Below are 111,090 nucleotides of genomic sequence, written 5' to 3'. Positions count from 1 at the left end.
AGGCCCTTGCCCTCGCTGCCGATGACGATGACCACGGGGCCTTCGAGGGCCTGCAGGTCCTCGACCGTGTGTTCGCCGTCGGCGGCGAGGCCGACGACGGTGAGTCCGGCCTTCTGGTAGCCCTCCAGGGCGCGGGTCAGGTTGGTGACGCGCGAGACCGGGGTGCGGGCCGCGGTGCCGGCCGAGGACTTCCAGGCTCCCGCCGTCATTCCGGCCGCGCGGCGCTCGGGTACGACGACGCCGTGGCCGCCGAAGGCGGAGACGGAGCGGACGATCGCGCCGAGGTTCCGGGGGTCGGTGACGCCGTCGAGAGCGACGATCAGCGGGTCCTCGTTGTTGTCGTACGCGGCGGCCGTGAGGTCCTCCGGGTGCGCGTACTCGTACGGCGGGACCTGGAGGACGAGGCCCTGGTGGTTCAGGCCGTTCGTCATCCGGTCCAGCTCGGGGCGGGGCGCCTCCATGAGGTGGATGTTGCCGCGCTCTCCGGCGAGCTGGAGCGCCTCGCGGACCCGCTCGTCGTTGTCGATGTACTGCTGCACGTAGAGGGTGGTGGCGGGCACGCCGTCGCGCAGTGCCTCGAAGACGGGGTTGCGGCCGACCACCATCTCCGACGTGCCCTTGGCGCCACCCCGGCGCGGAGCGGGGCGGCGCGCGGCGGCCTGCTTGGCCTGGGCGTTCGCCACCCTGTTCTTCTTGTGCCCCTTGCGGGCGGAGGCGGGCGGCGTCGGTCCCTTGCCTTCGAGACCACGGCGTCGGTTACCGCCGCTGCCGACCTGCATGCCCTTCTTGTTGGACGTGCGGCGGTTCCTGCGCTGGCTGTTCCCGGCCATGACCTACCTGTTTCGTTGCTTCAGAAGTTCGTCGTCAAGTGAAAGTGTGCCGCCCGGACGGCCGGGCGGCACATTTGCGCTGCTCACGCATGGTGCGAAGATCCGCTCAGCGCGGGCCGAGAGTCCACCGGGGTCCGCTGGGGCCGTCCTCGATGACGAGGCCGGACTGGTTGAGCTGGTCGCGGATCGCGTCCGCGGCGGGCCAGTCCTTGCGCTCGCGGGCGGACTGCCGCTGGTCGAGGACGAGCCGTACGAGGGTGTCGACGACGCCGTGCAGGTCCTCGCCCCGGTCGCTCTCCCCCGCCCAGTGGGGGTCGAGCGGGTCCAGACCCAGGACGCCGAGCATCGCGCGCACTTCGGCGAGGCGGGCGACGGCGGCTTCCTTGTCGTCGGCGGCGAGGGCGGAGTTGCCCTGCCGGACGGTGGTGTGGACGATCGCCAGCGCCTGGGGGACGCCGAGGTCGTCGTCCATGGCCTCGGCGAAGGCGGGCGGCACCTCCGCGGCGGGCTCGACCGGTCCCCCGGCCTTCTCCACGACACGCTGGACGAAGCCCTCGATCCGTGCGAAGGCGGATTCCGCCTCGCGCATGGCCTCCTCGCTGTACTCGATCATCGACCGGTAGTGCGGGGTGCCGAGGTAGTAGCGCAGGACGATCGGGCGCCAGGCCTTCACCATCTCGCTGACCAGCACGGAGTTCCCGAGGGACTTCGACATCTTCTCGCCGGCCATGGTGACCCAGCCGTTGTGCACCCAGTAGCTCGCGAAGTCGTCGCCGTAGGCCTTGGCCTGGGCGATCTCGTTCTCGTGGTGCGGGAAGATCAGGTCCAGTCCGCCGCCGTGGATGTCGAAGGCGGTGCCGAGGTACTTGTGCGCCATCGCGGAGCACTCGAGGTGCCAGCCGGGGCGGCCACGGCCCCAGGGCGTCTCCCAGCTGGGCTCACCTGGCTTGGCGGCCTTCCACATGGCGAAGTCACGCTGGTCGCGCTTGCCCGTCTCACCGTCGCCGGAGGGCTGGCGCAGGTCGTCGAGGTCCTGGTTGGAGAGCTCGAGATATCCCTCGTACGAGCGGACGTCGAAGTAGACGTTGCCGTCGGCCTCGTAGGCGTGGCCTCGCTCGATGAGGCCGCGCATCATCTCGACCATCTCGGTGATGTGGCCGGTGGCGCGCGGCTCGTACGTGGGCGGGAGGCAGCCCAGGGCGTCGTAGCCGGCGTTGAACGCGCGCTCGTTCTCGTAGCCGATGGCCCACCAGGGGCGGCCCTGCTCGGCGGACTTCTTGATGATCTTGTCGTCGATGTCGGTGACGTTCCGGACGAACGTCACGTCGTAGCCGCGGTGGTCGAACCAGCGGCGCATGATGTCGAAGTTCAGCCCGGACCTGATGTGCCCGATGTGCGGGGCGGCCTGGACAGTCGCGCCACAGAGGTAGATCGAGACACAGCCCGCTGTGAGCGGGACGAAGTCACGGATCTGCCGGGCGTTGGTGTCGTACAGGCGAATAGTCACCCCTCAAGGGTAGTGGGCCCGCACCAGTGCCCAGCGCCCCCTGTGGAAAACGTGTCACAACTGATCGGTGACGGTGGTACCGGACTCCGGCGTGCGGCGTCCACCGGTCAGGGTCAGGGCGAGGACGGCCCCCGCCAGGGGGACGGCGGCGAGCACCGTCCACAGGACGGGCCCGGGAGCGCCGAGGAGCGTTCCGGTGGCGGCGCTCCCCACGAGGACGGCGAGGCCCGACACCGAGGACAGGGCTCCGGTGGCGAGCCCGAGCCGGTGGTCCTCGACCAGGTCCGGTACGAGGCCCCGGGCGGCGGGGACGAGCAGCATCTGGCCGAGCGTGAGCAGGACGACGAGCGTGGCCCCGGGGAGCAGCCCGGCGGGCCCGTCCGGCATGAGGGGCACCGCGGTGAATCCGGCGGCGACGACGGCGAGCCCGGTGGCGAGCGCGGTCCTGGGCGTGATGCGGCGGGCGGACCAGCGGGTCAGCGGGAGCTGGGCGACGACGACGAGGAGGGAGGAGAGCGCGAAGAGTCCGCCGAGTGCGCTCTGGGAGCCGGTGGCCCGCTCGACCTCCGCCGGAAGGGCGAGATAGAGCTGGTTGTAGGAGACGAGGTAGGTGCTGTGGACGAGGCAGAGCACCAGGAAAGGGCGGTTCGCGAAGACCTCGCGGGTGAGGAGGGCGCCCTTCGCGGAGGGTTCGGCCCGCAGGCCCCGGCCCCGGACGGGGCGCGGCCTGCGGGGCATGAGACGGGCGTGTCCGGCGAACACGCCGACGAAGACCACGGCCCCGGCGAGGCAGGCCGTGCGGAATCCGCCTCCCAGGAGCAGCAGCAGGCTGCCCAGCAGGGGGCCGAGGAAGGCGCCGGCCTGTCCGGCGGCGGAGAACACGGCCAGCACCTGGGCGCGCGGCGTCCCGGTGGCGCTCTCGTGGGCGACGGCGGTCCTGGCGGTCTCGGATTCGACGGCGGGTGAGAAGAGCGCCGCGGCGAAGCCGATGAGGAGTACGGCGCCGATGACGGTGGCGGTGGTGGCGGCCTGGGCGAGCCAGCAGAATCCGGCGACGCGCAGGACGCAGCCGGTGAGGACGACCGGCCGGGGGCCGTAGCGGTCGGTGAGGGCGCCGCCGACGACGAAGAGACCCTGCTGGCTGAAGGTGCGCAGCCCGAGCACGAGTCCGACGAGCCAGCCCGCCATGCCGAGCCCGTCGCCGAGATGGGCGGCGAGGTAGGGCAGGACGGCGTAGAAGCCGGTGTTGAAGGCGAACTGGGTGACGGTCAGGAGGCGGAGGTAGTGCCTGGGTTCCGGGGTGGCGCGGGGGTGGGTGGGCGCCGTGGAGGCCGTCATCGGCGCCCCGTGCCCCGTACGGCCGCCGAGGTCAGGACCGCGAGCGCGCCGAGGGCGGCGAGGGCGGCGGCGGGGGCGAGGACGGCCCAGGGGGCGCGTTCGGCGTAGGGCATGTTCTCCGAGAGCATGCGGCCCCATTCGGGCGCCGGGGCCGGGGTCCCGAGGCCGAGGAACCCCAGGGAGGCGAGCGCCAGGGCGATGGCCGGGACGCGCAGGGCGGCGTGGCGTACGACGGGTGGCAGGACGCCCGGCAGGATGTGGCGGCGCAGCCGGTGCCATGGCCCGGCGCCGAGGGCGACGGCGACGGCGACGTGCGGGGCGGCGCGCTCCTGGGCGTACAGCGCGGCGGTGTGGGCGGCGAGCGGTGCCCAGGCGACGGCGGCGACGGCCGCGGCGGCGCCCCAGGGGCCGGGGCCCGCGATGCCCGCGACGACGAGGCCGGCCAGGACCGCGGGCAGCGCGTTGGCCGTCTCGGTGAGGGCGCCGGCGCGGGCGGCGCCGGCGAGCAGCCCCAGCAGGAGGGTGACGGCGCCGACGGCGACGGCGGTGAGCACGGTCGTGGCCGCTCCGTGGCCCAGGCGGGCGAGGACGTCGCGCCCCAGGGAGTCCGTGCCGAGCGGGTGGGCCGCGGAGGGTGACGCGAGGCGGACCGCCGCGTCGGCGTGCAGGGGGTCGCGGAGCAGCCCCGTGACGACGACGGCGGCGAGCAGGGCTCCCAGGACCGCGGCGCCGGCGGTCACGGCGCGGCGGGTGGGCAGGGGCGGCGCGACGAGCGGGGGAAGGGCGCCGTCGGTCCGCGCGGGGCCGAGCAGGGCCCTGGTTCCGAGCCGGGCCGCGAGCCCGGCGGCGACGCCCAGGAGGAGCAGCAGCAGCACGCACGCCTGGAGGACGGGGAGGTCCTGGGCGAGTGCGGCGGCCAGGGCGGTGCCGCCGAGCCCGGGTACGGCGTAGAGCGTCTCCACGGCGACCGCGCCACCGGTGAGCCCTACGACGACGAGACCGAGCTGGGGAAGCAGCGCGGGCAGGGCGCGGCCGAGGGCGTGGCGCGCGATCCGGCGGGCGGGCACTCCGTGGGCGGTGGCGGCGCGTGCCCAGGGTTCGGCGAACGCCGCGGGCAGCGCGTCGTCCAGCAGACGCCCGAGCAGCGCGCCTGCGGGGACGCCCATGGCGAGGGCGGGCAGGACGAGTTCGCCGGGTCCGCCCCAGCCGAGGGCCGGGAACCAGCCCAGCTGTACGGCGAGGACGGTGGCCAGGACCGCGGCGAGGAGGAACTCCGGCAGCGCGGCGAGCACGGCCGCGCCGACGCCCGCCCGGGTGTTGACGAGCCGGCGGTGGGCGCCCCGCCGGAGCGTCCCGGCGACCAGGGCGAGCGCCAGGACGACGGCGACGGCGAGCGAGGCGCCCATGAGGGTGAGGGAGACACCGAGCGCGGACGTGACGTCGGGGCCGACCGGCTGTCCGGAGACCCAGGACCGCCCGAGGTCGCCGCGCGGCAGTCCGGCCGCCCATCCTCCGAGGACGTGCAGCGGTCCGCCGTCGAGTCCGGTCTCGGCGCGGATGGCGTCGAGCACGGCCGGGGTGGGCGGACGGTCCGCGTAGCGGGCGTGCAGGACGGTCAGCGCCGGGTCGGTGCGGGTCAGCCTCGGCAGCAGGCCGATGACGGCGATGACCGCCAGCAGTGCGCCGAGCCGTCCGGCCAGGTACTTCACGCGGTCACCGGACGTGTGTGCCGGCGGTGATGAGGGTGCGTTCCATCGGGTCGAGGGCGACGCCTCCCACCCGGGCGTCGTCGTAGCCCTGGACGAAGCGCTCGTGGACGAGCGGCACGAGGGCGTCGGCGCCGAGTACGGCCGCCTCGGCGGTCATCTCGGCGCTGTGGCGGGCGTCGGTGCCGGTCAGAGAGCCGGCCTTGTTCACGGCGGAGTCGACCCGCTTGTCGCACAGCTGGGAGATGTTGAAGCTGCCGTCGCAGGTGAAGTCGGAGGCGAGGTAGGAGAGCGGGTCGGCGGTGTCCAGGAGCGTGTTGCGCGCCTGGATGAACGCGTCGTACTTCCCCGCGAGCGCGTCGGCCTCCATCTGCGCGTAGTCGCGGACGACCTGCTCGACGGTGAAGCCGCGCTTCTCGAGCTGCTGCTGGACGAGCGTCGCGACCTCGGGGAGCTCGGGCCTGTTGGTGTAGGTGGCGAGGACGATCGGCTCCGCCGCTGCCACGTCCTCGCGGCTTGCCGCCGGCACCCGGCCGGCGGGTGCGGTGCGCTTCCCGGCGGCCCAGGGGATGCCGGGGCCGAGGAGACCCCGCGCGGTGTCGGCCCGGCCCTCGTACACCCCGTCGGCGAGGGCCTTCGAGTCGATGGCCTCGCGGGCGGCGGCCCGCATGGCCGGATCGGCGAAGACACCGCGCTCGGTGTTGAGCGACAGGCCGTTGGTCCGGGCGGACGGGAATTCGTGGACGTAGGAGTCACCGAGCAGGGACGCCTGGCTGATGGGTACGTACTCGGCGACGTCGACGGCCTTCGTCCGCAGCGCGTTGGCGCGGGCGGTGCCGTCCGCGGCGAAGGTGACGTCGACCCCGGGTGCCTTCGCCTTGTCGCCCCAGTAGTCGGCGTTGCGTTCGAGGGTGGCCGCGACGGCGCCCTTGACGTCGGTCAGGGTGAACGGTCCGGTGGCGTGGCCTGCGGGGTTCACCCTGCCGTTCGCGTAGGCGTCGGCGGACAGGATCGCGAGGGAGGGGTTGGCGAGCCGTTGCGGGAGCAGCGGGTCCGCCTCCTCGGTGACGATCCGTACGGTGTCCGCGCCCGTGGCCGTCGCCTTCAGGACCGTGTCGGACAGGACCCTGGGCAGCGGGGACGCCTTGCCGGCGGCGGTGAGGGACCGGACGACGGCGTCGGCGTCGACCTTCGCGCCGTCCTGGAAGGCCGCGTCACGGAGCGTGAACGTCCAGCTGGTGGGGCCGTCCTGCTTCCAGGACGCCGCGAGCGCGGGCTTCGCCGCGCCGTTCCTGTCCAGGGTGGTGAGGCCCTCGACGACGGCGAGTCTGCTCAGGGTGACCGCGTCGTCGCCGTACGGGGACATGGCCTGGGCCGGCGGGAACGCCATGACGATCCGGAGCCGCTGCGTGTCGCCGGACGCTCCTGAGCCGTTCGACGTGGAGCAGGCGGCGATCGGGAGCAGCAGGGCGGCGGCGGCGACGGCCGGCAGCGGGGAGCGGCGGCTTCGGGACGTAGGCATGACGAAGACCTTATATGAAAATGATTATCATCAGAGACGAGGGGCGAGGGGCCCCTGGGGAACGGGCATCGGCAGCTCGAAGTGGATGATGCCCTGACCGCCGTCCGGCAGCGCGCGTTCGTCGCAGACCTCATGGGCGAGCGACCGCCAGAACGGCTCGGCGCCCGGCACGGCCGGATCGGTGTGCAGATAGAGCGAGGTGTAGCCGCCCGCCTCCGCGGCGAAGCGGCCGAGCTCCCGCACCAGCCGGCGGGCCAGGCCGTGCCTACGATGGCCGGGGCGTACGTAGACGCGGCACAGCTGGGCCGTCGACCCGGAGGGGAAGCGGTCCGCGACCCACTGCGGATTGGGCGGCGACTGCGGGCCACGGTCCCGCACCGCACCCGTCGCCACGACCTCGTCGCCGCGCACGACGACCAGGAGGGTGCAGCGCGCGGGACGCAGGTAGGCACCCTCGAGGTCGATGATGTCGGCGTGCCAGCGGGGCACGTAGCCCGAACGCAGGTCGTGGTAGACGGTGTCCAGCATGACGGCGCGCGCACCGCCGACGTCCTGCGCCGTGGCGGTCCGCAGGACGTAACCGTCCGTGTCGGCCGGCGCCTCCGGCACCCTTGCCACCCCGGCGGTCGCGGTCACCACTGACGCTCACCCTCACTCTCGGCCGTACACATGACGTGCCACACCAGCGTACGTGCAAGCCATGTGCAATAAGCCGGGGGGCTTCCCGGTGCGCCTGCGTCCGGGCGGGTGCCGGCCCGGCCGGAGGGCCCCTGCGTCAGCCGGCGCGGTAGACCAGGGCGGTCGCGATGCCCGCGATGCCCTCGCCCCGCCCGGTGAACCCGAGACCGTCGGAGGTGGCGGCGGAGAGCGAGACGGGGGCGCCGACGGCATCGGACAGCACCTTCTCGGCCTCGTCGCGCCGCTTGCCGATCTTGGGCCGCAGACCGACGACCTGCACGGCGACGTTGCCGATCCCGAAGCCTTCGGCACGCACGATCCGTGCGGCCTCGGTGAGCAGGGTGACGCCCGAGGCGCCCGACCACTCCGGGCGTCCGGTGCCGAAGTGCCGGCCGAGATCGCCCAGTCCGGCGGCCGAGAACAGGGCGTTGCAGGCGGCGTGGGCCACCACGTCGGCGTCGGAGTGCCCGGCGAGGCCGGGGCCCTCCCCCTCCCACAGCAGTCCCGCGCACCAGAGCTCGCGGCCCTCCTCGAAGGCGTGGATGTCGGTCCCGATGCCGACGCGCGGGATCACGGGAGCCGGCTGCGGCTCCACCGTCTCAGAATCCATCGTGCGCCCTCCGGCGTGCGAGAACGGCCTCCGCCAGGACCAGATCCAGGGGGCGGGTCACCTTGAACGCCTCCTCGTGCCCGGGCACGACGACGACCGCCGAACCCAGCCGCTCGACCATGCCCGCGTCGTCGGTCGCTCCCTCACCGTCGACGGCCACCCCCTCGTGCGCACGCACGAGGGTGTCCCGGTCGAAGCCCTGGGGAGTCTGCACGGCTCGCAACCGCGCCCGCACGGGGGTCGACACGACCGGCTCCGGCGCGCCCGCCTCAGCGGGCTCGACCTCCTTGACGGTGTCCGCGAGGGGAAGCGCGGGAACGACGGCGGGAGCCCCGTCCCGTACGGCCTCGATGACGGAGTCCACGGTGTCGACGGGAACGAGGGGACGGGCCGCGTCATGGACGAGCACGACGGAGACGTCCGCCGGCAGCGCGTCGAGACCGAGCTTCACCGACTCCTGGCGTGTCGCACCCCCGGGGACGACGACGTAGTCGGTGCTCTCGGGCAGCGCGTGCCCGTCGATCAGGTTCTTGACCTCGGCCGCGCCGTCCGGCGGCGCGACCACGACGACGAGGGTGACGGCGCGGGACGCCGCCATGGCCCGCACGGCGTGGATCAGCATGGGCGTACCGCCGAGCGCGCGCAGCGCCTTCGGGGCACCCGGGCCGAGCCGGACCCCGCGGCCCGCCGCGGGGATGACAGCGGCGGTGCGGGAGGGGCTCGGTTCAGCAGGCGTCGGTGACATCGGTGACATCGGTTGCACTCCGAAGCTTCGGCAGGTTTGTTTCCACGGCCGACATGGGTATGGCCTGGGCGTGCCCCCGACCCCAGGCCGGGGGAGCGAGCCGGACGCGACGCCTTGACCCGACCAGGACCCTTCCGTGACCCCTGGGCGGCCGAGCGCGGCGGGGCCGGTGAGTTGCCTCGGGGGGCAGTACGCGGGTGCACCGCCCCGGGGTTGCCCAGGATCCTGTGCGGGTCCGGACATGCCGCAGCGCCCGACGACTTACCGTGAGAACGGCTGGTCAGCGGGCACCGCGGCACAATTGCTATGACCGGATTCGGTTCGCCGGCGTCATCCGGTCACCGGTTCGTCCGGTTCAGGACGCGAGAACCTCGTCGAGCAGGGCCTCGGCCTTGTCCTCGTTCGTGTTCTCCGCGAGAGCGAGCTCGCTCACCAGGATCTGGCGGGCCTTGGCGAGCATGCGCTTCTCACCTGCGGAGAGTCCGCGCTCGCGCTCGCGACGCCACAGGTCACGCACTACTTCTGCGACCTTGATGACATCGCCCGAGGCGAGCTTCTCGAGATTTGCCTTGTAGCGTCGGGACCAGTTCGTCGGCTCTTCGGCGTACGGCGCGCGCAGCACCTCGAAGACCCGGTCCAGCCCCTCCTGCCCGACTACGTCACGCACACCGACGAACTCCGCATTGTCCGCCGGCACACGAACCGTCAAGTCGCCCTGGGCGACCTTGAGCACCAAGTAGGTCTTGTCCACGCCTTTGATCTGACGAGTTTCGATAGCCTCGATCAGCGCGGCCCCGTGATGGGGATAGACCACGGTGTCGCCAACCTTGAACGTCATGTGACAGGTACCCCTTCCGTGGCTATCCAGAGTAACACGAGAACGGCTTCTCCTGAATGGCGTTTTCGCAGGTCAGGGCATATCTCGGGGCTTGACAACTGCGACACGAACGTGCTGCGGGAGGCTTCCGGAAGGCGATATTCGCAGGTCGGAGCGGGCGTACCGCCGGGCCGAAACGCCGCCGCCGCCAGCGCCGGAAGCCCTCCAGAAGGGGCTGAACGTCCCGGTTTGTCGGATTCCGGATGGTGAACTTTCTGTACTCCGTTCGGCCCTCGATCACCCGTACGACTCTTAGCGTCGATGGCCAATGAAATTGATCAACACCCTGCGTCCTGGTGGATTATGCGCGGGAAATGCGCCACCGCCGGAAATCGATCACCGTCCGGCCGGCGCGCTGCTCACCCCGCGTTTTGTGAACACCCTGCGAATCGTCATGGCCGGGGAGCGGCCGTGACGCGGCCGGGAGATGTCGCGCGCCGGCGGCGGGTTACCGGCCCACAGGTCGGCCGGCCGGAGGGGCGGGTCGGGTGCGGGCCCCGGTCGACGGCTCGGTAACCTGAGGCCGCTGACACACTTAGGGCGGCTTCACAGTCGCTCGGGCCTTCCTGTCCGCAGAGTCCGAAGTCCGCAGTCCGAACGTTCAAGGAGTTGCCGCCGCCGTGAGCCGCAGCCTTCGACACGGCGCCTTCGCCGCCACTGCCCTCGTGTTCTCGATCGGCACGCTGTCCGCGTGCGGTGCCGGCAACGACGCGCAGACGCTTCAGGTCAGGCCGGACAACGCAGCCACCGCTGTCGACTCCATCAAGATCCAGAACCTGAACATCATCACCCAGGCCGAGCCGGACGCCGAGGGCCCCGCGGTCATCGCCGCCACCCTCTTCAACGACGGCACGAAGCAGGAGGTCGTGGAGAAGGTCACCCTGCCGGGAACCCGCGCCACGGTGGAGCTGAAGCCCGCCAAGGGCAAGGGCCCCCTCGTGATCCCGGCCGGCGGACGGCTCATCATCGGCGGGAAGAACAACGCCTCCGCCGTCATCGAGAACGGACGCCAGGCAGGCGACGACGGCGGCGTGCAGAACGTCGCCTTCACCTTCAGCGAGACGGGCGACGTCGAACTCGCCGCCTCCATCGTCCCGGCGACCAGCTACTACGAGGGATTCGGCCCGACCGCGCTTCCGTCGGCCGAGCCCGAGCCCACCCCGTCGGACTCCGGCACGCCGGACACGCCGTCGGACGTGGAGTCCGAGAGCCCGTCGGGCACGGAGACCGAGCCGGCCTCGGGTGCGGAGAGCGACTCCGACGCGGGCACGGACGCCACGCACTGATCAGGAGCGTGAGGGGTGTCCTCGGCGAGGACCCCCCTCACGGCCCGCAGCCCTCGGTCTACGGCTCGAACTTGTAGCCCAGGCCCCGCACCGTCACGAGGTAACGCGGCGCCCCGGGGTCGGGTTCGATCTTGGCGCGGAGCCGCTTGACGTGCACGTCCAGGGTCTTGGTGTCGCCGACGTAGTCCGCGCCCCAGACCCGGTCGATCAGCTGCATGCGCGTCAGGACGCGTCCCGCGTTGCGCAGGAGCATCTCCAGGAGGTCGAACTCCTTCAGCGGGAGGTCCACCTTGCCGCCCGAGACCGTGACGACGTGGCGGTCCACGTCCATCCGGACCGGCCCGGCCTCCAGAGCGGCCGGGGTGACCTCCTCCGGCTCGCCCCGGCGACGCAGGACCGCACGGATGCGGGCCACCAGCTCCCGCGAGGAGAAGGGCTTGGTCACATAGTCGTCGGCTCCTATTTCCAGGCCCACGACCTTGTCGATCTCGCTGTCCTTGGCGGTGACCATGATCACCGGGACGTTGGACCGGACACGCAGCTGCCGGCAGACCTCCGTGCCGGGCAGGCCCGGGAGCATCAGGTCGAGCAGCACGAGGTCGGCGCCGTTGCGCTCGAACTCGTCGAGGCCGTCCGGGCCGGTGGCCGCGATCGCCACCTCGAAGCCTTCCTTGCGCAGCATGTAGGACAGGGCGTCGCTGAAGGATTCCTCATCCTCGACGACAAGCACTCGGGTCACGGAAGAGCCTCCGGGGCAGGGAATGGTTCGTAGGAATCGGTCTCGTACGGCCCGTCGTCGTCGACGGCACCGTCGAGGACGAGGGGTCCGCCGGTGGTGCGACCCCGCACGACGCCCGTCTCGGGCAGGCGCAGGGTGAACGTGGAGCCCTGTCCCTCCGAGCTCCAGACGGTGACCTCCCCGCCGTGCGAGGCGGCCACGTGCTTGACGATGGCGAGGCCGAGACCGGTGCCACCGGTGGCCCGGGAGCGGGCCGGGTCGACGCGGTAGAACCGCTCGAAGACGCGCTCGCGGTCCTTCTCGGAGATGCCGATGCCCTGGTCGGTCACGGCTATCTCGATCAGGTCCCCGCCGGGCGCGGACAGTTTCCGGGCGGCGATGCCGACGCGGGTGCGGGCGGGACTGTAGTTGACGGCATTCTCCACGAGATTGCCGAGGGCGGCCGCGAGCTGGCTCCGGTTGCCCCACACGGAGAGGTCGGCGGTGCCGCCCGAGGCCATGGTGATCTGCTTCGACCCGGCCTGCTGGCGGCACCGGTCGATCGCCTCCGCGACCAGATCCTCCACCCGCACGGGCTCGGCGTCCTCCAGCGGGTCGTCGTTCTGCACCCGTGAGAGGTCGATGAGCTCCTGTACGAGGTTGGTCAGCCGGGTCGCCTCGATCTCCATGCGGCCGGCGAACCGCTGAACCGCCTCCGGGTCGTCGGAGGCGTCCATGACGGCTTCGGAGAGCAGGGAGAGCGCGCCGACCGGGGTCTTGAGCTCGTGGCTGACATTGGCGACGAAGTCGCGCCGCACCGCTTCTATCCGGCGGGCCTCCGTGAGGTCCTCCACCAGCAGGAGCACCAGCCGTGAGCCCAGCGGGGCGACGCGGGCCGAGACGGCGAGCGCCTCGCCCCTGCCCGTTCCGCGACGCGGCAGGTCCAGCTCGACCTGTCGTATCTCCCCGTCACGCCGGGTGTCCCTGGCCATGTGGAGCATCGGCTCGACCGCCAGGCGTCCGCCCCTGACCAGGCCCAGCGCATACGCGGCGGAGCTGGCCTTGACGACGCTGTCACCCTCGTCGAGCACCACGGCGGACGAGCTGAGCACGGAGAGGACCGTGTCCACCCCCGGGGGCAGCGCGGCGTTGCCGTCGGGCCGCAGGGACGTACGCGTGGGGCGCTTCTGCTCGCGTTCGCTCCAGCGGAACGCCAGCATGGCGATCACACCGGTACACAGCCCGGCGATCGCAGCAGCTGCGGCGACCGCCGCGTTCACGTCCATGCCTCAAGGTTATGCGGGCTCATCGGCACTCTCCCAGCCATCCGGGTGCCATCTCGAACACTCGTCGCCCAGAGTTCACCAAGGGGATAGTGACGGTTCACTTCGGGGGCCGGATCCCGACGCGTTGACCGCGCAACGTGGCAGCGTGGGGGCGGACCCGATACCCCGGCCCCGGCAAGCCCGGCCGTCACCCGGGGCCGTGCGACGCCGCCCCGGCCGCCGGCCGGTCAAGGAACTGGAGAGGGACTTCCATGCGCGACGCTTATCACGAGGAACTCGATTCGATCGGCGAAGGCCTCGTCGAGATGGCCCGGCTCGTCGGCTCGGCGGTGGGACGGGCCACGACGTCCATGCTCGACGCCGATCTCAAGCTCGCCGAGAGCGTGATCGCCGCGGACCAGAAGGTCGACGACCTCCAGCACGACCTGGAGGCCCGCGCCATCGCCCTGCTCGCCCGCCAGCAGCCGGTCGCCACCGATCTGCGGATCGTGGTCACCTCGCTCCGGATGAGCGCCGACCTGGAGCGCTCGGGCGACCTCGCCCAGCACGTGGCCAAGCTGGCGAGGCTGCGCTTCCCCGAGTCGGCGGTGCCGCACGACCTCCACGCCACCATCCTGGAGATGGGGCAGCTCGCCCAGCGGCTGATGGCGAAGGCCGCCGAGGTGATCATCACGAAGGACGTCGACCTGGCGCTCCAGCTGGAGCAGGACGACGACGAGATGGACCTGCTGCACCGCACGCTGTTCCAGCACCTGATGGACGACCGCTGGAAGCACGGCATCGAGACCGCCGTCGACGTCACCCTGCTCGGCCGCTACTACGAGCGCTTCGCCGACCACGCCGTGTCGGTCGCCAAGCGCGTCGTCTACCTGGTCACGGGCGAGCACGCGGACGACATCCAGGCGGCGGCGCCGGTGGAGGGGGCGTAGAGGGCGCGGCCCTCACGACGGACGCACTTCTGTTCCAGCGCTCGTGCGCCGTTGATGCGCCCTCCGGGCTGGGCATGGAATGGGTGCGGGGGCGGCACGCCATGCCGTCGCCCCGCCGTACACATGATCGCCGTACGCGTGCGCGTACGGCGTCGAGTCGTACCCCTGAGGAGGAACCATGGCCGATTCCCCGGTGACCGAACCCCAGCAGGACACCCCGACCGAAGTGGTGCACCTGCCCCTGCTGGGGGCCTGCGGGTGCGGGTCGGGCTGCGGGTGCGGCTGCCAGTCAGGCGCACCGTGCCAGTGCGGTGGCTGAGCAGGACCGGACGAGACGGCTCACGGCTCAGCACGCCCGGTGAGGCCGAGAACGGCAGCGGCGCCTTCGCGACGGACGTGTGTCCGTGGCGAAGGCGCCGCTGCCGTGTGCCGAGGTGACCCGTGCCGGTGAGGCGGTGAGGCGTGTGCCGGTGTGCCGTGTGCTCGTGTGCCGTGTGCCGGCGTGCTTCAGACCACCGGCCCGGACGGGGCCCGGTCTGCGGGGGCCGGAGCGAGCGGGACCTCCACCGCGGGAGCGCCGAGCGGAGCGGGAGGGACGAGCGGAGCGGGAGGGGTGACCGCAGCGGCATCCGGAGCAGGGCCGGTGGGGGTGGCGGGGACGGTGGGCCCGGTCACGGTGGTCTCCGCCTCCGAGGGGCTCATGGTCCGCATCAGCAGCCAGTAGCCGAACGCGGCGACGGTGCCCAGCACCGCGCAGGTCCCCCACAGCCAGGCCGCTCCGTAGTGGTCGATCACGAAGCCTGACATCAGCGGGGCGACGAGCGCCGCCACCGACCAGGACATCGTGTACATCCCCTGGTAGCGGCCCCGGCCGTGGGCCGGGGACAGCTGCACGACGATGCCCGTCTGCGTCGGCGCGTTGACGATCTCGGCCAGGGTCCAGACGCACACCGTGAGTGCGTACACCCCGACCGACCCGGCGAAGGCGGTCAGTCCGAAACCGTAGCCCGCCAGCAGGGACGACAGGATCAGCAGCGTGCGCGGGTCGCGGTGCTGGATGAAACGGGTGACGGGAATCTGCAGGACCACGATCAGCACACCGTTGACGGCGATGGCCGTGCCGAAGTCGGAGCTGGACAGGCCGTCCGTCCCCATCGCCACCGGCAGTCCCACATACCCCTGCTGGAAGATCAGGGCGACCACGAACGACAGTCCGACGACCCCCATGTAGCGCCCGTCGCGCAGGACCGTGCTCAGCTTCACGTCGTCCGGCGCCGGGCTCCCGGCGGCCCGGGGTGCGGCCTCGGGCCGGGACTCCGGCACCTTCAGGAAGACGACGACGGCGCAGAGCAGGGTCAGGGCGGCCTCGCCCATGAAGCCGGCCAGATAGCTGTACTCGGCGATGAACCCCGCTGCGGCCGACGAGACGGCGAAACCCAGGTTGATGGCCCAGTAGTTGAGCGAGAAGGCCCGCACCCGGTCCTCGGGCCGGACGATGTCGGCCATCATCGCCTGCACGGCCGGCCGTGACGCGTTGCTGGCCATACCCACGACGAAGGCGACGCCCGCGATCGCCACCGGGTGCACCATGAAGCCGAGTACGGCCACGGACACCGCGGTCGAGAGCTGTGCGATCAGCATGGTCGGGCGGCGCCCCAGCCGGTCCGTCATCACCCCGGCACCCAGCGACGACACGACCCCGCCGAGCCCGTGCAGGGCAGCGACGAGACCGGCGTACGACGCGGAGTAGCCGCGGTCCAGGGTCAGGTAGAGCGCCATGAAGGTGGCGACGAACGCCCCCAGGCGGTTGACCAGCGTGCTGGTCCACAGCCACCAGAACTCCCTGGGGAGACCGGCGACCGTCTCGTGTGCCGCCTTTCTGAGACCGGCGACAGACATTGGGCTTCCCCCTCGGAGGACGTGCGCGTACGGATGTGGAGGCGGGCGGTGTAAGCGGCCCGACGACTGTCCGAACATTACGAACGCGGATTCCCCGGCCGCCACTCAATTGACGCCACCCGTCAATCGACACGTCCCGGCCCCGCCTCCGTCCCGCCCTTCGGCCGGGCGAGCGGAGGCCGCACGGGTTCGATTACGCTCGGACCCATGGCCGACGCACCGTACAAGCTGATCCTCCTCCGCCACGGCGAGAGCGAATGGAACGCGAAGAACCTGTTCACCGGATGGGTGGACGTAGACCTCACCGACAAGGGCGAGAAGGAGGCGGTCCGCGGCGGTGAGCTGCTCAAGGACGCCGGCCTGCTCCCCGACGTCGTGCACACCTCCCTGCAGAAGCGCGCGATCCGCACCGCCCAGCTCGGGCTGGAAGCCGCGGACCGCCACTGGATCCCGGTGCACCGCTCCTGGCGGCTGAACGAGCGCCACTACGGCGCCCTCCAGGGCAAGGACAAGGCCCAGACGCTCGCCGAGTTCGGCGAGGAGCAGTTCATGCTGTGGCGCCGCTCGTACGACACCCCGCCGCCCGCGCTCGAGGACGGCACCGAGTTCTCGCAGAGCGCCGACCCGCGCTACGCGACGATCCCCCCGGAGCTGCGTCCGCGCACGGAGTGCCTCAAGGACGTCGTCATCCGCATGCTGCCGTACTGGTACGACGGCATCGTCCCGGACCTCCTCGACGGCAAGACCGTCCTGGTCGCCGCCCACGGCAACAGCCTGCGCGGCCTGGTGAAGCACCTGGACGGCATCTCGGACGACGCCATCTCGGGCCTGAACATCCCGACCGGCATCCCGCTCGCGTACGAGCTGGACGCCGACTTCCGCCCCCTGAAGCCGGGCGGCACGTACCTCGACCCGGACGCGGCCAAGGCCGCGATCGAGGCCGTGAAGAACCAGGGCAAGAAGAAGTAGGTTTCTTGATCATGCCCCCGACCTGCGCATACGGCGCGGATCGGGGGCATTTTCACGGCCTGGGCCCCCTGTGGGCCCTGGGGCAGCGGAACCCGCGCGGTCGTGTCGTGGTGCCTGCGGCGGGCTGAAGCTGGGGTGCCTGCTCTTTGGTGCCCTGATCGCCCTTGGGTTCATCTTGCTGGTGACGTACGGACAGCCTGGCCGTCAGTACGCCGTGTCGCTCCCTGACCAGCCGGTGCGTGAAGGTCCTCGCCTGGCCACGAGAAGCCCGTATGACCCCTGCTGACCGCTGCCGGCCGCCCGGTCACGGCCCGCGACGGGCGTGAGCACACCGCCGTGTGGGCCGCCGTGTTCGTACCGGACGGCCCGCCGTCACTGCTGCCCGCATCGGGAATCGCAGGCGCTCCTCACCGGGTTCGGCCACGGTCCACGGCACAGTGGAGGAATGGACGCAGACGACAGGAACCTGCTGGCCGGGGCGCGCGGTGCCGCGGCCAGGCTGCCCGCCCAGGATCTGGAGCGGGCTCGGCGCTTCTACTCCGAGAAGCTCGGTCTCGAACCCGTCGACGAACGGCCGGGCGGGCTGCTGTACCGGTGCGGGCAATCCGAGTTCGCCGTGTTCCGGTCGGCCGGGACCTCGCCCGGCACCTTCACCCAGATGGGCTGGCAGGTCGACGACATCGAGGCGGTCGTGGCCGAACTCGGCGGGCGCGGCGTGGTGTTCGAGACGGTCGGCCTTCCCGGCCTCCGTACGCGTGACGGCATCGCGGAGATCGAGGGGAACTACCCCGGCAAGGGCGCCAGAGGTGAGCGCGCGGCCTGGTTCCGCGACAGCGAGGGGAACATGCTGGGCATCGGCCAGCCGGTCGCGTGAGCCGGTAGGTCTCCACGACGTTCGCCGCTTCCCGGACGGGCCGCGCGGCTGGGCGTCCGCCTGGCGGCGCGCTGGGGCCGGGAGGCAGGCGCCGTGCACCGGCGGCACCCGCTAACGTGGCCCCCACACCTGCCTGTTACCCAGGTGCACACCCCGTCGGTACGGGCACGCAGGGCGCGGACGGCAAGGAGATCGGGGAGAGCGGTCATGGGCGAGTCTTTGAAGACCTTCGTCGGCGGCACCGAGGTCGAGGTGCCCAACAGCATTCCGGCGATCCGCGCCGCCCTGCCCGAGGAGAGACGCGAGGAGTTCGACCTCGCGATCAACGAGGCCGGGGTCCACGAGATCCAGGCCGTCATGCGCCACTGGATGCTCGAGTCCGTGCCGGACCCCGAGGCCGAGCAGATCCTGGACCGGCTGGCGCAGGACGAGGCCGAGAGGCGGAACGTCGCTTGAGTTTCCGCATCTCCTACGCGCCGCCCGCCGACGACACCCTGGCCAAGATGCGCGACGGTGACTCGTTCCGCGACGAGATGGCGCGCACCCTGGGCATGGATCCCTACGGGCACGCCTCGACCGCCGTGAAGCGCGAACGTGACCGGCGCGAGGCGACGGTCTACGGGGCGATCGTCCTCTACTACGTCTCCGGCTCCGTGCTGACGGTCACCGTCGTCAGGCTCGTACCGCTCCCGTGAACTGGCCCGTCACCCCAGCCTGACCTGGCGGTCGGTGTCCCCGAGCGACTCCAGCAGCCCGCGCAGGTCGTCCGCGACCCGGTCGCGCTGCTCGCCGGTGAGGCCCGACAGCAGGCGGTTCTGGTTGGCCACGTGGTCCACCAGCACCCGGTCGATCAGCTCCCTCCCCGTCCGGGTGAGGGAGACGTGCACACTGCGGCCGTCCTCGGGGCGGCGGGTGCGCACGACGAGTTCTCGCTCCTCGAGCCGGTCCAGCCGCTGAGTGATCGCTCCCGAGGTGACCATGGCGGACCGCATCAGCTCCGCGGGGGTCAGCCGGTGGGGCGCCGGGCTGCGCCGCAGGGTGGCCAGGACGTCGAAGGCCGCCGGGTCGAGGTCGTGCGCGCCGAAGACGGTGCGCTGTTCCGCCTCGACGATCCGGGCCAGCCGCTTGATGCGCCCGATCACCCCCATCGACGAGGAGTCCAGTCCGGGGCACTGCTCCGCCCACTGCGCCAGCACGCGGTCCACATGGTCACTCATGCGGCCAGCATAGCTTTACCTTAGTACTGAGCTACCTGGTTGCTTAGCGCTAAGCAAAAGCGCTACGGTCCGGTCATGACGCTGGACACAGGCTCCCTGACCGCGCCGCAGGCGATCCGTGCGCGCCGCAGCATCCGCCACGACCTGCCCGACCCGATACCGGACGGGCGGCTGTCCCAGCTGCTGGACCTGGCCCTGGAGCCACCCTCCAGCCGGAACCCGCAGGCACGTTCCGTCGTGGCCGTCTCGGACGACGAGGGCCGGGCCGCGCTCACCCGGGCCACCGGGGCGCGGCCGCACCCCCGGGAAGCGCCGCTCACGCCCGTGTCCGCCGCAGCCGACCGGACCTGGCGCGAGGACCTGAGCGACGTCCACGGCCAGGCTCCGGGCAGCGGCGCTTGGAACGTACGGTCCGTCAGCGGTCTCCCGCCGGCCACGCAGGACTTCCGGCGGGACTTCCGGCAGGACCTCGAACAGCCCGGGTCGCTCGCGGAGTACGCCGTCAAGGACGCGGCGACCTACGCGGTGCTCGCCGCCACCTCCATGGGGCCGGCCACCTCCCCGGTGAACGGCTGGGACGAGCGGCAGCGGGCCATCGGTGTCGAGGACCGCGACGGCCCGCACATCGCGATGCTGCCGCCGGTGGGCAGACCGGCGGAGACCCGCGCGCACCCGGGACGCCGCCCGTCCTCCCGCCAGGCGTTCACCGGCCGTTCCGGCTCGGTGGGAGGCGGCACCCGATGAAGTCCGGCCGGATCGCCGCCGACTCCGCGATCACCGCCCTGGCCCCACTGGTCTGGGGCTCCACGTATCTCGTCACCACCGAGTTCCTGCCGCCCGGCCGGCCTCTGCTCGCCGCCACCGTCCGGGCCCTCCCGGCGGGCCTGATCCTGCTCGCCATCGGCCGCACCCTGCCGCGTGGCCACTGGTGGTGGCGGGCCGCCGTGCTCGGCACGCTGAACATCGGGGCCTTCCTCTATCTGCTCTTCGTCGCCGCCTACCACCTGCCCGGCGGAGTGGCCGCCCTGGTGATGGCCGTCCAGCCGGCGATCGTCCTCGTCCTGTCCGCGCTCCTGCTGAAGGAGCGCATCACGGCGACGCACGCCGCGGCCTGCGTCCTCGGGACCGCGGGTGTCGGCCTGCTGGCCCTCACCCCCCGCGCGGGCCTGGACGCGGTGGGGGTCTGCGCGGGGCTCCTGGGCGCGGTGAGCATGGCGAGCGGCATCGTGCTGACCAAGCGCTGGGGACGGCCGCCCGGGGTGGGCCTCCTCACCGTCACGGGCTGGCAGTTGAGCTTCGGCGGGATCCTCCTGCTGCCCGTCACCCTGATCGGGGAGGGGCTGCCGCATTCGGTCGACGGCCGGAACGTCGCCGGTTTCGCCTATCTCGGGTTCGTCGGCGCCCTGCTCGCCTACGCGGTGTGGTTCCGCGGGGTGGAGCGGCTGCCCGCGCTCACGGTGTCCGTCCTCGGTTTCGCCTCGCCGCTCACCGCGATGGCGCTCGGTTATCTCGTCCTGGGCGAGACCCTTTCCCCGGTGCAGCTCGCCGGAGCGGTGACGGTCGTCGTCGCCGTGGTCCTGGCCCGCCCCCGGACGCCGAAGGGGCGGGAGCCGTCCTGCCCGCCCCCGCCCCCTCATCGCCCGTGTGTCAGCCGAGCTTCTTGACCTGGGCGTCGATCAGCGCGGTCGGCAGGGCGAAGTCGGAGTCCGCGCCCGTCTGGCCGAGGTTGAAGGAGAAGAACGTGGCGACCGTGCCGCCCTGACGCACGCTCACCAGCTTGAAGGGGGCCGCCGCGTCGCCCTCCCCCATCTGCACGCGCCAGGCGAGGGCCTCCTCGCCGCCCGTGACCTTCTCCTCGGTCAGCTTGGTGACCTTCTGCTTCGAGCCCTTCATGGACAGGGTGAACCCGCCGGTCGCGCACTCGGCGGCGGACTCCCGGAGCTCGGCAAGGCTCTTCTCGGCGCCGTCCCCCTCGTACGAGGCGAGCGTGACGAGGGAGGACGTCACGTCGAGGATGCCGGCGAGGGCGTCCTCGGGGTCGGCGGACTCGTCCTTCTTGGGCTCCTGGACGACCTTGCGCCCCGCGTTCCCGACCGGGGTGCCCCGTTCGACCCCGTAGAAGGCGAAACCGACGGGCTCGCACTCCTTCTTGTCGACGGTGACGTCCCCGGGCTTGGCGATGTCCTCGGGGCCCGTTCTGGTGACCTTGTGACCCGCGACATCGCCCTGTTCCAGCGACACCTTCTCCAGCTCGGCCGACGTCAGCGCCTTGACCGCTGCGGGCTTCGCGGAGGCGTCGTCCTTCGCCCCCGAGGCGCCGCCGTCACCCTTCGCGTCGGCGTCCGATCCGCCGCAGGCGGTGGCGAGCAGGGCCAGGGACGCCACAGCGGCGGCGAGGGCGGTACGGCGTACGGCGGTGGCGCGCATGGTTCGTTCATCTCTCCGTCTGATGGGGCAACGGCCCCGCTCCGGGCCGGAATTCAAGGCCCGCACGGCAGGGCTGTCGCGGTGCCGCACACTCTACGATCGGACACCTGTCCGATGATCGCCCCGAACGGTCACGGGATGTGATCGTGATTCGGTCGTGATCACCCTGTGAAGCTCCTGTGGGGTGGTCGATTCCGCAGTCGAGCCCGGGGGGACCCGTCCGTGTCCGTCGACGCAGCAGCCGTACTGAAAGCCGTCGGGGCCCGGGGGCCCGCCTCCCACGAGTCGCTCGGCGGGGGCACGTACAACACCGTCACGCGCGTCAGGTTCGAGGACGGCCGGGACTGGGTGGTGAAGATCCCCCCGTCCCACGGCGCGGGACTGAGCTACGAGCAGCGCCTGCTCGTCAACGAGGTCACCTTCTACGGTGCCGCCGCCCCCGCGGGCGGCACCGCGATCCCTCGGGTCGTGCACAGCGAGTTCGACCCGGGTGCGCCGGCCGGCGCGTACCTCGTCATGACCGCGTGCGCGGGACGGCCCTGGAGCGCCGTCGCCGGTGAACCGGCACCCGGCGGGACCCGTGCTCTGCGCCACGGGTTCGGAAGCATCGTCGGGCGCCTGCACGGCGTCACGGGACCCGGGGGGTTCGGTTATCCCGCCGAGCCGCTGGGGCCGCTCTCCCCCTCCTGGCGCGGGGCGTTCACCGCGATGACCGACGGTGTGCTCGCGGACGCCGAGAGGTTCGGGGCGAGGCTGCCGCTGCCGGCGGGGCGGATCCGTGAGGTGCTCGCCGGCGCCTCCGGCGTCCTGGACGAGGTGACCCGCCCCGTGCTGGTCCACTTCGACCTGTGGCAGGGGAACCTCCTGCTGACCGGGGAGCCCGGCGGGCGGCGCATCGGCGGGATCGTCGACGGCGAGCGGATGTTCTGGGGCGACCCGGTCGCGGACCTCGTCTCCACGCACCTGTTCGGCGACCCGGAGGCGGACGGGGACTTCCTCGCCGGATACGCGTCCGCCACGGGCACGCCGCTCGTGTTCACCCCGTCCGTGCGGCGCCGGCTCGACCTGTACCGCAGTTATCTCTACCTGATCATGCTCACCGAGACGGTGCCCCGGGGTGCGGGGCCCGAGGCGGCTGCCGCGACGTGGAGCCAGGTGGCACCGCGGCTCGTCGCGGCCCTGGACGCACTCGCGTAGTCCACCGCGGCGGGGTCAGGACGGGCGCTGCGTCAGATGGGCGAAGGCGTCCAGGTTCCGGGTCGACTCGCCGCGTTCCACCCGCCAGGCGTACTCCTTGCGGATCGCGCTCGCGAAGCCGAGTTCGAGCAGCGGGTTGAACGCGCCGTCCGCCGCTTCCAGCACGACGCCCAGCAGCCGGTCGAGCTCGTCCGGTGTGACGACCGAGAGCGGGAGCCGACCGACGAGGTAGATGTCGCCGAGCTGGTCGATGGCGTAACTCACTCCGAAAAGGCGGAGGTTGTGTTCCAGGAGCCAGCGGTGCACAGCCGCGTCGTTCTCGTCGGGGTGGCGGATGACGAACGCGTTGAGGGAGAGGGAGTGCTGCCCCACCAGCAGGGAACAGGTCGTGGACAGCTTGCGCGTGCCGGGCAGCTTCACGACGTAGTTGCCGGGCTCGGGGCTCTCCCATTCGAGCTCCGCGTCGTTCAGCGTCGTCTCGATGACCTGCGCCGCTGCTGCTTCGTCGGATACGTCAGCCATGCTGCGAGCGTACGACAACGCGCCCGGGCGTTCAGCCCGGCACCGCCGCTCAGCCGTGGTGCGAGCGGGCGCGGCGCCGGTGGTCGTGCATCGCCGCCGTGTACACGTCGGCGGTGGCCGACGCGGCCGTGTCCCAGCCGAAGGACTGGGCGTGCTCGGCCGCGGCGTCGCCCATCCGCCCGGCCAGCTCCGCGCTGTCCGCGAACCGGCCCAGCGCCTGTGCGTAAGCCTCCGGGTCGTGCCCCGGGATCAGGAAGCCGGTGACGCCGTCCCGCACAGCGACGGGGAGGCCGCCCACCGCCGCCGCGACGACCGGCGTGCCGGCCGCCTGGGCCTCTATGGCGACGAGCCCGAAGGACTCGCTGTACGAGGGCATGACCAGCACGGACGCCGCCCGGAACCAGTCGGCGAGCTGGTCCTGTCCGACCGGCGGGTGGAACCGTACGACGTCGGCGATACCCAGGCGCGCGGCCAGCTTCTGGAGGCCCTCCGGCTTGGCGAGCCCGCTGCCGCTGGGGCCACCGACGACGGGTACGACGACGCGTGAGCGCAGTGAGGGGTCGCGGTCCAGGAGGACGGCGACGGCGCGCAGCAGCACGTCCGGCGCCTTCAGCGGCTGGATGCGGCCGGCGAACAGCGGGATCAGTGCGTCCTGAGGCAGACCGAGGCGGGCGCGTGCGGCGGCGCGGCCGTCGCCGGGCCGGAAGCGCTCCAGGTTGACCCCGGGGTGCACGACGGCGACGGACGCCGGATCGGCGTCGTAGAAGCGGACGAGTTCGTCGGCCTCTCCGGCGGTGTTCGCGATGAGCCGGTCGGAGGCGTGCACGATCTGCGTCTCACCGATGACGCGCGCGGCGGGTTCGGGGGTGTCGCCCTCGGCGAGCGCGGCGTTCTTGACCTTCGCCATGGTGTGCATGGCGTGGACGAGCGGAACGCCCCAGCGCTGCGCGGCGAGCCAGCCGACCTGACCCGAGAGCCAGTAGTGGGAGTGGACCAGGTCGTAGTAGCCGGGACGCTGACCGGCCCATGCCTGCATCACGCCGTGGGTGAAGGCACAGAGCTGGGCGGGCAACTCCTCCTTGGCCAGCCCTTCGTACGGCCCCGCGTCGACGTGCCGGACGAGGACACCGGGCGCCAGCTCGACCGCCGGGGGCAGTCCGCCGGTGGTGGCCCGGGTGAAGATCTCGACCTCGATGCCGATCGCGGCGAGGCGCCTGGCCAGCTCCACGATGTAGACGTTCATGCCGCCCGCGTCCCCGGTGCCGGGCTGGTGCAGCGGCGAGGTGTGCACGGAGAGCATCGCGACCCGGCGCGGCTTACGGTGTCCGGCGAAACCGCCCGGGAAGCGGATGCGCGGTGCCGCACGGCTGCTGCCGAGCCGGGAGACGTACTGGCTCACGGGTCCGCTCCTCCTCGCTCAGGGCATGACACGTACAGGGCACACGGTCCCCTGAAGGGCGAGAACAGCGGAATCCGGCCTTTCATTTCCGTTTTGCCAAATCATTACGTATCCCGTCGGCGTGCCGTACGGACGCCCGGCGCTCCCGGCCGCTCCGCGGGTGCTTCGCATACGCTCCCTCTCATGCACCAGCGCCCCATCGGCACCGCCACCCGCGGGACCACCAACCCCAACCGGCTGCGCCGCATGGACCGCTGGATCGCCGCCACCCACGGCCCCGCCCTGCGTCGCAGCGACTCGCCCCTCGCGGTCGACCTCGGCTACGGCGCCGCGCCCTGGACCGCCGTCGAGCTGCTGGAGCGGCTGCGCACCGCCGACCCCCGCACGGCCGTCGTGGGCGTCGAGATCGACCCCGGGCGCGTCGCGGCGGCCAAGCCGTACGAGCGCGAGGGTCTGACCTTCGTGCACGGTGGCTTCGAGATCCCCACGGCGGGCCGCCCGGCCCTGATCCGGGCCGCGAACGTGCTGCGCCAGTACGACGAGGGCGAGGTGCCCGCGGTCTGGCGGCGCCTGTGCGACCGGCTGGCGCCCGGTGGACTCCTGGTCGAGGGCACCTGCGACGAGATCGGCCGCCGGCACGTATGGGTCGCGCTCGGCCCGGAGGGCCCGCGCACCGTCACCTTCGCGACCCGGCTCGGCTCGCTGGAGCGCCCCTCGGACCTCGCCGAACGCCTTCCGAAGGCCCTGATCCACCGCAACGTGCCGGGCGAACCGGTGCACGCCTTCCTGCGGGACCTGGACCGCGCCTGGGCCGCCGCCTCCCCCTACACCTCACTGGGCGCGCGGCAGCGCTGGATCGCGACGGTCCGGTCGGTCTCCGCCGACTGGCCCGTGGCGGACGGCGTACGGCGGTGGCGGCAGGGCGAGATCACCGTCCACTGGTCCGCGCTGCGGCCCGTCGCCGGGTGACGGGAGGCGGTGACGGGAGGCGGTGACGGGACGCGAACGTCCGCGGCCGGCCCCGGGCGGAATCGATCGGTGGGACCTGGCCGGAACCGGGAACACCCGTGGATCACCGTTCGTCCCCCTGTGTGACGAGGGCGGTGACGCGGACCTCTGTTGCTTTACCGGACAACATGGCACGATCGCGTCGTCACTCGAACGTTACTGACGGTAAGTCACATGTCCGCGATACGGCCTTCGTTGCCTTTCGCCTGGAGGGGGAGCCTGTGAACCGACGCCACTGTGCCGCTGCCGCGATCACCCTGGTATGCGCACTGGCTCTGCTGACCGCGCCCGTCCAGGCCATGGCCGCTCCCATTCCCGAGCCCGGCCCGACGGCCGGAGCCCCCGCCGCTCCGGGGAAGAGCCTCGAGGAGGTGCGCGAGGAGATCGACACCCTCTACCGGAAGGCCGGGGCGGCCACCGACGCGTACAACCTCGCCGAGGAGCAGTCCGAGAAGCAGTCCGGCGAGATCGCCCGGCTGACGAAGGCGATCGCCGACGGCCGGACGAGGATCGCCGAACTGAAGGACAGGGCGGGCGCCCAGGCCCGCGAGCAGTACCGCACCGGCGGGCTCCCCCCGGGCGCACAGCTGATGCTGAGCGGCGATCCGGACCTCTTCATGGACGGCATCAACCAGGCCCGTCAGGGCCAGCAGGCCACCAAGGGCATGCTGACCGAGCTGAAGCAGGCCCAGGAGGACCTGGAGACCTACACGCAGGACGCGAACCTCAACTGGCGGAAGATCGAGGCGAACCGCGTCAAGCAGGCCAAGGCCAAGAAGAGCATCGACGCGCAGATCGCGGCGGCCGAGAAGCTCGAATCCCAGCTGGCGAAGGAGGAGCGCGCCAGGCTCCTCCAGTTGGAACGGGACGCCGCGTCCACGGCGCAGGCGGCCTGGCTCTCCTCCGGCGCGCTCAAGGACATCAACCGCGAGGCGAGCCCGGCCGGCAAGCGGGCGCTGGCCTTCGCGACCGCCCAGATAGGCAAACCGTACGTATGGGGAGCCGAGGGCCCCGGCTCGTACGACTGCTCGGGACTGACCTCACAGGCCTGGGCGGCGGCGAAGCGGCCCATCCCCCGCACCTCCCAGGAGCAGTGGCGGCAGCTCCCCCGCGTCCCCGTCCAGGACATGCGCCCCGGCGACCTGATCATTTACCACGGCGACGCCAGCCACGTCGGGATGTACGTCGGCGACGGCTCGATCGTGCACGCCCCCCGGCCCGGCCGGGACGTCACTCTGGCGGGCGCCGGCTCGATGCAGATCCTGGGTGTGGTCCGCCCCGACAAGTAGGAGCCGGACGTCGGACAGGACAGCAGTCGCCCGGACCGGGCGCGGGCCGTCTCCCGCCCCCGGTCCGACGGGGGCGAAGGAGGCGGGCGCCCCTCGCGCCCGTGGACGCCGCCACGCATGTGTGCGACGCGTGTCGGGCGCGTGATGTTCGTCATGACCTCATGTCCGTTTCGTGTACGACCAACCCGCCGGATCCGTGGTGGGAAGCGGCTTATGGCCGCGCATATGACAGACGATGATCGCCGGGCGCCATTCCGTTCACCCGGCGTCGACCGCTATCGTCCCCGTCGGCGGGTCGTCGATCGTCGGTCCGCCGCGCCCTCGGGGGGAGGGAAGGAAACCCGAACCGATGCCCGTACCCGTACCGCAGCAACGTGCCGTTCCCGCTGCGGAGAGCACTCATGGCGCCGACCTCACACTTCTGGTGATCGAGGACGACCCTGCGGGCACGTTCGCCGTCCCCGAGCTGTCGTCCACCCCGGGGGGACGGGTCCGCGTCCGTACCGCCCGTAACCTCACCGAGGCCGCCCGGCTGCTCACCGACGACGTCGACTGCATCCTGCTGGACCTCGATCTCGAGGCGGCAGCCCTGCCTCCCGGCGCGCGCGGCGACGAGACCGGCCGCCCTGACGGCCTCGCCACCCTCGAGTACGTCCTGCGCATCGCGCCGCGCCATGCCGTCCTCGCCCTCACCGCGGAGGACGACGCCGAGCGCGCCGCCGAGGCCGTACGGGTCGGTGCCCAGGACTACCTCTTCCGCGGCGAGCTCGACGGGCGTCTCCTCAGCCGCGCCATCCGGTACGCCGTGGAGCGCAAACGCGCGGACACAGCCCAGCACCAGCTGACCGAGTCCAGGCTCCGCGCCCAGGAGAACGCCCGGCTGGAACGCGGGCTGCTGCCCACCCCGCTCCTCGACGGCTCGGACCTCGCCTTCGCCGCCCACTACCGGCCGGGCCGTAGTCGCGCCCTGCTCGGCGGGGACTTCTACGACACGGTCCGCACGCCCGACGGCACGGTGCACGCCATGATCGGCGACGTCTGCGGGCACGGCCCGGACGAAGCGGCGCTCGGCGTCGAGCTCCGTATCGCCTGGCGGGCGCTCACGCTGGCCGGGCTCTGCGGAGACGACCTGCTCTCCACGCTGCAGCAGGTCCTGGAACACGAACGGCAGAGCGAGGAGATCTTCGCGACGCTCTGCACCGTCGACATCGCCCCCGACGGGCGGCGCGCGGGCCTGTGCATCGCCGGCCACCCCTCACCGCTGATCGCCCGCCAGGGACGCGCGGCGCACCTGCTCCCGTACGAGGACGGCGGCCCCGCCCTCGGCCTGCTGCCGCACGCCCGCTGGCCCCGTCGGCAGGTCGAGCTGGGCGGCTCCTGGAGCCTGATGATGTACACCGACGGCCTGATCGAAGGACGCGTCGGGCAGGGCGGCACCCAGCGACTGGGCCAGGACGGGATGGTCGCCATGGTCAACGGCAGGCTGGACCAGGGACTGGGCGGCGAGGCCCTTCTGGAGGCCGCCGTCACCCAGGTGCAGGAGCTGAACGGCGGAGAGCTGACCGACGACGTGGCGGTCCTGCTGCTGGAACGCGACGAGGCCCGGATACACCGGAGGGGCAGGAGCGCGTCGCGCTCCCGCCCCGGTGCCGCCTCGTCCTCGGGGGCTCAGCGCCCGCCGTTGTAGGGGCCGTACGGTCCGTCGCTGCTGGAACCTCCGCGCCGGCCGCCGCCCCCCGACACGGCCTTGATCGCCGGCCGGACGTCCACCATGAAGACGATGGACGCGATGACGCCCGCGATCTGCAGGAACAGGATCGGGATGACGAGGTTCACGAAGACGGTGACCCCGAGGATGATCAGCCAGAAGGACTTCTTCTGCTTGTCCGCCGCCCGGTAGGCGTCCTCGCGCGCCGTCACGGCGAACACCAGCGCGACCACGGCCAGGACGAGCATGGCCAGATACAGCAGCTGGAGGAACGAGCCGAATGCTTCGAGCAACACGGTGAGCACCGCCTAGTGAGTGGATGAGCGCCTCGCGGCCAAGGTACCGGGACAACGACCCGGGCACCCCTAAGGTGCCCGGCCCGTTCTTCCGGTACTCCCCGGACCGGCTCCCTCTACTTCGAGGACGGCGGGGTGGTCTTCTTCGCCACGGGCTTGCGCACGGGCGCCGGCTTCTTCGCCGCCGCGGCGGGTGCCGCCTTGGACTCGGCAGCCTTCGGCGCGGGCTTCTTCGCCGCGGGGGCGACCGGCTTCGCGGGGGCCACCGGCTTCACCGCCGCGTCGGACTTCTGCTTCGGCACGGGCTTCGGCTCCGCCTCGACGACGGCGGCGATCTCGACGATCTCGTCGGCCGTCTCGCCGCGCCAGGTCCGCACGGTCTGCTCGCCGCGCTCGGCCACCTTCTCGTACGTCTCACGGGCCCGGACGGCGTACTCGGCGGCCACGCCCACGCTCCGCAGCGCCAGGTCCTGGGCCGTCTCGCCCCACTTCTTCAGGTCGGTGTCCAGCGCCCCGAAGACCTCGGTCACCTTCGCCTGCACGGTGGCCTGGGCCTCCCTGGCCTGCGTGGTGACCCGCTCCTGCACGGCCTTCGGGTCGGTGTTGCGCACCGCTTCGATCCGCTCGGGCGTCTCGGCCCGCAGCTGCTCGATCAGCGCCGGGACCTTGCGCGCCTGCTGCACGGCGAGGTCGGCCGTGCCGGCGGCGAAGTAGAGGGGGGTGGGGTCGGTGAGGGTCTTGCGCAGGTCATCGGTGATGGCCATGACTGTGGTCCTCCCGGATCATCAGAAGTCAGTTCGCTGGTGGGTCTGCATCACTGCCGCCGGCCGTGCGGGGGCCGCGGGCATCCGGACCGGCACCGTTCGCTCCACCGGTACCGCTTTCCGCATCGTCGTCGATTCTGCTCTCCGCGCCTGCGGCACCGTGGACCTCGGTGCCGGTGTCGGGCGCGACATCGAAACCGTTCTCCCGGCGGAAGGAGTCGTAGATCTGCAGCAGCACGTTCTTCTGCCGCTCGTTGATCGACGGATCGGCCAGTATGACCGCTCGCGTCTCCAGCTCCTCCCGCTCCCGCTCGTCGAGGATCCCGGCCCGCACGTAGAGCGTCTCGGCCGAGATCCGCAGGGCCTTGGCAACCTGTTGCAGCACCTCGGCGCTCGGCTTGCGCAGCCCGCGTTCGATCTGGCTGAGATACGGATTGGACACTCCGGCGGCGTCGGCGAGCTGCCGCAGGGAGAGCTGCGCGGTACGCCGCTGCTCACGCAGGTACTCGCCGAGATTGCCGACGTTGAGTGATGCCATGCCTCGATGGTGCACCACCTTTGCTAACTATTGCAAGCGCCCGCTTGCAAAAGTGTTCCACGCCATGCCCGGACGGGCCGGGCCGCGTCCGCCACGTCGCGCGGGCCGAGGGGCGAAAAGGCGATGACCACGGGAGGCCGGCGCGGCAGACTCGGCACCATGACCGCACCTGACGCCAAGGCCGACCTCCACCACTACCTGCAGTCGGCACGGGAGGCCCTGCTCTGGAAGCTCGAAGGGCTGTCCGAGTACGACGTCCGACGCCCGCTGACGCCGACCGGCACGAACCTGCTGGGCCTGGTCAAGCACGCCGCCGGTGTGGAACTGGGCTATCTGGGCGACACCTTCGGGCGGCCGTCCGGTGAGCCGCTGCCGTGGGTGGAGGAAGGGGCCGAGCCCAATGCCGACATGTGGGCCACCGCCGACGAGACGCGCGGGTACATCGTGGAGCTCTACCACCGGGCCTGGGCCCACGCGGACGCGACGATCGAGGCACTGCCGCTGGACACGGTCGGCACGGTGCCGTGGTGGCCGAGCCACCGCAACGGGACGACGCTGCACCATGCCGCGGTGCGGGTGGTCGCCGACACCCACCGGCACGCGGGGCACGCCGACATCCTGCGGGAACTCATCGACGGCGCGGTCGGGATGAGCAAGGGCAACGACAGCATCCCTCCGGGTGACGCGGCCTGGTGGGAGAACCACAGGAGCCGGCTGGAGCAGGCGGCACGTGAGGCCGGCCGGGATGCCTGACGCCGACGCCCGGCCGGCCGCCTCCACGCCCGGGGCCTCCCCTCCGGTAGCGGCTCCGGCAGTCACCCTGGACGCCGTCGACCCGGATCACCCGGACGCCCGGTACTGCCTGCACGCCTACTTCACCGAACTGCGCGAGCGTTTCGACACCGGTTTCGATCCCGCCCGAAGCCTGCTCCCGGACGCGGGCGGGCTGCGCGCCCCGCACGGCCTGTTCCTGGTGGCCCGTCTGCACGGCGAACCGGCCGGCTGCGCGGGGCTGAAACTTCCGGCCGGGGCTCCGGCCGAGATCAAACGCATGTGGGTCGCCCCCCACGCCCGAGGCCTCGGCGTCGCCCGCCGCCTCCTGACCGCGCTGGAGACGCGGACCGCCGCGCTCGGCCGCGACGTCCTGCGCCTGGACACCAACAGCGCTCTCGCCGCCGCGATCGGGCTGTACCGCTCCGCCGGCTTCCGCGAGGTCCCCGCCTTCAACGACGAGCCGTACGCCCACCACTGGTTCGAGAAGCGGATCGGGGAGGAGCCGCACGCCCCCTCACAGGAGGGCGCCCGGTCCCGTAGCGTCGGGCCATGAGTGACCTCCTGCCCCTGTTCGTGCTCGCGGTCGTGCTGGGCGCCGTCCTGGGCTGCTTCAGGTGGCTGGCGTCCCACGTCCGGCGCCGTGGTACCGGGGGCGCGGCGATCAGCGCCGCGCTGGCGTCCTACGACGAGGCCTTCCGGGTGACCGCCCACGAGGCCCATCACGAGATCCGGGCCCAGGCCGAGCGCAAGGGCCCGCTGCTCGCGCCCGGTCGCCCGTGGGAGACCGGCCGGGGCGAGAGGCCGTCGTCGTGGGAACGCCCGCGTCGCCGGCGGCCGGCGATCCGGCGACGGGCCGGGCGCCTGTGGGGGCGGGAACGGGAGCGTGGCCGCCGGGACCGGGCGTGAGCCAGGGCTTCGCCGATCGTGGTTCCGGAGGGGCGCCGCACAGGGAACGAGGTGCCGGGGGCGCCGTAAAGGAGTCGAACGGCCGGGCGCCGCGCCCTACTCTGGCGCCATGCCTCCCTCGAAGACCTCGTACGTCTGCCTGCCGTGCCGGGCCTCGTACAAGCAGCCCTACGACGGGGAGCGGCAGGACCGCGTCTGCCCCCGGTGCGCCCGGACGCTCATCCGTGCCGGCTCCGCCTTCGCGGCGCCGCGAAGGCGGGACGCCGCGGCATGGCGCACCCTCTCCGTCCTGCTGAACGCGGGCGTCCGCTTCCACAAGAGCTGCTGCGGCGGTCCGGGCTACCGCCCGCGCACGCTCCGCGAGGTGAAGGAGCGGATGGCCTACGCCGAGAGGACCGGGGAGCCGTTCGCGCGGGCGCTGCTGCGGCACGAACTGCCATGACGTCCCCTTATGGATGATCCGCAACGGTACGGATTGTTACGCTGGCCCGCATGACCGCCCTGACTCCCGCCCGTACGGCACCTGACCTGTCCTACCTCCTCGACCACACCAGCCATGTCCTGCGGACCCGGATGGCGGCGGCGCTCGCCACGGTCGGCCTGACCGCACGCATGCACTGCGTCCTGGTGCACGCCCTGGAGGGGGAGCGCACCCAGATCCAGCTCGCGGAGATCGGCGACATGGACAAGACCACGATGGTGGTGACCGTGGACGCCCTGGAGAGCGCCGGACTCGCCGAACGGCGGCCGTCGAGCCGCGACCGGAGGGCCCGGATCATCGCCGTCACCGAGGAGGGCGCCCGGATCGCCGCCCGGAGCCAGGAGATCGTCGACCGGGTGCACCGGGAGACCCTCGGATCCCTCGCCGACGGCGACCGCGAGGCCCTGCTGCGCGCCCTGGACCAGCTGGCCACGGGCGAGCTGGCCACTCCGGCCGAGAACGCCGGGCCGGTCCGCCGCGCACGCCAGGGCGGCCAGGGCGGCCAGGGCTGACCATCCGGGCCGCCCCGGACGCCCGACGGCGGTCGGACCGGTCGGACCGGAAGATATAGTCTGCAACGAAACCATCTGCTACGGTCACTCTTGTCGGTCCACCCGACAGGACGAGACCGATGGCCCTCGCCGCTCCGTGCCCGCGCCCTCTCGGCCCCTCCTTCCATCCTCCTGAGCTCTCGGCCCCCGAGCCCCACGGCCTGAAAGGTGCGCACCGTGAACACCACCGAAGAGACGAAGGGCGGGCCCGCGCCCCGCACCCTCGACGACCGGGCGCTCTCCCGGATCCTGAGTGAACGGCAGTTCGGAGTGCTCGCCGCCGTCCGTTCCACCGGTCATCCGCACCTGTCGACGGTGCTGTACCGCTGGGACGCCGAAGAGCGGATCCTGCGGGTCTCCTCCACCGCGGGCCGCCTCAAGGCCCGCATCCTGGGGCGGAATCCGCACGCCTCCCTGCATGTGGACGGCGGCGACGTCTGGTCGTTCGCCGTGGCCGAGGGGCTGGCGCAGGTGTCGGAGCCGACAGCCGTGGCCGGTGACGCCGTCGGCCGGGAACTGCTCTCCCTGACACCGGGGTTCGACGACCGGGCAGCCGAACAGGCCTTCCTGGAACAGGCGGTGGCCGAGCGCCGCGTCGTCATCCGGATCCAGGTGTCGCGGCTGTACGGGGCGGCCCTGGACGTCGCTGCGGCCGGGCAGTGACCACCCGGGGCGGGCCCTGCGAGGCCGTGCTGTGCGATCTGGACAACGTCGTCCGCTTCTACGACGTGACGCACGTGACCGCGCTGGAACGGGCGGCCGGCCTGCCCCCGGGAACCACGGAGGACATCGCCTACGCCCCCGAGGTCGACCTCCCGCTGCTCCTGGGCCGGGTGACCGAGGAGGAATGGGTCGAGGCCGTCGCGCGCGGGCTCGCCGGCCGGGTCGACGCCGACAGGGCACGGGAACTGGGACGGGCCCTCGCACGGGCGCCGTTCCGGGCCGACGAGGCGGTGGTGGCCCTGCTGCGCCGGATACGTACGCGCGTACCGCTGGTGCTGATCACCAACGCCACGCTCCGGCTGGACGAGGACCTCGCCGCCCTGGGGCTCACGGATCTGGCCGACCACGTGGTCAGCAGCGCCGTCGAGGGGGTCGCCAAGCCGGATCCGGCCCTCTACCGGATCGCGGCGGCGCGGGCCGGGGTGCCGATGGACCGGTGCCTCTTCGTGGACGACAGCCGGGAGAACGTCGCGGCGGCCGTCGCGCTCGGCATGACCGGCGTGCGTTTCCGCGAGCCGGCCGACCTGCACGCACCGTTCGGCCTCATCCTCGAGGAGGCGTGAACAGCCCGTCCTCCAGCTGGGCGAAGGCGAGGCCGGCCGCCGCGACCGCGTCCCCGTACACCTGGCCGGCACTCTCCCCGGCGTCGATCCGCCGCCAGTTCTCCTCGGCCAGGATGCGCAGCACGGCGATGATCTGACCCGCCGCGAGCCGCGCCGTCACCGGACAGCCGGGATCCAGCGCACGGGCGAGCGCCGCTTCGGAGCGGCCCTGGTAGGCGTACAGGCGCGCGACGAGGGAGGGGGTCCCGTAGAGGAGCCGGTGGAAGGCCAGCACGGGCGGGGCGTCGCAGAGCCCGGTCACCGGGTCGCGGCGGTCCAGCCCGTCCAGGAAGTGCCGGCGCAGCGCGTCCAGCGGCGGGACGCCGTCGGGGCGGCCGGAGACGACGCGGGCCGCCTCGTCCTCGTGGTCGGCGAACCGGTGCAGGACCAGGTCCTCCTTCGCCGGGAAGTACCGGAACAGCGTCGGCTTCGAGATGTCGGCGGCAGCCGCCACCTCGGCCACCGAGACCTTGTCGAAGCCCCGTTCGAGGAACAGGGAGATCGCGGCTTCGGAGACGGCCTGATAGGTCAGCTGCTTCTTGCGTTCGCGCAGGCCGCCGGTCTTCCGGGCACTCATGACGGCGTTCCCTTCCGGATGAGGGCTTCGACCCCGTCGAGCGCCCGCTCGAGACCGAACACGAACTCGTAGTCGGCCTCGTCGGGCTCACTCATGACCTCGGTGCCCAGCAGCCTGCACAGCGCGGGATGGCGGACGGGATCGATGAGGCGTTTCACCGTCCGCTCCCACTGCGCCATCACCTCCTGGGGCGAAACGCCCTTCGCCTCGACGGCGGCGGCGAGATCGCTCATCAGCAGGGCCTCGTTCCTGACGAATCCCGCGACGAAGAGGATGACCGAGATCTTGTCGCCCTCCGCCAGGCCGCTGCCCTCCAGCGCCTGGAGGCCCTGTTCCCACCAGGCGACCGAGTGAGGGCTGGCCGGCGGGCCCGAGATCGGGATGCGCAGGGACCAGAGGTTGCGGTGGAACACCCGGCGCTGGGCCCACGCCCACTGGCTGAGCGCTTCCCGCCAGCCCGCCCCTTCCTCCAGTGCGGGCAGCGGCTCGGGGGCTCCCATGGCCGCCTCCTGCATGAGGACGTACAGCTCCTCCTTGGCGGAGACGTAGCGGTACAGCGACATGGTGGAGACGCCCAGCTCCTTGGCGACCCGCCCCATCGAGACGGCCGAGAGCCCCTCCGACGCGGCCACGTCCACAGCCGCGGCGACGATGCGGTCGAGCGTCAGGCCGGGCTTCGGCCCCTTGGCCGTACGCGGGCGCAGTCCCCACGCGGCCTCGATGCTCGGCGGCAGGCCCGTACCGCCCGACGCGCCGCTGTTCTCCGTCACCCGAAGCCGCCTTTCCCAGTACTGGCTTGCCACCATCCTAGGTTTGCGTAATGCTTACGCAGTAACGCGTATGCCATACGCAGATGGGGGACCTCATGACCACCGCCGTCAACGACGTCATGATCGAGGCACACGGCCTGACCAAGTCCTACGGCAGACCGGGCACCCGGGTGCTGGACGGAGTCGGCCTCCGCGTCGCCCGGGCGGGGGTCCACGCACTTCTCGGCCCCAACGGCGCGGGCAAGACCACCACCGTGCGGATCCTCGCCACACTCACCACCGCCGACTCCGGCACGGCGAGCGTCGCCGGGTACGACGTCGTCACCGACCGGCGCCGGGTGCGCCGCGCCATCAGCCTGACCGGGCAGTTCGCCGCCGTCGACGAGACGCTGACCGGAGAGGAGACCCTGCGGTTGATGGCGCGGCTGTCCGGGCTGACCCGCGCCCAGGCCCGGGACCGCGCCGGGGAACTCCTCGTCCGCTTCGGCCTCACCGACGCGGCCCGACGCCAGGCCCGCACGTACTCCGGGGGGATGCGGCGCCGCCTCGACCTGGCGGCTGGGCTGGTCGGCTCGCCCGAGCCCGCCGTCTTCTTCCTCGACGAGCCCACCACCGGCCTCGACCCACGCAGCCGCCGCGAGCTCTGGCAGGTGGTGCGCGACCTGGCGGACCGGGGCGCCGCGGTCCTCCTCACCACCCAGTACCTGGAGGAGGCGGACCAGCTCGCCGACCGGATCACCGTCCTCGACCAGGGCCGTATCGTCGCCGAGGGGACCGCCGAAGCCCTGAAGTCACGCGTCTCCGGACACCGCCTGGACCTCGTCCTCAACAGCCGCGAGGCCTATCTCCGGCTCGCCACCCGCGCCGTCCACCACTCCCCCGAGACCCTCACCCTGGGGCTGCCCACGGACGGCACCGCCCTCCACGCCCGGGCTCTGCTCGACGAGATCGACCCGCACCGCACGGACGTCGACCGCTTCTCCGTGCACAGCGCCACCCTCGACGACGTCTTCCTCGCCCTGACCACCGAGAAGACGGAGGCACCGGCCCATGTCTGACGCACCCGGATCCCTCACGTACGCCACGGTCATGACCGGCCGCAGCCTGCTCATCAGCCGCCGGAACGTGGACGCCGTCATCACGTCGATGATGCTGCCGATCATGCTGATGCTGATCTTCGTCTACTTCTTCGGCGGGGCGATCGACACGGGCACCGCCTACGACTCGTACGTCTCGTACGTCGTACCCGGTGTGCTCTTCCTGTGCGCCGGCTTCGGCTCGGCCACCACGGCGGTCGCGGTGAGCGAGGACATGAAGGGCGGCATCATCGACCGGTTCCGCTCGCTGGACATCGGGGCGACGCCGATCCTGGCCGGCCACGTCGCGGCGAGTACGGTGCGCAATCTGGTCTCCACCACGCTGGTCTTCGCCGTCGCCCTGCTCATCGGCTTCCGCCCGGCCGCCACCCCCGCCGGCTGGCTCGCCGTCGCCGCCGTCCTGCTCGCCTACATCGTGGCCCTGTCCTGGATCTCGGCGGCGATGGGCCTGCTCGCCCGCACGCCGGAAGCGGCCGGCGGCTTCACCTTCTTCATGTCGTTCCTGCCCTACCCGAGCAGCGCGTTCGTCCCCGTCGACAGCATGCCGGGCTGGCTCCGGGGATTCGCGGACCACCAGCCGGTCACCCCGGCCATCGAATCCCTCCGGGGCCTCCTCCTGGGCCAGCCGGTGGGCGACGCCCCCTGGACCGCGCTCGCCTGGGCGGCCGGGATCCTGCTGGCGGCAGTGGTGCTGTCCAGCGTCCTCTTCCGGATGCGGACGCGGTGACCCGAGGGACGGGTGTTCCGGAGAGCCGCCCCTCAGGTCGGGGGCGGCTCTCCGGAACGCGCGCCCCCTGCACCCCTCAGAACATGTCCGGGCACCACGGCCGCCGGGGCGTCCGGAACACCGTGTCCGCCCTCGCCGCCGCGCCCGCGCGGTGTTCGTCGAGCCGGCCGAGCGCGGCAAGCCGGACCGGCGACTCGTCGCCCAGGTAGAGCGTGCCCAACTCCGCCACGTCCAGCGTGAGGTCGGCGTCCCGGGTCGTGGGGACACAGGACGCGCCGGACGGCGAGACATCGAGCAGGAACCGGCCGGCCGCCAGGCCCGTGGCGTCGCGGACGTCCAGGACCAGAGTGGCTTCGCTCGTGTACGCACGCGCCTCCAGCGCCCTGGGCACGTCCAGGACCCGCAGCCACAACCAGTCCGCCTGGGTCACGACCCGGGCGGCCCGGGGATCGGGGAGGAGGAGGGGCAGCACGTCGTCGGGTGCGCGGTACCCGGAGCGGACGGTGGTGATCCAGTCGACGGAGCAGACGAACCGCCACAGCGCGCGTTCCGCCGCGGGGGTCACGGCGATCATGCCGACGACCGTCGCCTTGTTGAGCGGCTGCTTCCGGTCGCCCCAGTGGTCGTCGGCGCGGTAGGCGATCAGCCCGTCCGTCTCCCCGTCCGCCGACCGGTACACCGCGTAGAAGGGCTCCGTCCACGACTCGTGGGCCGGGACGTCGATGCCGGTGCCGCGCTGCCACCAGCGCTCGTCGCGGGAGACGACGCCGGGCTGCGCGGCCGCGAGCCGGCCGTGGAGTCCGGGGCCCAGCTTGCGCACGTCCGCGCCGTCCACCAGCTCGATCCGGCCGCCGTCCTCCTCCGAGGGAACTCTGCCGCGCGGGTCAAGGCCGGACCGGGGTACGTCGATCTCCCACTCCGTGGTCCAGGTGGCGGGGCCGAAGCCGTACCGCCGGTAGATCGGGTACTCCGCGGCGATCAGCGAGGCGACCACGTCGCCGCGCTCCTTCGCCGCCGCCAGGTCCCCGGCCATCATCCTGCCGAGGAGGCCGCGACGGCGGTGCGTGGGTGTCACCGTCACGCCGGTGACGGCGTCGGCCGGCACCGTGGCACCGCCGACGACGGTCAGTTCCTGCGCGAACGACCGGAAGGTGGCCACACAGCGCCCGGCGTCGAACACCCCCTGGACACGGGCCAGATCGGTGTGGGCCAGGCGTACGGCGACCTCCTCATCCGGCGGCGGCCCCGAGGACGACCGCAGGAACCCCGTACCCACGGCACGGAGCCAGTCCGGGAACTCGGCTTCGGAGACGGGACGTGGATCAGGGTTCATACGGTCACGCTAGGCACAGGCGTCCGCGTTGTCGCCCGTATTTACGGCCGCCCCGGCAAGGCCGTGGCCGGCCCCGCCGTCGCTCAGAAGGCGGCCCGGATACCGCCCACCACCGCGTCGCCACCCGTCAGAGGCGCCCGCCCGATACGGGACACCACCGGCGCGTCCACGCCCAGCAGTCCGAGGGCGCGGGCCAGCACCGGGCCGAGGGCGCGCGTGGAACCGTCGTCGATCTTGAAGGCGAGAGCCCTGCCGTCCGGGAGCGCCACCGCCTGGACCGCCTCGGCACCCATCTTGGACAGCGTGCCCGGCACCTCCCGCATCAGCCAGGTGTCCGGCCGCCGCGTGCCGGCGACGTACTCGGGGTGCGCCCGCATGGCGTCGGCGACCCGGCGTTCCGGCGTGCCGGGCCCGGCCAGCACGAAGGCGCGGAACGCGCGGGCCAGGCCCACCAGTCCGATCGCCATCAGCGGGGCGCCGCAGCCGTCCGTGCCGACCGCCGCGACGGGCTCGCCCGCCGCCTCCGCGACGACCTCGCCGATCAGCAGCTGCAGGGGGTGGGACGGGTCGAGGTAGGACGCCGTGTCCCAGCCGTTGCGCAGGCAGACGGCGAGCATCGCCGCGTGCTTGCCGGAGCAGTTCATGGTGAGCGGCTCCCGCACACCCCCGGCGGCGAGGTACGCCTCCGCCTCGACGGGGTCCAGCGGAAGGTCGGGCGGTGTCTGGAGATCGCCGGCCTTCAGCCCGTGCTCGGCGAGCATGGTGCGCACCAGGTCGAGGTGGAAGCCCTCACCCGAGTGGCTCGCCGCGGCCAGAGCCAGCCGCTCCCCCGACAGGTCCAGCCCGGCGCGCAGGATCGCTGCGGCCTGCATCGGCTTGTTGGACGAGCGCGGGAAGACCGGGGCCGCCGGGTCGCCGAGCGCGAGCTCCACACTCCCGTCCGCGGCCAGGAGGACCAGCGACCCCCTGTGGTGGCCCTCGGTGAAACCGGACCGTACGACCTCGGCCAGGACCGGGAGCACGGGCGCCGAGGGCGCCGAAGGGGAGGGGGCTATGGAGGAGGTCATGCTGGCGGGTGGCCTTCCGGGGGCGGGCGTGACCCGCCCCCGGAAGGGTCGCTTCAGGCGAGCAGGTCCTCTACTTGTGCTTCACCGTCACGGTACCTGCGGGCGATCTCCGCGCTGCAATCGTCGACGGTCCGCTGGAGCCGGTGGCGGCGCCTGGAAACCTGCTGCTCGTAGCGGACGAGCCGCCCCATGGCGGTCAGGAGCTCTTCGTCCGTCCGGGCGTCGAGGTCCGAGAGGCCGACCTCGGCGAGTGTGTCCGCGGCCAGTTGCCGGTACTCGTCGCTGCGCGGGGTGGTGAGGGTGACGTGCCGTGCGGAGGAGCGGTGGACGGACGGGGTGTCGGCGAGGATCTCCGAGAGCCGGTCCACCACGGGCGACTCGGGGTCCACACGACGGGCGAGCTCGGCCCGCAGGATGTCGATCCGGCCCTGGACCAGACGGCGTACGTAACTGAGGTCCGCCTCGTCGCGCTGGGCGTCACGGCGCAGGGTGCGCAGCTCCGGCAGCCGCAGCCCGCCGAACTCGGGCTGCGGGCGTACGGACGCCAGGCCTTCGACCGCACCGCCTCCGGCCTGCCCGGGCACGGACACCGCTCCGGGCAGGTGTACGGGCGGGGTGGGCAGCGGGCCGGGCACAGCAACGGTCCGCTGCACCGGCGGCCGCAAGCCGGCTGCCGCGCGTGTCCCTGGTACGGCACCGGGCGATGGCCCGTTTCCATGTGTCGTCATGATGATCCGTCCCCTCGACCGGTGCGTCGGCACACCGACATCGTGCATGGTGCCACTACGCAGGGTGTTCACGCAGGTGCTCTGTACCCGTTCAGCCCAAGATAGGTTGGTCTGTATGCGTGCAGTGATACAGAGAGTGGACGGCGCGAGCGTCACCGTGGCGGGCGCCGCGGACGGCCCGCCGGGGACCGGAACGGTCGGCGAGATCGTCGGCGAGGGACTGTGTGTGCTGGTGGGGGTCACTCACGGCGACACCGCGGAGAAGGCGGCCCAGCTCGCCCGCAAGCTGTGGACACTGAGGATCCTGGAGGGCGAGAAGTCCTGCTCGGACGTGAATGCACCGCTTTTGGTCATTTCGCAGTTCACTCTCTACGGGGACGCCAGGAAGGGCCGCAGGCCCACGTGGAACGCCGCCGCCCCGGGCGAGGTCGCCGAACCGCTGGTCGACGAGGTGGTGGCGCAGCTGCGCGCGCTCGGCGCGCAGGTGGAGACGGGCCGGTTCGGGGCGGACATGCGGGTCTCGCTCACCAATCACGGCCCGTTCACCGTACTGGTCGAGGTATAGCAGCGCGGGCAGGCCGAGTGGACGGCCGCGCGTAGTCGCTCTACGGCTCGACGATCGTCTCCTGGGCCGCCGCGGTGTCGCCCGCGATCAGTTCCGCGTCCACCGCCACGTTCCGCTTCACCAGCGCCAGGGCGATCGGCCCCAGTTCGTGGTGGCGGGCCGAGGTGGTGATGAACCCGAGCTGACGGCCCTCCTGGCCGTCGGCGGCCAGCCGGACCGGCGTCCCGTGGCCGGGCAGATGCACCTCGCTGCCGTCGAGGTGCAGGAAGACGAGCCGGCGCGGCGGCTTCCCCAGGTTGTGGACACGGGCGACCGTCTCCTGGCCCCGGTAGCAGCCCTTCTGGAGGTGCACGGCGCTGCCGATCCAGCCCAGCTCGTGCGGGATGGTGCGGTGGTCGGTCTCGAAGCCCAGGCGCGGGCGGTGCGCCTCGACGCGCAGCGCCTCGTACGCCAGGATCCCGGCCACCGGGCCGTGCGCGGCCGCGAAGTCCTCCAGGGCGGTCCGGGGCAGGAACAGGTCGCGGCCGTGTGCCGTCTCCCGGACGGCCACTCCGTCCGGGACCTGGGTGATCGAGCCGGCCGGCAGGTGCACGACGGCGAAGTCCTCGGTGCGGTCGGCGACCTCCACGCGGTAGAAGAACTTCATCGACTCCAGGTACGCCACGAGCTCGCCCCGGGTCTCCGGCTCGGCGTGCATCCACACCGTCGCGCCGTCGTCGACCAGGTAGAGGGCGTGTTCGATGTGCCCGTTGGCGGAGAGGATCAGCGCCTCGGTCGCCTGGTTCGGAGCGAGGTCGCTGACGTGCTGGGTGAGCAGCAGGTGCAGCCACGTCAGCCGGTCGTCGCCGGTGACCGTGACGACCCCCCGGTGCGAGAGGTCGACGAGGCCGCCGCCGTCGGCGAGGGCGCGTTGCTCACGGAACAGGTCGCCGTAGTGCGCGGCGACGCCTTCGTCACGCCCCTCGGCGGGGACGGCGCCGGGCAGGGACAGCAAGGGGCTCTTCATGCGACCAGCGTACGACCCGGGTGGGCCGGCCCTACCGCGCGCTGTCCGGTCCCTCCGGGGACCCGGCCTCCGCGGCCTTCGCCGAGCAGTCGGCGCAGCGCCCGAAGATCGCGAAGTGCTTCATGTCGGTCTCGAAGCCGAACGTGCCGCGCAGCTTGGCCGTGAAGTCGGCGACCACGTCGACGTCGGCCTCGATGACGTCCGCGCAGTCCCGGCAGACGAGGTGGATGTGGTGGTGTCGGTCCGCCAGGTGATAGGTCGGGGCCCCGTGCCCGAGGTGGGCGTGACTGACCAGTCCGAGCTCCTCGAGGAGCTCCAGGGTCCGGTAGACGGTGGAGATGTTCACCCCCGACGCCGTCCTGCGCACCTCGCAGAGGATGTCGTCGGGAGTCGCGTGCTCCAGGGTGTCGACGGCCTCCAGGACAAGCTGGCGCTGGGGCGTCAGCCGGTAGCCGCGCTGCCGAAGATCGGTCTTCCAGTCGGTGCTCACCACAGCCCCAGTGTAGGGCTGGGCGGGCGCGGGCCCGCGGATCCGTCCGGAACGGGCCCGTGCCTGCTACTTGAAGAACGCGATGCCGTCGTCAGGCATGTCCCCGAGGCTCTTGGCCATCTCGGCGACCTCTTCCGGGGTGACGACCTTCTTCAGGTGCGCCGACATGTACGGCCGCAGCTCCACGTCGGGGGTGGCCTTCTCGCCGACCCACATCAGGTCGCTGTTCACATAGCCGTAGAGGCGCTTGCCCCCGCTGTACGGGCCGGAGGCGGCGGTGCGGGCCACCGCGTCGGTGACGATGTCGATCTGCGGCTTCTGCTTCGCCAGCTCTCCGTACCAGACCTCGACGATGCCCTGGTCGCGGACCATGACGATCTCGACCTTGCGGTCCTTGTCGATGCGCCAGTACCCGGACTCGGACTCCAGCGGCTTGACCTGCTTGCCGTCGGCGTCCAGCACCCAGGAGTGCGAGACGTACTCGAGGAAGTCGCGGCCGTCGTGGCTGAAGGTCACTTCCTGACCGAAGTTGCACTTCTCGGCGCCGGGGAAGTCGGAGACGCCCGCACCCGCCCAGTTGCCGAGGAGGAAGGCCAGCGGCACGAGGTCCGGGTGGAGGTCGGACGGAATCTCGATCATGAGCGGCTCAGACGATCTGTGAGGGGGTACGGAAGGGGTTCGGCGAGGGTCAGCGCTGGCCCTGGTACAGCTTCTTCACGGTCACGGCGGCGAAGGCGAGCACACCGACGCAGACCAGGACCAGCAGGGCGGAGAAGAAAGCCTCAAGCACGGGAGCTCCTCGGTACGAACGACATGACGGCAGCAGGCGGCCGGGCCCCCAGCCTAATGGGTGGGGGCCCGGCACGGCGGCCCGGGGTTTGCCCCGGGCGCGGCCGGTTCAGCCCAGGAGCTGGTTCCGCGGGGCCACGGTCCGGTGGAACGGGACCGTCGTCCGGTTCCACAAGGGTCCCCTCGGGAAGACCTCGGGCGCGGGCGCCCTGACCCGCGCACCCGACTGACCCACACGTCGCGGGGAGGCTGACCGGCCGGGGATTACAGTTCGGTACATGCCGAAGAAGCTCGTGATCAAGGTGACCGCCGGAGCCGATGCCCCCGAGCGCTGCTCGCAGGCCTTCACCGTGGCGGCCGTGGCCGTCGCCAGCGGGGTCGAGGTCTCGCTGTGGCTCACCGGTGAGTCCGCCTGGTTCGCGCTGCCGGGACGCGCCGCCGAGTTCGAGCTGCCGCACGCGGCGCCGCTGCCCGACCTGATCGACTCGGTCCTCGCGGGTGGCGGGATCACGCTCTGCACCCAGTGCGCGGCCCGTCGCGACATCACGGAGCAGGACGTCCTGGAAGGCGTGCGTATCGCCGGCGCACAGGTCTTCGTACAGGAGGCCGTGGCGGACGGCGCCCAGGCCCTCGTGTACTGAGCAGGGGGCTCCGTCGGCCTACCGCCGGCGGTTCCTGCCGTCCAGTTCGTCCCACCACGCGTCCGACGTCGGGTCGCCGGTGGGCGCCTCCCGGGGCGACCGGGGCCGGGGATCCGGGCGCCCGGCTTTTGGAGGTCCGGTGCCCGGGGCCCTGACGTCCGGAGGATCGTCCCGGGCCCCGTCGTCCCACCAGCGGTCCTCGGGACCCCGGCGGTTGGCGACGACCGCCGCCACGGGCGGTATGACCATGGCGACCACGCACATCGCCACCGCCGCCGGTACGGACCACAGACGCACGACGGCCCAGGCGGAGACGAAGAGGAAGAGGCACCCGCCCATCATCACGAAATAGGCGCGCCTTCGCCGGGCGTACATGTGTCCAGCGTAGAACTCCACCGTGCGGACGCGCATGTGGACGGCGCGAAGGGCCGCACCCCTGTCCAGGTGGCGTCCAACCCCCCTGGGGTGCGGCCCTCCGGCCGTTCGTGCGCGTGAACTACACGGCGATGGCGACCTCGGCGAGACCACCGGTCTGCGCCACGACCGTACGGTCGGCGGTGCCGCCCGGGACCAGGGCGCGGAGCGTCCAGGTGCCCTCGGCCGCGTAGAAGCGGAACTGTCCGGTCGCCGAGGTCGGGACCTCGGCGGTGAACTCACCGGTCGAGTCCAGCAGACGGACGTACCCGGTGACGGGCTCGCCGTCGCGGGTCACGCTGCCCTGGATGGTCGTCTCGCCCGGCTTGATCGTCGAAGCGTCGGGGCCGCCGGCCTGTGCTCCACACATGGTGTTCTGTCCTTCGGGTCGGGGTCCTGCTGATCGGGTCCTGCGGAATTACTTGTTGGCGCCGAGCTCGATCGGCACACCCACGAGGGAGCCGTACTCGGTCCACGAACCGTCGTAGTTCTTGACGTTCTCCTGGCCGAGCAGCTCGTGCAGGACGAACCAGGTGAGCGCGGAGCGCTCACCGATGCGGCAGTACGCGATGGTGTCCTTGGACAGGTCCACCTTCTCGTCCTCGTAGAGGGCCTTGAGCTCGTCGTCCGACTTGAACGTGCCGTCGTCGTTGGCGTTCTTCGACCACGGGATGTTGCGGGCGCTCGGCACGTGGCCGGGGCGCTGCGACTGCTCCTGCGGGAGGTGCGCCGGGGCGAGCAGCTTGCCGCTGAACTCGTCGGGCGACCGCACGTCGACGAGGTTCTGGCTGCCGATGGCGGCCACGACGTCGTCGCGGTAGGCGCGGATCGACTCGTCCTGGGCCTTGGCCTTGTACTGGGTGGCCGGCCGCGTCGGGACGACGTCGGTCAGGTCGCGGGAGTCGAGCTCCCACTTCTTGCGGCCGCCGTCGAGCAGCTTGACGTTCTCGTGGCCGTACAGCTTGAAGTACCAGTAGGCGTACGACGCGAACCAGTTGTTGTTGCCGCCGTAGAGGACGACCAGCGTGTCGTTGGCGATGCCCTTCTCGGACAGGAGCTTCTCGAAGCCGGCCTGGTCGACGAAGTCACGGCGGACCGGGTCCTGGAGGTCCTTGGTCCAGTCGATCCGGATCGCGTTCTTGATGTGGTTCTTCTCGTACGCCGAGGTGTCCTCGTCGACCTCGACGATGGCGACCTGCGGGTCGTCGATGTGGGCCTCGACCCAGTCGGCGTCGACCAGAACGTCTGCGCGGCTCATGTGTTTCTCCTCCGGGGCAGTCTTCGGCGGGGCGGTGCGGTGTGCGGGGTGCGGGGTGTACGCGCAGGTGCTTGCGGCGGAACGCGTACGCAAGGCACGGGATCCGGCCCTGACTTCGTCGAAGGGCCGGGGGGAAACGGGAGGGTGTCCCGCTCAGAAGGTGCGACAGAGCATGGCGGCGACGCGGCACAGGTCTACTGCCCGCCGCTTCGTGAGGTCCGCCTGTCGCTTCATGCGTCCGATCGTAGGGAGGTAAGGGCGCAGATGCCACCGTCGTATCGGATGATGAGACACGATCGTCCGCCATACGGGACACGATGTCGGTCAGCCCTGTCGGAGGCCCAGCGCACGGGGCTCCTGGCCCGGTCGCCATCTGCTGGACGGACGGCCCGGTCTCAGCATCTGGATCAGCCGTCCGGCCGTTCTTATGAGGCTCCGCCCCGCCCGGAGGATGTCCGTCGTGGTGCGTGCCGCGCCCGCGTCGTCATCCCGCCAGCCGGATGTCGGCGCCGGTCATCGAGATCTCCAGGCCGTCCGGCGCCACCTCGATCTTCTCCAGCTTGAGGCCCTCGGGCAGCCCGCCGATCCCGCGCTCGAAGTCCGTCTTCTTCCTGACCAGGTCCTCCAGGCCGGGGATGCCCTCACCCGGGACCTCGTCGGCGCGCACCTTGACGGTGTCGCCGTCGGCCAGGGTGACCGTGGAGAGCACGCTGCGCGTGACCGTCTGTCCCAGCAGGGGGATCCGGACGGAACCGGTGACCTTGACCTTGCCGTCGCCGCCGTAGGCGACCGTCACGCCCTCGTCGGCGGCCTCGGTGAGAGCCGCGTACGAGACGACGGCCGTCCCGGTGGCCCGGGAGGCCGTCGCACTGGAATAGCCCGCGCCCAGCGTGACGTGCCGCAGCTGGGCCCGGATCTCGCTGATCCGTATGGCCCGCCCGGCCGCGCTGGCACGGATGTCCTTCACCGTGACGTCCACACGGTCGAACTCCGACCCGGCGACCTGCGTCAGGAACGGGAAGCCCTTGATCGAGACGTCGGTCGAGCCGGCCTCCGCGCCGCCGAAGGCGACCCGCCCCTCGGCCTCCGACTCCGCGAAGTACACGGCGGCGCGGTCCACGGCGACGAAGACGCCGCCCAGCACCACGGCGATGATCAGCAGTATTCGCAGTGCTCGCATGCCTGTTGTTCCCCCACTCGGACCGGACGGACCTCTGGTGCACGTGAGCCTACTGCCGCCTGTGCGGCGCACCCGGAATGATCGACGAGCAGAGGGCCCGGCCGGTTCCCCGGCGGCGGGGTCGACGTGAGGGTGCGTCAGGACCGTCAGGCGATCGCACGGCCGATCAGATAGACGGCGGGAGCCGCCGCCGTGAGCGGCAGCGCCACCCCGGCCGTCATGTGCACGAAGCGGGACGGGTAGTCGTAGCTCGCGACCCGCAGTCCGATCAGCGCGCAGCCGCCGGCCGCGAACCCCAGGAACGCGGCCTGCGCACCGAAGTCCGTGAGCCCTCCGGCGGCCAGTCCCGCACCCGCCGAGGCGAGCAGCGCCACGACGACCGAGGCCGGCCCGGGCAGTGGCAGGGCCCTGACGAGCACGGCCACGGCGACCGCGACACCGCCCACCGTCACCGCCTCCGGGACGGCCGCCAGGTGCCCGGCGGCCAGGACGGCGAGCGCCGCCGACGCGACGGTGGCCGTCAGGCCGTACATCCGCTCGTCGGCCCCGGCGTGGCTGCGCAACTGGAGGACGAGCGTGAGCAGCACCCAGACGCCGAGCGTGCCGAGGATGGCCGCCGGAGCGTTGTCCCGGCCCGCCGCGAGCAGCACCGCGTCGGCCACCGCACCGCCTGCGAAGGCGAGCGCGATGCCCTGCCTGGCCGGCCACATGCCGTTCAGCCGGAACCATCCCGCGGCTGTCACGGCCTGGAGCAGCACGAGGGGTACGAGCAGGGCGTAGGCCCCGACCGCGGCACCGAGCGCGAGGAGCAGACCGAGGCCCGCGGTGATCGCGGCGGGCTGGATCCCCGGCGCGATGATGGGCGAGCGTCCCTCCGCGCGGGCTCGCTGGGCGTCGGTGATCCGGCTGTTGCCCAGAGTGGTGGGGGCGCTGTAGTCGGAGCCGCCGGGGGCGGACGCCGAGGCCGCCGGAGGCTCTGGGGCGAACGGGGCCGCCGGCGCCTCGGGCGGCAGCGGAAGGGCACCCTGCGGCGCCGCGGGCGGCGCGGCGTGGTGCTGCGGCTGGATCGTCGGCTGGTACTGGGTGTCCCAGGTCTGCCCCTCCCACGTCTGGGCCGCGCCCTCCCCCTGGGACGCCTGGTGGCCACCCTGCTCCGGGTACACGGCGGGCTCCGGGTAGAGAGCGGGCTCCGGGCACAGGGGCGGCTGCTGCCCGTACGCGGGCTGGGCGGGCTGCCCGTACGCGGGCTGGGCGGGCTGCTGCCCGTACGCGGGCACCTGGTCCTGCTGCCCGTGCACCGGCTGGTCCTGCGGCCCGTACGCGGGGTCGTAGGACTGCTGCCCGTACGCGGGCCGCGCGGGCTGCCCGTACGCCGGGTCATAGGGCTGCTGCTGCCCGTCCTGCGGCCCGTACGCCGGGTCATAGGGCTGCTGCTGCCCGTCCTGCTGCCGCCCGGGTCCCGGGTCGTACGGATACTGCTGATGGTTGTTGCTCATGGTCTGGGGTTCACCCTCCTGCGAACGGCGGGAGCACCTCGACCGTGCCGCCCTCGGCAAGCCGTACGGTCTCATGACCGCGGGTCCCCACAGGATTCCCGTCGATCAGGAACGAGCATCGGAGCAGTACGCGCGTCAGCTCACCGGGGTGCCGCTCGCGCACCCCGTCGAGGGCCTCGGCGAGCGTCTCCGCCGTGTACGGCTCCTCCGCGGTCCCCGCGGCGGCCTTGGCCGCGGCCCAGTAGCGGATCGTCCCCGCTGCCATGGCGGCACCCCTTTCGTCGTACGTCGGCTGTCCATCATGGATCACGCCGACTCCGTCCAGTCGGCGATACGGGCCAGCAGCTCCCCGCCGGCGGCGTTCTCCGCGTGGCCCATGCCGTGCTCCAGCCAGAGCTCGGCCCCCTCACCCGCGGCTTCCGCCAGCATCCGCGGGTGATCGACGGGGAAGTACGGGTCCCGGTCGCCGTGCACGATCAGCAGGGGCGCGGTGATCAGCGGGACGGCCTCCACCGGCGAGAGCGGCACGGGGTTCCAGTCCTCGCGGTGGATGCGGGTGCGGAAGCCGTAGCGGCCGACGAGCCGCCCCGTGGGGCGGGTGACGACCCAGTGCAGGCGGCGCATCGGGGCCGTGCCCCGGTAGTACCAGCGGGCCGGTGCGCTCACCGAGACGACCGCGTCCGTGTGGGCACCCACCGGCGCATGAGATCCGCCGGAGTGCGCTCCTGCACGCCCCCCGTGCGCCTTCTGCGCTCCGGTGTGCCCCTCCACCCGTTCGGCTCCCGCACGGCCGTATTTCTCGACCGGGATTTCACCGCCTTCCGCAGCCGTATACAGAGCGGCGTGCCGGAGCACCACGGAACCTCCCATCGAGAACCCGACCGTAACGATGCGCCGGTGCCCCAGGGACCGCGCCCAGGAGACCGCGGCCGCGAGGTCCAGCACCTCGCGATCGCCCACCGTGGAGCGTCCGCCGGACCTTCCGTGGCCCCGGAAGGAGAACGTGATCACGGCCGCACGCTGGGAGAACACCTCGGCGGCGCGCAGCAGCGCCGGCCGGTCGGCGGCGCCGGTGAACCCGTGCGCGAGGACGACGGCGGTCCCTTTCCGCACACCGTCCCCGACCGACCCGGAACCCGCCGTACACGGGGTGTACACCGCCTCGATACGCACCCCGTCACCGGTCAGCAACGTGGTGCGCCGGGGGACCGGCGTGATCGAGGGAACAGAAGAACTCAGGAAACGACCCTCGGACACAGAACTCATGTGGGCTATTCTGCTGCGAAGAGGATCCGGGCAAAGCAGCCCCCGGGTCCTTTTGTGCTTTCCGAGCGTTGTTACGGCGACGTTTCCACAAGCTCAGCGGTCCCCGGGCGCGGGACCGCACGGTAAGAACCGTATGACGGTCGTCGCGGGTGATGGCCGTACGGGAGTACGAAGCAGTGCCGCATACTCCCCCGGGTCCGACCCGGGAGTGCCCCTCTCGCAGGGAACGAGGAGGACCGACGTAATGGGCGAGCTGAACGTGCACGATCGACCGACGACCCAGGCAGGTGGGCGGCGATGAGTTCACTGCTGCTTCTGACGAATGCCCTCCAACCGTCGACGGAGGTGCTCCCCGCCCTCGGCCTTCTGCTGCACAGCGTGCGGGTGGCCCCCGCCGAGGGACCAGCGCTCGTCGACACCCCGGGTGCCGACGTCATTCTCATCGACGGCCGTCGCGACCTCCCCCAGGTGCGCTCGCTCTGCCAGCTGCTGCGGTCCACCGGGCCCGGCTGTCCGCTGATCCTCGTCGTGACGGAGGGCGGCCTCGCGGCCGTCACCGCGGACTGGGGCATCGACGACGTACTGCTGGACACCGCGGGCCCCGCCGAGGTCGAGGCCCGGCTGCGCCTGGCGACCGGCCGCCAGCAGATCACCGCCGACGACTCCCCCATGGAGATCCGCAACGGTGATCTCTCGGTCGACGAGGCGACGTACAGCGCCAAGCTCAAGGGCCGGGTCCTGGACCTGACCTTCAAGGAATTCGAACTGCTCAAGTACCTCGCCCAGCACCCGGGCCGGGTCTTCACCCGCGCCCAGCTGCTCCAGGAGGTCTGGGGCTACGACTACTTCGGCGGCACCCGCACGGTCGACGTCCACGTACGGCGGCTGCGGGCCAAGCTCGGCCCGGAGCACGAGTCGTTGATCGGCACCGTGCGCAACGTCGGCTACCGGTTCGTCACCCCCGAGAAGGCGGACCGGGGAGGCGAGGACGCCAAGGCCAAGGCGGCGTCCAGGACGGCGGACGGGGAGGTCACCCGTACGGAGCAGTCGACGGATGCCGAAGTCGTGGAAGAAGCCCCGGTCCGGCCTGCCAAGCGGTAGGTCGATCCGCGTAGACTGCCGCGCGTGGCCAAGGTGACGCGGGACGATGTGGCGAGACTGGCGGGGACCTCGACAGCGGTCGTCAGCTACGTCATCAACAACGGACCCCGGCCGGTCGCCCCGGCCACGCGCGAGCGGGTGCTGGGCGCGATCAAGGAGCTGGGCTACCGGCCCGACCGGGTCGCCCAGGCCATGGCCTCGCGGCGCACCGATCTCATAGGGATGATCGTGCCGGACGCCCGGCAGCCGTTCTTCGCCGAGATGGCGCACGCGGTCGAACAGGCGGCGGCCGAGCGCGGGAAGATGGTGCTCGTCGGGAACTCGGACTACCGGGACGAACGCGAGGTCCACTATCTGCGCGCCTTCCTCGGCATGCGGGTGTCCGGGCTGATCCTCGTCAGCCAGGGTCCCAGCGAGCGCGCGGCGGCCGAGATAGAGGCCTGGGACGCCCGCGTGGTCCTGCTGCACGAACGCCCCGAGGCGATCGACGACGTCGCGGTCGTCACCGACGACGTCGGTGGCGCCCAGCTCGCCACCCGCCATCTCCTGGAGCACGGCAACGCCTATGTGGCGTGCCTCGGTGGCATGGAGTCGACCCCGGTGGTCGGTGACCCGGTCGCCGACCACATCGAGGGATGGCGCCGGGCGATGCAGGAGGCCGGGCGGCCGACGGAGGGCCGGCTCTTCCACGCCCCGTACAACCGCTACGACGCCTACCAGGTGGCCCTGAAGCTGCTCTCCGGTCCCGACAGGCCCCCGGCGATCTTCTGTTCCACGGACGACCAGGCCATCGGCGTGCTCCGGGCCGCGCGCGAGCTCCGCATCGACGTGCCGGGTGAGCTCGCGGTCGCGGGCTTCGACGACGTGAAGGAGGCGGGGCTCACCGACCCGCCGCTCACGACGGTCTTCTCGGACCGCCCGGCCATGGCCCGGGCGGCCGTGGACCTGGTCCTCGACGACTCCCTGCGGGTCTCGGGGTCGCGGCGCGAGCGGCTGAAGCAGTTCCCGTCCGCGCTGGTGGTGCGCCGGTCGTGCGGCTGCGGTGAACCGACCGTGACCGGGCCGTAGCGACACGCTTCCTCATATCGGGCATACGAGGTTCTGCCGGGCTTCTCAGGACGTACTCAGGCTGCTCTCATGTTCGCTGGCCACTCTCGGGGACATGACCGACAGCCACCGCCCGAGCGGCGAGTCCCCGATGCCCCACTCGAACGACGACGGTTCGTACGACGACGGCGCCCACGGCACGGGTCCGTACGGCAGCACGTCGCACGGGACCGGTCCGTACGGCAGTGCCGCGTACGGCGGTGGCGAGCGGGCCTGCCCGCCACCGCCGGCCTACGGCCCCGGGCAGGGGACCGCCGGGACGCCCACGACCACCCACACCTGGCCGGCCCCGGCGCCCCAGCCCCTCACGTCCGCCGGCACCCCGAGGCCCGAGCGCCGGGTCAGGCGGCCGTTCGCCCTGCTGACCGCGGTGGCCATCGCCGCCGCGGCCATCGGCGGGGGCACCGCCACCCTCGTCGGCGAACTCTCCGGTGGCGGCTCCGGCAGCACCGGCACCGGCGGCGCCGTCAGCGGCACCACCGTCTCGCAGAGCAGCGCCGGCACCGTCTCCGGTGTGGCGGAGGCCGTGTCGCCGTCCATCGTCGAGATCAGCGCGACGTCCTCGTCGGGCGAGGCCACCGGCTCCGGGGTCGTCATCACGGCGGACGGCGAGATCGTCACCAACAACCACGTCATCGCCGGTGCCTCCGCGATCGAGGTGGCCCTCAGCACCGGCAGGACGTACACGGCCGACGTCGTCGGAACGGACCCCGACAAGGACCTGGCGCTCATCGAGCTCCGGGGCGCGAGCGGGCTGAAGACGGCCTCGCTCGGCGACTCCTCGTCGGTGAAGGTCGGCGACCAGGTCGTGGCGATCGGCTCCCCCGAGGGCCTGACCGGCACGGTGACCAGCGGCATCGTCTCCGCCCTGGACAGGGACGTGACGGTCGCCAAGGACGAGGACCAGAGCCAGGGCCAGCAGCAGCAGCAAGGGCAACAGGGCGGCCAGAACTGGCCGTTCGAGTTCGGCGGGCAGCAGTTCAACGGTGACACGGGCTCGTCGAAGACGACGTACAAGGCCATCCAGACCGATGCCTCGCTCAACCCGGGGAACTCCGGCGGCGCACTGATCAACATGAACGGCAAGATCATCGGCATCAACTCCGCGATGTACTCACCCAGTTCCTCCAGCGCCTCGGGCAGTACGGCGGCGGGCAGCGTGGGCCTCGGCTTCGCCATCCCGGTCGACACGCTCAAGGCCGACCTGGACGCCCTGCGGGCCGGCGGCGGCTCCTGACGGGGGCGCCCCCTGCACCGGCTCCCGTCCCGTGGCCGCCGTCCCCGCTCCCGCCGGCCCGGTATCCGCAGCGGTGCCGGTCCGTGGGCGACGTGCCGCGCGACGCCGTGCGGTGGCCGTGCGAGGCTGAGAGCCCGGCAGACAGCACCGGCACGAAGGAAGAGGACGAAGAAGCGATGAGCCCCGCCGAAGACGGTCCGCAGCGCGTCCTGATCGTCGACGACGAACCCGCCGTGCGCGAGGCACTGCAGCGCAGTCTCGCGTTCGAGGGGTACGGGACGGAGGTGGCCGTGGACGGCTACGACGCCCTGGCCAAGGCCGAGTCGTACGCCCCCGACCTGATCGTCCTGGACATCCAGATGCCCCGCATGGACGGCCTCACCGCCGCCCGGCGCATCCGGTCCACCGGGTCGACCACACCCATCCTGATGCTCACCGCCCGCGACACCGTGGGCGACCGGGTCACCGGCCTCGACGCCGGCGCCGACGACTACCTCGTCAAGCCCTTCGAACTGGACGAGCTCTTCGCCCGCATCCGGGCCCTGCTGCGCCGCAGCTCCTACGCCGTCGCCGCGGGCGGGCCCCTCCCCGACGACGACGTCCTGTCCTTCGCCGACCTGCGCATGGACCTGAGCACCCGCGAGGTCACCCGGGGGACCCGGCGGGTGGAGCTCACCCGCACCGAGTTCACCCTGCTCGAGATGTTCCTGGCCCACCCCCGTCAGGTGCTGACCCGCGAGCAGATCCTCAAGGCGGTCTGGGGCTTCGACTTCGAGCCCAGCTCCAACTCCCTGGACGTGTACGTGATGTACCTGCGCCGCAAGACGGAGGCGGGTGGCGAGCCGCGTCTCGTCCACACGGTGCGGGGCGTCGGCTACGCCCTTCGTTCCGGCGGCGGTGACGGGTGACCGGCCTTCCCCGCCGGCTCCGCGCGCTGCCGCTCCGCTCACGGCTGGCCCTGCTGGTCGCCGCGGCGGTGGCCGTGGCGGTCACCGCGGTCGCCGCCGCCTGCTGGTTCGTGACGCGGGAGCAACTGGAGGGGCAGCTGGACGATTCACTGCGCAACTCCCCGACCGTCGACAAGTCCTACGTGACGGAGCTCCTGGCCAGTTGCAGGGGTGCGGGGCGCGGTCCGCTGCGTTCGCCGGGCTCCTACTCCCTGCAGATCATCGACGCGTCCGGCACGGTCTGCGCCGGCCCCGAGGCGTCCCGGATCACGCCGACGGAAGAGGATCTGGCCGTGGCAGGCGGCAAGCGCCGGGACGTGCTGTACTCGGCCACCGACGCCGACGGCCAGAAGATGCGGGTGTACACCTACGGCCTGGAGCTGCGCCCTTCCGGTGAGGTCTACGCCGTGTCGGTGGCGCGCCCCGAGAAGGAGGTCACCGGCCCGCTCTCCACCCTCGCCTGGGTCCTGGTCCTGGTCGCCGGCATCGGTGTCGTCGGTGCCGGCGCCGCCGGACTGTGGATCGCCCGCACGGGGCTGCGCCCGGTCGACGACCTCGCCCGCGCCGTCGCCCACGTGGCGGAGACCGAGGACCTCACCATCCGTATCCCCGCCGAGGGCGAGGACGAGATCGCCCGGCTCTCACGCTCGTTCAACTCCATGGCCGGCTCCCTGGCCACCTCCCGCGACCGTCAGTCGCAGCTCATCGCGGACGCGGGCCACGAACTGCGCACCCCGCTCACCTCGCTCCGTACGAACATCGAGCTGCTCGCCCGGAGCGACGACACGGGCCGTGCCATCCCGCCCGACGACCGCAAGGCCCTCATGTCCTCGGTCAAGGCCCAGATGACCGAACTGGCCGCCCTCATCGGCGACCTCCAGGAGCTCTCCCGCCCCGACGCCACCCAGCCCGGCCCCCTCCAGGTGGTCGCGCTGCACGAGATCACCCGGAACGCCCTGCGGCGCGCCCGGCTGCGTGGCCCGGAGCTCACCATCACCGCCGACCTGGCGCCCTGGTACGTACGCGCCGAGCCGGCGTCCCTGGAGCGAGCGGTCGTCAACGTCCTGGACAACGCGGTGAAGTTCAGCCCGGCGCGCGGGACGGTCGAGGTCGTCCTGCACCGTGGGGAACTGACCGTACGGGACCACGGCCCCGGCATCCCGGCCGAGGACCTCCCGCACGTCTTCGACCGCTTCTGGCGCTCCCCCTCCGCCCGCCAGCTCCCCGGCTCCGGTCTCGGCCTGTCCATCGTCGCCCGCACGGTCCAGCACGCGGGCGGCGAGGTCGCCCTGCGGCCGGCGGCCGAAGGCAGCGGCACGGTGGCCTCGATCAGACTCCCGGGCGCACCGACGCCGCCACCGGGGGTGTGAGCGAGCCGGGGTTCAGAGCCGACGGCGGAATTCGGCCGCGAACTGCGGGGCACCGCCGGCGTCCAGCCTGTCCAGCAGACCATGCAGGTCACGTGGCGCGCGCCGGCAGCGTCGACTCAGCCGATTCCGCGCTCAGTTGTCGTACAGATCCGCATCTTCGGTCACCCGAACCAGTTCGTCCAGCCCGTGTTTGCGCTGTGAACGCCTCTTCTCCTTGTAGGTGAGGACATCAGCCAGCAGCACCCGACGGTGTCTGCCCGGACGCGAGAACGGGACATCTCCCTCATCGAGGATCTTGACGAATGTGGGTCGGCTGATTCCCAGCAGGTCGGCGGCCTCTTGTGTGGTGAGCGTGGTGTTCACCGGGGCGACAGTCACCGCCTTGCCCTCCGACAGCGCTCGCACCACCGTCATGAGCGCCTCGTAGACCTCCGGGGGGATGGTGCGCGTGCTGCCGTCCGGGCCGCGCAGCAGGGCAGGCTCGGTTGCTTGTGGCGTGCGGTCGAGGAAGGCGCAGAGCTCGGCGATCTCTGCTCGATGCTCGGGTAGGAGAGTGCGGGCCGCAAAGGTTCCGTGCATGCTTCTGTCTCCTTTTGGGTCACCTCAGCATCGCACAATTCGAAAGAAACGAAAGCAGGGAAGCAGCCCTGCATCCCACACGCCTTCGACCGTTTCCGGCACTCCCCCTCCGCCCGCCGGCTCCCCGGCTCCGGGGGTGCGGGCGAACCGGGGTCGAGGGCCGACGGCGGGGCCGCTATCCCGTGCCGCGCGGTGACAGCTGTCGCGTGATCCGGTCGAACAGCTCCGTCAGCGGCTCACCGACGTCCCGGCCGAACTCGGTCAGCCCGTAGGTGACCTGCGGCGGCGTCGTCGGCTCGACCTTCCGCCAGACCAGGCCGTCCTCGACCAGCGCGCGCAGGGTCTGGGAGAGCATCTTCTCGCTGATGCCCTGGATGCTCTCGCGCAGCTCGTGGAACCGGAGGCCGTTGCTCCGCAAGGAGATCAGCACCCAGACACCCCACCTGCTGGTCACGTGGTCGACCATGTCGCGCGTGGGACAGTCGGTGGGAAACACGTCGCACTGTTCCCCGGCCACTGCCCGATTGCGCTGCACGCCTCCTCTCATGTCATGAACTGGACGTCCAGCAGGTCCTCGGCCGAGCCCCGCGCCCCTTCGCCGACTGGGCCGCCCGCAACGTCGCCGCGTTCCGCTGAGGCCGGCCGGCCCGTCCGGAACCGCTCCTCGTACTCGGCGATCCCCTGCTGATGCCCGAGGAGCTCGCCGTGCGGCCGGCTCCGGCCGGCCGCACCGCCCGGAAGGTGGCCGCCCACTACGCCGAGGACCCCGACGACGCGCTGGGCCTCTACGGGACCCGGTTGTGCGCCTACGCCGCCGGGCGGGCCGCCCTTTCGGCGTAGTGGCCCCTCAGCCGGCCGGATTGTGCCGGATCAGCGACTCCACCAGCCCCGAGCGGGTCGCGGGGTAGTCCAACGGTACGATCCCGAGCCCGGTCCAGCCCGCCGCCTCCGCCCCGTCCAGGAAGGCGTGCACCTGCGGGTTGAGCCGGTCCGAGTTCCAGCGCGGCGGCAGCAGGGCGGCGGTGCTCACGTAGTTCACGAACAGCTTGCCGGGCTGCTGCGCGGCCCTGCGGAACTGGGTCACGATCTTCGGGTACTTGGCGAACGGCTCCGCCATGTAGTCGTCCTGGACGTCGAAGAGCGCGGAGTCGGCGTACCGCACACCCGGGAGACCACCGTTGTCGGCGAGCAGCACGACCTTGCCGCGCGCCCCGCCCAGGTCGGGGAGCGTGGGGTCGAGGCGGAGGAGCGACCGCCAGCCCTTGCCGTCGAGGTACAGGTCGAAGATCCTCCGGAACGCGGCGTCGCTCTCCTCCGAGTACTCCTGTTTGACTCTCATCAGGACCGTCTCGGACGGCCGGGCGGCCAGGAAGTCCCGGCAGGCGGTCAGGACGTCGTCGAAGTTCAGGCGCTGGTACGACGCTCCGTGGTGGATCGCGAAGGCGTCGCCGCTGATCCGGCAGCGGATGTCCAGGAAGCGGATGCCGCTGTCGAGCTGCTCGGCGACCGTCGTGTTCTGGCACGCCGTCCAGAGGCCACCGTGGCGCGCGCCCGAGTTGTGTGTCCCCGGGATCGTGAGGCGGCGCAGCGGGGTGCTGTCCGCGAGTGCGCCCATCCAGTCCTGGGTGCCGCGCACCGAACGCGAGACCGCGCCCGCCGTACCCGGTACGGCACTCAGCAGGGCACCCGCGGTGAGGCCCGCCGCTCCTGTCAGGAAGCGCCGACGGTCGATACCGCGGCTGCCGTTGTCGCTTCGCCCGGTCGCGCTCAGGGTCACCATGGACCGGATTATGGCGCGTACAGAACAACCAGGGAATGGGGCGTCCCACGAGGCCGGCGCCCTCGCGGGACGGCGCCTACGCGGCCTTCGCCCCGCCCTGCTCCGCCTTGCGCAGACGTGCCGTCATCCGGGAGCCGGATTCCCTGCGAGCGGCGCGGCGCAGGAGGGGGATCGCGAGGAGGAAGCCGATGACCACCCAGGCGGTCAGCACCAGGGCGACCATGGGCAGCTCCCATGAGCCCGCCGGCTCGGCGGCCTGCGCGGAGTCCGGCAGCAGCGCGGAGCGCAGCCCCTGCGCCATCCACTTCAGCGGGAAGAGGGAGGCCACCTGCTGAACCGGCACGGGAAGCACGGTGATCGGGAACACCGCCCCGGAGGTGACGAGCAGTCCCATCGTGGGCAGCATGATCAACGCCAGCGCCTCGCGCGGGTTGGGCAGCACGGCGCCGATGGCCGCCCCCAGCGGTACGACCGCCAGCAGCCCGAGGGTGGTGACCCACGCGAGCGTCAGCCAGTCACCGGGCCCGCGCGGCAGCGGCCCGTCCGCCACCAGCGCCGTGGCCGCCAGGAGCAGGGCCAGCGAGCCGACCGCCGTGACGACCACCAGCAGGCACTTGGCGATGAGGTAGGCCGGAATCCCGCCGGGCGTGGCACGCAGCCGCAGCAGGGCACCCTCCTCCCGCTCCGTCACGAGCATCTGCGGAAGGCTGATCAGCCCGGCCTGGAACAGCAGGTAGGCGGCGAAGCCCGCGATCACGAGATGGGACATCGGCGTCTGGGTACCGGGCACGTCGTCGTCGATGTACACGGCGACCAGCAACGCGACGACGACGTTGGTCAGATGGCCCGACAGCTCCTTCGGGTTGCGCAGCAGGTGCCGCAACTCGATGCCGCCCCGGAGGAAGCCGGCCCGCCAGTAGGCGCGGGTGGGGCGGGACCTCTTCGCCCCGCTCGGTGCGTCGTTCACTTCCACCACATCTGCCACGTCCGCCACACCGGCCTCGTCCGCCTTCCCGGTCATGCTCGTCCCCTTCATACGGCCCGTGCCTCTCCGGCCACGGACTCGCCCGCGCCGCCGTCCTCGCGGTGCACCATGTGCAGGTAGGTGTCCTCCAGCGTCGGGCGGCGCACCTCCAGGCCGGCGATCGGGCCCGCCGCGTCCTGGTGGAGTTCCCAGACCAGCCGCGAGGGGTCCTCCGTGCGTTCGCGCCGGGAGGTCCCGTCGTCGTCCGTCCAGCGGACCTCCGCCTGCGCGGCGGCCCGCCGGGCCAGTTCCGCCGGGGTTCCGCAGGCCCGGATCCGGCCGCCGACCAGCATGGCGATCCGGTCGGCGAGCCGCTCGGCCTCCACCAGGTCGTGCGTGGTGAGCAGCACGGTGACGCCTTCCTCACGGGCCAGCCGCTCGACCAGGAGATGGAACTCGTGCCGCGCCTCCGGATCGAAGCCGGTGGTCGGCTCGTCCAGGAAGAGGAGTTCGGGGCGGCCGACGATGCCGAGGGCGACGTCGAGCCGCCGTCGCTGGCCACCGGAGAGCCGGTCCACCTGCTGCCCCGCCTGGCCGGTGAGGCCCACGAGGTCCAGCAGCCCTGCCGGGTCACGCGGATCGGGGTAGTACGTGGCGAAGTGCGTCAGGAGCTCGGCGACCCGCCAGCGGCGGTGATCGCGCCAGGACTGCAGGACCAGTCCGATCCGGCCGCGCCAGGCGTCGTCGCCCCGCTCCGGGTCCGCACCGAGGACGCTGACCTCGCCCGAGGAACGCCGCCGGAAGCCCTCCAGGATCTCGACCGTGGTGGTCTTCCCGGCGCCGTTGGGCCCGAGCAGCGCGAACACCTCGCCCTGGTGGATGTCCAGGTCGATGCCGTGGAGGACGTCGACGTCGCCGTACGCCATGGTCACCCCGCGTGCCCGGATGACGGGCCGGGCGGTCGTGCCGGGCGGTGCCGGCCGTACGGGTGTGGGCCTGAGTGCCGTCATCGTCCTGCCTCCGCGTGGTGCTGCTGCCGTGGTGCCGCCCCGGTCGCGGCCGTCACCGTGCCGCCGTCAGCCGCAGGGCCGGCCGGCGCCGCGGCGGACCCGGCGGCGCCCTCGACGATCGCCCTGAGCGCCGCCACGTGGCCGTCGAAGGCGGCGCGGCCACGGTCCGTCAGCCGTACCTTCGTGCGCCGCTTGCGTCCGCCCCCCTCCTTGTGGAGCTCCAGGTATCCGGCCTCTTCCAGGGTGTGCAGCTGTTTGGAGAGCGCGGAGTCACTGAGCGAGAGGCTGTCGCGGACGAACGCGAAGTCCGCCCATTCGGTGGCGGCGAGCAACGCGGCCACCGACAGCCGGGTGGCGGGATGGATCAGCTCGTCGAAGCCGGCGGGGGTGCTCATCGACCCGCCCCCTCGCCGACGCGCAGGGAGTCGGCGACCCAGCGGCGCGCCGGCCCGACGAACAGCAGGAACACGGCCGCCGAGGCCGTGGCCTGGATCAGACCGGCGGCCATCGGCTCCAGCCCGCCGGCCAGGTGACCGGACAGCAGAGTCGTCCCGCCGGTCAGCACCGCCCCCGTGACGAACAAGGCCGACATCCGCCGGTTGCAGCGGGAGTGGTGCAGCCTCATCCGGCTCCTGCGACCCCAGATCACGGCCACCGCCCCCAGCAGCGCCACGTACACGACGAGGGACAGCAGGACGCCCCACAAGGGCAGGTCGAGGCCTTGGCCCGCCAGGAAGACCCACATGACCGCGGCCGTCGCGTAGGCAGCGCCGGGGCCGCCGGACGCGCTCCGCTCGATCTCGTCGTACACCCGCTCCTGCGGCACGCGGATGCGTTGCAGGTCGTTCCATGCCTGTTCGGCATCCACCGGCGTGCTCACGGCTGTCGCCTCCCCTGACGTTCCGGGACGGCCGGGGCACTCACCCCAGCTCGACTTTCCTGCTGGGAAAGTTACCTTCGGCTTTCCCGAGGGGCAAGCTTTCCTGGCAGGCAAGTCGAAGACGTGCCCGTCGGCCGCCGCGGCGGCGACCCGCGCCGGACGCGCGACGGCCCCGAACCCTTGAGGGCTCGGGGCCGTGGAGAGACGCGTGCCGGCGCCGTCGGACCGGCGGGCGGTGACGGCTGTGCCGTGCGCCCCGGCCTGACTACTGCACGATCGTGATCCGGTCGGTGGCCGGCGGGGCCAGCGGGGCGGAAGCGGTCGAGTGCGCCGCCAGATAGGCGTTGAACAGGTCCAGGTCGGACGGGCCGACCAGCTTGTTCGTGCCCTGACCGAGAGCGGCGAAGCCGTCGCCGCCGCCCGCGAGGAACTCGTTCATCGCGACGCGGTACGTCTTCGCCGGGTCGATCGCCTCCCCGTTCAGACGGATCGTGTCCGCCACCACCCGGTCGGCGCCCGACTTCGTCAGGTCCAGGGTGTAGGTGAGGCCCTCCGAGACCTGGAGGATCTTCGGCGACGCCGCGTTGGAGCCGCTGACCTGCTGCTGGAGGGCGGTCACCAGCTGGGCGCCGGTCAGGTCGACGACGTTCATCATGTTGGTGAACGGCTGGACGGTGAACGCCTCGCCGTACGTCACCACCCCGTCACCCTCACTGCCGGACGCCGCGTACACCAGGTCGGAGCGGATACCGCCCGGGTTCATGAACGCGACGACGGCGCCGCCCTTGTCCGCCGGGGCCAGGCCCTCGAGCTGGGCGTCGGCGATCACGTTGCCGAGCGGCTTCTCGAGTGCCGTGGAGCCGCGGCCGTCGATGTCGGCGGAGACGAAGCCCTGCGGGCGGCCCGCGATCGGGGCGGCGATCTTGTTCCAGCGGGTGATGAGCGTCGTCATGTCGTCAGCCGGGTCCTGGGACCGGCTGACGACGTGGTTCGCCGACTGCACCGACGTACGGACGATGTCCTTGGTGCGGCGGTCGTAGGTGAGGGTCGTGTCCGTGTAGACCTTGCCGAACGAGGAGGCCGAGGTGACCATGCGCGGCTCGCCGGACGGGTCCGGGACCGTGCACACGTACGCCTGGTGGGTGTGACCGGTGACCAGGGCGTCGACCTTCGGCGTGATGCCCTTGGCGATGTCGACGATCGGTCCTGAGATGCCGTCACCGGCGCCCGGGCTGTCGCAGTCGTAGTTGTACGAGGAGGAGGCCGGGGCCCCGCCCTCGTGGATCAGCGCCACGATGGACTTGACGCCCTGCCGGTCCAGCTCCTTGGCGTACTTGTTGACCGTCTCGATCTCGTCGTGGAACTTCAGGCCCTTGACGCCGTTGGCCGTGACGATGTTCGGCGTGCCCTCCAGGGTCACACCGATGAAGCCGATCCTGACGCCGTTCTTCTTCCACACCGTGTACGGCTTGAGGACCGGCTTACCGGTCTTCTCGTTCGTCACGTTGGCCGCGAGGTAGGGGAAGTCCGCACCCTCGAACTTCCTGCCCTTCTCGTAGCACCCCTCGACCGGGTGGCAGCCGCCGTTCTGCAGGCGGGCCAGCTCCGTGGCCCCCTCGTCGAACTCGTGGTTGCCCACGGCCGTGACGTCGAGGTCGAGCCCGTTGAGCGCCTCGATGGTGGGTTCGTCGTGGAAGAGCCCCGACAGCAGCGGGCTCGCGCCCACCAGGTCACCGCCGGCCGCGGTGACGGAGTACGGGTTGCCCTTGCGCGCGGTACGCAGCGAGGTGGCGAGGTACTCGACGCCACCGGCCGGTACCCCCTTCACCGTGCCGTCGGCCTGCGTCTCGTTGACCGTGCCGGCGGAGCCGGCCGGCGGCTCCAGGTTGCCGTGGAGGTCGTTGAAGGAGAGCAGCTGCACGTCGACGGTGCGGGACGGGTGGCCGTGGCCATGACCGTGCCCACGGTCGTGGGCGCCGGCCGGCATCGCGGCGACGAGCGCGCCGACGGTGACCAGTCCGGCCGTCGCGGCGAGCACCCGCCTGGGCACACGGTTCTTCTGCGGATGCGGAGTCGCTGACATCGGTCCCCTTCGAGTCTCTGGATCCTGCGTGCCGCAGCCTAGAGTCAACGCGCGTAGCGCGACAGATATCCGGGGTTACGAACTGGTTGCCATGGCGCCGGAAAGGGACCGATCACCCGCAGGGCGTACACATACCAGCAGAAACGTCACCGCACGCGTACGTGCCGAAAGCATGCGCCCGGAGGACAACGCACTCATGGCCGGCACGGCGGTGCCGGCACGGCGGTGCCGGCCCGGCAGCGGGTCGAGCTGCCCCGGGCTTCTACGGGATAGCAGCACGTACGCGAGCCGTCGCCCGGCCGTACGAGAGCTGATGCCCGGCTCGGACGGCCTCTCCCGCGCCACCCGGGAGGTCCTGCGCCGCGAGGGGTGACGGGAGGGCGGCGGCGACCGCGAGGGAGCGCGCCACGACGTGCCCCGGCCTTCCGCCCCCGCCCCGTACGCTCGTAGCCATGACGACTGACGCACCCCTCCCCTCCCCCGGGCGCGAGATCGAGACCCTCGACGCGCTCACCCCCGAGCAGGCGGACGCCGTCCTCGCCCTCCTCGCCGAGGCCGCCGGGACCGACGGCCGGCAGGCCGTCTCCGAGCAGGGCCGGTTGCAGTTGAGGGGCGGACACCGTGAGGGCGTCAGGCATTTCCTGCTCACCGTCAACGGCGAACTGGCCGGGTACGCACAGCTGGAGGACACCGACCCCGTCGAGGCCCCGGCCGCCGAGCTGGTCGTGACCCCCGCCCACCGGGGCCGGGGGCACGGCCGGGCCCTGGGCGCCGCGCTCCTCGCAGCGACCGGGAAGAGGCTGCGGGTCTGGGCGCACGGCGGCAAGTCGGCCGCCCGGCACCTCGCGCAGGTGCTCGGCCTCTCCCTCTTCCGTGAGCTGCGCCAGCTGCGCCGCCCCCTGACCGACCTCGACATCGCCGAACCGGCCCTTCCGCCAGGCGTCACCGTCCGCACCTTCGTGCCGGAGCAGGACGACGCGGCCTGGCTGTCCGTCAACAGAGCGGCGTTCGCCCACCACCCCGAGCAGGGCTCCCTCAGCCAGCGGGACCTGGACGACCGCAAGGCCGAACCCTGGTTCGACCCGAAGGGCTTCTTCCTCGCCGAGCGGGACGGCGCGATCATCGGCTTCCACTGGACGAAGGTGCACGACGAGGACGAGCTCGGCGAGGTCTACGTCGTCGGCGTCCTCCCCGACGCCCAGGGGGGCGGGCTCGGCAAGGCGCTCACCGCGATCGGGCTGCGGCACCTGGCCTCCCGGGGGCTGCCGACCGCGATGCTCTACGTGGACGCGGACAACCCGGCCGCCCTCTCGGTGTACGAGCGGATGGGCTTCACCACGCACGAGGTCGACCTGATGTACCGCACGGAGTCCTGACCAGGAACAACCACCATAGGGGCGGCGTCATTTGACTCCGCCCCTCCCTTACGCCACCCTTTCACTACTCAATTAGTGAAAGGGTGGTGCAGATGGCAGGATCCGCAGCGGTCGAGTTCCGCATCGACCGGCGCAGCGGCGTCGCCACCTACCTGCAGATCGTGCAGCAGACCAAGCAGGCGCTCCGCCTGGGTGTGCTGGAGCCGGGAGACCGACTGCCGACGGCCCGTGAGGTCGTCGAGGCCACGGCGATCAATCCGAACACCGTGCTCAAGGCCTACCGCGAGCTGGAACGCGAAGGCCTCGTCGAGGCCCGTCGCGGCCTCGGCACCTTCGTCCGCCGCACCCTGGGCAGCGCCGCGGTCACCGGCGACGCGCCCCTGCGCGCCGAACTCACCGCCTGGACCCGCAGGGCCCGCGCCGCGGGACTGGACAAGGACGACGTGAGCGCGCTCTTCACCGACGTACTGGACAGCACATTCAAGGGGGACCAGGACTCATGACAGGCGCCGCGATCGAGGCGAACGGCCTCGGTATGACGTACGGACGGAAGCGGGGGTGGGCCCTGCGCGACTGCTCGTTCCGGCTGCCCGCAGGACGGGTCTGCGCCCTCGTCGGGCCCAACGGAGCCGGGAAGTCGACGCTGCTCGCCCTCACCGCCGGCCTGCTCCGGCCCACCGAGGGCTCGGTGCGCGTCCTCGGCACCGGCCCCGAGGAGGCACGGCCCCGCATCGCCTACGTCTCCCAGGACAAGCCGCTGTATCCCCAGCTCACCGTGGCCGACACCCTGTGGGCCGGGGCCGAGCTCAACCCCGCCACCTGGGACCGTGAGGCCGCCGCCCGGATCGCCGGCCCCCTCCCTCAGGAGGCGAAGGTCCGGGCGCTCTCCGGCGGGCAGCGCACCCGGCTCGCCCTCGCGCTCGCACTGGGCAAGCGGCCCGGACTGATGCTGCTGGACGAGCCGATGGCCGACCTCGACCCTCTCGCCCGCCACCAGCTGATGGGCCTCCTGATGGCCGAGGCCGCCGAGAACGCCACCACCATCGTGATGTCCTCCCACATCCTCACCGAGCTCGAAGGCTCCTGCGACTACCTCCTGTTCGTCGACGGCGGCCGGGTCCGGCTCGGCGGCGAGAGCGAGGACATCGTGGCCGCACACGCCCTGGTCACCGGGCAGCTCCGTGACCTCGCCCCGCACACGGTCGTCGAGTCCCGCACGACGGGACGTCAGCTCACCGCGCTCGTACGCACGGAGGGCCCGGTGGATCCCGCCGACTGGGACGTCACACAGCCCTCCCTGGAGGAACTGCTGCTCGCCCACCTCCGCTCCCCGGAGGCACCGCCGCTGCTCACCCCCAGCGCGTCCAACGAACCGGCCCGGACGGTGGCAGCCGCATGAGCACTCTCACCCCCCTGCGCGGCCCCGCCCGCGTCGTCGTACGCCAGCACCGCAGCACCCTGCGCGTCGCGGGGCTCCTCGCCCTGGCGGGAGCCGTCGCCGTCATCGGGTTCGCACTGTGGGCGTCCCACGTCATCGACAGTTTCGAGGCCGGTTCCTGCGAGGCCTCGGGCCTCTCGGGCCCCGCGTGCGACCAGCGGATCGTGGACTTCAGCGGGTCGATGTCCTTGTTCCAGCGCGAGCTCACGTGGGCCGGGCTGGTCCTGACGGTTCTGCCCGGGCTCGTGAGCGCGTTCGTCGCCGGCCCTCTGATCGCCCGGGAGCTGGAGAGCGGCACCTACAGAGTGGCCTGGACCCAGTCCGTCACGCCCACCCGCTGGCTGGTGGCCAAGCTCTCCGTGCCCACCGTGTTCCTCGTCGCCGGCGTGACCGTGCTGTCCACCGTCCTCGCCTGGGCACAGACGCGGACGGCCACCGACTACACGGTCGACTGGTTCGACGCCCCGGTCTTCGGCGCGACCGCTCCCGTGGTCATCGGCTACACCCTGCTCGGCATCGCCGTCGGCGCGCTCACGGGCCTGCTCGTGCACCGCACCGTGGCCGCGATGACGGTGGCCGTCGTCGTCACCGGCGCGGTGACGGCCGCGCTCGTGTCCCTGCGAAGCAGCCTCTGGCCCCTGCGGACCACGATCGGCGCGACCGACGGACGCCTGGACGTCCCCGTCGAGTCCTGGGTGCTCGACCTCGGCCGCGTCACCGCGAGCGGCGACCGGCTGCCCACGGACGTGTGCTGGCGGGGCGGCGCGAGCGAGGCGCAGGAGGCCCGCTGCATGGCCGACCGCGACATCACCGGCTGGTTCGTCGACCACCACCCGCCCTCCCACCTCTGGCCCCTCCAGCTCGTCGAGACGGGCATCCTGCTCGCCCTGGCCGCCCTGGCCGTCGTCGTCGCCTTCCGGGTCCTGCGCCGCCGCACCGCCTGAGAACCCCCCTCCTGCCCGGGCCCCGGGGGAGCCCGGGCAGGAGGGGCAACCGCGGTGGGAAAGGGGGCGGCACCCGCAGTCACACCGCTTCCTGTACGTCATGTCACCGTTACCGGCCATTCAGACAGCCTTGCGACCCTCACGGGATGCAGCCAGCTGTGCCCGCCCCCCGCGACGGGAGCGGCCCCCGCCCAGGGCCCGCTCCCGCCTCTTCCGCGATCTTTACGGGCTCCGACGCGCCTGAGGAGCCGATCACGCGGAAGAATAGGTCCATGAGCCAGCAGCCCAGCTCCGAGGTCCCGGTCCAGCCCACGCAGCCGTCGGTCGGCTCCCTCGCCGCCCACCGGCCGCACGCCGTCGCGGGCCCGGTGCCCACAGCTCTGTCCACAGCCGCCGATCTGGATCCCGATCTGGACAACGACGCTGACGCGTACGAACCCGAGACCGACGGCGACGAGCTGCCGCAGGGCCGTTTCCTCGACCGGGAGCGCAGTTGGCTCGCATTCAACGAACGTGTTCTCGAGCTCGCCGAGGACCCCTCCACACCGCTGCTCGAACGGGCCAACTTCCTCGCGATCTTCGCCTCGAACCTGGACGAGTTCTTCATGGTGCGGGTCGCCGGCCTGAAGCGCCGTATCGCGACCGGTGTCGCCACCCGCTCAGCCTCCGGACTGCAGCCCCGCGAGGTCCTCGACCTCATCTGGACCCGCTCCCGCGAGCTCATGGCACGCCACGCCGCCTGCTACCAGCAGGACGTGGCGCCCGCCCTGTCCGACGAGGGCATCCAGCTCGTCCGCTGGCCCGACCTGACCGAGAAGGAGCAGGCCCGCCTGTTCACCTTCTTCCGGCAGCGGGTCTTCCCCGTGCTGACCCCGCTGGCCGTCGACCCCGCGCACCCGTTCCCGTACATCTCCGGGCTCTCGCTGAACCTCGCGGTCGTGGTGCGCAACCCCGTCAGCGGCCACCGGCACTTCGCCCGCGTCAAGGTGCCGCCGCTGCTCACCCGCTTCCTGGAGGCGTCCCCGCAGCGTTACGTCCCGATAGAGGACATCATCGCGGCGCACCTCGAGGAGCTCTTCCCGGGCATGGAGGTCCTCGCCCACCACATGTTCCGGGTCACCAGGAACGAGGATCTGGAGGTCGAGGAGGACGACGCGGAGAACCTGCTCCAGGCCCTGGAGAAGGAACTCATGCGGCGCCGCTTCGGCCCGCCGGTCCGCCTGGAGGTCGAGGAGTCCATCGACCCGTACGTCCTGGACCTGCTCGTCCGCGAGCTGAACATCTCCGAGACCGAGCTCTACCCGCTGCCGGGGCCGCTCGACCTCACGGGACTGTTCGGCATCGCGTCGCTGGACCGGCCCGAACTGAAGTACCCCAAGTTCATCGCCGGCACCCACCGCGATCTCGCCGAGGTCGAGTCCGCGTCCGCGCCCGACATATTCGCCGCCCTGCGCGAACGCGACGTCCTGCTGCACCACCCGTACGACTCCTTCTCCACCTCCGTCCAGGCGTTCCTGGAGCAGGCGGCGGGCGATCCCGACGTCCTCGCGATCAAGCAGACCCTCTACCGGACCTCGGGCGACTCACCGATAGTGGACGCCCTGATCGACGCGGCCGAATCCGGGAAGCAGGTACTCGTCCTCGTCGAGATCAAGGCACGCTTCGACGAGCAGGCCAACATCAAGTGGGCCCGCAAGCTGGAGGAGTCGGGCTGCCACGTCGTCTACGGACTCGTCGGCCTCAAGACCCACTGCAAGCTGTCCCTCGTCGTCCGCCAGGAGGGCGACACGCTGCGCCGCTACTCCCACGTCGGCACCGGCAACTACCACCCCAAGACGGCACGCCTCTACGAGGACCTCGGTCTGCTGACCGCCGACCCGCAGGTCGGGGCGGACCTCTCCGACCTCTTCAACCGGCTCTCCGGCTACTCCCGCCGCGAGACCTACCGCCGGCTGCTCGTCGCCCCCAAGTCCCTGCGGGACGGCTTGATCGCCCGCATCAACAAGGAGATCACCCACCACCGCGCCGGCCGCCCCGCCTACGTACGCATCAAGGCCAACTCGATGGTCGACGAAGCGGTCATCGACGCCTGCTACCGGGCGGGGCAGGCGGGCGTGCCGGTCGACATCTGGGTGCGCGGCATCTGCGCGCTCCGCCCCGGCGTCAGCGGGCTCTCCGAGAACGTCCGGGTCCGCTCGATACTGGGCCGCTTCCTCGAACACTCCCGGGTCTTCGCCTTCGGCAACGGCGGCGAGCCCGAAGTGTGGTTCGGCAGCGCCGACATGATGCACCGCAACCTCGACCGCCGGATCGAAGCACTGGTCCGCGTCACCGACCCCGCGCATCGCGCCGCCCTCAGCAGGCTCCTGGAGACAGGCATGTCGGACACCACCGCGTCCTGGCACCTGGGCCCCGACGGCAACTGGACCCGGCACTCCACGGATGCGGACGGGCAGCCCCTGAGGCACGTGCAAGAGATGCTCATTGACGCCCGGAGGCGCCGGCGTGCGACGCCCTGACCACCCCACGACGACCCTCTCCGCGGAGGCCGTCCTCGCGCCCTATCTGCGCGAACAGGCCGCCTGCTTCCTGCGGGGCCTGCGGCTGCACCGCGAGCACAGCGCATCCGCGGACGCCGGCACCCGGAGCGCCGACGAGGCGGCCCGCGCGCTGCGTCACGCGGCACGCAGGATCAGCGGCACGCTCCACACCTTCCGGGGAGCGCTCGAACCGGCCTGGGCGGACCAGCTCCGCGCGGAACTGGCCTGGCTCTCCGGCACGCTGGCCCGCGAACAGGCGTACGCCACCCGGCTCGGCCGGCTCCTGGAGGCACTGCACCAGCTCTCGGGAGCCTCCCTCCCGGCAGCCCGCTCCTCGTCCCCGGGGGACGGCCAGGCCGGGGACGACAAGGAGCGGGCGGCGCTCGGGGTCGGCGCGGCCCGCGCGGGAGCGCTCCTGGAACGCCGGCTGACCCTCGCCCGGACCCGGGCGCACTCGGCGGCGCTCCAGGCGCTGGGCTCCTCCCGCTTCCACGCCGTCGCGGACGCCGTCGCGCTGCTCGCCTCGGACGTCCCCCTGTCGCCCTCGGCCTCGGGACCGCCCGCCGTGGTGCTGCACGCCCCGGCCGAGCTGGCCGAACAGCGGATGCTGGACGCGGTGGCCGCACTCCCGCCCGACGGGTCGGTCGAACCGTACAACGAGGCCCATGACGCCCTCTGGCACCAGGCCCGCCTGCTGCTGCGGCTGCACCGGTACGCCCACGAGATGCTGCGGGGATCCCCCGACCCGGCCCTGTCCGGGCCGGGACACGCCCTGGACCTGCACCGGGATGCCGCGGAGGCCGCCGCCGCGGCGTCGGCCGCGGCGCGTACCCCGCGCATCGCCCCGACGACCGCGTACGCCCTGGGGGTGCTCCACGCCGACCAGCGGCACGAGGTGGAGGCCTCGCGCTCCGTGTTCCGCGAGGCCTGGCCGTACACGGCGGTGAGCGCGTCGTGAGCGATCCCGTCCTGGCAGCGGGCTGCGTGCTCTGGCGCCGGTCCCCGGACGGTGGCGGCCTGGAGATCTGCCTGGTCCACCGCCCCCGCTACGACGACTGGTCGTTCCCGAAGGGCAAGCTGAAGCGCGGCGAGACGGCGCTGGAGGCGGCCCTGCGCGAGGTCCTGGAGGAGACGGGTCACCCCTGCGCGCCGGGCGTCGCCCTCCCGACGGCCCGGTACACGGCGAACGGGCGCCCCAAGGAGGTCAGCTACTGGGCTGCGGAGGCGGCGGACGGCACCTTCGTGCCCAACGACGAGGTCGATGAGCTGGCGTGGCTCCCTCCCGGCTCCGCCCGCGCCCGCCTGAGCCGTCCCGGTGACCGCGTCCAGCTGGACGCCTTCCTGCGCGCCGGCCCGCCGGATCAGGACCCCTCCGACGGTTCCGCACACATGAGCGGCTGATTCGCGCCCTTCCGCGGCTGCGGGCCCTCCCGCGCTCCGGACCCGCGCGGCGACCGAGGGCCCTTCCGTACCCGCGCCCCGCAGCAGTAACCCGTGGCCGGGCCGGGCGCACAGGCCCGGCGGATGGCCGGCCGGACCCGTGTGCCCGGCCCGGTACGCACCCCGTTACGCGCCCCGGCCCGCCGGTGCCACACGGCGGAACCGACGGAACCAGCCCGCCCAGCACGGTTCACCTGCCGTTCACTCTGCCCCGTAGGGCGCTTCACCTGTTCTGCCTAATTTCGGACGTACACGGTGCACGGCGCCAAGCCGCCGCACCATTCCTCATCGCACGCCGCCTCGCCCCCACCAGCCGCGGCGGCTCCTGGAAGGAACACCCCGAAAGTGAAGCTTCAGCGCAAGAACCGGCTTCGTGCCACCGCGCTCGGTGCCCTCGCCGTCTCCGGCGCCCTGGTCCTCACGGCGTGCGGTTCGGACGACAACACCGGCACCGACGCGGAAGGCGGCAAGACCAGCGCCGCCGCGTCGGACATCAAGTGCGACGGCGCCGAGGGCCAGCTGCGCGCTTCCGGCTCCAGCGCCCAGAAGAACGCGATGGACCTCTGGGTCAAGAACTACATGGCCGCCTGCTCCGGCGTGGAGATCAACTACAGCTCCTCCTCCTCCGGTGAGGGCATCGTCGCGTTCAACCAGGGCACCGTCGGTTTCGCCGGCTCCGACTCGGCCCTGAAGCCCGAAGAGGTCGCCGAGTCGAAGAAGATCTGCAAGACGGGCCAGGGCATCAACCTCCCGATGGTCGGCGGCCCGATCGCGGTCGGCTTCCACCTCGAGGGCGTCGAGAGCCTGACCCTGGACGCCTCCACGCTCGCCAAGATCTTCGACACGAAGATCAAGAAGTGGAACGACCCGGCGATCGCCGCGCTCAACGAGGGCGTCAAGCTCCCCGCCAAGGACATCCAGGCGTTCCACCGCTCCGAGGACTCCGGCACCACCCAGAACCTCGGCAAGTACCTCAACGCCGCGGCTCCGAGTGACTGGAAGTACGAGGCCGAGAAGAAGTGGCCGGCCCCCGGTGGCCAGGCCGCGTCCGGTTCCTCCGGCGTCGCCAGCCAGGTGAAGGCCGTCGACGGCTCCATCGGCTACTTCGAGCTGTCGTACGCCAAGTCGCAGCAGATCACCACCGTCGACATCGACACCGGTGGCGCCGCGCCGGTCGAGGCGACCTCGGAGAACGCCTCCAAGGCCATCGCCGCCGCCAAGGTCAAGGGCACCGGCAAGGACCTGGCGCTCGACCTCGACTACACCACCAAGGCCGAGGGCGCCTACCCGCTCGTCCTGGTGACGTACGAGGTCGTCTGCGACACCGGCAACAAGGCCGACACCCTCGGCACCGTCAAGTCCTTCCTGACCTACACCGCCTCCGCGGACGGCCAGAAGGTCCTGACCGAGGCCGGCTACGCCCCGATCCCCGAGGCCATCAACGCGAAGGTCCGTGAGACGGTCGCCGGCCTGAAGTAACCGGCCCGCACGACACGCACGCACAGGCGGGCCGGTCCGGCGCACCCCTCCGGACCGGCCCCCACCGCCCCACCCCATCCGGTGCACCGCCGCCAGGGGAGCCAGCCGCTCCCCCACACAGACCGGAAAGACCATGGCTTCCACCACACCGCTCGACATCCCACCGGCTCCGCCGGGAACACGCAGCCGCCCCAGGTCCACCGGGCGCGCGGGCGACAAGGTCTTCCTGGGCCTCTCACGCGGCTCGGGCATCCTGCTGCTCGTGATCATGGCCTCGATAGCCGTCTTCCTCAGCTACCGCGCCTTCCTCGCCATCTCGAAGGACGAGGGGAACTTCCTCACCACCTTCGACTGGAACCCGGCCGGTGACCCGCCGGTCTTCGGCATCGCGGTCCTGCTCTTCGGCACCGTCGTCAGCTCGATCATCGCGATGGTCATCGCGGTTCCGATCGCTGTCGGCATCGCCCTCTTCATCTCGCACTACGCGCCGCGCAAGCTGGCCGCCCCCCTCGCCTACGTGATCGACCTCCTCGCCGCGGTGCCCAGCATCGTCTACGGCATCTGGGGCGCCCTCGTCCTCGTCCCGTACCTGGAGGGCCTGAACCTCTGGCTCGACCAGTTCTTCGGCTGGACGTACATCTTCGAGAAGACCGAGATCGGCGTCCCCCGCTCGCTCTTCACCGTCGGCATCCTGCTCGCGATCATGATCCTGCCCATCGTGACCAGTGTCAGCCGCGAGGTCTTCCTCCAGGTCCCGAAGATGAACGAGGAAGCCGCCCTCGCCCTCGGCGCCACCCGCTGGGAGGTCATCCGCCTCTCGGTGCTGCCGTTCGGCCGCTCCGGCATCATCTCGGCCTCGATGCTCGGCCTGGGCCGCGCGCTCGGCGAGACGATGGCCGTCGCCACGGTCCTGTCGCCGAGCTTCCTCATCTCGCTGCACGTGCTCAACCACGGCGGCGGAACCTTCGCCCAGAACATCGCGGCCAAGTTCGGTGAGGCCGACGAATTCGGACGCGACGCCCTGATCGCCTCGGGCCTCGTCCTGTTCGTCCTCACCCTGCTGGTCAACGGCGCGGCCCGGCTCATCATCGCCCGCCGCAAGGAGTACTCGGGGGCCAACGCATGACCCACGTCATCAGCACGGACGTCCAGGACGGCCGTCCACGGACCTCGCCGGAACCCGGCAAGGGCGGCCTCAGCAGCCGCGCTCTTCCCCGCTGGTCCCCGCTCGGCTTCGCCGCCGTGGCCATCGCGCTCGGTGTGGGGGTCTCCCTGGCGGCCGGCTGGCACAGCCGCGTCCAGTGGGGCCTGCTCTCGGCCCTGCTGTTCCTGGCCATCTCGTACGTCACCACGACCGTGGTCGAGAACCAGCGCCAGGCCAAGGACCGCCTCGCCACCAGCATCGTCTGGGTGTGCTTCCTCGTCGCCGTCGTGCCGCTCGCCTCGCTGCTCTGGACCACCATCAGCCGCGGCGTCGAACGCCTCGACGGCTACTTCCTCACCCACTCCATGGCGGGCGTCCTCGGCCCCGAGGCCAGCGGCGGCGTCTACCACGCGCTGATCGGCACGCTGGAGCAAGTGGGTATCGCCACGGTGATCTCCGCCCCGCTGGGCCTGCTGACCGCGGTCTACCTGGTGGAGTACGGCAAGGGCTCGCTCGCCAAGGCCGTCACCTTCTTCGTCGACGTCATGACGGGCATCCCGTCCATCGTGGCCGGTCTGTTCATCCTGTCGATCATGCTGATGGCCGAGCTCGAGCCGTCCGGCCTCATGGGCGCCCTGGCCCTGACCATCCTGATGCTCCCCGTCGTGGTCCGCTCCACCGAGGAGATGCTCAAGCTCGTCCCCAACGAGCTCCGCGAGGCCTCCCTCGCGCTCGGCATCCCGAAGTGGCGCACCATCCTGAAGGTGGTCCTCCCCACCGCGATCGGCGGCATCACCACGGGTGTCATGCTCGCCATCGCCCGGATCGCGGGAGAGACCGCACCGATCATGCTGCTCGTCTTCGGCAGCCAGCTGATCAACACCAACCCCTTCGAAGGCGCCCAGTCCTCACTGCCGTTCTACATCTACGAGCAGTACAAGGTCGGCGAGGCCGCGTCCTACGACCGCGCCTGGGCCGCAGCACTGGTGCTGATCGCCTTCGTCATGATCCTCAATCTGGTGGCCCGCGGCATCGCCCGCTGGAAGGCCCCGAAGACCGGCCGCTGAGGCCACTCAGAAAGCAGTTGATTCCCCATGGCCAAGCGCATCGACATCGGCGGCCTCACCGCCTACTACGGCTCCCACAAGGCCATCGAGGACATCTCGATGACCGTGGAGCCCCGCTCCGTGACCGCCTTCATCGGCCCCTCCGGCTGCGGTAAGTCCACCTTCCTGCGCACCCTGAACCGCATGCACGAGGTCACCCCCGGCGGCCGCGTCGAGGGCAAGGTGCTGCTGGACGACGAGAACCTGTACGGTCCCGGCGTCGACCCGGTCACCGTGCGCCGTACGGTCGGCATGGTCTTCCAGCGTCCGAACCCCTTCCCGACCATGTCGATCTTCGACAACGTCGCGGCGGGCCTGCGACTGAACGGCTCGTACCGCAAGAGTGAGCTGTCGGACGTCGTCGAGAGGTCCCTCAAGGGCGCCAACCTCTGGAACGAGGTCAAGGACCGCCTGAACAAGCCCGGCTCCGGCCTCTCCGGCGGCCAGCAGCAGCGTCTGTGCATCGCCCGCGCGATCGCCGTCGAGCCGGACGTGCTGCTGATGGACGAGCCGTGTTCCGCCCTCGACCCGATCTCGACCCTCGCCATCGAGGACCTGATCGGCGAGCTGAAGGAACGCTTCACGATCGTCATCGTGACGCACAACATGCAGCAGGCGGCACGCGTCTCGGACCGTACGGCCTTCTTCAACCTCTCGGCGGTGGGCAAGCCGGGCCGGCTGATCGAGATCGACGAGACGGAGCGGATCTTCTCCAACCCGTCCGTGCAGGCGACCGAGGACTACATCTCGGGCCGCTTCGGATAACCACAGACGGCCTTGGGGTGCTGCATGGCGGTGCCACCACAAGGCGAAGGGTCCGCCCCCGTTCTCCACAGGAGAGCAGGGGCGGACCCGTTCCCGGTCCGGCGGGCCGGGCGCCCGCAGCGCGTGCGCGACACCCCGGCCGGGGAGCACCGACGCGTCACCCGAAGAGGAGCACGACGATCCCGTAGCTGAGCGCGGCCATCAGAGCGGCGGCCGGCATCGTGATGAACCACCCCAGGATGATGTTCTTGGCCACCCCCCAGCGCACGGCGTTCACCCGCTTCGTGGCACCGACGCCCATGATCGCCGACGTGATCACGTGAGTCGTGGAGATCGGCGCGTGGAACAGGAACGCCGAGCCGAACATGATCGAGGCACCGGTCGTCTCGGCGGCGAAGCCCTGCGGCGGGTCCAGCTCGATGATCTTGCGGCCGAGTGTCCGCATGATGCGCCAGCCGCCCGCGTACGTCCCGAGGGACAGCATCGTCGCGCAGGCGATCTTGACCCAGATCGGGATCTCGTCGTTCGGGCCCTCGACGTCGGCGATGACCAGGGCCATCACCACGATGCCCATGGTCTTCTGCGCGTCCTGCAGACCGTGACCGAGCGCCATACCCGCCGCGGAGACCGTCTGCGCGATACGGAAACCGCGCTTGGCCTTGTGCGGGTTGGCCTTCCTGAATATCCACATGATGGCGACCATCACCAGATAGCCGGCCACCAGACCTATGACCGGCGACAGGAACATCGGAATGACGATCTTGGACAGCACGCCGTCCCAGTGCACCATCGTCCCGCCGGCCAGCGCCGCGCCGACCATGCCGCCGAACAAGGCGTGCGAGGAGGACGACGGCAGACCGTAGTACCAGGTGACCAGGTTCCAGATGATCGCCCCGACCAGAGCCGCGAAGAGGATGCCCATCCCCTTCTGGCCCTCCGGAGTGGCGATCAGCCCCTCACTGACGGTCTTGGCGACCCCCTGCCCGAGGAAGGCGCCTGCGAGGTTCATCACAGCGGCCATCGCCAGAGCCGCACGCGGGGTCAGCGCCCGGGTGGAGACCGAGGTGGCGATGGCGTTCGCCGAGTCGTGGAAGCCGTTCGTATATGTGAAGCCGAGCGCGACGCCGATGGTCACGACCAGCGCAAAGGTGTCCACGAGGTTCAGGACTCCTTGACCGCGATGGTCTCCACGGTGTTGGCGACGTGCTCGAACGCGTCAGCCGCCTCTTCCAGCACGTCCACGATCTGCTTGAGCTTCAGCACGTCCATGGCGTCGTACTTGCCGTTGAAGAGCTGGGCCAGCAGCTTGCGGTGGATCTGGTCGGCCTGGTTCTCCAGACGGTTGACCTCGATCCAGTACTCGGTGAGGTTGTCCATCGTGCGCAGACTCGGCATGGCCTCGGCGGTCAGTTCCGCCGCCCTGGCCAGGACCTCGATCTGCTGCTCGACACCCTTCGGGAGCTCGTCGATCTGGTACAGCACGACCAGGTCGACGGCCTCCTCCATGAAGTCCATGATGTCGTCGAGCTGCGAGGCGAGGTTGTAGATGTCCTCGCGGTCGAACGGCGTGATGAAGGAGGAGTTCAGCTGGTGGAAGATCGCGTGGGTGGCATCGTCCCCCGCGTGCTCCGCTGCCCGCATACGCTCCGCGATCTCGACTCGGGAGGCAGAATCCGCCCCGAGCAGTTCCATGAGGAGTTTCGAGCCCGTGACGATGTTGTCCGCGGATGCGGAGAACATGTCGTAGAAGCTCGTCTCCCTGGGGGTCAGACGAAAGCGCACGTGGGGTCCTCGGGGTGCTTTGGATTCGGTCAGGCTGATGCTAGGCGCATCATCCGGCCACGGCTAACCGGCGTTCCTCAGTGTCGCGCATCGGGCACAGTGATCAGCACGGCCCCCCGGTCACGTTTCGGCTGGATTCGTTACGATATACCCACCAGGGGTATACAGACAGCACAGAACGTCACGATCACCGCAGGCCACGAGGACAACGGGAGGACCCATGACCACCACCGAGGCCACCGACGCAGCCGGTGAGGACGCGGTCGTCACCGATCACGACCGCGGCATCCACGGATACCATCACCAGAAGGAGGAGCACCTCAAGCGGCTGCGCCGCATCGAGGGGCAGATCCGGGGTCTCCAGCGGATGGTCGACGAGGACGTCTACTGCATCGACATACTCACCCAGGTCTCGGCCTCCACGAAGGCCCTCCAGTCCTTCGCCCTCCAGCTGCTGGAGGAGCACCTGCGCCACTGCGTCGCCGACGCCGCGCTCAAGGGCGGTGCCGAGATCGACGCCAAGGTCGAGGAGGCCACCAAGGCGATCGCCCGCCTCCTGCGCACCTGACGGCGCCCGGGACGGAAGACGTCATCCCCGGTGACGGCCCTGCCGGGGAATCGTCGGCGCCGGCTCGGCCGGGCGCGCCCCGACGTTGAGCACCTCGTCGATACGGTCGGGACTGAGCCGGTCCTCACGCGCGTCCGCCGCCGCGATCATGAGCTCGCCGCACAGCTCGATCTCGGCGAGGGCCACACGGTCCTGAGCATTCGGAGCGCTGAGCGTCACCACCTGCGTCACCTTTCTCTGCTGTCGCCGACTCCTGGCGCACCGACTCCCTAGCGTAGGGAGCGCGGGACACACCGCGCATGGCACGGACGGACCATTTCGGCCCCCTCCCTACGGCGCTTCCGGGCCACTCGACCCCCGCTGGACCCGCCCCGTGTAGATGTCCTTCTCCGGGGGCAGCTCCACGGAGACCGGCGCCCCGAAGCCGTACAGCAGCATCGTCGACACCACCGTCACCGCCGGCCCCTGCATCCCGAAGGTGAAACGGTGGCGGACCTTCCGCAGCAGGCCCTCGTCGTCCAGATAGGCGTCGAAGGGCACCGAGTCCGTGCTGAACCCCTTCGCCGCGGCGGCCAGGGCCCCACGCGAGGACGGCGAGGCCGCCCGCGCCGCCCGGCCGATGTCCGAGGTCCCGCGATAGTGCCGGACCGTCACTCCGGCCAGTTCCGTCCGTCCGACGTACGTCACCCCGGCCGCGCCGCGCAGCAGCTCGGCGGAGGCCGTCGGATCGGTCACCCCGCCCGTGACCAGGTTGCCGTCCTCCAGCGTCGTGGTGTCGATGCGCACCCACTTGTCGTCGGGCACCCCGGCACCACGGTTCTTCATGTAGAGCGCTCCCGGTGCCAGCAGCTCCGTGATGGGCCGGTGGCCGTCCGTCCCGGCGGCGTCCTTCGGCAGGACGACCCTGATACGGCCCAGCTGCCTGCGGAAGTCGTAGGCCCCCTCGCCCCTGATCGTCACCCGGGTCCCGCCGGACGCGGTCTCCATGGACGTACGCGTCTCGGCACTCCCCGCGCCGGCCAGCTCCTCGGCGGCCCGCCGGACGGCGTCCTCAGGAGTACCGGCCGGGCCGGCGCGGGCGACGGCGCGTCCGCCGTCACCGCCGTCGCCGCCCGCACCCGAGCATCCGCTGCCCAGGGACATCACGCCCGCGACGGCCAGGGCGCACACAGCCAGTGCCCCGCCTCCGCACCTGTGCTGCTGCACCACCATCGCCTGCCAACCCCCAACGACGTACACCTGACCGAGTTCCCGCCCGTCCCGCCTAACGACCGCCGGAGCGCCCCGTCACGCCACAGGGCCCCTTCCGGCAGCCGATCGGCCCACTCCCCGACCGCCCCACGGCGCTCCCAGTACCGTGGACGCGTGCATCAGGACTTCACGGACCCGCCCGTCCACAGCCCCGCGCCGGCACACAGCACCACGACCGTCGAACGGGGCTCGTTCTGTCTGGCGCGATGCGCCTGCGGCTGGTCGGGACCGGCCAGACGCTCGCGCGACCGCGCCCGCACGGACGCGGAGGAACACCTCGCGGAGCCGGACGGGTCCCGTTAGGGGGTGTCCCGCAGCCGCCGCACGACCGACGCGATGACCGGCGCCGTCCCCGGGGCGACCTCGGACACGAAGCGGAGGTCCTCGATCGTGTCCGTGACCAGGTCCTCCTCCGCCCCGACGAACGCCTCGCACCTGATGGCCGCCGCCTCGCCGTCGAGTTCGGCGCAGGCAAGGACGAGCAGCCCCTGGCGCGCGCCCACGGCCTTCTCGCTGTCGCCCGCGTCGGCGGCGGTGAAGCAGCGCGTCGCACGTGCGAAACGCGCACGAGCCCCCTGGGTGTCGCCCGCCGAGCGCAGGGCGAGGGCGTACAGCATCTGGTTCCAGCCGTCCTCGGCGTCGATCTCGACGGTACGGGCGCAGTCGGCGAGAGCGTCCTCGTGCCTGCCCAGGCACAGATACGTCCGAGCGCGGAGATACAGGGGCCAGTCGGACGACGGATCGCTCCCGACGGCACGGCTGAGGTCCGCGAGAGCCTCCTCGTACCGGCCGAGCCGCAGGTGGAGAGCGCCACGCGCGGAGACAGGCCAGGCGTAGTCCGGCGCCATTTCCATGGCCCGGGTGTAGTCGGCGAGCGCCTCCTCGTGGCGCCCCATGGCCTCGTACGCCTTCCCGCGACCGGTGCGGGCCCAGGAGGAGTCCGGCGCGGCCTCGACGGCCCGGCCGAAATCGGCGAGCGCCTCCTCATGACGGCCCAGTTCGGCATGGACCTGAGCCCGGCCGACGAGGGCGCCCAGGTACTCGGGCACGATCCCGATCGCCCGGGTGTAGTCGGCGAGAGCCTCCTCCCGCCGGCCCAGGGCCTCGTAGACCTGCGCCCTGTTGCCGTACGCCCAGGCGTACTGCGGATCGATCTCCACGGCCCGGCCGAAATCGGCCAGCGCCTCCTCGTACCGGCCCATCCGCTCGAAGAGCTGCGCCCGGCTCCCGACGGCCCACTCGTACAGCGGGTCGATCCCGATCGCCCGGTCGTAGTCGGCGAGAGCCTCGTCCTGCCGGCCCAGGGCCCCGTACACCTTCGCGCGACCGGCATAGGCCCAGGCGTACTGCGGGTCGATCTCCACGGCCCGGCCGAAATCGGCCAGCGCCTCGTCATGGCGGCCCATCCGCTCGAAGAGCTGCGCCCGGCTCCCGACGGCCCACTCGTACAGCGGGTCGATCCCGATCGCCCGGTCGTAGTCGGCGAGAGCCTCCTCCTGTAGGCCCAGGGCCTCGTACACCCGCGCTCGGCTGGCGTACGCCCAGGCGTACTGCGGATCGATCTCCACGGCGCGGCCGAAATCGGCGAGGGCTTCGTCATGGCGCCCCAGATTCCGGTAGGCGTCACCACGGCTCCCGTAGGCGAGGACGTACCGCGGCTCGATCTCCACCGCGCGCGTGCAGGAGGCGACCGCTTCCTCGTACCGGCCCAGGACCCGGTAGGTCTCCCCGAGCCCCGCATGGGGCCGGGCCGAGTCCGGCGCGAGGGCGACGGCCGCCGCACAGTCCGCGAGCGCACCCTCCGCGTCACCCGCGCCCCGGCATTCCGCGGCACGGATGGCGTACGCCGACGCCCGTCCCGGTGCGTCGAGTTCCGACGCACCCAGGAGCACGGTCAGCACGGCCGCGCCCGGCCTCTCCTGTTCGGACGCCGCCTCGAGACGGTGGCCCCATGCCGCGAGGACCGCGGAGTCGGTGTCCACTCCCGCGCGGCCGATGATCTGCGCCCAGCGTCGCAGCGTCGCGACGTCGGCTTCGACGGCGAAGGGGCCCTGGCCGAGTGCGTCGGGCAACGCGGTACGAGGATGCGCGCACAGCCGGTGGTACGTCTCGTTCAGCCGGTGCTCCCGCCAGGCGGAATCCCTCCAGTGGTCCTCCGTGTCGGTGCCGACCTCCGCCTCCACCGCCAGCCGCCACTGCTGGAACAGGTCGGCGAGCCGGGTGTGTGCCAGCTTCCACCGGGCGGGCGACCGGGTCCGCTGCAGGCGGAGCATCGCGGCGCGTACGACGTCGTGGTAGCGGCAGCGGCCCGCCTGCACAGACACGAATGCCAGGGTCCGGAGCCACGCATAGCTCCCGGCCGCCTCCGGGACGACCGCGCGGTAGATGTCCTCGTCGATCTGCAGAGGAAGCGCGCAGGCCAGCGCCGCCTCGCGCCGCTCCGCGTCCGGCTCCCACTTCAGGAACCTCTCGACGGCCGTCTCCGACGGGTCCCCGAAACTGTCGCCGGAGCTCGCACCGCTGCGGGCCAGCATGTCGACCAGCAGGGGGAGCCGCCCCGACAGACGCAGCACCAGCTCGATGCTGGGCTCGTCGGTGACCCCGTGCCCGGCGAGCAGGGTGCGGGCCTCCTCCTCGGTGAACACCTCCAGGCACACCTCGGTGACCTGGCCCAGCCGATCGCCCCACACCCGGGGGTCCAGGCGCGGCTGCCCGGACAGCACGACCTGGACGTTGACCGGCAGCCCCCCGTACTCCTCGCCGAAGACGATGGCGTGCAGCCAGGCGTCGAGCACCGGCCCCGTCCGCTCGTACACGTCGAAGAACAGCACCACCCGCTCGCACCGCTCCGCCAGGTCGGCAAGGTCCTCCAGGAAGACCGGGGCGAGAACCGCCACCGGATTCATCACCAGCTGCACGTCGTCATGGCTGCGCAGGCGCATGTTGAGGGCGGCCCGCACCCGGTCCGCGCCCAGCGCGACCTGCTGGGGATCGACCGCGCCGGCGAAAGCCCCGACCCCGGGCACCATGCCCAGCCCGACGAGCCCCACCTGCGCCGCCACCGTGCTCGACGGCGAGGCGGCCGGTACGGGCGCCCCGGCCTGACCGTTCGCGATGTCGGGCTGGGGCGCGGGGGCGGCGCTCTCGGCCTGGTGCCGACGCTGACGGTAGGTCGCCAGCTGCTTGTCGAACCTCTTCAGCGGGTGCCCCTGGCGGCCCAGCCGGGCACTGACGGCTTCCATCGCCTCGACCGCGTCGTGCACCTCGTCGTCCACGTACGCCGTGACGACCGAGGGCTGCTCACGGGCAGCCGACTCCCACTGCCGTACGAGAGTCGTCTTCCCCACGCCCCCGTTCCCGCGCACATGGAACAGGAACGGGAAGTCGACCTCCTCCGGGTCCCGGGCGAAGGTCTCCCGGAAGACCGCCAGCTCGCCCCGGCGGCCCACGAAACCCGTACGCTCGCGGCGCCGATTGACTTCCTGCCGTGACGGCCGCCGACCGGCCACACACATCACCCCCCGGATCTCCGGACATGATGCCCCGACGCCGGAACGGGCGAGGAGGACGCGACGATCGAATTCCGGCCAATGAACAGCGCGCCCCTCTCCTGCTCCCTCCCGCGACGGGTACCCGCGCAACCGCGCACGGCGGCAGGCGGGCACGACGGTAGGGCGGGCACGACGGCAGGGCGGGCACGACGGCAGGCGGGCCGGACATGCGTGAGGGGCGCCCTCGCCGGACGCCCCTCACTCACACCGTCGGACCACCTCGTCAGGCGGCGAGATCCCTCTCGCCGGGCACATCGCCACGTCCGGCACCCGCGCTGTGCTCGGGTACCCCGCGCGCCGCGTCCCGTCCGTCAGCCGCGTCGACCGCTCCGCCCGAGCGGACGAGCCGGCCGACCGTGCCGGTCCGGGCCACGGCCCCCACCAGCGGCGTCAGCAGCATCATCGCGAGCGGGGCGAGAAGCAGCGCCACCGCCGTGCCGAGAGCCAGGCCGCCGATCACGTCGGTCGGATAGTGCACGCCCATGTAGACGCGGCAGAAGCCCTCCAGGAGCGCCAGCGCGATCGCCACCAGGCCGAACTTCCTGTTGGCCACGAAGAGCCCCACCGCGATCGCCATAGCCATGGTCGCGTGGTCGCTCACGAAGGAGAAGTCCGTCTTGCCCTTCACCAGGACTTCGAGGCCCTCGTGGTCGAAGAACGGGCGGGGCCTCTCCACGAATCCCCGGATGGGAATGTTGATGAGGAGCGCGATCCCGGCAGCCAGCGGCGCCCACACGAGTCCGGCGACCGCCGTCACCGAGTCCTCGGTCGTCCCGCGTCGGCGCACGCTCCACCAGCACCACAGGACCACCAGGACCATGGCGAACATGATCCCGAATTCACCGACGAACTCCATGGCCCGGTCGAACCAGGTCGGAGCGGCCTTCGCCAGCCCGTTGATGTCGTAGAGCAGGCTGACATCGGGGTTCGACCCATCGAGTGCGAGTCCAGCCATCTGCCGCGGCCCCTTGCCTTGTCTGCTGCTGCGACGCACAACGCCGTGCGTCGCCTTGGTATGACCCCCGTGGTCGGTGCGGATTCAGTGCCGCGTCACGCCATGATGCCGTCACGCCCGACTGGTCCGGGCAGGCACGCATGGTCATGTGCGCATGCTGTCCCAGTCCAGGGAACGGCCTGTCAGCTGTGTACGTTCCGTTCTCCACCGAATGATCACCATGACGTTATCGAAGAGTGACTCATCGTCGCAGCTCAGGGCCCGGGCTTCACGGAGAGTTCCAGCCATGGCCGACTGGGCGTCAGCTTTCCGGGAGGGTGGTCGGGAGGGCCGCGGCCCCGTCCTTCGTGACCCTTGTCGCACCGAAGTAGTCCGGGGTGTCGATCTTGTCGAACCGGATCACCGCACCGGTGTAGGGCGCGTTGATCATGTACCCGCCGCCGACGTAGAGGCCCACGTGCCGGATGGCCCGCGAGTTGTTCAGATCGTCCGAAAAGAACACCAGGTCGCCGGGAAGGAGCTCGTCCCGGGAGGGATGGGGCCCTGCGTTGTACTGGTCGTTGGCCACCCGGGGCAGTTCGATGTCCACCGTCCGGTAAGCGGCCTGGGTCAGCCCGGAACAGTCGAACCGGCCACCCTGGTCAGCCGTGCCGTTACCGCCCCAGAGGTAGGGAGTGCCCAGCTTCTTCTGCGCGAAGTAGATCGCCCCGGCCGCCTGCTGCGAGGGCTGCACCCGGCCGACCGGCTTGGCGAAGCTCTTCTCCAGGGACCGGATGATCTTGACGTAGTTCTGCGTCTCGCTGATCGCGGGGACCCCACCCGACCGGATGACCCGGTACGCACCCGCGTTGTACGCGGCGAGCATGTTGTCGGTCGGGTCGCCGGGCACCTTCCTGACGTACCCGGCCAGCTCGCAGTCGTAGGACGCGGCGGACGGAATCGCGTCGGCCGGATCCCAGACGTCCCGGTCCCCGTCCTTGTCCCCGTCGATCCCGTGCGAAGCCCAGGTCCCGGGGATGAACTGCGCGATGCCCTGTGCTGCGGCGTGACTCTGGGCGCGCGGATTCCAGCCGCTCTCCTGGTACAACTGCGCCGCCAGAAGCGCGGGGTTGATGGCCGGGCAGAGGTTGCCCCACTTCTCCACGAGCGGCTGATACCGCGCGGGTACCGCCCCCTTGGCCAGCCCGACGGCCCCGCTCGCCCCGGCGATACCGGCGGCGGCGGAGTACGTACCGACGACGAGCAGGGCGATGAAGCACAGGCCCAGCCCGATCCCACCGCCGACGAACACCCAGTATTTCCGCACCCCCCAACCATCCCCCATACGGGCCTGGTTCACGACGCGATTCGCTGGTGTGTACGGATCGATGGGGGCATGAGGGGGCGTCAGGGGCGGCCACGGGGGGTCAGGGGGCGCCGGCGGACCAGAAGGGGGAGCGGATGTTGGGGCGGGGGATGTGCTCCTCGCCCTCGTAGGTGGGCGCGGTCGCCTGCGTGGTGGACTCGGCGACCTCGGACTCCTCGACGCAGGGGGTGTCGACCTCGAAGAACACCTGCCCTTCACCTCCGACGATCAGGCTGACACCGAACCCGTCCTTCGTCTGGGCGAAGATCGCGGGAACGTCCGGATCGTTGTTGATGGATTTCATCCGGTATCCGTTGCTACGCCAAGCCCGGTCCACCACGCCGAGGAAGTTACCTCTGCGCTCTGCGGACACGATGGTCATGACTGCGCGCCGTCTGGTTACATCGCAGCTTCCGAGACTGGTTGTGTCGTGCGTCCACTTCACTTCCGGCCTGATCTCCTTAAAAAGATCATCAAGGATATCGTCCGCCCGCCGCGCCGCTTGCTGCATGTCCATATCAGACCTTTCGCTCCCACCCAAAGTTTCCATTCCACTTGCACAACCCGCGATCGACGCCAGGGCGGTAAGAGAAACGATCGAAGTAGCAATCCAGCACTTCATCGGTACTCCTGAGTGTTGATTTTCTGCGAACGCCCCGCGGAAATAAGCGAGATATTATGTGCCGATGCCGCATCCCTCTTGGGGTCAAAGTATTGAGAGTGCGCATCCAAAGACATACCACTGGCACTAACTAGGTCAGGGCCGTCGTCGACACGAAATCGCTTGGCGCCAAATGTTTCACTCGCTGGATCTTTACCGAACCAAAGATCATCGTCACCCTGGTCTGCAACGTCACCCACTACATAGATGAACGGCCCAGAAAGGGCAGCCACGGCGCCAGCAGCTGCTTGCTGTTTCGAGGGCAGTTTTGTCACCACGTCATTCTCCGCCGCTCCGACGAACACGTGCTCCTTCCCCACCCCTAGGTCCTCAGCACGATCGACACCCACCCCTGGACTGCCCACCAGAACGATGTCGTCAATCCCCGGAAGCCCGTCGCCCTGTTGAGTCGCCGCCCCCACGGTTCGAGACCCATACGAGTGACCAATGGCCGTCATATGCGGATCTTCATTTTCGTTCGTTGCGACTAATCCTGCCGTGAAATCATTCAAGCGCCTACCACCGTCCATCGCCCTCCCTTCACCGGCCACAGCCAAGCTGCTCAGGCCGTCGACAGCCTGCGGCGCGTCGTATCCCAGCCAGGCGACTGCTGCGCTCGAAGGATCGTGGTAGCGGGCACCCTTCGCTGTATCCAAAGCCCGCTTAAGATCGTTCTTCGCGAAGTCTTGATCCAGCGACGTATTCAACCCCGGCACATACGTCGCCACATGCCTCGCCGTGTCGGGATTGCCGTACGAGACAATCGCTCGCCCGTTCCCTTCGTCACTGATGCCCAGCAGGAACATCGGCGGCTCCCCCGGTTTGGCCGCCGCCCCCAGCTGCCGGTCGATCTCCCGTAGCCCCGCCAGCTGCGTGATCGACCTCTCGTCCTCCCGGCCCTCCAGCTTGCCGATCAGCAACTGCAGGTTGTCCCGGTTGGCCGCGTCGCGGACCAGGGCCGGGATTCCGTCCAGGTTGCCGATCTGGTCCGGGTACACCGCGAGGTACTCCTCGCGTTGTTCCTGGGACAGGCCCGCCCACCAGTCCCGCCGCTCCGCCGGTGACGCATCGTGCGGGATGGCGTCCTTGAGGTAGGCGCCCGCCGCGTCACGGACCTCCGCCGCGTCGCCCGCCGCGTCCTTCCAGGTGGAGTCCGGAACCTTCAGGCCCTCCTCCGCCTTCAGCCGGCGCAGGATCCCCGCGTAGCGCCAGTCGATCTCGGCCGCCGCCCGCGCCGCCCCGGCCACCCGGTCGGCGATGTCCTGGGCCTTCGCAGCGTTGGGGTTGGGGGCGACCAGGCCCGTGGGCTGTACCAGCCCAGGCGTCCCGCTCGACGACGCCGTACCGCCTTGCAGTGGCGAGCCGTCGATCAGCCCTTCCCCTGCCGCCGGATACGTCACCGTCCCGTCCGCCTGCACCGTGAACCTCAGCGCCGCCGCGTCGTCGAGCGCTTCGTTCAGGGCCCGCTGCTGGGTCCTCATCTCGTGGGCCAGGGAGTTCAGCGTCGTGCGGAGCAGCCCGCACTCGGTGTAGACGTACTGGAAGTTGCGCCCGAGCTGTCGCAGCCGCGTGACGGCCGCCTGCGCCGCCTCACCCTCCTGCGTGTCGCGGAGCCCGGTGAGCAATTGCTGCTCGACGCGGTCCCGTGCCGCGTCGGCCCGGTTGCTCGACCTGCCCCAGCCGTCCGCCGCGCCTTCCAGCTCGGCGCACTTCAGGTCCCGTAACTGCGTCCAGGTCAGCGTCGGAGTCACTGCTCGGCACCCGTGCGCGGGAACACCCCGGCGAAGGACGACCTGACGGCCTCGTTCGTGGCGCCCTGAGTACGTGCGACGTCCCGCAGCTTGGCCGCGAGGCTGCCGCACTCGCCCTGGGCCGCCTGGATCCGCCGTTCCCAGGACTCCCGTACGGCCGCCAACTCCGCGAGCGCGGTCAGCCGGCCCGCACCCGCCAGCAGTCCCTGATGGGCCACTGCCAACTCACCCCGCACCGGTCCCAGATGGGACACCAGCTCGTCCGCACCCCCGGCGGCCCGCAGCCACGGCCCGTCGCTGTGCTTCAGCCTCGGCCCCTGGCCGCCCCCGCCCGCCGGTCCCACCGGGTCACTCAGCCCCTGCACCACGGTCATCCCGCTCACCCCGTTCCTCGGTCACGGAGCGGCACTGTGCCAAACGCGGCGTACCCGACACGCCCGGCATTCCGACGACAGGAGCCGGGCCCCCTGTCGCGACAAGGACGCGCCCGTTCCGGCATCACCCGAACGCGCGACCCCGCGCGGCCCCGATCCCGACCGGAGCCCGGAACCGGCCGGAGGAGGAGACCGTCAACCCCTGCATCCGCACCACCAGCCGAAAGGCCCACCATGACCACCGTCGCCCCGACCCCGGTATCCACCCGTTTCCTGTACATCGCACGGCACGGCGAGGCGTCCCCGGACGAGACCGAGCTGACGGACCGGGGTCGGCACCAGGCAGCTCTCCTCGGTGAGCGGCTCCGGGACATACCCCTCTCCGCCGTCCACCACGGCCCGCTCCCCCGCGCCGCGCAGACCGCCCGGCTGGCCCACGAGCGGCTCGGGCAGGACATCCCCCTGGTGGTGTCGGAGCCGGCCGGGGACTACGTCCCGTACGTCCCGCGCCGGGACGAGCTTCCGAGGGAGTCGGCGGACCGGTTCCTCACGTTCCTGGAGCAGTTCCCGGAGCACGAGCGCCGCCACGGCCCGGAGCTCGCGCGCGCGGCGGAAGCACGGTTCACCGGGGCCGTGGACGGTGACGAGCCCCGCCACGAGCTGCTCATCACCCACGCGTTCCTGGCCGCCTGGCTGGTACGGGCCGCCCTCGACGCTCCCGCCTGGCGCTGGCTGGGCCTCAATCACGCCAACGCCGCGCTGACCGTGATCCGTTACGCGCCCGGCAGCCCCGCCTCCCCGCTCATGGTCAACGACATGGGCCACCTGCCGGCGGACCTGCGGTGGACCGGTTTCCCCCCGGAGCTGCGCGCCTGACAGCCCGGGCGGTCGGCTGTCCCCCGGACGGATGGTTTACGGGGCTTGGCCCACGCGCTCCCGGGTCACGCGCGCCACTCTTCGTGATCATGCGAGGCGTGATCTCCGTACACCACAACTCAGCGCGACTCCGCCGGTTGTTGACAGCCACCGGGCTCGCAGCGGCGGCTCTCGCCGCGTCCCTGCCCACCGGCCCCTCCGCACGGGCCGCCGCTACGGTCTCCGTACCGCCGCCCAGGACCACCACCCCCGCCGAGGCCCGCACGGCTGCCTGGCTGAACACCCATCCCACGGAGGCGGCCCGCTTCTTCCGTGATCTTCCCAAGGGCGGTGACCTGCACAATCACCTGTCCGGTGCGGTACGGACCGAGTACCTCATCCAGCTCGCGGCCGACGACGGGCTGTGCATCGACGCCACGATGACCGCCGTCGCGCCGCCGTGTGCCGCCGGCACCCGGCCCGCCGCCGACGCGCTCACGGACGCCGGCTTCCGACAGAAGATCATCCGGGCCTGGTCCATGCAGGACTTCCCCCAGGGGGAGTCGGGCCACGACCACTTCTTCGCCACGTTCGGCAAGTTCGGGGCCGCGACCTCGCACCGGGGGAAGATGCTCGCCGATGTGGCGGGCACGGCGGCGGCGCAGAACCAGACGTATCTGGAGACCATGGTCAGCCCCGCCTCCGCGGGAGCGAGGCAGCTGGCAGCCGACGTCGGCTGGGACGCGGACCTCGCCGCCCTGCACCGCAAGCTTCTCGCCGGCGGCAGGCTGGACAAGCTGGTGTCGACCGCCGAGCAGGAAGCCGACACCGCCGACGCGGAGTTCCGCGAGACCGCGCACTGCGCGACCACCGCTCCCCGCCCGGCATGCCGGATCACGGTGCGCTGGGTGTCCCAGGTGTCGCGCAACAGCGCCCCGGAACGCGTCTTCACCCAGATCGCCCTAGGCCTCCGCCTGGCCGAACGAGACCGGCGTTTCGTCGCCGTGAACCTGGTCCAGCCGGAGGACGGCGAGATCTCCCTGCGCGACTACCGCCTGCACATGCGCATGCTGAACTACCTGCACGGCGTCTATCCGGATGCCCACATCACCCTGCACGCCGGCGAGCTCGTCGCCGGCCTGGTGAAGCCCGACGACCTGACCTTCCACATCGACGACGCCGTACGCACCGGCCAGGCCGAACGCATCGGCCACGGCGTCGACCTCGTGCAGGAGGACGACTGGCAGCGCCTGGCACGCGACATGGCACGCCGCCAGATCGCCGTCGAGGTCCCCCTCACCAGCAACGCGCAGATCCTCCAGGTCGAGGGCGACGACCACCCGTTCCCCGTCTACCGGAAGTACGGAGTCCCGGTGGTGCTGTCCACCGACGACCCCGGGGTGTCGCGCGGTGACATCGGCCAGGAGTACCGGCGGGCGGCCGTCACCTACGGGCTCGGCTACCCGGAGCTGAAGGACCTTGCCCGGGCGTCCCTGGAGTACGCCTTCCTGCCGGGCCGCAGCCTGTGGCGCCCCGACCCCGTACGGCAGGGCTTCCGCCCGGTCGCGGAGTGCCAGGCCCCCGATTCGGCACGCTGCGCCCGGTTCACCGCCCAGAACCCGAAGGCGCGCCTGGAATGGCGTCAGGAGCAGTCCTTCCGGGCCTTCGAGGCCCGGTACACCACCGGCTGATCCCGCCGGGCCCGATCAGGGGTGGCGCGGAGCCGTGCACTCCACCCACAGCACCTTCCCGCCCTGCCCCGGCAGTCCGCCCCTGATCGGGTACGCGCCCCAGCTCTCGGCGCACTCCCGTACGAGCTGAAGCCCTCGCCCCCGCTCGGCCGGAGCGCCCGGCTCGTCCATGCCGCCTCGGGCGAACGGATCCGGGATCACCGGGTTGCTGTCCCACACCCCGACCCGCACCCGGTCCCGCCCCGCTCCGCGCAGCCGGAGCGAGTAGGGCGCCGAGGAGTGCCTGTAGGCGTTGGTGACCAGCTCGCCCGCCAGCAGTTCGGCGGTGTCGATGAGATCCCGCATCCCGTGCACCAGCAGCACGGTCCGCAGAGTGGCCCGCGCGATCCCGGGCCCACGGGGATCCTGCGGAAGTTGGAGGGTGTACGCCCAGGGCGGCGTTACGGTGGCCAGAGCCATGGAAGTCTCCGTTCACGGAGGAGTGTGGGGATGTGCGTGTCGCATGGCCCGGTGACGAGACCGCTCCGTCGAGCGGGGTACTTCCGGGCAGGTGGCCTGGAGCCCACGGTAGTCAGGGCTGGCTAATGTATTAACCGAAAGCTGGCTAATGAGTGCACTTCTACCCGTGTGGGTGACAAGACGTTCAAGGGGGCGAACCGACCGGTGAGAAGCAACCCGACGGGACGCCAACTGCGTCTCGGCAGCGAACTGCGCAAGCTCCGTGAAGTAGCCGGACTCACCGCGACGCAGGCCGGCCGACTCCTGGGCGTGAAGCAGAACCAGATCAGCAACATGGAAGCCGGCCGCGTCGGGGTGAGCCCGGAAAGGGTCCGCACCCTGGCCGACCACTACCGGTGCGCCGACACCGAAGTGGTCGAGGCGCTCTGCGGTATGACAAGCGACCGTACGCGCGGCTGGTGGGAGGAGTACCGGGATCTGCTGCCCGCGCCCCTCCTGGACCTCGCCGAAGCCGAGCATCACGCGGAGCAGCTGCGCACTTCCGTCACCGTCCACATCCCCGGCCTCCTCCAGACGTCTGAGCATGCCCGCGAGGTCTTCCGCCAGGACGCGCCGGAGCTCTCACCACCCGAAATCGAGCACCGCGTCTCATTCCGCATCAAGCGGCAGTCGGTCCTCTTCCGCGATCCGCCGACCGTCCAGCGCGTGGTCATCCACGAGGCCGCGTTGCGGATGCAGTTCGGCGGCCCGAAAGTGGCCCGCCGCCAGCTCGAGCACTTGGCGGAAATGAGCGAGCGCCCCCACGTCCGGCTCCAGGTCATTCCGTTCTCAGCCGGAGCGTTCGCCGGCTCGGGGCAGTCGATCTACTACATCAACGGTGCCGTACAGCAGCTCGACAGCGTCAATCTCGATCAGTCGCACGGTCCCGTCTTCCTCGACGCGGAGGAGCAGTTGCAGAAGTACCGCGTGCTGCTGAGCCGCATCGAGGCCATCGCGCTTCCACCCATGGACTCGCGCGACTTCATCAGCGCCATCGCCCGGAATCTGTGAGGGATCCGCCATGTCAGCACTTGTTTGGCAGAAGTCGTCCTACTGCGCCCAGGGCAACTCGTGCATACACGTCGCCGCCGACCAGAACCTCGTCGCAGTGACCGAGAGCAGCGACCCCGGCGGCGCGATACTCCGGACCACCCCGTCCGCCCTGGCCGCCCTCATCCGCACCGTGAAGGAGGCCGACGCCCGTGACTGATACCCCGGCCGGCCTCACCTGGACCCGCGCCGCCCCGGAGAACGCGGAGGGGACCGGCCCGTGGATCGAGATCGCGTTCGCCCCCGGAGGCCTCGTGCACCTCCGTGGAACCGGCGACCCGGACACGGTGGTGACCACCACCGCGGAGAAGTGGAAGGTGTTCACCCAGGGCGTCGTGGCGGGCGAGTTCGACCACTTCACGGACGCCCACGACACCGCCACAGGCAACTGACGTACTCAACAGCCGCCTTGCCACGCACGCCTGGGCAACCCACCGGGCAGGCCCACTGGTTGACTGACCGGTGACGGCCCGGGGAAGGGTGTGCTCATGACCAGCAGCAGGCACACCCTCTCCCTCGCCGCCACCGCCCTCACGGGCGTCCTCGCCCTCTACATCGCTCTCGTCGCCTTCGGGAACATCACCGACTTCGGCACCAACCAGCAGTTCGTGCGTCACGTGCTCGCGATGGACACGACCTTCAAGGACGACGACGTGATGTGGCGGGCGATCACGGACAAGACCGTCCAGGACGCCGCGTACGTCCTGATCATCGTGTGGGAGACGGTGGCCGCGCTCGTACTGCTCCATGCCACCTGGCTGTGGATACGCCGGGACCACACGGCAGCGCGTCGCATGACGACGTACGGCACGCTCATGCTGATGCTGCTCTTCGGCGCCGGATTCATCGCGATCGGCGGTGAGTGGTTCTCCATGTGGCAGTCGGCGGACTGGAACGGGCTGGAAGCGGCGACCCGGGTGTTCCTGTTGAGCGCGGTCGTGCTGATCGTCGCGCACCTGCCGTCCGGACAGGTGGAGGACACCCGCCCACGGTGATACCGCCGTGCCGGACGGCCGAGCCCGTCACCGCCCGTCTCGGGCCGGCGCGACGCACAAACCCCTGCCCACGGCGGTCAGCGCCCCGTCAGCCCTCGACGTACTCCCGCAGGTGGCGCGCGGTGAGCGTGCCACCGTCGGCGACCAGGTCGGCCGGAGTCCCCTCGAAGACCACCCGGCCCCCGTCGTGCCCGGCCCCGGGGCCGAGGTCGACGATCCAGTCCGCGTGAGCCATCACCGCCTGGTGGTGCTCGATGACGATCACCGTGTTGCCCGCGTCGACCAGCCGATCGAGCAGTGCGAGGAGCTGGTCCACGTCGGCCATGTGCAGTCCGGTGGTCGGCTCGTCGAGTACGTACGTCGCGGCCTTCTCCGCCATGTGGATGGCGAGCTTGAGGCGCTGGCGCTCTCCACCGGACAGGGTGTTCAGCGGCTGGCCCAGCCGGAGGTAGCCGAGCCCCACGTCACGCAGCCGTCCGAGGATCGCGCGGGCCTGACCGGACGTGAAGAAGTCATGGGCCTCCGCCACCGACATCGCCAGGACCTCGCTGATGTTCTTGCCGTGCAGGGTGTAGGTGAGCACCTGAGGCGTGAACCGCTTTCCCTGGCACTCCTCGCACACCGAAGCGACTCCGGCCATCATGGCGAGGTCGGTGTAGACGAGCCCGAGCCCGTTGCACTTGGGGCAGGCGCCCTCCGAGTTGGCGCTGAAGAGCGCAGCCTTGACGCCGTTGGCCTTGGCGAAGGCCGTCCGGATCGGGCCGAGCAGACCGGTGTACGTCGCCGGGTTCGAGCGTCGTGAGCCACGGATCGGTGTCTGGTCGGCGACCACCACGCCCTGCCCGGCGGGCAGGCTGCCGTGGATCAGGGAGCTCTTGCCCGACCCCGCCACCCCGGTGACGACGGTCAGGACGCCGAGCGGGATGTCGACGCTCACATCCTGGAGATTGTGCAGGTCCGCCCCCTCGATGGACAGCTGCCCGGTCGGCTTGCGCACCTCGTCCCGCAGCCGCGCACGGTGTTCCAGGTGGCGCCCGGTCAGGGTGCCCGAGGCCCGCAGCCCGGCGACGTCACCGCTGAAGCAGATCCGCCCGCCGTCCGTCCCGGCACCCGGCCCGAGGTCGACGACATGGTCCGCGATCGCGATCACCTCGGGCTTGTGCTCGACGACGAGCACGGTGTTCCCCTTGTCGCGCAGGCGCAGCAGCAGGTCGTTCATCCGGCGGATGTCATGGGGGTGGAGCCCGATGGTCGGCTCGTCGAAGACGTAGGTGACATCCGTCAGGCTGGATCCGAGGTGCCGCACCATCTTCACCCGCTGCGCCTCACCGCCCGACAGCGTGCCGGCCGGCCGGTCCAGGCTGAGGTAGCCGAGGCCGATCTCGACGAGTGAGTCCAGAAGGTCCTTCAGTCCGGTCAGCAGCGGCGCCACACCGGGGTCGTCCATGCGCCCGACGAACGCGGCGAGGTCGCTGATCTGCATGGCGGCGCACTCCGCGATGTTCACCCCGTCGATCCTCGACGACAGGGCGGCGGCCGTCAGCCGCGTCCCTCCGCAGTCCGGGCACTCGCGGAAGACCACGGCCCGGTCGACGAAGGCGCGGAGGTGCGGCTGCATCGCGTCGCGGTCCTTGCTGAGTATCGTCCGCTGGACCTTCTGGACGAGCCCTTCGTACGTGAGGTTGTTGCTGTCCACCTTCACCTTGGTCTGCGGCTTGTGGAGGAAGTCGGCCCACTCCTGCTCCGTGAAGTCCTTGAGCTTCTTGTCCGGGTCGTAGAAACCGGACCGGGCCATGACCTGCCAGTACCAGGAGTCCACAGCGAAGTTGGGCACGGTGATGGCGCCCTCGTTCATCGACTTCTCACGGTCGACCAGCTGGTCGATGTCGATGTCCGAGATCTCGCCGACTCCCTCGCACCGCGGGCACATACCCTCCGGGAGGTTGAAGCTGAAGGCCCCCGACGTGCCGATGTGGGGAGTGCCGAGGCGCGAGAAGACGATCCGCAGCATCGTGTACGCGTCGGTGGCGGTGCCGACGGTCGAGCGCGAGTTGGCTCCCATCCGCTCCTGGTCGACCACGATCGCGGCGCTCAGATTGTGCAGGGCGTCCACGTCGGGCCGCCCCAGCGCCGGCATGAACGACTGGACGAAGGCGGTGTACGTCTCGTTGATCAGCCTCTGGGACTCGGCCGCGATGGTGCCGAAGACCAGCGAGGACTTCCCCGACCCCGACACCCCGGTGAACACGGTCAGCCGGCGCTTCGGGATGTCCAGCGACACATCCGCGAGGTTGTTCTCGCGCGCGCCGCGGACCTGGATGACATGGTGGCCGTCGGCAGGAGCCGTCGCAGGAGTCGTCATGCCACCGACCGTAATCGAGGCCACTGACAACGGTCCCTGCCGTTGACACCGCCGAGCGACCGTTGCTTGGCTGGGCGCACGGGGAACAAGCGCTTACGCGCCGGATTCTGGAGCGTGCTGGTGGAGCTCTCGCGTCGATCCGCACTGACCGTGATCCCGGCGGCCACGCTCTGGGCGATCTCCCAGGCCCTGCGGGCCGGGGCAGAGCCCCGGCCGGGACGGCCCGCCGCCTCGGGCTCACCGGCATCCCCGGACGCGGACCGGACCGCCCTCCTCCGCAACACCGTCGCGGTCCTCACGGGCACCACCGCGTCCAACGCCCGGCCCGAGGTCGCCCCGAAGCTCGCCTCCCTGCGGGCGACGGCGCGTGCCCGGCTCGCAGCGATGGACGGTGCCGGGCACGGCGAGCTCTTCGAGGGACTGCCGCTCGGCACGAGCGACCCCAACCTGAGCACGTCGTACCAGTACCTCTACGAGATCGCCCTGGCCGCTTGTCTACCCGGTACCGGCGGTTCCGGCGACCCGGAGATCCGGCGCCGGGTCGTCGACGGCCTGGCCGCCCTCCACGAGGGCTGGTTCGGTGACCAGTCGAAGGGCTACTACGGCAACTGGTTCCACTGGGAGATCGGGATCCCGGCCCACGCGACCAGGACCCTGGTCCTCCTGAGGGACGAGGTCGCGGCGTACCGGCCGGAGCTCCCAGCGGCGTACGTCGCGTCCATGGACGCGTACCTGCGCAACGGCGAGGACGGCGACGTCGACCTCGACTCGCGCTTCCACACCGGCGCCAACCTCGCCGACATCACGACGAACCGGATCCTCCAGGGCGCCCTGCTCGCCGACGACGCACGCATCACCAAAGCCCTCGCCGACCAGCTGACCGTCTTCTCGACGATCGACCCGTACCGGCCCCGCCACGGGGTCACCGACGGCTTTTACGCCGACGGCTCCTTCGTCCAGCACGGCTCGGTGGCCTACACGGGCTCGTACGGCAAGGGCCTGCTCACCCGGATCGTCCAGACGATCAAGATGCTCGACGGCACCGGCTACGTCCCCGGCGACAGCCTGACCGGCGTCGTGCGGAACTGGGTCACCGACAGCTTCGCCCCGCTGGTCTTCGAGGGCTGGATGATGGAGATAGTCAAGGGGCGTGCCGTCTCACGGACCGGCACGGGGTACGCGGACGTCACCGCCGTCGTGGAGGCCGTCGTCGACCTCTCCGCGCACACGTCCGGCGGCGACACCGAGGCGCTCGAGGGATACGTCAGACACATCCGGCAGACCGCGAGGGCGGGAATCGACACGACGTCCTTCGTCTCCCCCGTCAGCATCGCCCGTTACGCCGACATCCTGGCCTCGTCCGCTCCCGCCAGGGACCTCACGCCCGCCGCTTCGCACGCCGCGTTCAACGCGATGGACCGCACCGTCCACCGCCGTCCCGGCTACGCCTTCGCCCTCGCCCGCAGCTCCGCGCGCATCAGCATGTACGAGTACATGAGCGGCGAGAACCTGATGCCCTGGTTCCAGGGCACCGGCGCCCACTACCTCTACCTCTCCGGCGCGGACCAGAGGCAGGCGTTCGGCGTCGACTACTTCACCGCCGTCGAGCCGCACCGCCTCGCGGGCGTCACCGCACCCGTCGAGACGCGGCGCACCGTCCCCGAGCTCTACGGCACCCTCTGGTACGACAGCCCCGAGCACGGCTTCACCTCGTCCTCCGAGTCGCAGAACACGTACGTCTACTTCCCACGGGCCACCCACGGGTTCTCCGGCGGCGCGCGTCTCGGTGCCTACGGGGCCGCCGGTCTCGTGCTGTCCGACGACGCCGCGTACGCCGCCCAGCAGGCGGGGAAGCTGCCCGAGGACTTCGTCGCGTACCGGGCTGCCGACGCCACCAGGTCGTGGTTCATGTTCGACGACGAGATCCTCGTACTCTCGGCGGGCGTGACCGGTCCGGCCGGCCGCGCGGTGACCACCACGGTCGACAGCCGCATCGCCGCCCCCTCCTCACCCGTCGTCCTCACCGGCGGCCTCCGCGACGGAACCCCCTGGCAGCGGGCCGCGTCCACACCGCCCGCCTGGCTGCGGTACGCCGACGAGGAGCAGAGGACCGCGGTCGGGTACGTCTTCCTGTCCGGCCCGCCGGTGACCGTCGCCCTCGACACGGTCACGCGCAGCAGGCGCCTCGTCCGTCTCGCCAACGCGGACACCGCGGTGACCAAGCAGGTCTTCACACTGTCCTACGAACAGGCTGCGGGAGAACCGCCCGCCTCCATGGCGCACGCCCTCGTCCCGAACGCCTCCGCGCGGCAACTGGCGTCCTACGCCCACGGCCCGCTCACCGTCCTGTCCAACACGGTCCGCCTCCAGGCCGCGGCGCACACCGGCCTGGGCATCACCGCCGCCAATGCCTTCACTCCGGGCGCACACCGGGTGGGACGCCTATCGGTCGACGGCCCGGCGTCGGTCATGCTGCGGCGGGCCGGGGACGGCACGTACTGCGTCGCGGTGTCCGACCCCACGACGACGCGGAGCTCCGTATCGGTCACCCTCCACGGACGGCGTCTGCGGCGCGTCTCGGCGGACTCCGGAGTCCGCGTCCGCCATGTGTCCGGCGGCACCCGCATCGACATCACGACCCGCCAGGCCTACGGCCGCAGCTTCACAGCTGTCCTGCGCGGAAGGCCCTGACGGAGCCGCCCCGCCCGACGGTCGGCCTCCGCCGCCCGGTAGCACCAACCGCCGTTGGTCTTAGAATCGTGCCGTGAGCAGCAGTGAGGATTCCGCCCTCGAGGCGTTGGTCGTGCTGGGAGACCCGGTGCGGCGTGGACTGTACCGGCACGTCACCGCGACGCCGGGCGAGGTGGGGCGTGACGCGGCGGCCGAGGCGGCCGGGATCTCCCGTTCACTGGCGGCGTTCCACCTGGACAAACTGGTCGAGGCGGGGCTGCTGGAGGTCTGCTTCCGGCGGCTTTCGGGGCGCAGCGGGCCGGGCGCCGGGCGGCCCTCGAAGATGTACCGGCGCGCCGAGGGCGAGCACGCGGTGTCCGTGCCGCCCCGCTCCTACGACACGGTGAGCCGGCTCCTCGCCGAGGTGGTGGAACGGGCCGGGCTCGACGCGGATCTGCAGGCGGCGGCAAGGGCGGCGGGTGAGTCCGAGGGCGGCGCGCCGGGCGGGGAGACCGATCCGGTCGAGGCCCTGCGTGCACGCGGCTACGAGCCGTACCGGGACGGCGAGAAGGTGCGGCTGAACAACTGCCCGTTCCACGCGCTGGCGGATCAGTTCCCCGCCCTGGTCTGCGGAATGAACCTGGCCGGGATCGAGGGTCTCCTCGCCGGACTCCCGGCGGGTGACGACTGGAACGCGGAGATGGATCCGCTTCCGCACGGGTGCTGCGTGTCCCTGCGAGCAGCCCGGGAGGTCTAGAAAGGTCTGGAACCTCTAAAAATAAATTTCATTGACTTTAGAACGTCCACCCGGGCATGCTTGGCCCCGTGAACGCATTCCACCTCGCCCAGGTCAACGTCGGGCGCATGCTCGCCCCGCTCGACAGTCCCCAACTGGCGGACTTCGTCGCGCACCTCCCGGAGATCAACGCCCTCGCCGACCGGTCCCCCGGCTTCGTCTGGCGCATGGTCGACGACGGCGGAGCCGACTCGACGGGCCTGCGCCCCCAGGACGACGACGACTTGTTCCTGATCAACTGCTCCGTCTGGGAATCCGTCGAAGCCCTGCAGGACTACACGTACCGCAGCGCGCACCTCAAGGTGCTGGCCCGCCGCCGGGAGTGGTTCGAGCGTCTCGCCGACTTCCACCACGCCCTGTGGTGGGTCCCCGCAGGACACCGCCCGAGCGTCGACGAGGCGATGGACCGGGTCGCCCTGATCCGCGAGACCGGCGAAGGTCCCGAAGCGTTCACCTTCCGGGCACCACACCCGCCACCGGCCGGCTCGCCCTCCACCTGACCGGCAGCACGGCGGCAACACGGCCGGCAGGTCCGGCTTCCGGCACAGCAACGCCGGGAAGACCTAACAAACCTGACACCCGGTGAAAGAATCCGATGATGGCCTCATCATCGGAAACGATCACCGCATCGGCGTCCGGCACCTGGAAGCTCGGCGACCTGACGGTCAACCGCATCGGCTTCGGCTCCATGCGCCTCCCCCAGAACGGCACGGCTTTCGCCGACGCGACCCCCAGCGACCGGGGCCGGGCGCTGCACGTCCTGCGTCGCGCCGTCGACCTCGGCGTGAACCACATCGACACGGCCGCCTTCTACTTCTCACCCCTGCGATCGGCCAACGAACTCATCAACAGCGCGCTCGCGCCGTACGCCGACGACCTGGTCATCACCACGAAGGTCGGGCCCGGCCGAGACCCCTCCGGCGCCTGGGCCTGGGCCACTCCGGAGCAGTTGCGCGGCCAGGTCGAGGAGAACCTGCGCCAGCTCGGCCGCGACCACCTGGACGTGGTGAACCTGCGCCTCCCGGCCGGCCAGGCCTCCGCGTCCGTCGCCGACCACTTCGGCGCCCTCTCGGAGCTCCGCGAGGCCGGGCTCATCCGCCACCTCGGGATCTCCAACACCTCGCCGGAACAGCTCGACGAGGCCCGGGCCATCGCGCCCGTGGTCTGCGTACAGAACGCGTACGGCATCGACGCCCCGGCCGACCAGCACGCCTTCCTGCGCACCTGCGGTGACCAGGGCATCGCATTCGTACCGTTCTTCGCCATCGCGGGAGAGGGCCGCGAGGGCGGAGCGAGCCGCGCCGAGAGCGAGGCGGTGCTGACCGTCGCCCGCAGGCACGGGGCGACGCCCGCACAGGTGCGGCTCGCCTGGACCCTCCACCAGGGACCGCACGTGCTGGCCATCCCCGGCACCGGTAACCCTGACCATCTCGCCGAGAACGTGGCCGCCGGCGCCCTGCGGCTCACGGCGGGCGACCTGGCACTCCTCACCCGATGAGGACAGCCGGACGCGATGCAGGGACCGGGGTGACGGCGGGCCGCATCCTCCGCTGGAACCTCTTCATCGGCGGCCACCTGAGCTCCTCGGTACCCGTACGCCTGGTCGAACGCACGGACGAAGGCCAGTTCCTGTGGCTGGAGACCGGCACACCGATGTGGCGTACGCGGCTGCCCCGTGGCGCTCATCTCAGGGACATCGCCCCCGAGGACCGGCCCGCCCACGGCTACCCGGCGAGGACCGGCCGGTGGCCCATGGGCAGCGCCCTCATCCACCAGCCGGCCGGGGCCCGGCACGCGGTGTTCTGGTTCTTCGGGAGGAAGCAGAAGTTCGGTGGCTGGTACGTGAACCTGGAGCACCGCACCCACCACGGCGACGACATCGACGTGTCCGATCACGAGCTGGACATCACCGTGGCGGCGGACCGGAGCTGGAAATGGAAGGACGAGCGGTCGTTCGTCGAGAAGACCGGGCACCCCGCCTACTGGTCCACTCGGGAGGCGCCGGAGATCCGCGCCGAGGGAGAACGGGTGGCCCGGCTCGCCGAGTCCAAGGCGTTCCCGTTCGACGGCTCCTGGTGCGACTTCAAGCCACCACCCCACTGGACCACACCACCACGAGGCCCGGCGCCCTTACGCACGGTGCTCCACCCTCCGCCGCCTGACCACCCTCTTCCGGCGGAGCCTGACGGACCGTCGGCCTGAAGCCACCGGAGCGCACACGGCTCTCGAACAGCGCGTACGAATCCCGCGCCTCCCGTGAACGCATCAACCGACACCGAACCCGTGGCCCCCGTCGTTGCTAGCCGTCACAGCGCGTGATACACAGAGTAACCATGCATATGCAAGAGGATCCTGACAGGAGCCGCAGGTCAGGGCGCCTCCTCCGGTCAAACGTGCGAGATCCGGGTAAAGAGACCCGGGAAGGCGTCGTGCGATGCCGGTTTCATCAGCGAAGATAGAGACCGACTCGTGTCGCACGGCGCGGGCTGCGAACTACCCGACAGGGGCGGTGACTTACATGAACCTGGCAGCGGAAAAGGGCGACATCACCACCATCATCGGCGGAATCGCCCCGAACTGGGGGCCGTTCGGGACCCTGGGCAACGAGGCGCGCATCATGATCGAAGTGGTGATGGCGATCGCCATCCTGCTCTGTCTGGGCATCGCGATCTGGGGTGCGGCCAAGCAGCGCATCGGCGCGACGGCGCTGCGCGACACCTTCAGCGCGGAACAGGGCAAGGGCCTGATCGTGGCAGGGCTGACCGGCGTCTTCATCATCGGGTCGCTGGGCACGCTCTTCACCATCGTGTACGGGATGGCTGTCTGACCGTCCGCCAGTCCCCCACCCTGCCCCCGGGTCCCTCCCCGCCCACCCCACACCATCCGTCCGTCGTGCCCACCGGCAGAGGTTGCGTCCCCTGATGTCGAGTCACCACACCGCGTCCACGCGGCACCCAGCACCGCTACCGTCGTACCACGCGGAACTGCACACGGCTGAGGGGGCGGACGCGGCATGAGCCAGGGTGATGAGCGCGGATACGGGAGCGATCCGGGTGCCCGGCCGGACGACGTGTACAGCACGCTCGGCGGCACCCGCCAGACGCGCACGCGCCTGCCCGGCGGCGCCGACGACGGCGACGGCTACGGCCGCCGGCCCGCACGGAACTCACGCTCACTGATCATGGTGGTGGGCGTGGTCGTGCTGCTGATCGCGGCGATCGCGTTCGCGAACCAGGGCGGGGGCGGGGCCTCGGGCAGCGACGGCGGGCAGAAGACGGACACGGCGGAGGCAGGACCCACCGCCGCGACGGGCACGAAGCCGGTCCAGGGCAAGAACGGCACGATCGCCTCGGGCTTCGCGCACGACGAGCAGGGGGCGCAGAGCGCGGCGGCGAACTACGCGGTGGCGCTGGGGTCGGATGGCATGTTCAACAAAGCCCGGCGACACGGCATTGTCCAGGCGATCGCGGATGCCAGCAGAGTCGACGATCTTCAGGCAGGCTTCGATGCCGACTACTCGGAACAGTTCGTCACACAGATCGGTCTCAGTGCGGACGGAAGCGCTCCGACCGGCTCGACGTTCGTCAACCGAACTCTTCCAGCCGGTACGAAGGTCAGAAGCTATTCGGCGGACACTGCCCAGATTGATGTCTGGTGCTCAGGCCTGTTCGGCCTGACCGGTGACACCTCGACCAAGCCCGTCACGAACGGATGGTTCACCGTTTCGATGACCCTCAAGTGGGACGGGACGGACTGGAAGGTCCTGGAGACCGGTCAGCAGGAAGGACCGACGCCGGTGACGGGTGACAACCCCGTCTCCGGCTCCGATGAAATTGCCGATGCAGTAAATCAGTTCGGAGGGTTCACCTATGCCCGGTAGCCCTCGAACTCGCGTGCGCAACAGCATCGGTGTGTTCGGCGCCGTACAGGCTGTGCTGATCCTGCTCGCAACCCGCGCCTCGGCAGCACCCAGCCCTACTCCGTCGCCGTCAGGTAGTAGCGACCCCTGCGAACTGATCGCGGGCCCGGCACGGGATTACTGCGATGGCGGCGACAGCGCCCCACGCAGCACGCCCGCCGTCGCCGACGACGCCCTCGACCCCCTCACCTCCCTCGCCCGCGGCTGCGCCGACGCCGCCGCGTACCTCGTCGGCAAGCTCAGCGAGGCCGTGGAGAGCACGGCGACCGTCGACTTCACCAATCCCACCTTCCGCACCCAGTACGCCGTCGTCTTCGCCGCGTCCACCATCCTGACCCTGGTCCTGTGGCTCTTCGCCGTGGCCAAGCGCGCCATCAGGGGCGTGCCCTTCACCACCGCGATCTCCGAGGCCATCGGCTTCCTGTGGCTCACGGTCCTGGCCTCGGCCTTCACCCCGCTCATCCTCTACGTGGTGGTCTCGGCCACCGACGGCGTCACCGAGGTCATCTCCGCAGCGACGGGCGGGCAGACCGACGTGTTCTTCGGATCGTTCGCCGAGGCCCTGAAGAAGGGCACGGACATCGGCGGCGGGCCGATCATGCTCATCGTCGTCTCGCTCGTGTCGATCCTCGCCGCCGGCATCCTGTGGCTCGAGCTCGTGATCCGGGCCGCCCTGCTCTACGTCGGTGCCCTGCTGGGTGTCGTCGTCTACTCCGGGCTCGTCGACAAGAACATGTGGGGCCACGTCCGCCGCTGGGCGGGCATCATGATCGCCGTGATCATGGTGAAGCCCGTCATCGTCATCGTGCTGGGACTGGCCGGGGCGCTCTCCGCGGACGACGGGCCGAACGCCTTCTCCGCCGTCGTGTCCGGCCTGGCCATCATCCTCCTGGCCATCTTCGCCTCCGCGATGATCTACCGTTTCGTCCCCGGCTTCGGTGACGAGATCCAGGGCGCCCGAACGAACCGCAAGCAGGCCACCGACGGCTCCCAGGCCGCCGCGATGATCAGCTCGCCCGCGGCTCTCGTCTCCCAGGGCATCAAGACCCACAGCGGCCGCAGCGGAGGCGGCGAAGGCGGGGGCGGAGGCGCCCGCCCCGCCAACCCGGCCAGCGGCGGTGTCGCCGCCCACAGCTCCCGGACCACGGGCGGCGGCTCCGCGCCCTCGCCCCGCAGCGGTGCCGGACCCACCTCCGGCACCCCCCACGGCAGCCGCTCCCCACGCGGCGGTTCAGGCAGCACAGGTAACACGAGCACAGGAGGTGGAGGGCGTTGACGACTCAGTCCCACCCGATCGCGCCCCGCCGCACGTATCTCATCGGCCGCGCCCGGCCGAACGCGATCGTCGGCAAGAACCGTGAGACGGGCGAGATCGCCCTGATCATCGCCGGAGCGTTCCTCGGCATGATGAGCGGGCTCCTCGTCCCGGTCCTCTCCCTGCGGATCGTGGCACTCATGGGCTTCCCCCTGCTGGCCCTGGCCGTCGTGTACGTCCCCTACAAGGGCCGCACCTTCTACAAGTGGTTCGAGATCAACCGCAGCTTCAAGCGCACCCTGCGCCGCGGCACGGCCTACCGTTCCGCAGCCATGGAGGCGGGTGTCAGCGCCGACGGGCGTGAGGTGGAGATCGGGCCGCCGCCCGGCATCGGCCGGATCAGCTGGCTCGCCGCGCCGTTCGGCCCCGACGAGATCGCCGTACTGCTGCACGCCGACCGCCGTACGGTCACCGCGGCGATTGAGATCGAGGGCCCCGGCGTCGGCCTGCGCGACAGCGAGGACCAGGAGGCCCTGGTCGACCGTTTCGGCACCCTCCTCAAGCACGTCGCCAACGGCGACGGCTTCGTGACACGCCTCCAGATGCTGGCCCGCACACTGCCCGCCGATCCGGACGCCCACGCCAAGGACGTCGCCCAGCGCGGTGACAGGAACGCGCCCGGCTGGCTCCAGGAGTCCTACGACCAGCTCCAGTCGATGGTCTCCACCTCCAGCGAGCAGCACCGCGCCTACCTCGTCGCCTGCATGCACTACAGCCGCGACCTGGCCGCCGAGGCCAACGCCATGGCCCGTGCGATCCGCCCCCAGGGCGGCCGCCGGATCGACCGCGACGCGGGTCTCGCCGTCGTCATGGCACGCGAGCTGACCGACATCTGCGCCCGGCTCGCCGAGGCCGACATCCGGGTACGCCAGCCGCTCGGCCAGAGCCGTCTGGCCTCCCTCGTGCACTCGATGTACGACCCGGACCACCCCATCGACCACATCCAGGCGATGACGAAGCGAAACGCCTGGCCGGCCGAACTGGACGCCGTGGAACCGACGTTCCTCCAGGCCAAGACCCGTGAGTCGACGACCCGCGCACCCTGGTGCCACGCCACGGCCTGGGTGAAGGAATGGCCGATGACTCCCGTCGGCGTCAACTTCCTGGCCCCTCTCCTCGTCCACACGCCCGACGTGATCCGCACGGTCGCCGTCACCATGGACCTGGAACCCACCGAGGTCGCCATCGAGCGGATGCTGACCGAGAAGACCAACGACGACGCCGAGGCGAGCCGCCAGGCCAAGATGAACCGCACGGTCGACCCCCGTGACATCGCCGCCCACGGCCGGCTCGACCAGCGGGGTGAAGATCTGGCGAGCGGCGCGGCCGGGGTGAATCTGGTGGGGTACATCACCGTGTCGTCCCGGTCCCCCGAGGCACTCGCCCGCGACAAGCGCACGATCCGGGCCTCGGCCGGCAAGTCGTACCTGAAGCTGGAGTGGTGCGACCGGGAGCACCACCGCGCCTTTGTGAACACCTTGCCGTTCGCCACCGGCATCCGTCGCTAACGAGAGGGCAGTCACGCCATGCGAGATCCGCTGTCCGCGTTGTCGGATGCCTTCACCGGTTTCCTCTTCGGAAACGTGGAGACGACCCGGCTGCCGGTACGTACGTCGACGGGCCAGGCCCAGGCCGTCTACCTGCCGACCGCCGCACCGGGACTCGGTGACTCCGGCGTGATCATCGGGCGTGAGGTGTACTCGGGCAAGGGTTACATCTACGACCCCTTCCAGTTGTACGGGCAGCAGCTGCCCGCCCCGCACTGGCTGGTGCTCGGGGAGTCCGGCAACGGGAAGTCGGCGCTGGAGAAGACGTACGTGCTCCGCCAGCTCCGCTTCCGCGACCGCCAGGTCGTCGTCCTGGACGCCCAGGGTGAGGACGGCGTCGGCGAGTGGAACCTCATCGCCCAGGAACTGGGCATCACGCCCATCCGGCTCGACCCGGCCGCCGCCCTGAACGACGGGATCCGGCTCAACCCGCTCGACCCGTCGATCACCACGACCGGGCAGCTCGCCCTGCTCCGCACGATCATCGAGGTCGCCATGGGCCATGGCCTCGACGAGCGGTCCGGCTTCGCCCTCAAGGTCGCCCACGCGTACGTCAGCGCGACCATCACCGAACGCCAGCCCGTCCTGATGGACATCGTGGAGCAACTGCGCCACCCGAAGCCCGAGTCCGCCGAAGCGATGAACGTGGACATAGACGACGTCCGGGCCTGGGGCCTGGACGTCGCCCTGGTCCTGGACCGGCTCGTCGACGGTGACCTGCGGGGCATGTTCGACGGTCCGACCACGATCGGCATCGATCTGGACGCACCGCTGATCGTGTTCGACCTCTCGCACATCGACCGGAACTCCATCGCGATGCCGATCCTCATGGCGATCGTCGGCGTGTGGCTGGAGCACACCTGGATCAGGCCCGACCGGAAGAAGCGCATCTTCCTGGTCGAAGAGGCCTGGCACATCATCAACTCACCCTTCGTGGCGCAGCTCTTCCAGCGCCTGCTGAAGTTCGGACGGCGCCTGGGACTGTCCTTCGTGGCGGTCGTCCACCATCTCAGCGACGTCGTCGACGGAGCCGCCGCGAAGGAGGCCGCGGCCATCCTGAAGATGGCCTCCACCCGCACGATCTACGCCCAGAAGGCGGACGAGGCCAGAGCGACGGGCAAGGTCATCGGCCTGCCCAGGTGGGCGGTCGAGATCATCCCCACGCTGACCCCGGGCATCGCCGTATGGGACGTCAACGGCAACGTGCAGGTCGTCAAGCATCTGATCACCGAAGCGGAACGCCCCCTGGTGTTCACCGACCGCGCGATGACCGAGGGGTCCACGGCGGATCTGCTCCCCGAGGACGTACGGGCCGCGGAGCTGGAGGCGGAGCAGCGGGCCGCGCGGATCGAGCACCAGCAACGGCTGAACGAGTCGTCCGAGTCAACGGTGGCATGACATGGCGCGCCAGGCACCACCCGGTCCGGGGCACGGCGGCGAGAACCGGGGCGGCATCCCTGACGGGCTGCTGATCGGCCTCCTGGTCTTCCTCTTCGGGCTGACGGTGCTGGCCTGGACGGCCACCGGCCTGGCCGGGCTGTTCGCCCACGGGGGATGGCCCGACGGTGTGACGTTCATGCGGACACCGCTGGCCCTGCGCGCCCTGGCCGTCGAGCCGACCGACCTGCCGGGTGCCTGGCCGGACACCCCGCCGGGCGACCTCTCCGGCTACGGGCTCTTCTGGGGCCTGCTCATCGGTGAGGTGATGGTGCTCCTGGTCCTCGCGGTGTTCGTGGTCGGTGTGGTGGCGCGCTGGCGACTCGTCCGGAAACGCCGGAATGAGGCACCGTACGCTCCCGAAGAGGACGCCCCGCGCGCCCACCCGGCGGCCCGGGAGCCTGCGCGGAAGGCGACACCCGCCGAGGCGCCCCCGGCTCCCGCGCGCGTCGCGGCCTCCTGGGCCCCTGCACCCCCCGAGACGGCCACGGACCCCACAACTGCCACGGCCTGCGCACCGGAGGCCGCCCCCGTCGCACCGCTCACCGCATACGCGCAGGAGACCTCCTCCCCCCTGGTCCCCACGCCGCGCACCCCCGTCGTCGTCTACGGTGCCTCCGCCACCCGGCGCCCCACCGTCGTCCAGGCCGTCCGGGACGCCGTCGGTCCCGCCCTGGTCGTGACCTCGGACCCCACCGTGTGGGCCGAGACGAAGGACGCCCGGAGCAAGCTGGGCCCGGTCCTGGTCTACGACCCCGGCCACCTCTGCGACACCCCTGCCCGCCTCCACTGGTCGCCCACCGCCGGCTGCGAGGACCCCGCCACCGCGGCCTCCCGGGCGGCCGCGCTCCTCGCGCCCGTCCGCCCCCTCGCCCGGATCGACGCGGCCGTCGCCGACACCGCCCAGACCCTGCTCCGGTGCTGGCTGCACGCCGCCGCCGTGGACGGCCGCCCCCTCCGCCAGGTCCATCGCTGGGCCTCCGGCTCGGGCGGCCAGGACCCGGTGCGGGTGCTCCGCACCCACCCCGGAGCGGCGTCCGGCCTCGCCGGCCTCCTGGAGTCCGCGCTCACCGCCTATCCCGAACGCCGTGATCTGGCGCAGGAACTGACCGTACGAATCTTCGCCGCCCTCTCCTCTGTCCACATCCGGGAGGCGTGCACACCCAACCGATCCGACGCGCTCGTGCTGGATTCCTTCGCCCATGAAGGGGGAACCCTCTATGTGGTCGGCGAATCCATCGAGGATCCCCGCCACCACCCCGGTGCGATGCCCCTGCTCACCGCACTCGCCTCGCACGTGGTCGAGCACGGCCGCCGCATGGCCGCACGGTCAACCGACGGTCGGCTCGACCCACCAATGACGCTCGTCCTCGACGACGTCGCGGCCGTGGCTCCGCTTCCCCAGCTACCGGAACTGCTGTCAGCCGGCCGGGACCAGGGAATGCCCGCCCTGGTCCTCCTCCGCTCCGAGGAACAGGCCAGGGCCCGCTGGCGGGAGGGCCTGCCGGCGGTCGGGCCGAACTGACCTCCCCCACGGCCAGGGCGTGTACCGCAAGTCCGTGGGGAGACCGCGCCGCCTCTCATGTGATGCTGGCGTCATGACTGATCACCGTCAGGTAGCTGTCGTCCGCTGGCCAGGCCGGACCCCTCCGGTCGAGGACGGCCTGGCCGCGCTGCTGGCCGCCTACCATCTGCGGACGGAGGCCGAGAAGGGCGCATCGGTAGCCGACGTGCACGGGCTGCCGGACCGCTACCGGGCAGAGATCACCGACCCTCTGACCGCGTTCGCCGGCGATGTCGTCCTGGTGGCTCTCCTGAGCGACACCGTTGTGGGGTGCCTGGTGGTGACCTCCCCGAACAGCGGGCAGGCGGAGATCAAGAGGCTCTGGACCGACCCGGAGTCCCGTGGCCGTGGCGTTGCCTCGGCCCTGCTCGGCACTGCGCTCACCCAAGTCGCGGAGGAGGGGGTGCACACTGTCCGGCTGTCGGTGTGGGAATGGCGAACCGGGGCCATCGCTCTGTACGAACGGCTCGGCTTCACCGCCACCCGATCGTGGGATGAGCGGAAGCAGTTGGTGTGCATGCAGCGCTCTCTCTGAGCGGTCAGCCGTTCGTTGATGGTTGCGACGAGGACGACCACTGTCGGTACTCGGCCTGACGCCGGATGTCGAACTCCAGCTCCAGAGCCGTGGGGTCACCCTCCATCGGCATGGTCCGCCCCGTCGGTGCGAACCCGATCCGGCGGTAGGAGGCCTCGGCCCGCGCGTTGGACTCGTGGACGTAGAGGCGCACCCGCTCCAACCGTGGCTCGGTCAACGACCAGGCCCAGTCGATCGCCTCACGGAACAGCGCGTCCACCAGCCCGCGCCCGCGGTGCCCCGGCCGGACGAACACCCCCACCAGATGGCCCTGGTCGACCTCGACGGCCTCACCGAAACCGGGCTCTCCCCCCTGCCGCTCGACGAGCACCGTCACCGTCCCCGCCCACCGGCCGTCGGGCGCCTCGGCGATAAACTGGCGGACGAACTCCCCCGCCGCGGCATTCGCCGTCCGCTCCTGCCAGAACGCGTCCGGCTTGGCCAGCGCCTGCTCGTGCGTCTCCAGGAAGGCGATCGGGGCAGCCGGGTCCCGGAGCGCCACCAGCCTGATCTCCCTGGCCCGCTCCCACTCGTCGGCCCGCACCGCACGCACCATGTAGTCCATCCGCCGATCGTCCCCCGCCATCCCCACCACGGCAAACGAGATTCACCGGCCCGGTCAGCCGTCCAGCGCCAGTGCACGGTCGTGGGACGCCGCACGGGCGAAGTCCCTCCGCACCCCGGGGCCGTCCTCGCCGAGGGCGGCCACGGGGTCCCCGAAGAGGCACTCGACGTCTCCCCGCGTGCGCTCGCACACCTAGACGCACCAGATCCTCACGCAGCAACGACACGGGCTCCCCCGCACGGCTCACCGGCCCCGCCCGGGGAGCGCCAGCTCCCTGGCCGCCGCCGGCAGAGCCGACCGCAGCCGCCGGTCATGCGTGACGACGACGAGAGTCCCCCGGTAAGCGGAGAGGGCCGCCTGGAGCTCCTCCACCAAGGCAGGAGCGAGATGGTTGGTCGGCTCGTCCAGCAGCAGCAGATCGTGCGAGCCGGTGACGAGACGGGCGAGCTCCAGACGACGACGCTGCCCGATGGAGAGCTCCCGCACCGGCCGGTCCAGGTCGGCTTCGCGGAAGAGACCGAGGGCGAGCAGTTCGTCCGCGCGGTCCTCCCCGAAGGCCGCCCGCAGCGAACGGCCCCCTTCCTCGGCACAGGCCGGGACGGACACCTGGCGCAGGAACCCCACCCGCCCCGGCCGCCGCACCGTAGCGCCTGCCTCAGGCCTCAGCTCTCCGGCCAGGACCCGCAACAACGTGGTCTTGCCGGCGCCGTTCGGCCCGGTCACCAGCAGCCGGCCTCCTGCGGGTACATACAACGAATCCAGCAGCAGACGCCCCGGCACGGCCAGATCAGCCACCTCCACCGGGCAGTCCGCCACCCCCTCGATGCCCGTAGTGAACCGCAACGGCTCAGAAGGCGGGGACACCGGACACTCGTTGAGCCGCTGCAACCGCTCGCGCGCGTTCCTGATGCGCCCCATGGCGCCGTGCGCCCGTGAGCGCGCCCTGAACGCACCGGCACCACTGAAACCTCTCGGCCCCTTACGGGGAATCGCCGCGAGACGCCCTTGGTGCGCGTCCGCGAGCACGGACTGCCGGGCCACCTCGGTGCGCCACTCCTCGTGCTCCCGCTCCTGCCGGGCACGTTCAGCGGCCTTGGTGGCGAGATGGCCCGCGTAACCGTCGCCGTAGCGGCGCACGGACCGGGTGCAGTGGTCGACCTCGAGAATCGTGTCGGTGACCCGGTCGAGGAACGTCCGGTCGTGAGTGACAGCGACGAGTGTGCCCCGGTGGGCGCGCAGCCGCTCCTCCAACCAGGCCACCGCCTCGTCGTCCAGGTCGTTCGTCGGCTCGTCGAGCAACAGCAGCTCGGGAGCGGAGGCCAGCGTCCCTGCCAGAGCAAGACGGGAGCGCTGCCCACCGGAGAGGGTGCCGAGCCGCCGCGATCGATCGAGGCCGGCCGACTCGCCGAGATGACGCAGGGCCACGTCGACACGGCGGTCGGCGTCGTACCCCTCGCGGGCCTCGAACTCCGCCTGCAGGCAGGCATAGAGGTCGTACGCCGAAGCGTCGCCCCCGCGAAGCGATTCACCCGTCGCCAGCATCCGCCGCTCAAGACCGCGCAGTTCGGCCAGTGCCACGTCGATGGCATCGCCGACGCACGCGGTTCCGGGCAGATCGAGGGCCTGCGCCAGATGCCCTGTGCCGCCCGGGGCGACGACCCTGACGGCCCCGCTGTCGGGCCGCACGGCGCCCGAAAGCAACCCCAGCAGTGTGGACTTGCCACTGCCGTTGTCCCCGACGACCCCCGCCTTCTCCCCGGGCCGGACCGAGAACGACACGCGGTCCAGGACGAGGTGATGGCCGTAGCGCTTGCTGACATCGGTGACAGTGAGCTGAGAGACGTTGGCGTGGACGCGGGGTGCCGCAGCAGTACGGAGCAAGTGGTGTCTTCTTTCGTGGACGACAGAGTTATACGAGACGTCTCGTCTCGCTATGCATCGAGAGTACGCCACCTGCCTCGTCAAAACAAGACGCCGCGTCTCGCCACTTACCTCCGACGGAGCCGGCGGGACACGTGCGGCCGGGCACGGCCGGGCGAGCGCCCCCGTACCGACGACCCCGTACTGACGACGGGCAAAGGCCCCACGCCGTCCGGAACGCAGAAAAGCCCCGTGCCACAAGGGCACGGGGCTTTCCCGGAATA

General features: G+C 71.3%; 118 protein-coding genes and 1 pseudogene (1 of these 119 only partly in view). 61 read left to right on the top strand and 58 right to left on the bottom strand.

Translation table 11 applies throughout. The features are described from left to right. The 9 genes from rlmB to ACHFIV_RS00555 form a co-directional block, all read right to left on the bottom strand. Positions 1-830, bottom strand: the 5' portion of a protein-coding gene (rlmB, locus tag ACHFIV_RS00595) for a 23S rRNA (guanosine(2251)-2'-O)-methyltransferase RlmB (protein ID WP_398961891.1). The gene continues 127 nt to the left of window position 1, outside the view; the window shows 830 of its 957 coding nt (coding positions 1-830); it begins with the start codon at positions 828-830; the stop codon falls past the left edge of the window. Between the two features lie 106 nt (positions 831-936). Next, on the bottom strand, positions 937-2,337 hold the full coding sequence (cysS, locus tag ACHFIV_RS00590) for a cysteine--tRNA ligase (RefSeq protein WP_398961888.1): 1,401 nt from the start codon (positions 2,335-2,337) through the stop codon (positions 937-939). 54 nt (positions 2,338-2,391) lie between these two features. Beyond that, the gene (locus ACHFIV_RS00585) at positions 2,392-3,675 is read right to left on the bottom strand and encodes an MFS transporter (RefSeq protein ID WP_398961885.1); all 1,284 of its coding nucleotides are present in this window, start codon (positions 3,673-3,675) and stop codon (positions 2,392-2,394) included. Next, positions 3,672-5,384, bottom strand: coding sequence for an ABC transporter permease subunit (locus tag ACHFIV_RS00580; RefSeq protein WP_398961882.1), 1,713 nt, complete (start codon positions 5,382-5,384; stop codon positions 3,672-3,674). Before ACHFIV_RS00580 ends, ACHFIV_RS00585 begins: the two co-directional genes overlap by 4 nt. Positions 5,385-5,388: 4 nt before the next feature. Then, a complete protein-coding gene (locus ACHFIV_RS00575) occupies positions 5,389-6,903 on the bottom strand; it encodes an ABC transporter substrate-binding protein (protein ID WP_398961880.1) in 1,515 nt (504 codons plus the stop codon). A 30-nt stretch (positions 6,904-6,933) separates the two neighbouring features. Next, positions 6,934-7,542, bottom strand: coding sequence for a GNAT family N-acetyltransferase (locus tag ACHFIV_RS00570; protein WP_398961878.1), 609 nt, complete (start codon positions 7,540-7,542; stop codon positions 6,934-6,936). Positions 7,543-7,678: 136 nt separating this feature from the next. After that, the gene (ispF, locus tag ACHFIV_RS00565; RefSeq protein ID WP_398961876.1) at positions 7,679-8,191 is read right to left on the bottom strand and encodes a 2-C-methyl-D-erythritol 2,4-cyclodiphosphate synthase; all 513 of its coding nucleotides are present in this window, start codon (positions 8,189-8,191) and stop codon (positions 7,679-7,681) included. Then, positions 8,181-8,945, bottom strand: coding sequence for a 2-C-methyl-D-erythritol 4-phosphate cytidylyltransferase (gene ispD / locus ACHFIV_RS00560; protein ID WP_398961873.1), 765 nt, complete (start codon positions 8,943-8,945; stop codon positions 8,181-8,183). The genes ispF and ispD overlap by 11 nt, the downstream gene beginning before the upstream one ends. A 346-nt stretch (positions 8,946-9,291) precedes the next feature. Next, positions 9,292-9,774: a CarD family transcriptional regulator gene (locus tag ACHFIV_RS00555; RefSeq protein WP_006380568.1), complete on the bottom strand. Its 483-nt coding sequence runs from the start codon at positions 9,772-9,774 to the stop codon at positions 9,292-9,294. 307 nt (positions 9,775-10,081) lie between these two features. On the opposite strand from ACHFIV_RS00555, the gene ACHFIV_RS00550 reads away from it, so the two are divergent. Continuing rightward, the gene (locus tag ACHFIV_RS00550) at positions 10,082-10,228 is read left to right on the top strand and encodes a hypothetical protein (protein WP_398961870.1); all 147 of its coding nucleotides are present in this window, start codon (positions 10,082-10,084) and stop codon (positions 10,226-10,228) included. Positions 10,229-10,433: 205 nt separating this feature from the next. Then, positions 10,434-11,099 carry a DUF461 domain-containing protein gene (locus tag ACHFIV_RS00545; protein ID WP_398961867.1) on the top strand — a complete coding sequence of 222 codons (666 nt, stop codon included), beginning with the start codon at positions 10,434-10,436 and terminating at the stop codon, positions 11,097-11,099. A gap of 58 nt (positions 11,100-11,157) precedes the next feature. Here ACHFIV_RS00545 and ACHFIV_RS00540 read toward each other — a convergent pair whose 3' ends face one another. Continuing rightward, the gene (locus ACHFIV_RS00540; RefSeq protein ID WP_014047499.1) at positions 11,158-11,838 is read right to left on the bottom strand and encodes a response regulator transcription factor; all 681 of its coding nucleotides are present in this window, start codon (positions 11,836-11,838) and stop codon (positions 11,158-11,160) included. After that, the gene (locus ACHFIV_RS00535) at positions 11,835-13,103 is read right to left on the bottom strand and encodes a sensor histidine kinase (RefSeq protein WP_398961865.1); all 1,269 of its coding nucleotides are present in this window, start codon (positions 13,101-13,103) and stop codon (positions 11,835-11,837) included. Before ACHFIV_RS00535 ends, ACHFIV_RS00540 begins: the two co-directional genes overlap by 4 nt. A gap of 251 nt (positions 13,104-13,354) precedes the next feature. Here ACHFIV_RS00535 and phoU point away from each other — a divergent pair, with 251 nt between their 5' ends. Next, positions 13,355-14,032 carry a phosphate signaling complex protein PhoU gene (phoU, locus tag ACHFIV_RS00530; RefSeq protein WP_398961863.1) on the top strand — a complete coding sequence of 226 codons (678 nt, stop codon included), beginning with the start codon at positions 13,355-13,357 and terminating at the stop codon, positions 14,030-14,032. Between the two features lie 507 nt (positions 14,033-14,539). Here the strand turns inward: phoU and ACHFIV_RS00525 are convergent. Next, positions 14,540-15,931 (bottom strand): MDR family MFS transporter, encoded by a 1,392-nt coding sequence (locus tag ACHFIV_RS00525; RefSeq protein ID WP_398961861.1) that lies wholly within the window; start codon positions 15,929-15,931, stop codon positions 14,540-14,542. Positions 15,932-16,138: 207 nt separating this feature from the next. Between ACHFIV_RS00525 and ACHFIV_RS00520 the strand changes: the two genes are divergently transcribed. The 4 genes from ACHFIV_RS00520 to ACHFIV_RS00505 all read left to right on the top strand — a co-directional run bounded on the left by ACHFIV_RS00520 (position 16,139) and on the right by ACHFIV_RS00505 (position 18,469). Further along, positions 16,139-16,900 (top strand): phosphoglyceromutase, encoded by a 762-nt coding sequence (locus tag ACHFIV_RS00520; RefSeq protein WP_014154899.1) that lies wholly within the window; start codon positions 16,139-16,141, stop codon positions 16,898-16,900. Positions 16,901-17,345: 445 nt separating this feature from the next. Further along, complete coding sequence (locus ACHFIV_RS00515; protein WP_398961857.1) at positions 17,346-17,774, top strand: VOC family protein; 429 nt, start codon at positions 17,346-17,348, stop codon at positions 17,772-17,774. A gap of 207 nt (positions 17,775-17,981) precedes the next feature. Continuing rightward, a complete protein-coding gene (locus tag ACHFIV_RS00510; protein ID WP_391771701.1) occupies positions 17,982-18,230 on the top strand; it encodes a hypothetical protein in 249 nt (82 codons plus the stop codon). Next, a complete protein-coding gene (locus ACHFIV_RS00505) occupies positions 18,227-18,469 on the top strand; it encodes a hypothetical protein (protein WP_398961854.1) in 243 nt (80 codons plus the stop codon). Before ACHFIV_RS00510 ends, ACHFIV_RS00505 begins: the two co-directional genes overlap by 4 nt. Positions 18,470-18,478: 9 nt before the next feature. Here the strand turns inward: ACHFIV_RS00505 and ACHFIV_RS00500 are convergent, their stop codons facing one another. After that, on the bottom strand, positions 18,479-18,991 hold the full coding sequence (locus tag ACHFIV_RS00500; RefSeq protein ID WP_398961853.1) for a MarR family winged helix-turn-helix transcriptional regulator: 513 nt from the start codon (positions 18,989-18,991) through the stop codon (positions 18,479-18,481). A 75-nt stretch (positions 18,992-19,066) separates the two neighbouring features. Between ACHFIV_RS00500 and ACHFIV_RS00495 the strand changes: the two genes are divergently transcribed. Further along, positions 19,067-19,735 (top strand): nitroreductase family protein, encoded by a 669-nt coding sequence (locus ACHFIV_RS00495; protein ID WP_398961850.1) that lies wholly within the window; start codon positions 19,067-19,069, stop codon positions 19,733-19,735. Beyond that, on the top strand, positions 19,732-20,655 hold the full coding sequence (locus tag ACHFIV_RS00490) for an EamA family transporter (protein WP_398961847.1): 924 nt from the start codon (positions 19,732-19,734) through the stop codon (positions 20,653-20,655). The genes ACHFIV_RS00495 and ACHFIV_RS00490 overlap by 4 nt, the downstream gene beginning before the upstream one ends. Here ACHFIV_RS00490 and ACHFIV_RS00485 read toward each other — a convergent pair. Then, on the bottom strand, positions 20,639-21,418 hold the full coding sequence (locus ACHFIV_RS00485; RefSeq protein WP_398961845.1) for a hypothetical protein: 780 nt from the start codon (positions 21,416-21,418) through the stop codon (positions 20,639-20,641). The genes ACHFIV_RS00490 and ACHFIV_RS00485 overlap by 17 nt on opposite strands. A 222-nt stretch (positions 21,419-21,640) precedes the next feature. On the opposite strand from ACHFIV_RS00485, the gene ACHFIV_RS00480 reads away from it, so the two are divergent. Further along, positions 21,641-22,615, top strand: coding sequence for a phosphotransferase family protein (locus ACHFIV_RS00480; protein WP_398961842.1), 975 nt, complete (start codon positions 21,641-21,643; stop codon positions 22,613-22,615). Between the two features lie 15 nt (positions 22,616-22,630). On the opposite strand, the gene ACHFIV_RS00475 is transcribed toward ACHFIV_RS00480, so the two are convergent. Together ACHFIV_RS00475 and mshA are read right to left on the bottom strand one after the other, a co-directional pair. After that, on the bottom strand, positions 22,631-23,137 hold the full coding sequence (locus ACHFIV_RS00475; RefSeq protein WP_398961840.1) for a YbjN domain-containing protein: 507 nt from the start codon (positions 23,135-23,137) through the stop codon (positions 22,631-22,633). Between the two features lie 49 nt (positions 23,138-23,186). After that, on the bottom strand, positions 23,187-24,536 hold the full coding sequence (gene mshA, locus ACHFIV_RS00470) for a D-inositol-3-phosphate glycosyltransferase (RefSeq protein WP_398961838.1): 1,350 nt from the start codon (positions 24,534-24,536) through the stop codon (positions 23,187-23,189). Positions 24,537-24,719: 183 nt separating this feature from the next. Here mshA and ACHFIV_RS00465 point away from each other — a divergent pair, with 183 nt between their 5' ends. The 3 genes from ACHFIV_RS00465 to ACHFIV_RS00455 all read left to right on the top strand — a co-directional run bounded on the left by ACHFIV_RS00465 (position 24,720) and on the right by ACHFIV_RS00455 (position 28,520). Beyond that, on the top strand, positions 24,720-25,505 hold the full coding sequence (locus tag ACHFIV_RS00465; protein WP_398961835.1) for a class I SAM-dependent methyltransferase: 786 nt from the start codon (positions 24,720-24,722) through the stop codon (positions 25,503-25,505). A 260-nt stretch (positions 25,506-25,765) separates the two neighbouring features. Next, positions 25,766-26,833 carry a C40 family peptidase gene (locus ACHFIV_RS00460; protein ID WP_398961834.1) on the top strand — a complete coding sequence of 356 codons (1,068 nt, stop codon included), beginning with the start codon at positions 25,766-25,768 and terminating at the stop codon, positions 26,831-26,833. Between the two features lie 349 nt (positions 26,834-27,182). After that, complete coding sequence (locus tag ACHFIV_RS00455; protein ID WP_398961832.1) at positions 27,183-28,520, top strand: PP2C family protein-serine/threonine phosphatase; 1,338 nt, start codon at positions 27,183-27,185, stop codon at positions 28,518-28,520. Here ACHFIV_RS00455 and ACHFIV_RS00450 read toward each other — a convergent pair. The 3 genes from ACHFIV_RS00450 to ACHFIV_RS00440 all read right to left on the bottom strand — a co-directional run bounded on the left by ACHFIV_RS00450 (position 28,502) and on the right by ACHFIV_RS00440 (position 30,139). Further along, the gene (locus ACHFIV_RS00450) at positions 28,502-28,837 is read right to left on the bottom strand and encodes a DUF2516 family protein (protein WP_033298647.1); all 336 of its coding nucleotides are present in this window, start codon (positions 28,835-28,837) and stop codon (positions 28,502-28,504) included. The genes ACHFIV_RS00455 and ACHFIV_RS00450 overlap by 19 nt on opposite strands. A gap of 116 nt (positions 28,838-28,953) precedes the next feature. Next, the gene (locus ACHFIV_RS00445) at positions 28,954-29,601 is read right to left on the bottom strand and encodes a hypothetical protein (protein WP_398961828.1); all 648 of its coding nucleotides are present in this window, start codon (positions 29,599-29,601) and stop codon (positions 28,954-28,956) included. Positions 29,602-29,629: 28 nt separating this feature from the next. Continuing rightward, positions 29,630-30,139: a helix-turn-helix domain-containing protein gene (locus tag ACHFIV_RS00440; protein WP_398961825.1), complete on the bottom strand. Its 510-nt coding sequence runs from the start codon at positions 30,137-30,139 to the stop codon at positions 29,630-29,632. 159 nt (positions 30,140-30,298) lie between these two features. Between ACHFIV_RS00440 and ACHFIV_RS00435 the strand changes: the two genes are divergently transcribed. The 7 genes and pseudogenes from ACHFIV_RS00435 (at position 30,299) to ACHFIV_RS00405 (ending at position 34,137) form a co-directional block, all read left to right on the top strand. Continuing rightward, positions 30,299-30,892 (top strand): DinB family protein, encoded by a 594-nt coding sequence (locus tag ACHFIV_RS00435; RefSeq protein WP_398961822.1) that lies wholly within the window; start codon positions 30,299-30,301, stop codon positions 30,890-30,892. Between the two features lie 46 nt (positions 30,893-30,938). Then, a pseudogene (locus ACHFIV_RS00430) lies at positions 30,939-31,466 on the top strand (GNAT family N-acetyltransferase); the annotation flags it as partial. Continuing rightward, on the top strand, positions 31,463-31,819 hold the full coding sequence (locus ACHFIV_RS00425) for a hypothetical protein (RefSeq protein WP_398961819.1): 357 nt from the start codon (positions 31,463-31,465) through the stop codon (positions 31,817-31,819). The pseudogene ACHFIV_RS00430 and the gene ACHFIV_RS00425, both read left to right, overlap by 4 nt. A gap of 109 nt (positions 31,820-31,928) precedes the next feature. Further along, positions 31,929-32,261, top strand: a complete 333-nt coding sequence (locus ACHFIV_RS00420; RefSeq protein WP_398961816.1) for a deoxyxylulose-5-phosphate synthase — start codon at positions 31,929-31,931, stop codon at positions 32,259-32,261. A gap of 50 nt (positions 32,262-32,311) precedes the next feature. Further along, entirely contained in the window at positions 32,312-32,812 is a 501-nt protein-coding gene (locus ACHFIV_RS00415; protein WP_398961814.1) for a MarR family winged helix-turn-helix transcriptional regulator, read from the top strand. Positions 32,813-33,028: 216 nt separating this feature from the next. After that, entirely contained in the window at positions 33,029-33,514 is a 486-nt protein-coding gene (locus ACHFIV_RS00410) for a TIGR03618 family F420-dependent PPOX class oxidoreductase (RefSeq protein WP_398961812.1), read from the top strand. Next, entirely contained in the window at positions 33,511-34,137 is a 627-nt protein-coding gene (locus ACHFIV_RS00405) for an HAD family hydrolase (RefSeq protein WP_398961810.1), read from the top strand. Before ACHFIV_RS00410 ends, ACHFIV_RS00405 begins: the two co-directional genes overlap by 4 nt. On the opposite strand, the gene ACHFIV_RS00400 is transcribed toward ACHFIV_RS00405, so the two are convergent. Both ACHFIV_RS00400 and ACHFIV_RS00395 read right to left on the bottom strand, forming a co-directional pair. Further along, positions 34,118-34,753, bottom strand: a complete 636-nt coding sequence (locus ACHFIV_RS00400) for a TetR family transcriptional regulator (protein ID WP_398961809.1) — start codon at positions 34,751-34,753, stop codon at positions 34,118-34,120. The two genes, ACHFIV_RS00405 and ACHFIV_RS00400, sit on opposite strands and share 20 nt — an antisense overlap. After that, a complete protein-coding gene (locus ACHFIV_RS00395) occupies positions 34,750-35,523 on the bottom strand; it encodes a TetR/AcrR family transcriptional regulator (RefSeq protein ID WP_398961807.1) in 774 nt (257 codons plus the stop codon). The genes ACHFIV_RS00400 and ACHFIV_RS00395 overlap by 4 nt, the downstream gene beginning before the upstream one ends. A gap of 95 nt (positions 35,524-35,618) precedes the next feature. Between ACHFIV_RS00395 and ACHFIV_RS00390 the strand changes: the two genes are divergently transcribed. Together ACHFIV_RS00390 and ACHFIV_RS00385 are read left to right on the top strand one after the other, a co-directional pair. Beyond that, complete coding sequence (locus tag ACHFIV_RS00390; RefSeq protein WP_398961805.1) at positions 35,619-36,581, top strand: ATP-binding cassette domain-containing protein; 963 nt, start codon at positions 35,619-35,621, stop codon at positions 36,579-36,581. Then, positions 36,574-37,347, top strand: a complete 774-nt coding sequence (locus ACHFIV_RS00385; RefSeq protein WP_398961803.1) for an ABC transporter permease — start codon at positions 36,574-36,576, stop codon at positions 37,345-37,347. The genes ACHFIV_RS00390 and ACHFIV_RS00385 overlap by 8 nt, the downstream gene beginning before the upstream one ends. 76 nt (positions 37,348-37,423) lie before the next feature. Here the strand turns inward: ACHFIV_RS00385 and ACHFIV_RS00380 are convergent, their stop codons facing one another. From ACHFIV_RS00380 to ACHFIV_RS00370, 3 genes are all read right to left on the bottom strand, one after another. Continuing rightward, complete coding sequence (locus ACHFIV_RS00380; RefSeq protein WP_398961800.1) at positions 37,424-38,680, bottom strand: GNAT family N-acetyltransferase; 1,257 nt, start codon at positions 38,678-38,680, stop codon at positions 37,424-37,426. A gap of 83 nt (positions 38,681-38,763) precedes the next feature. Then, a complete protein-coding gene (locus ACHFIV_RS00375; protein ID WP_398961798.1) occupies positions 38,764-39,747 on the bottom strand; it encodes an asparaginase in 984 nt (327 codons plus the stop codon). 53 nt (positions 39,748-39,800) lie between these two features. Next, complete coding sequence (locus tag ACHFIV_RS00370) at positions 39,801-40,475, bottom strand: RsiG family protein (RefSeq protein WP_398961795.1); 675 nt, start codon at positions 40,473-40,475, stop codon at positions 39,801-39,803. A gap of 115 nt (positions 40,476-40,590) precedes the next feature. On the opposite strand from ACHFIV_RS00370, the gene dtd reads away from it, so the two are divergent. After that, on the top strand, positions 40,591-41,040 hold the full coding sequence (dtd, locus tag ACHFIV_RS00365) for a D-aminoacyl-tRNA deacylase (RefSeq protein ID WP_398961792.1): 450 nt from the start codon (positions 40,591-40,593) through the stop codon (positions 41,038-41,040). 40 nt (positions 41,041-41,080) lie between these two features. Here the strand turns inward: dtd and ygfZ are convergent, their stop codons facing one another. The 3 genes from ygfZ to ACHFIV_RS00350 all read right to left on the bottom strand — a co-directional run bounded on the left by ygfZ (position 41,081) and on the right by ACHFIV_RS00350 (position 43,175). Further along, a complete protein-coding gene (ygfZ, locus tag ACHFIV_RS00360) occupies positions 41,081-42,046 on the bottom strand; it encodes a CAF17-like 4Fe-4S cluster assembly/insertion protein YgfZ (RefSeq protein ID WP_398961790.1) in 966 nt (321 codons plus the stop codon). Between the two features lie 31 nt (positions 42,047-42,077). Next, positions 42,078-42,539 carry a Fur family transcriptional regulator gene (locus ACHFIV_RS00355; protein ID WP_398961788.1) on the bottom strand — a complete coding sequence of 154 codons (462 nt, stop codon included), beginning with the start codon at positions 42,537-42,539 and terminating at the stop codon, positions 42,078-42,080. Between the two features lie 63 nt (positions 42,540-42,602). Beyond that, positions 42,603-43,175: an FABP family protein gene (locus tag ACHFIV_RS00350; protein ID WP_398961786.1), complete on the bottom strand. Its 573-nt coding sequence runs from the start codon at positions 43,173-43,175 to the stop codon at positions 42,603-42,605. A 428-nt stretch (positions 43,176-43,603) separates the two neighbouring features. Between ACHFIV_RS00350 and ACHFIV_RS00345 the strand changes: the two genes are divergently transcribed. Next, positions 43,604-43,966, top strand: coding sequence for a DsrE family protein (locus tag ACHFIV_RS00345; protein WP_398961784.1), 363 nt, complete (start codon positions 43,604-43,606; stop codon positions 43,964-43,966). Positions 43,967-43,984: 18 nt separating this feature from the next. Here ACHFIV_RS00345 and ACHFIV_RS00340 read toward each other — a convergent pair whose 3' ends face one another. The 8 genes from ACHFIV_RS00340 to ACHFIV_RS00305 form a co-directional block, all read right to left on the bottom strand. Further along, the gene (locus ACHFIV_RS00340; RefSeq protein WP_398961781.1) at positions 43,985-44,341 is read right to left on the bottom strand and encodes a DUF3099 domain-containing protein; all 357 of its coding nucleotides are present in this window, start codon (positions 44,339-44,341) and stop codon (positions 43,985-43,987) included. Positions 44,342-44,462: 121 nt separating this feature from the next. Beyond that, the gene (locus tag ACHFIV_RS00335) at positions 44,463-44,750 is read right to left on the bottom strand and encodes a DUF1416 domain-containing protein (RefSeq protein ID WP_014154938.1); all 288 of its coding nucleotides are present in this window, start codon (positions 44,748-44,750) and stop codon (positions 44,463-44,465) included. Positions 44,751-44,798: 48 nt separating this feature from the next. Then, a complete protein-coding gene (locus tag ACHFIV_RS00330; RefSeq protein ID WP_398961777.1) occupies positions 44,799-45,638 on the bottom strand; it encodes a sulfurtransferase in 840 nt (279 codons plus the stop codon). 153 nt (positions 45,639-45,791) lie between these two features. Then, a complete protein-coding gene (locus ACHFIV_RS00325) occupies positions 45,792-45,872 on the bottom strand; it encodes a putative leader peptide (protein WP_350310325.1) in 81 nt (26 codons plus the stop codon). Between the two features lie 250 nt (positions 45,873-46,122). Further along, positions 46,123-46,818, bottom strand: coding sequence for a DUF2993 domain-containing protein (locus ACHFIV_RS00320; protein ID WP_398961775.1), 696 nt, complete (start codon positions 46,816-46,818; stop codon positions 46,123-46,125). Between the two features lie 146 nt (positions 46,819-46,964). Then, positions 46,965-48,314 carry a hypothetical protein gene (locus ACHFIV_RS00315; RefSeq protein WP_398961772.1) on the bottom strand — a complete coding sequence of 450 codons (1,350 nt, stop codon included), beginning with the start codon at positions 48,312-48,314 and terminating at the stop codon, positions 46,965-46,967. Between the two features lie 10 nt (positions 48,315-48,324). Then, a complete protein-coding gene (locus tag ACHFIV_RS00310; RefSeq protein WP_099174183.1) occupies positions 48,325-48,579 on the bottom strand; it encodes a MoaD/ThiS family protein in 255 nt (84 codons plus the stop codon). Between the two features lie 41 nt (positions 48,580-48,620). Next, a complete protein-coding gene (locus tag ACHFIV_RS00305) occupies positions 48,621-49,580 on the bottom strand; it encodes an alpha/beta hydrolase (protein WP_398961770.1) in 960 nt (319 codons plus the stop codon). Between the two features lie 297 nt (positions 49,581-49,877). Between ACHFIV_RS00305 and ACHFIV_RS00300 the strand changes: the two genes are divergently transcribed. From ACHFIV_RS00300 to ACHFIV_RS00280, 5 genes are all read left to right on the top strand, one after another. After that, a complete protein-coding gene (locus ACHFIV_RS00300; protein WP_398961766.1) occupies positions 49,878-50,681 on the top strand; it encodes a winged-helix domain-containing protein in 804 nt (267 codons plus the stop codon). Between the two features lie 24 nt (positions 50,682-50,705). Next, positions 50,706-51,749, top strand: coding sequence for a LacI family DNA-binding transcriptional regulator (locus tag ACHFIV_RS00295; RefSeq protein ID WP_398961763.1), 1,044 nt, complete (start codon positions 50,706-50,708; stop codon positions 51,747-51,749). 94 nt (positions 51,750-51,843) lie between these two features. Next, positions 51,844-53,025 carry a S1C family serine protease gene (locus tag ACHFIV_RS00290; protein ID WP_398961760.1) on the top strand — a complete coding sequence of 394 codons (1,182 nt, stop codon included), beginning with the start codon at positions 51,844-51,846 and terminating at the stop codon, positions 53,023-53,025. A 176-nt stretch (positions 53,026-53,201) separates the two neighbouring features. Next, the gene (locus ACHFIV_RS00285; protein WP_398961757.1) at positions 53,202-53,933 is read left to right on the top strand and encodes a response regulator transcription factor; all 732 of its coding nucleotides are present in this window, start codon (positions 53,202-53,204) and stop codon (positions 53,931-53,933) included. Then, positions 53,930-55,342 (top strand): HAMP domain-containing sensor histidine kinase, encoded by a 1,413-nt coding sequence (locus ACHFIV_RS00280; protein WP_398961755.1) that lies wholly within the window; start codon positions 53,930-53,932, stop codon positions 55,340-55,342. The genes ACHFIV_RS00285 and ACHFIV_RS00280 overlap by 4 nt, the downstream gene beginning before the upstream one ends. A 132-nt stretch (positions 55,343-55,474) precedes the next feature. Here the strand turns inward: ACHFIV_RS00280 and ACHFIV_RS00275 are convergent, their stop codons facing one another. Both ACHFIV_RS00275 and ACHFIV_RS00270 read right to left on the bottom strand, forming a co-directional pair. Beyond that, on the bottom strand, positions 55,475-55,921 hold the full coding sequence (locus ACHFIV_RS00275; protein WP_398961752.1) for a helix-turn-helix domain-containing protein: 447 nt from the start codon (positions 55,919-55,921) through the stop codon (positions 55,475-55,477). Positions 55,922-56,096: 175 nt separating this feature from the next. Continuing rightward, positions 56,097-56,468: a winged helix-turn-helix transcriptional regulator gene (locus tag ACHFIV_RS00270; RefSeq protein ID WP_398961749.1), complete on the bottom strand. Its 372-nt coding sequence runs from the start codon at positions 56,466-56,468 to the stop codon at positions 56,097-56,099. A gap of 140 nt (positions 56,469-56,608) precedes the next feature. On the opposite strand from ACHFIV_RS00270, the gene ACHFIV_RS00265 reads away from it, so the two are divergent. Continuing rightward, a complete protein-coding gene (locus ACHFIV_RS00265; RefSeq protein WP_398961746.1) occupies positions 56,609-56,761 on the top strand; it encodes a hypothetical protein in 153 nt (50 codons plus the stop codon). Between the two features lie 7 nt (positions 56,762-56,768). Here ACHFIV_RS00265 and ACHFIV_RS00260 read toward each other — a convergent pair whose 3' ends face one another. The 6 genes from ACHFIV_RS00260 to ACHFIV_RS00235 all read right to left on the bottom strand — a co-directional run bounded on the left by ACHFIV_RS00260 (position 56,769) and on the right by ACHFIV_RS00235 (position 62,638). After that, positions 56,769-57,701: a phosphatidylinositol-specific phospholipase C gene (locus tag ACHFIV_RS00260; RefSeq protein ID WP_398961744.1), complete on the bottom strand. Its 933-nt coding sequence runs from the start codon at positions 57,699-57,701 to the stop codon at positions 56,769-56,771. A gap of 76 nt (positions 57,702-57,777) precedes the next feature. After that, positions 57,778-58,722 carry an ABC transporter permease gene (locus tag ACHFIV_RS00255; protein WP_398961742.1) on the bottom strand — a complete coding sequence of 315 codons (945 nt, stop codon included), beginning with the start codon at positions 58,720-58,722 and terminating at the stop codon, positions 57,778-57,780. 11 nt (positions 58,723-58,733) lie between these two features. Beyond that, entirely contained in the window at positions 58,734-59,675 is a 942-nt protein-coding gene (locus tag ACHFIV_RS00250) for an ABC transporter ATP-binding protein (RefSeq protein ID WP_398961739.1), read from the bottom strand. Further along, positions 59,672-60,070 carry a transcriptional regulator gene (locus tag ACHFIV_RS00245; protein WP_398961736.1) on the bottom strand — a complete coding sequence of 133 codons (399 nt, stop codon included), beginning with the start codon at positions 60,068-60,070 and terminating at the stop codon, positions 59,672-59,674. The genes ACHFIV_RS00250 and ACHFIV_RS00245 overlap by 4 nt, the downstream gene beginning before the upstream one ends. Continuing rightward, positions 60,067-60,555: a hypothetical protein gene (locus tag ACHFIV_RS00240; protein ID WP_398961733.1), complete on the bottom strand. Its 489-nt coding sequence runs from the start codon at positions 60,553-60,555 to the stop codon at positions 60,067-60,069. The genes ACHFIV_RS00245 and ACHFIV_RS00240 overlap by 4 nt, the downstream gene beginning before the upstream one ends. Before the next feature lie 265 nt (positions 60,556-60,820). Next, entirely contained in the window at positions 60,821-62,638 is a 1,818-nt protein-coding gene (locus ACHFIV_RS00235) for a bifunctional metallophosphatase/5'-nucleotidase (RefSeq protein WP_398961730.1), read from the bottom strand. Between the two features lie 452 nt (positions 62,639-63,090). On the opposite strand from ACHFIV_RS00235, the gene mshD reads away from it, so the two are divergent. The 11 genes from mshD to pstB all read left to right on the top strand — a co-directional run bounded on the left by mshD (position 63,091) and on the right by pstB (position 74,870). Continuing rightward, positions 63,091-64,014: a mycothiol synthase gene (gene mshD, locus ACHFIV_RS00230; protein ID WP_398961727.1), complete on the top strand. Its 924-nt coding sequence runs from the start codon at positions 63,091-63,093 to the stop codon at positions 64,012-64,014. Positions 64,015-64,106: 92 nt separating this feature from the next. After that, entirely contained in the window at positions 64,107-64,517 is a 411-nt protein-coding gene (locus tag ACHFIV_RS00225) for a GntR family transcriptional regulator (protein ID WP_398961725.1), read from the top strand. Further along, entirely contained in the window at positions 64,514-65,413 is a 900-nt protein-coding gene (locus tag ACHFIV_RS00220; RefSeq protein WP_398961722.1) for an ABC transporter ATP-binding protein, read from the top strand. Before ACHFIV_RS00225 ends, ACHFIV_RS00220 begins: the two co-directional genes overlap by 4 nt. Next, a complete protein-coding gene (locus ACHFIV_RS00215; RefSeq protein ID WP_398961719.1) occupies positions 65,410-66,396 on the top strand; it encodes a hypothetical protein in 987 nt (328 codons plus the stop codon). The genes ACHFIV_RS00220 and ACHFIV_RS00215 overlap by 4 nt, the downstream gene beginning before the upstream one ends. Positions 66,397-66,668: 272 nt before the next feature. Beyond that, positions 66,669-68,915: an RNA degradosome polyphosphate kinase gene (locus ACHFIV_RS00210; protein ID WP_398961717.1), complete on the top strand. Its 2,247-nt coding sequence runs from the start codon at positions 66,669-66,671 to the stop codon at positions 68,913-68,915. Next, the gene (locus tag ACHFIV_RS00205; protein ID WP_398961714.1) at positions 68,902-69,894 is read left to right on the top strand and encodes a CHAD domain-containing protein; all 993 of its coding nucleotides are present in this window, start codon (positions 68,902-68,904) and stop codon (positions 69,892-69,894) included. The genes ACHFIV_RS00210 and ACHFIV_RS00205 overlap by 14 nt, the downstream gene beginning before the upstream one ends. Further along, positions 69,891-70,337, top strand: a complete 447-nt coding sequence (locus ACHFIV_RS00200; protein WP_398961712.1) for an NUDIX hydrolase — start codon at positions 69,891-69,893, stop codon at positions 70,335-70,337. The genes ACHFIV_RS00205 and ACHFIV_RS00200 overlap by 4 nt, the downstream gene beginning before the upstream one ends. Positions 70,338-70,721: 384 nt before the next feature. Continuing rightward, entirely contained in the window at positions 70,722-71,855 is a 1,134-nt protein-coding gene (pstS, locus tag ACHFIV_RS00195) for a phosphate ABC transporter substrate-binding protein PstS (RefSeq protein ID WP_398961709.1), read from the top strand. A 133-nt stretch (positions 71,856-71,988) separates the two neighbouring features. Continuing rightward, positions 71,989-72,981 carry a phosphate ABC transporter permease subunit PstC gene (pstC, locus tag ACHFIV_RS00190; protein WP_398961707.1) on the top strand — a complete coding sequence of 331 codons (993 nt, stop codon included), beginning with the start codon at positions 71,989-71,991 and terminating at the stop codon, positions 72,979-72,981. After that, a complete protein-coding gene (gene pstA / locus ACHFIV_RS00185; RefSeq protein WP_398961705.1) occupies positions 72,978-74,066 on the top strand; it encodes a phosphate ABC transporter permease PstA in 1,089 nt (362 codons plus the stop codon). Before pstC ends, pstA begins: the two co-directional genes overlap by 4 nt. Positions 74,067-74,093: 27 nt before the next feature. Continuing rightward, positions 74,094-74,870 (top strand): phosphate ABC transporter ATP-binding protein PstB, encoded by a 777-nt coding sequence (gene pstB / locus ACHFIV_RS00180; protein WP_398961703.1) that lies wholly within the window; start codon positions 74,094-74,096, stop codon positions 74,868-74,870. A 157-nt stretch (positions 74,871-75,027) separates the two neighbouring features. On the opposite strand, the gene ACHFIV_RS00175 is transcribed toward pstB, so the two are convergent. Then, entirely contained in the window at positions 75,028-76,026 is a 999-nt protein-coding gene (locus tag ACHFIV_RS00175) for an anion permease (RefSeq protein WP_398961700.1), read from the bottom strand. Positions 76,027-76,031: 5 nt separating this feature from the next. Then, on the bottom strand, positions 76,032-76,652 hold the full coding sequence (locus ACHFIV_RS00170; protein ID WP_356708059.1) for a DUF47 domain-containing protein: 621 nt from the start codon (positions 76,650-76,652) through the stop codon (positions 76,032-76,034). Positions 76,653-76,872: 220 nt separating this feature from the next. Here ACHFIV_RS00170 and ACHFIV_RS00165 point away from each other — a divergent pair, with 220 nt between their 5' ends. Then, positions 76,873-77,220, top strand: a complete 348-nt coding sequence (locus ACHFIV_RS00165) for a metal-sensitive transcriptional regulator (RefSeq protein ID WP_398961695.1) — start codon at positions 76,873-76,875, stop codon at positions 77,218-77,220. 21 nt (positions 77,221-77,241) lie between these two features. On the opposite strand, the gene ACHFIV_RS00160 is transcribed toward ACHFIV_RS00165, so the two are convergent. Further along, positions 77,242-77,451 carry a hypothetical protein gene (locus ACHFIV_RS00160; RefSeq protein WP_398961693.1) on the bottom strand — a complete coding sequence of 70 codons (210 nt, stop codon included), beginning with the start codon at positions 77,449-77,451 and terminating at the stop codon, positions 77,242-77,244. A 99-nt stretch (positions 77,452-77,550) separates the two neighbouring features. Further along, the gene (locus tag ACHFIV_RS00155; RefSeq protein WP_398961690.1) at positions 77,551-78,432 is read right to left on the bottom strand and encodes a hypothetical protein; all 882 of its coding nucleotides are present in this window, start codon (positions 78,430-78,432) and stop codon (positions 77,551-77,553) included. Between the two features lie 153 nt (positions 78,433-78,585). Between ACHFIV_RS00155 and ACHFIV_RS00150 the strand changes: the two genes are divergently transcribed. Further along, positions 78,586-78,774, top strand: a complete 189-nt coding sequence (locus tag ACHFIV_RS00150; protein ID WP_398961687.1) for a hypothetical protein — start codon at positions 78,586-78,588, stop codon at positions 78,772-78,774. Here the strand turns inward: ACHFIV_RS00150 and ACHFIV_RS00145 are convergent. The 6 genes from ACHFIV_RS00145 to ACHFIV_RS00120 all read right to left on the bottom strand — a co-directional run bounded on the left by ACHFIV_RS00145 (position 78,771) and on the right by ACHFIV_RS00120 (position 87,108). Further along, on the bottom strand, positions 78,771-81,920 hold the full coding sequence (locus ACHFIV_RS00145; protein WP_398961685.1) for a tetratricopeptide repeat protein: 3,150 nt from the start codon (positions 81,918-81,920) through the stop codon (positions 78,771-78,773). The genes ACHFIV_RS00150 and ACHFIV_RS00145 overlap by 4 nt on opposite strands. Positions 81,921-82,245: 325 nt before the next feature. Further along, positions 82,246-82,977 carry a phosphatase PAP2 family protein gene (locus ACHFIV_RS00140; RefSeq protein WP_398961683.1) on the bottom strand — a complete coding sequence of 244 codons (732 nt, stop codon included), beginning with the start codon at positions 82,975-82,977 and terminating at the stop codon, positions 82,246-82,248. Between the two features lie 301 nt (positions 82,978-83,278). Further along, positions 83,279-84,268, bottom strand: a complete 990-nt coding sequence (locus ACHFIV_RS00135) for a C40 family peptidase (RefSeq protein ID WP_398962347.1) — start codon at positions 84,266-84,268, stop codon at positions 83,279-83,281. 115 nt (positions 84,269-84,383) lie between these two features. Then, positions 84,384-84,872, bottom strand: a complete 489-nt coding sequence (locus ACHFIV_RS00130; RefSeq protein ID WP_398962344.1) for a hypothetical protein — start codon at positions 84,870-84,872, stop codon at positions 84,384-84,386. 68 nt (positions 84,873-84,940) lie between these two features. Further along, a complete protein-coding gene (locus ACHFIV_RS00125) occupies positions 84,941-86,734 on the bottom strand; it encodes an alpha/beta hydrolase (RefSeq protein WP_398961680.1) in 1,794 nt (597 codons plus the stop codon). Continuing rightward, entirely contained in the window at positions 86,731-87,108 is a 378-nt protein-coding gene (locus ACHFIV_RS00120) for a hypothetical protein (RefSeq protein WP_398961678.1), read from the bottom strand. Before ACHFIV_RS00120 ends, ACHFIV_RS00125 begins: the two co-directional genes overlap by 4 nt. 234 nt (positions 87,109-87,342) lie before the next feature. Here ACHFIV_RS00120 and ACHFIV_RS00115 point away from each other — a divergent pair, with 234 nt between their 5' ends. Both ACHFIV_RS00115 and ACHFIV_RS00110 read left to right on the top strand, forming a co-directional pair. Then, positions 87,343-87,984: a histidine phosphatase family protein gene (locus ACHFIV_RS00115; RefSeq protein ID WP_398961675.1), complete on the top strand. Its 642-nt coding sequence runs from the start codon at positions 87,343-87,345 to the stop codon at positions 87,982-87,984. 89 nt (positions 87,985-88,073) lie between these two features. After that, complete coding sequence (locus tag ACHFIV_RS00110) at positions 88,074-89,654, top strand: adenosine deaminase (RefSeq protein ID WP_398961673.1); 1,581 nt, start codon at positions 88,074-88,076, stop codon at positions 89,652-89,654. A 15-nt stretch (positions 89,655-89,669) separates the two neighbouring features. Here ACHFIV_RS00110 and ACHFIV_RS00105 read toward each other — a convergent pair whose 3' ends face one another. Continuing rightward, positions 89,670-90,113 (bottom strand): ATP-binding protein, encoded by a 444-nt coding sequence (locus ACHFIV_RS00105; RefSeq protein WP_398961670.1) that lies wholly within the window; start codon positions 90,111-90,113, stop codon positions 89,670-89,672. Between the two features lie 204 nt (positions 90,114-90,317). On the opposite strand from ACHFIV_RS00105, the gene ACHFIV_RS00100 reads away from it, so the two are divergent. The 4 genes from ACHFIV_RS00100 to ACHFIV_RS00085 all read left to right on the top strand — a co-directional run bounded on the left by ACHFIV_RS00100 (position 90,318) and on the right by ACHFIV_RS00085 (position 92,197). Further along, positions 90,318-91,163 (top strand): helix-turn-helix domain-containing protein, encoded by an 846-nt coding sequence (locus ACHFIV_RS00100; RefSeq protein WP_398961667.1) that lies wholly within the window; start codon positions 90,318-90,320, stop codon positions 91,161-91,163. Positions 91,164-91,173: 10 nt separating this feature from the next. Next, entirely contained in the window at positions 91,174-91,362 is a 189-nt protein-coding gene (locus ACHFIV_RS00095) for a DUF397 domain-containing protein (protein WP_398961664.1), read from the top strand. Continuing rightward, positions 91,355-91,594, top strand: a complete 240-nt coding sequence (locus ACHFIV_RS00090; RefSeq protein WP_398961661.1) for a DUF397 domain-containing protein — start codon at positions 91,355-91,357, stop codon at positions 91,592-91,594. The genes ACHFIV_RS00095 and ACHFIV_RS00090 overlap by 8 nt, the downstream gene beginning before the upstream one ends. Before the next feature lie 96 nt (positions 91,595-91,690). After that, positions 91,691-92,197: a DUF2165 domain-containing protein gene (locus ACHFIV_RS00085; protein ID WP_398961658.1), complete on the top strand. Its 507-nt coding sequence runs from the start codon at positions 91,691-91,693 to the stop codon at positions 92,195-92,197. Between the two features lie 88 nt (positions 92,198-92,285). Here ACHFIV_RS00085 and ACHFIV_RS00080 read toward each other — a convergent pair whose 3' ends face one another. Next, positions 92,286-94,559, bottom strand: a complete 2,274-nt coding sequence (locus tag ACHFIV_RS00080) for an ATP-binding cassette domain-containing protein (protein WP_398961655.1) — start codon at positions 94,557-94,559, stop codon at positions 92,286-92,288. A 120-nt stretch (positions 94,560-94,679) separates the two neighbouring features. Here ACHFIV_RS00080 and ACHFIV_RS00075 point away from each other — a divergent pair, with 120 nt between their 5' ends. The 12 genes from ACHFIV_RS00075 (at position 94,680) to ACHFIV_RS00020 (ending at position 108,342) form a co-directional block, all read left to right on the top strand. Next, the gene (locus ACHFIV_RS00075) at positions 94,680-97,250 is read left to right on the top strand and encodes a polysaccharide lyase family 8 super-sandwich domain-containing protein (RefSeq protein WP_398962341.1); all 2,571 of its coding nucleotides are present in this window, start codon (positions 94,680-94,682) and stop codon (positions 97,248-97,250) included. Between the two features lie 73 nt (positions 97,251-97,323). Then, complete coding sequence (locus ACHFIV_RS00070; RefSeq protein WP_398961651.1) at positions 97,324-97,986, top strand: helix-turn-helix transcriptional regulator; 663 nt, start codon at positions 97,324-97,326, stop codon at positions 97,984-97,986. A 68-nt stretch (positions 97,987-98,054) separates the two neighbouring features. Further along, positions 98,055-98,525 (top strand): DUF3291 domain-containing protein, encoded by a 471-nt coding sequence (locus ACHFIV_RS00065; protein WP_398961648.1) that lies wholly within the window; start codon positions 98,055-98,057, stop codon positions 98,523-98,525. Between the two features lie 95 nt (positions 98,526-98,620). Beyond that, positions 98,621-99,523 (top strand): aldo/keto reductase, encoded by a 903-nt coding sequence (locus ACHFIV_RS00060; RefSeq protein WP_398961645.1) that lies wholly within the window; start codon positions 98,621-98,623, stop codon positions 99,521-99,523. After that, a complete protein-coding gene (locus tag ACHFIV_RS00055; protein WP_398961643.1) occupies positions 99,520-100,227 on the top strand; it encodes a DUF402 domain-containing protein in 708 nt (235 codons plus the stop codon). The genes ACHFIV_RS00060 and ACHFIV_RS00055 overlap by 4 nt, the downstream gene beginning before the upstream one ends. 316 nt (positions 100,228-100,543) lie before the next feature. Continuing rightward, positions 100,544-100,852, top strand: a complete 309-nt coding sequence (locus ACHFIV_RS00050) for a hypothetical protein (protein ID WP_283522860.1) — start codon at positions 100,544-100,546, stop codon at positions 100,850-100,852. A 186-nt stretch (positions 100,853-101,038) separates the two neighbouring features. Beyond that, positions 101,039-101,905: a hypothetical protein gene (locus tag ACHFIV_RS00045; RefSeq protein ID WP_398961640.1), complete on the top strand. Its 867-nt coding sequence runs from the start codon at positions 101,039-101,041 to the stop codon at positions 101,903-101,905. After that, complete coding sequence (locus ACHFIV_RS00040) at positions 101,895-103,220, top strand: hypothetical protein (protein ID WP_398961637.1); 1,326 nt, start codon at positions 101,895-101,897, stop codon at positions 103,218-103,220. Before ACHFIV_RS00045 ends, ACHFIV_RS00040 begins: the two co-directional genes overlap by 11 nt. Continuing rightward, positions 103,217-104,767, top strand: coding sequence for an SCO6880 family protein (locus ACHFIV_RS00035; RefSeq protein ID WP_398961635.1), 1,551 nt, complete (start codon positions 103,217-103,219; stop codon positions 104,765-104,767). The genes ACHFIV_RS00040 and ACHFIV_RS00035 overlap by 4 nt, the downstream gene beginning before the upstream one ends. Before the next feature lie 18 nt (positions 104,768-104,785). Continuing rightward, on the top strand, positions 104,786-106,204 hold the full coding sequence (locus ACHFIV_RS00030) for an ATP-binding protein (protein ID WP_398961632.1): 1,419 nt from the start codon (positions 104,786-104,788) through the stop codon (positions 106,202-106,204). A gap of 1 nt (position 106,205) precedes the next feature. Further along, a complete protein-coding gene (locus tag ACHFIV_RS00025) occupies positions 106,206-107,768 on the top strand; it encodes a type IV secretory system conjugative DNA transfer family protein (RefSeq protein WP_398961630.1) in 1,563 nt (520 codons plus the stop codon). A gap of 73 nt (positions 107,769-107,841) precedes the next feature. Continuing rightward, positions 107,842-108,342 carry a GNAT family N-acetyltransferase gene (locus ACHFIV_RS00020; protein WP_398961627.1) on the top strand — a complete coding sequence of 167 codons (501 nt, stop codon included), beginning with the start codon at positions 107,842-107,844 and terminating at the stop codon, positions 108,340-108,342. Positions 108,343-108,346: 4 nt separating this feature from the next. On the opposite strand, the gene ACHFIV_RS00015 is transcribed toward ACHFIV_RS00020, so the two are convergent. The 3 genes from ACHFIV_RS00015 to ACHFIV_RS00005 are packed head-to-tail and all read right to left on the bottom strand — an operon-like array spanning position 108,347 to position 110,827. Beyond that, positions 108,347-108,946, bottom strand: a complete 600-nt coding sequence (locus ACHFIV_RS00015; protein WP_398961624.1) for a GNAT family N-acetyltransferase — start codon at positions 108,944-108,946, stop codon at positions 108,347-108,349. A 54-nt stretch (positions 108,947-109,000) separates the two neighbouring features. Next, positions 109,001-109,138 carry a hypothetical protein gene (locus ACHFIV_RS00010; RefSeq protein ID WP_398961622.1) on the bottom strand — a complete coding sequence of 46 codons (138 nt, stop codon included), beginning with the start codon at positions 109,136-109,138 and terminating at the stop codon, positions 109,001-109,003. 51 nt (positions 109,139-109,189) lie between these two features. Then, positions 109,190-110,827, bottom strand: a complete 1,638-nt coding sequence (locus ACHFIV_RS00005) for an ABC-F family ATP-binding cassette domain-containing protein (protein WP_398961619.1) — start codon at positions 110,825-110,827, stop codon at positions 109,190-109,192. Between the last annotated feature and the right edge of the window lie 263 nt (positions 110,828-111,090).

The sequence above is a fragment of the Streptomyces sp. ALB3 genome, assembly GCF_044385685.1.
In the GTDB taxonomy this organism is placed as follows: domain Bacteria; phylum Actinomycetota; class Actinomycetes; order Streptomycetales; family Streptomycetaceae; genus Streptomyces.
Note: the sequence above shows the minus strand (reverse complement) of the source record. Positions and strands in the feature narration are given on the sequence as shown.

Coding starts and splice junctions, on each gene's coding strand:
- ACHFIV_RS00585 (WP_398961885.1), bottom strand. CDS start 3,675: ATGACGGCCTCCACGGCGCCCACCCACCCCCGCGCCACCCCGGAACCC.
- ACHFIV_RS00575 (WP_398961880.1), bottom strand. CDS start 6,903: ATGCCTACGTCCCGAAGCCGCCGCTCCCCGCTGCCGGCCGTCGCCGCC.
- ispF (WP_398961876.1), bottom strand. CDS start 8,191: ATGGATTCTGAGACGGTGGAGCCGCAGCCGGCTCCCGTGATCCCGCGC.
- ispD (WP_398961873.1), bottom strand. CDS start 8,945: ATGTCACCGATGTCACCGACGCCTGCTGAACCGAGCCCCTCCCGCACC.
- ACHFIV_RS00555 (WP_006380568.1), bottom strand. CDS start 9,774: ATGACGTTCAAGGTTGGCGACACCGTGGTCTATCCCCATCACGGGGCC.
- ACHFIV_RS00550 (WP_398961870.1), top strand. CDS start 10,082: ATGAAATTGATCAACACCCTGCGTCCTGGTGGATTATGCGCGGGAAAT.
- ACHFIV_RS00535 (WP_398961865.1), bottom strand. CDS start 13,103: ATGGACGTGAACGCGGCGGTCGCCGCAGCTGCTGCGATCGCCGGGCTG.
- phoU (WP_398961863.1), top strand. CDS start 13,355: ATGCGCGACGCTTATCACGAGGAACTCGATTCGATCGGCGAAGGCCTC.
- ACHFIV_RS00525 (WP_398961861.1), bottom strand. CDS start 15,931: ATGTCTGTCGCCGGTCTCAGAAAGGCGGCACACGAGACGGTCGCCGGT.
- ACHFIV_RS00520 (WP_014154899.1), top strand. CDS start 16,139: ATGGCCGACGCACCGTACAAGCTGATCCTCCTCCGCCACGGCGAGAGC.
- ACHFIV_RS00515 (WP_398961857.1), top strand. CDS start 17,346: ATGGACGCAGACGACAGGAACCTGCTGGCCGGGGCGCGCGGTGCCGCG.
- ACHFIV_RS00510 (WP_391771701.1), top strand. CDS start 17,982: ATGGGCGAGTCTTTGAAGACCTTCGTCGGCGGCACCGAGGTCGAGGTG.
- ACHFIV_RS00500 (WP_398961853.1), bottom strand. CDS start 18,991: ATGAGTGACCATGTGGACCGCGTGCTGGCGCAGTGGGCGGAGCAGTGC.
- ACHFIV_RS00495 (WP_398961850.1), top strand. CDS start 19,067: ATGACGCTGGACACAGGCTCCCTGACCGCGCCGCAGGCGATCCGTGCG.
- ACHFIV_RS00490 (WP_398961847.1), top strand. CDS start 19,732: ATGAAGTCCGGCCGGATCGCCGCCGACTCCGCGATCACCGCCCTGGCC.
- ACHFIV_RS00485 (WP_398961845.1), bottom strand. CDS start 21,418: ATGCGCGCCACCGCCGTACGCCGTACCGCCCTCGCCGCCGCTGTGGCG.
- ACHFIV_RS00475 (WP_398961840.1), bottom strand. CDS start 23,137: ATGGCTGACGTATCCGACGAAGCAGCAGCGGCGCAGGTCATCGAGACG.
- ACHFIV_RS00465 (WP_398961835.1), top strand. CDS start 24,720: ATGCACCAGCGCCCCATCGGCACCGCCACCCGCGGGACCACCAACCCC.
- ACHFIV_RS00455 (WP_398961832.1), top strand. CDS start 27,183: ATGCCCGTACCCGTACCGCAGCAACGTGCCGTTCCCGCTGCGGAGAGC.
- ACHFIV_RS00445 (WP_398961828.1), bottom strand. CDS start 29,601: ATGGCCATCACCGATGACCTGCGCAAGACCCTCACCGACCCCACCCCC.
- ACHFIV_RS00440 (WP_398961825.1), bottom strand. CDS start 30,139: ATGGCATCACTCAACGTCGGCAATCTCGGCGAGTACCTGCGTGAGCAG.
- ACHFIV_RS00435 (WP_398961822.1), top strand. CDS start 30,299: ATGACCGCACCTGACGCCAAGGCCGACCTCCACCACTACCTGCAGTCG.
- ACHFIV_RS00425 (WP_398961819.1), top strand. CDS start 31,463: ATGAGTGACCTCCTGCCCCTGTTCGTGCTCGCGGTCGTGCTGGGCGCC.
- ACHFIV_RS00420 (WP_398961816.1), top strand. CDS start 31,929: ATGCCTCCCTCGAAGACCTCGTACGTCTGCCTGCCGTGCCGGGCCTCG.
- ACHFIV_RS00415 (WP_398961814.1), top strand. CDS start 32,312: ATGACCGCCCTGACTCCCGCCCGTACGGCACCTGACCTGTCCTACCTC.
- ACHFIV_RS00400 (WP_398961809.1), bottom strand. CDS start 34,753: ATGAGTGCCCGGAAGACCGGCGGCCTGCGCGAACGCAAGAAGCAGCTG.
- ACHFIV_RS00390 (WP_398961805.1), top strand. CDS start 35,619: ATGACCACCGCCGTCAACGACGTCATGATCGAGGCACACGGCCTGACC.
- ACHFIV_RS00385 (WP_398961803.1), top strand. CDS start 36,574: ATGTCTGACGCACCCGGATCCCTCACGTACGCCACGGTCATGACCGGC.
- ACHFIV_RS00380 (WP_398961800.1), bottom strand. CDS start 38,680: ATGAACCCTGATCCACGTCCCGTCTCCGAAGCCGAGTTCCCGGACTGG.
- ACHFIV_RS00375 (WP_398961798.1), bottom strand. CDS start 39,747: ATGACCTCCTCCATAGCCCCCTCCCCTTCGGCGCCCTCGGCGCCCGTG.
- ACHFIV_RS00370 (WP_398961795.1), bottom strand. CDS start 40,475: ATGACGACACATGGAAACGGGCCATCGCCCGGTGCCGTACCAGGGACA.
- dtd (WP_398961792.1), top strand. CDS start 40,591: ATGCGTGCAGTGATACAGAGAGTGGACGGCGCGAGCGTCACCGTGGCG.
- ygfZ (WP_398961790.1), bottom strand. CDS start 42,046: ATGAAGAGCCCCTTGCTGTCCCTGCCCGGCGCCGTCCCCGCCGAGGGG.
- ACHFIV_RS00350 (WP_398961786.1), bottom strand. CDS start 43,175: ATGATCGAGATTCCGTCCGACCTCCACCCGGACCTCGTGCCGCTGGCC.
- ACHFIV_RS00345 (WP_398961784.1), top strand. CDS start 43,604: ATGCCGAAGAAGCTCGTGATCAAGGTGACCGCCGGAGCCGATGCCCCC.
- ACHFIV_RS00340 (WP_398961781.1), bottom strand. CDS start 44,341: ATGTACGCCCGGCGAAGGCGCGCCTATTTCGTGATGATGGGCGGGTGC.
- ACHFIV_RS00335 (WP_014154938.1), bottom strand. CDS start 44,750: ATGTGTGGAGCACAGGCCGGCGGCCCCGACGCTTCGACGATCAAGCCG.
- ACHFIV_RS00330 (WP_398961777.1), bottom strand. CDS start 45,638: ATGAGCCGCGCAGACGTTCTGGTCGACGCCGACTGGGTCGAGGCCCAC.
- ACHFIV_RS00325 (WP_350310325.1), bottom strand. CDS start 45,872: ATGAAGCGACAGGCGGACCTCACGAAGCGGCGGGCAGTAGACCTGTGC.
- ACHFIV_RS00320 (WP_398961775.1), bottom strand. CDS start 46,818: ATGCGAGCACTGCGAATACTGCTGATCATCGCCGTGGTGCTGGGCGGC.
- ACHFIV_RS00315 (WP_398961772.1), bottom strand. CDS start 48,314: ATGAGCAACAACCATCAGCAGTATCCGTACGACCCGGGACCCGGGCGG.
- ACHFIV_RS00310 (WP_099174183.1), bottom strand. CDS start 48,579: ATGGCAGCGGGGACGATCCGCTACTGGGCCGCGGCCAAGGCCGCCGCG.
- ACHFIV_RS00305 (WP_398961770.1), bottom strand. CDS start 49,580: ATGAGTTCTGTGTCCGAGGGTCGTTTCCTGAGTTCTTCTGTTCCCTCG.
- ACHFIV_RS00300 (WP_398961766.1), top strand. CDS start 49,878: ATGAGTTCACTGCTGCTTCTGACGAATGCCCTCCAACCGTCGACGGAG.
- ACHFIV_RS00290 (WP_398961760.1), top strand. CDS start 51,844: ATGACCGACAGCCACCGCCCGAGCGGCGAGTCCCCGATGCCCCACTCG.
- ACHFIV_RS00285 (WP_398961757.1), top strand. CDS start 53,202: ATGAGCCCCGCCGAAGACGGTCCGCAGCGCGTCCTGATCGTCGACGAC.
- ACHFIV_RS00275 (WP_398961752.1), bottom strand. CDS start 55,921: ATGCACGGAACCTTTGCGGCCCGCACTCTCCTACCCGAGCATCGAGCA.
- ACHFIV_RS00270 (WP_398961749.1), bottom strand. CDS start 56,468: ATGAGAGGAGGCGTGCAGCGCAATCGGGCAGTGGCCGGGGAACAGTGC.
- ACHFIV_RS00265 (WP_398961746.1), top strand. CDS start 56,609: ATGCCCGAGGAGCTCGCCGTGCGGCCGGCTCCGGCCGGCCGCACCGCC.
- ACHFIV_RS00260 (WP_398961744.1), bottom strand. CDS start 57,701: ATGGTGACCCTGAGCGCGACCGGGCGAAGCGACAACGGCAGCCGCGGT.
- ACHFIV_RS00255 (WP_398961742.1), bottom strand. CDS start 58,722: ATGACCGGGAAGGCGGACGAGGCCGGTGTGGCGGACGTGGCAGATGTG.
- ACHFIV_RS00250 (WP_398961739.1), bottom strand. CDS start 59,675: ATGACGGCACTCAGGCCCACACCCGTACGGCCGGCACCGCCCGGCACG.
- ACHFIV_RS00245 (WP_398961736.1), bottom strand. CDS start 60,070: ATGAGCACCCCCGCCGGCTTCGACGAGCTGATCCATCCCGCCACCCGG.
- ACHFIV_RS00235 (WP_398961730.1), bottom strand. CDS start 62,638: ATGTCAGCGACTCCGCATCCGCAGAAGAACCGTGTGCCCAGGCGGGTG.
- mshD (WP_398961727.1), top strand. CDS start 63,091: ATGACGACTGACGCACCCCTCCCCTCCCCCGGGCGCGAGATCGAGACC.
- ACHFIV_RS00225 (WP_398961725.1), top strand. CDS start 64,107: ATGGCAGGATCCGCAGCGGTCGAGTTCCGCATCGACCGGCGCAGCGGC.
- ACHFIV_RS00220 (WP_398961722.1), top strand. CDS start 64,514: ATGACAGGCGCCGCGATCGAGGCGAACGGCCTCGGTATGACGTACGGA.
- ACHFIV_RS00215 (WP_398961719.1), top strand. CDS start 65,410: ATGAGCACTCTCACCCCCCTGCGCGGCCCCGCCCGCGTCGTCGTACGC.
- ACHFIV_RS00210 (WP_398961717.1), top strand. CDS start 66,669: ATGAGCCAGCAGCCCAGCTCCGAGGTCCCGGTCCAGCCCACGCAGCCG.
- pstC (WP_398961707.1), top strand. CDS start 71,989: ATGGCTTCCACCACACCGCTCGACATCCCACCGGCTCCGCCGGGAACA.
- pstA (WP_398961705.1), top strand. CDS start 72,978: ATGACCCACGTCATCAGCACGGACGTCCAGGACGGCCGTCCACGGACC.
- pstB (WP_398961703.1), top strand. CDS start 74,094: ATGGCCAAGCGCATCGACATCGGCGGCCTCACCGCCTACTACGGCTCC.
- ACHFIV_RS00165 (WP_398961695.1), top strand. CDS start 76,873: ATGACCACCACCGAGGCCACCGACGCAGCCGGTGAGGACGCGGTCGTC.
- ACHFIV_RS00155 (WP_398961690.1), bottom strand. CDS start 78,432: ATGGTGGTGCAGCAGCACAGGTGCGGAGGCGGGGCACTGGCTGTGTGC.
- ACHFIV_RS00140 (WP_398961683.1), bottom strand. CDS start 82,977: ATGGCTGGACTCGCACTCGATGGGTCGAACCCCGATGTCAGCCTGCTC.
- ACHFIV_RS00130 (WP_398962344.1), bottom strand. CDS start 84,872: ATGGAAACTTTGGGTGGGAGCGAAAGGTCTGATATGGACATGCAGCAA.
- ACHFIV_RS00120 (WP_398961678.1), bottom strand. CDS start 87,108: ATGACCGTGGTGCAGGGGCTGAGTGACCCGGTGGGACCGGCGGGCGGG.
- ACHFIV_RS00115 (WP_398961675.1), top strand. CDS start 87,343: ATGACCACCGTCGCCCCGACCCCGGTATCCACCCGTTTCCTGTACATC.
- ACHFIV_RS00110 (WP_398961673.1), top strand. CDS start 88,074: ATGCGAGGCGTGATCTCCGTACACCACAACTCAGCGCGACTCCGCCGG.
- ACHFIV_RS00105 (WP_398961670.1), bottom strand. CDS start 90,113: ATGGCTCTGGCCACCGTAACGCCGCCCTGGGCGTACACCCTCCAACTT.
- ACHFIV_RS00095 (WP_398961664.1), top strand. CDS start 91,174: ATGTCAGCACTTGTTTGGCAGAAGTCGTCCTACTGCGCCCAGGGCAAC.
- ACHFIV_RS00085 (WP_398961658.1), top strand. CDS start 91,691: ATGACCAGCAGCAGGCACACCCTCTCCCTCGCCGCCACCGCCCTCACG.
- ACHFIV_RS00080 (WP_398961655.1), bottom strand. CDS start 94,559: ATGACGACTCCTGCGACGGCTCCTGCCGACGGCCACCATGTCATCCAG.
- ACHFIV_RS00060 (WP_398961645.1), top strand. CDS start 98,621: ATGATGGCCTCATCATCGGAAACGATCACCGCATCGGCGTCCGGCACC.
- ACHFIV_RS00055 (WP_398961643.1), top strand. CDS start 99,520: ATGAGGACAGCCGGACGCGATGCAGGGACCGGGGTGACGGCGGGCCGC.
- ACHFIV_RS00050 (WP_283522860.1), top strand. CDS start 100,544: ATGAACCTGGCAGCGGAAAAGGGCGACATCACCACCATCATCGGCGGA.
- ACHFIV_RS00045 (WP_398961640.1), top strand. CDS start 101,039: ATGAGCCAGGGTGATGAGCGCGGATACGGGAGCGATCCGGGTGCCCGG.
- ACHFIV_RS00040 (WP_398961637.1), top strand. CDS start 101,895: ATGCCCGGTAGCCCTCGAACTCGCGTGCGCAACAGCATCGGTGTGTTC.
- ACHFIV_RS00030 (WP_398961632.1), top strand. CDS start 104,786: ATGCGAGATCCGCTGTCCGCGTTGTCGGATGCCTTCACCGGTTTCCTC.
- ACHFIV_RS00025 (WP_398961630.1), top strand. CDS start 106,206: ATGGCGCGCCAGGCACCACCCGGTCCGGGGCACGGCGGCGAGAACCGG.
- ACHFIV_RS00020 (WP_398961627.1), top strand. CDS start 107,842: ATGACTGATCACCGTCAGGTAGCTGTCGTCCGCTGGCCAGGCCGGACC.
- ACHFIV_RS00015 (WP_398961624.1), bottom strand. CDS start 108,946: ATGGACTACATGGTGCGTGCGGTGCGGGCCGACGAGTGGGAGCGGGCC.